The sequence below is a fragment of the Micromonospora sp. NPDC005161 genome (assembly GCF_053599855.1).
The window spans coordinates 1-115,343 of the sequence record NZ_JBSFYQ010000001.1 but is presented as its reverse complement, the minus strand read 5'-3'; the positions used below and the strand labels follow the sequence as shown (position 1 = coordinate 115,343).

The following is a 115,343-nucleotide window of genomic DNA, read 5'->3' as shown; positions in this document are numbered from 1 at the left end:
CCGGGTGAAGCAGAGCAAAGGGCGCCACACAATGCCCCGGTCGGCCCGGCCCGGCCCGGTCGGCCCGGCCCGGCCCGGTCGGCCCCGCCGGTCCGCGCCGCCCTGCCGGCCCGCCGCCCTGCCGGCCCGCCGCCCGCCGCCCTGCCGGCCCGCCGCCCCGCCGCCCTGCCGGTCCGCCGGTCCGCCGGCCCGCCGGCCACGATCCACTCCATATCGCCGATGTCGGGGTGTCGGGGCGGGGTTGATGCCGCGATATCAAGGATGTCGAGTGGATCAAGCGAGTGGAGCAGCCGGGACGGGGGCGGGGCGTCTCTGGGGCAGTCCGCCAGGCGGCCCGCTGATCCACTCGGGATCACGGAAATCGCGGTGTCCGGGCCGCCCGGACACCCGGACTTCCTGGAAGCCGAGTGGATCACGAGGCCGTGAGCGTCAGGCGGTGCCCCAGGTGTACGTCTGCTTGCGCAACTTGAGGTAGACGAACGCCTCGGTGGACAGCACCCCGGGCACCGCGCGCAGTCGCTGCAGGATCTCCAGCAGGTGGTCGTCGTTGCGGCAGACCACCTCGGTGAGCAGGTCGAACGACCCGGCGGTGATGACCACGTAGTCGACCTCCTCCAACTCGGCCAGCCGGTCGGCCACCGCCTCCAGGTCGCCGTCGGTACGCAGGCCGATCATCGCCTGGCGGGGGAAGCCGAGCTGGAGCGGATCGGTCACCGCGACGATCTGCATCACGCCGGAGTCGAGCAGCCGCTGCACCCGCTGGCGAACCGCCGCCTCGGAGAGCCCGACCGCCTTGCCGATGGTGGCGTACGGTCGCCGGCCGTCCTCCTGGAGCTGTTCGATGATCCGCTTGGCCACGTCATCCAGCAGAGCGTGATTGGCACCTTCACGGACAGCGACGCGTCGACCGCCGTTGCCGTTCTCGTGCTGCCGGTTCGTCATCGTGCGCTCCCCATGTACCGAATCGTGATGTCGCGCGTGTGTCCTCGCGCAGTCTGGCGTATTTCGTCGTGCATCGCTAACCCCGCAACGGAATCCCTTGTAAGGAAGGTCACCTCATGTCAGGATCAGTCGTCCATGGCACCTGACCCTCCCGCCGGCGCGCCACCCCCGTCCCGCCCGCCGACGATGACCCTTTAGGAGTCGTCATGCGTACTCCCCTCCGGCCCCTCACCCGGCGTGGACTGCTCACCGGCACTCTCGGTTCGGCCGCGCTCCTCGCCACGGGCGGCAGCCTCGCCGGCTGCGGCACCAAGGGCGCGCAGCAGACCGAGGCCGGCTGCGTCAGCGAAGACCTTTCCGGCACCGAGAAGAAGCTTGCCTTCTCCAACTGGCCGCAGTACATGGACGTGGACGAGAAGGACGAGTCCAAGCGACCCAGCCTCGACGGGTTCATCACCAAGACCGGCATCCAGGTCACGTACACCGAGGACATCAACGACAACAATGAGTTCTTCGGCAAGGTGCAGAACCAGCTCGCGGCCTGCCAGAGCACGGATCGGGACCTCATCGTGCTGACCGACTGGATGGCCGCCCGGATGATCCGGCTCGGCTGGATCCAGAAGCTCGACCCGGCGAAGATTCCCAACGTCCAGGCCAACCTGCTCCCGTCGCTGCTCAACCGCTCCTTCGACACCGAGAACCGGATCTCCATCCCGTGGCAGTCGGGCCTCGCCGGTCTGGCGTACAACGGCGACGTCACCAAGGAGCTGCGCACCGTCGACGAGCTGCTCACCCGACCCGACCTCAAGGGCAAGGTGACCGCGCTCAGCGAGATGCGCGACACGATGGGCCTGCTGCTCGGATCCAACGGGCACGACCCGGCCAACTTCACCACCGCCCAGTTCGACGACGCGCTCAACAAGCTCAAGAAGGCCGTCGACTCCGGACAGATCCGCAAGTTCACCGGCAACGACTACGCACCCGACCTGGCCAAGGGTGACATCGCCGCGTGCATCGGCTGGTCCGGGGACGTCATCCAGCTCTCCAGCGAGAACGCCAAGGTGCAGTTCGTCGCGCCTGACTCCGGCGTGATGCTGTTCAGCGACAACATGATGGTCCCCAACAAGGCCACTCACAAGGGCAACGCCGAGGCGCTGATCAACTACTACTACGAGCCGGCCGTCGCCGCGACGCTCGCCGCGTACGTCAACTACATCTGCCCCGTCAAGGGCGCCCAGGCCGAGATGGAGAAGATCGACCCCGAGCTGGCCGCCAACCCGCTGATCTTCCCCGACGAGGCGCTGCTGTCGAAGTCCAAGGTGTTCATGGCCCTGGACGAGAAGCAGGAGAAGGAGTACGAGGGCAAGTACCAGCAGGTCATCGGGGCGTGACGGAGATGGCGCGCGAGACACCCGCCGGCGACCTGCGCCTGGCCAACCTCACCAAGCGGTTCGGGATTTTCACCGCGGTCGACGACCTCAGCCTGACCATCCCGCAGGGCTCGTTCTTCGCCCTACTCGGCGCGTCCGGCTGCGGCAAGACGACCACGCTGCGGATGATCGCCGGTCTGGAGGAGCCGACCAGCGGTCAGGTGCTGCTCGGCGACCGTGACATCGCCCGGCTGCGGCCGTACAAGCGACCGGTCAACACCGTGTTCCAGAGCTACGCGCTCTTCCCGCACCTGAACATCTTCGAGAACGTGGCCTTCGGGCTGCGTCGGCGCGGCATCCGCTCGGTCGACGACGAGGTCCTGCGGATGCTGTCGCTGGTGCAGCTCGACGACTATGGCAACCGCCGCCCGGCCCAGCTCTCCGGCGGCCAGCAGCAGCGGGTCGCGCTGGCCCGCGCGCTCATCAACCAGCCGCAGGTGCTGCTGCTCGACGAGCCGCTGGGCGCTCTCGACCTCAAGCTGCGCCGGCAGATGCAGATCGAGCTGAAGCGGATCCAGACCGAGGTGGGCATCACGTTCGTACACGTCACGCACGACCAGGAGGAGGCCATGACCATGGCCGACACCGTCGCGGTGATGAACGCCGGCCGGATCGAGCAGCTCGGCGCCCCGGCCGATATCTACGAGTTCCCGGCCACCGCGTTCGTGGCGAACTTCCTCGGCCAGTCCAACCTGCTCGCCGGCGAGGCCGCCGGCACCGCGGGCGGCGAGGTGGCGGTGACGGCGCACGGCGCGCGCTTCTCGGTGCCCGCCGGCCGGTCCCGGGCCGACCGTGGTCCGATCCACCTGGGGGTACGCCCGGAGAAGCTGCATCTGGTCGGCTCCGCCGACCAGGTGCCCGCGGGCCACCAGCACGTCACCGGGGTGGTCAGCGACGCCTCCTACGTGGGGGTCAGCACGCAGTACCTGCTGCGCACCGGCTGGGGCACCGAGCTGTCGGTGTTCACGGCCAACAGCGGGGCGGCGGCTCAGGTGCCGGTCGGCAGCGAGGCCGTGGCGTACTGGGATCCACGGCACGCGTTCCTGCTGCCCCGGGACGCCGCCGACAGCGACCGGACCTCCCCGGTGGTCGACGAGCCGGTGGGTGCGCCGTCGTGAGCGTCCTGGCCCAGGTGCCCACGGGATCGGGGCAGCCGCCGCCCACGCCGCCGGCCGCCCGGTCGGGGAGGCACCGCCTGCTGCCGTACCTGTTGCTGCTCCCCGGGGCGGCCTGGCTGCTGGTGTTCTTCGGCGTGCCGCTGGTGCAGCTCGCCGCGGCCAGCCTCTACGACCCCAGCGGCTCGCTCTCCACCGGGTACGCGTTGACCTGGGCGTTCGGCAACTACCCGGACGTGTTGCAGGCGTACTGGCCGCAGTTCCTGCGCTCGTTCGGCTACGCCGGCGTGGCCCTGGTGCTGGCGCTGGTGCTGGGTTACCCGCTTGCGTACGCCATCGCGCAGAAGGCCGGCCGGTGGAAGAACCTGCTGCTGGTCTGCGTGGTCGCGCCGATGTTCACCAGCTTCCTGGTCCGCACGCTGGCCTGGAAGACCATCCTGTCGGACAACGGCGCACTGGTCGGCCTGCTGCGCGACGTGCACCTGCTCGCCCCGGACGGTCGGTTGCTGGCCACCCCGTTCGCGGTGGTGCTCGGCCTGACGTACAACTTCCTGCCGTTCCTGGTGCTGCCGCTGTACGCGAGCCTGGAGCGGCTCGACCACCGACTGCTGGAGGCGGCCAGTGACCTGTACGCCAGCGGATTGCAGGCGTTCCGCCGGGTGACCCTGCCGCTGTCCATGCCGGGTCTGGTCGCCGGCACGCTGCTGTTCTTCATTCCGGCCAGCGGTGACTACATCAACGCCGAGCTGCTCGGCACCCCGAACGAGTACATGATCGGCAACGTCATCGACTCGGCGTTCCTGGTCCGGCTGGACTACCCGCAGGGCGCCGCGCTGTCGTTCCTGCTGATGGCGGCGATCCTCGCGGTGGTCTTCGGCTACCTGCGCAGGGCCGGCACGGAGGAGGTGCTGTGAGGCTGTCGCGTTGGCTGGCAGACCGCTGGGTGATGATCGTGGCGCTGCTGGTGCTCGGCTACCTGGCGTTGCCGATCCTGGTGGTGGCCGGGCTGTCGTTCAACCGCCCGTCGAGCCGGCTGTCGTACGACTTCAACGAGTTCACCCTGGACAACTGGCGCCAGCCGTGCGCCACGTCGGACATGTGCGACGCGGTGGTCCGCAGCGTGCAGATCGGCTTCATCGCCACCGTGGTCGCCACCGTGCTCGGCACCCTGATGGCGTTCGCGCTGGTCCGGCACCGCTTCCGTGGTCGTTCCGGCATCAACGTGCTGATCTTCCTGCCGATGGCCACCCCGGAGCTGGTGATGGGCACCTCGCTGCTGGCCCTCTTCGTCTCCGCCGGGGTGCCGCAGGGCTTCTGGACCATCGTCATCGCGCACGTGATGTTCTGCGTCTCGTTCGTGGTGGTCACCGTCAAGGCGCGTCTCGCGGGGATGGACCGGCGGCTGGAGGAGGCCGCCATGGACCTGTACGCCAGCGAGTGGCAGACCTTCCAGCGGATCACCCTGCCGCTGGTGCTGCCCGGCATCGTGGCCGCCGCGCTGCTGGCCTTCTCGCTCAGCTTCGACGACTTCATCATCACGAACTTCAACGCCGGCACCACCGTCACGTTCCCGATGTACGTCTGGGGCGCTGCCCAGCGGGGCATCCCGCCGCAGGTCAACGTCATCGGCACCGCGATGTTCGCGATCGCGCTGCTGCTGGTCGGGCTCAGCTCGCTGCGCGGTCGGCGATCCCGCCGTGCCAACCTGCTGGCCAGCACGGGGCAGGGCCGTCCGGCGCACCGGCCGTCATGACCGTCCCGCACACCGGCCGGGCGCTCGCCGACGCGGCCCCGGTGCCGTACTGGCTCGACCGTCCAGACCGCCCCGACCCGCTGCCGCCGCTCGCCGGCCCGCAGCACGCCGACCTGCTGGTGATCGGCGGCGGATACAGCGGGCTCTGGGCCGCCGTGCTGGCCAAGCAGGCCGAGCCGGACCGCGACGTGCTGCTCGTCGACGCGGGCACCTGCGGCTGGGCCGCGTCCGGGCGCAACGGCGGGTTCTGCGCCGCCTCGCTCACCCACGGCCTGGCCAACGGCGTCGACCGGTTTCCCGACGAGGTCGGCGAGTTGGACCGTCTCGGCCGGGAGAACCTGGACGCCATCGCCGCCACCATCGCCGAATTCGGCATCGACTGCGACTTCGAACGCACGGGCGAGCTGGCCGTCGCCGTCGAGCCGTACCAGCTGGCCGGGCTCGCCGCTGACGCGGAGCTGGCCCGCCGGTACGGCCATCAGGTGCGGCTGCTGGACCGCGACGAGGTTCGCGCCGAGGTGAACTCGCCGACGTACCTCGGCGGGATGGTCGACGCCGACCGGGTGGCCATGCTGGACCCGGCGAAGCTGGCGTGGGGGCTGCGCCGTGCCTGCCTCGACCTCGGCGTGCGGGTGCACGAGCACACGCGGGTGACCGGGCTGCGCGCCGACGGCGCGGCGCTGTACGCCCGGACGGCCGGCGGGCCGGACGCCGCGCCCGGGTCGGTACGGGCCCGGCGGGTGGTGCTGGCCACCAACGCCTTCCCGCCGCTGTTGCGCCGGCTGCGGGCGTACCTGGTGCCGGTGTACGACCACGTGCTGATGACCGAGCCGCTCACCCCGGCGCAGCGGGACGCGATCGGCTGGCGCAACCGGCAGGGACTGGCCGACACCGGCAACCAGTTCCACTACTACCGGATCACCTCCGACGGGCGGATCCTCTTCGGCGGGTACGACGCCGTCTACCACTACGGCAACCGGGTCGCGCCGGAGCTGGAGCAGCGTCCCGCCACCTTCACCACCCTCGCCCAGCACTTCTTCACCACCTTCCCGCAGCTCGCCGACGTGCGCTTCAGCCACCGCTGGGGCGGCGTCATCGACACCTGCACCCGGTTCTGCCCGTTCTTCGGCACCGCGTACGACGGTCGGCTGGCGTACGCGGCCGGCTACACCGGTCTCGGCGTGGGCGCCACCCGCTTCGGTGCCCGCGTGCTGCTCGACCTGCTGGCCGGCGGGAACACCCCGCTGACCGGGCTCGACCTGGTCCGCAGCAAGCCGCTGCCGTTCCCGCCGGAACCCGTCCGCTCCATCGGCATCAATCTCACCCGCTGGTCACTGGCCCGCGCCGACGCGCGCGAGGGCCGGCGCGACCTCTGGCTCCGTACTCTCGATCGTCTCGGTTTGGGGTTTGATTCCTGATGCGTGTCCTGCTCGTCGGCGCCGGTGGCGTCGGCTCCGCCGCCGTAGCCATCGCCGCCCGACGGTCCTTCTTCGAGACCATGGTGGTCGCCGACCACGACCCGGGCCGCGCCGAGCGTGCCGTCGCCGGGCACGGTGACCGGTTCGTCGCCGCCCAGGTGGACGCGTCCTCGGCCGACGGGGTCGCCGCGCTCTGCCGGGAGCACCGGATCACCCACGTGCTCAACGCCGTCGACCCGCGCTTCGTCATGCCGATCTTCGACGGTGCGTTCGCGGCTGGCGCGGACTACCTGGACATGGCGATGTCGCTGTCGCGGCCGCATCCGTCCCGCCCGTACGCCGAGACCGGGGTGCTGCTCGGCGACGCGCAGTTCGCGCTGGCCGACGACTGGTCCGCGGCCGGCCGGCTGGCGCTGTGCGGCATCGGTGTCGAACCCGGCCTGTCCGACGTCTTCGCCCGGTACGCCGCCGACGAGCTGTTCAGCGAGATCGACGAGATCGGCGTCCGGGACGGGGCGAACCTCACCGTGGACGGCTACGACTTCGCGCCGTCGTTCTCCATCTGGACCACCATCGAGGAGTGCCTCAACCCGCCGGTGGTCTGGGAGCGGGACCGGGGCTGGTACACCACCGAACCGTTCTCCGAGCCGGAGGTCTTTCACTTCCCGGAGGGAATCGGGCCGGTCGAGTGCGTCAACGTCGAGCACGAGGAGGTGCTGCTCATCCCGCGCTGGGTCAAGGCCCGCCGGGTCACCTTCAAGTACGGCCTCGGCGACGAGTTCATCGAGGTGCTCAGGACGCTGCACAAGCTCGGCCTCGACTCGACCGCGCCGGTCGGCGTGCGCGGCGTCCAGGTGTCGCCGCGGGACGTGGTGGCCGCCTGCCTGCCCGACCCGGCCACCCTCGGCGAGCGGATGCGCGGCAAGACGTGCGCCGGCACCTGGGTGCGGGGCCTCGGTCCAGACGGGCGGCCCCGGGAGGTCTACCTCTACCACGTGGTCGACAACGAGTGGTCCATGCTGGAGTACGGCCACCAGGCGGTGGTCTGGCAGACCGCGGTCAACCCGGTGGTGGCGTTGGAACTGCTCGCCACCGGCGCCTGGTCCGGCGTCGGGGTGCTCGGCCCGGAGGCGCTGCCCCCGGTGCCGTTCCTCGACCTGCTGAACGCCTACGGCTCGCCGTGGGGGATGGAGGAGCGATGAGCCGTTACGGGGCCATGTACGGGCCGGACATCACCTTCCTCGGCGTGGACCGGTGCACGCTCGACGACCCGGCGTCGTACGGCGACGCCGACGTCGTGATCGTCGGGGCGCCCTTCGACGGCGGCACCTCGCACCGGCCCGGCACCCGGTTCGGACCGTCGGCGATCCGGCAGGCGTGCTACCTCGCCCACGACGGCTCCCGCCCGTCCCTCGCGCTGCGCGTCGACGCGTTGCGCGACCTGCGCGTGTACGACGCCGGCGACGTGGAGATGTTCTCCGGCGACATCGAGCGCTCGCTGGCCGCCCTGGAGGCCGCGGTCCACGCCGTGTCGTCCGCCGGCGCCATCCCGGTCGTGCTCGGCGGGGACCACTCCATCGCGCTGCCCGACGCCACCGGTGTGGCCCGGCAGCACGGGCACGGCCGGGTGTCGCTCGTGCACTTCGACGCGCACGCCGACACCGGTGAGATCGAGTTCGGCTCGCTGCACGGGCACGGCCAGCCGATGCGCCGGCTCATCGAGTCCGGCGCGGTACGCGGTGACCGGTTCCTCCAGATCGGGCTGCGCGGCTACTGGCCCGGGCCGGACGTCCTGTCCTGGATGGCGGAGCAGCGGATGCGGTCGTACGAGATGACCGAGCTGGTCGCGCGCGGGCTCGACGCGTGCCTCACCGAGGCGTTCGCGATCGCGGTCGACGAGTGCGAGGGGGTGTTCCTCTCCGTCGACGTGGACGTCGTGGACCCCGGCATGGCGCCGGGCACCGGCACCCCGGAGCCGGGCGGCCTGACCTCCCGGCAACTGCTCGACGCGGTTCGCCGGGTCTGCTACGAGCTGCCCGTCGTCGGGGTGGACGTGGTCGAGGTCGCCCCGCCGTACGACCACGCCGACATCACCGCGTACCTGGGCAATCGCGTGGTCCTGGAGGCACTGTCGGCGATCGCCCGCCGCCGCCGCGACGCGGCCGGAGGTCCACCCTGGAACCCGCGACAGCCCCTCCTGGACGCCCGCTGATAAGGGGCGATTCGCGAAGTTCATACCCGAGTGAGGCCGCACGATCGGCCCTGCCCGGTCCGGCCGAGCGGATGCCGGCATGACCCGAACTACGGCGGCTGCGTCCCGATCGCCAGCGACGTCGACTGCCTACCGGGCGGCGGCAACGGCCCCGCCTACGTCACAGGCCCCGTCAAGGTCATCGGCGACGACATCTACGACCTGGACCGCGACAACGACGGCTACGGCTGCGACTGATCCTGCGGCGGGCCCAACGGTCACACAGCGTCCCACGCGGGGGAGGACTGGGTTTCGAGCGTTATACCTCTGAGTCATATCTATACCTCAGAGGTATAACGCTCTCCAGTGCGGGCGGCTCCGCCACCCACGCCCCACCGCGCCGGAGCCGACGTCACGCGGCGAGGCGGGAGCGGATCAGGAAGCGGACGCCGTCCGGGGCCTCCAGGGAGAAGCCGCTGCCGCGCCCCGGGACCACGTCCACGGTCAGCCTCGTGTGCTTCCACAGTTCCCACTGTGCGGTCGACATCCAGAAGTCGACCGGCTCCGGCACCCCGTCCACAGCTAGCGAGGCGAGCAGGACGTCGGACGAGCCGGTGCGGAACTCGCCCGCCGGGTAGCACATCGGGGCGCTGCCGTCGCAGCAGCCGCCGGACTGGTGGAACATCAGCGGCCCGTGCCGCCCCCGCAGCGACCGGATCAACTCGGCCGCGGCGGGGGTGACGGAGACGACGGACATCAGAAGAAGCCGAGCTTCTGCGTCGAGTAGCTGACCAGCAGGTTCTTGGTCTGCTGGTAGTGCTCCAGCATCATCTTGTGGTTCTCCCGGCCGATGCCGGACTGCTTGTACCCGCCGAACGCGGCGTGCGCCGGGTACGCGTGGTAGCAGTTGGTCCACACCCGGCCCGCCTGGATGGCCCGCCCGGCCCGGTACGCGGTGTTCATGTCCCGGGTCCAGACGCCCGCGCCCAGCCCGTACAGGGTGTCGTTGGCGGTCTTGACGGCGTCGTCGAGGTCGGCGAAGGAGGTCACCGAGACCACCGGTCCGAAGATCTCCTCCTGGAAGACCCGCATCGAGTTGTCGCCCTCGAAGATCGTCGGCTGGACGTAGTACCCGCCGGACAGCTCGCCGCCCAGGTCCGCGCGGGACCCGCCGGTGAGCACCTTGGCGCCTTCCTGCCGGCCGATGTCCAGGTAGGACAGGATCTTCTCCAGCTGGTCGTTGGACGCCTGCGCCCCGATCATCGTGTCGGTGTCCAGCGGGTGCCCCTGCACGATCTGCTCGGTGCGGGAGACCGCCGCGGCGAGGAAGTCGCTGTAGTGGCCCTGCTGGATCAGCGCCCGCGACGGGCAGGTGCAGACCTCGCCCTGGTTGAGGGCGAACATGGTGAAGCCTTCGAGCGCCTTGTCCAGGAAGGCATCAGAAGCAGCGCTGACGTCGTCGAAGAAGATGTTCGGGCTCTTGCCGCCCAGCTCCAGGGTGACGGGTTTGATGTTCTCGCTGGCGTACTGCATGATCAGCCGCCCGGTGGTGGTCTCACCGGTGAACGCCACCTTGGCAACCCGCGCCGAGGACGCCAGCGGCTTGCCGGCCTCCACGCCGAAGCCGTTGACGATGTTGAGCACGCCGGGTGGCAGCAGGTCCGCCACCAGCGACAGCCAGTAGTGGATCGATGCCGGGGTCTGCTCGGCCGGCTTGAGCACCACGGCGTTGCCGGCGGCCAGCGCGGGCGCCAGCTTCCAGGTGGCCATCAGGATCGGGAAGTTCCACGGGATGATCTGCCCGACCACGCCGAGCGGCTCGTGGAAGTGGTACGCGACGGTGTCGTCGTCGAGTTCGCCGAGCGAGCCCTCCTGCGCCCGGATCGCCCCGGCGAAGTAGCGGAAGTGGTCGATGGCGAGCGGGATGTCGGCGGCCAGCGTCTCGCGGACCGGCTTGCCGTTCTCCCAGCTCTCGGCGATGGCCAGCGACTCCAGGTTCTCCTGCATCCGGTCGGCGATGCGATTGAGGATCAGGGCCCGCTCGGCCACCGAGGTGCGCCCCCAGGCGTCGGCGGCGCCGTGTGCGGCGTCCAGGGCCTTCTCGATGTCCGGTGCGGTGCCCCGGGCCACCTCGGTGAAGGTCTGCCCGGTGACCGGGGTCGGGTTCTCGAAGTAGCCGCCACCGTGCGGCTTGACGTACTCGCCGCCGATGAAGTGGTCGTAACGGGACTGCCAGTGGGTGGGCGCGTCGTAGCGCGTCATGGTTACCTCCGCCGTCGTTGTGCGGGTGTGCCGACGGCGACGTTAGTTTCCGGAACGTTGCAGCCACGTTGCGCGCGGTAGGTCGTACTCCCCGGCGAGCTGGTCGATGCGGGCGAGCGCGAGCGGCCGGCGTGGCGCGCCCGCCGGCAACGCCCGCGCCAGGGCCTGCCAGGCGGTCAGGTCGTCGTCCCCGGCGGACGTCGCGGTCCAGGTCGCGAGCAGCGCCGGGTCCGCGGTGGCCAGCACGGCCGCGCGGAGCTGGCCGTCGATGAGCCGACGTAGTCGCGTCACTCCCGGTGCGTCCGAGCCGGGCAGCAGCGACCCGGAGTACGCGTCGAGCGCGCCCGCCGGATCGCCCTGGTCCAATCGGTCCGCGACGGTGGTGAAGTCGGCGCGGACGGTGCCGCGCAGCCGGTACGGGCGGGAGTCGAGCAGTTCGGGGCCGAGCACCCGGCGCAGCCGGGACAGCTCCGCGCGCAGGGTGACCGGGTGCAGTCGGTCGTCCCCGTACAGGTCGAGGCCGAGCTGTTCGCCGGTGCGCCCCTCGGGATGGTGCAGCAGCAGCACCAGCAGCTCGCTGTGCCGGCGGCCGAGCCGGATCCGCCGCCCGTCGACCCGCAGCTCCGCCTCGTCCCGGCCGAGCGCGGTCACGGTGGCGACGCCGGGCTCCACCGGTCGGTCGGTGGCGAGCTGCGCCTCGGCGGCCCGGGCGGTGGCCCGGACCAGCGCCAGGCTGTGCGGGTTGGCCAGGTGGTCGCCGCCGGTGATGTCGACGGCGCCGAGCAGCCGACCGGTGACCGGGTCGTGGATCGGCGCCGCGGCGCAGGTCCAGCGCTGCACCGGCCGGCTGAAGTGCTCGGTGGCGAAGATCTGCACGCTGTGGTCGACGGCCAGCGCGGTGCCGGGGGCGTTGGTGCCGGCGTGTCTCTCGTCCCACAGGGCGCCGGGCACGAAGTTCATCCGTTCGGCGTGCCGGCGCACTCCCGGGTGGCCCTCCACCCAGAGCAGCCGCCCGTACGCGTCGCAGACCGCCATCAGGTGCGCGCCGTCCTGTGCGATGCCGCCCAGCAGGTCCCGGAACAGCGGCAGCACCCGGGCCAGCGGGTGAGCGGCCCGGTAGCTCGCCAGCGCGTCGTCGACCAGGTCGACCGGCGGGGTGGCCTCCGGGTCGAGCTGCGCTGAGCGTTCCCACGAGCGGCGTACCACCTCCCGCACCCGGTGCGGGGCGGCGCCGGCGGCGAGGAACGCCTCGTGGGCGGCGCCGACCTGCGCGATCCGCTCCGCCGGATCGACGCCGAATTCCAGGGCGAGCCACGGGTCAGCCATCGGGCGACCTCCTCGGCTTCCATCGTGACGCAGCTCACCCCTGATCGCCAACCGTCCGATCCGCCGGGGACGGATGACGCAGAGTGCTTACAGAACCCTTAACCCCGGCCTGCGACGGTATGCCGGACGAGTGGAACCACGGGGAGCGGAAACGTGCGGGTGCTGGTGGCGGACGACGAGCGGTTGCTGGCGGACACGGTGGCCGAGGGGCTCCGACGCCTCTCGATGGCCGTCGACGTCTGCTACGACGGCGACGGTGCGCTGGAGCGGATCGGAGTTAACCGGTACGACGTGGCCGTCCTGGACCGGGACATGCCCGGGCACACCGGAGACGAGGTGTGCCGCACCATCGCCGACTCCCAGGTGGGCACCCGGGTGCTGCTGCTCACCGCGGCGGCCGGCATCCGGGACCGGGTGGCCGGTCTGGACCTCGGCGCGGACGACTACCTGACCAAGCCGTTCGCCTTCGCCGAGCTGGTCGCCCGGGTGCAGGCCCTCGGCCGGCGGTCCACCCCGGCGCTTCCGCCGGTGCTGGCGCAGGACGGTGTGGTGCTGGACGTGGCCCGGCACGTGGCCACCCGGGACGGCCGCCCGCTGGCGCTGAGCCCGAAGGAGTTCGCCGTGCTGCACGTGCTGCTGCGCGCCGCCGGGCAGGTGGTCAGCGCCGAGGAGCTGCTGGAGCAGGCCTGGGACGAGTTCGCCGACCCGTTCACCAACGCCGTACGGGTCACCGTGATGACCCTGCGCAAGAAGCTCGGCGACCCGGCCGTCATCCACACCGTGCCCAAGGCCGGCTACCGGCTCGGCGGCCCGGCGTGAGCTGGACGCCCCGCCGCCGGGTGCTGCTCGTGGGCCTGCTGGCGTTGCTGGCCGGGCCGCTCCTGCCGAGGGTCGGCAAGTGGCTGAGCGGGCTGATCTGGACCCGTGGGCAGCAGATCTGCGATCTGCCGCTGCCCGGCCTGATGGAGGTCTGCGCGTCGGCACACCAGGGCGGGTTCGTGCTGCCGGTGGTGGCCATGCTGGTCGTGGTTCTGGCCACCCTGGTGGCGCTCTGGTTCGGCGCGGTGTGGTGCCTGCGTCCCGTCCGCGACCTGGCCGAGCCGATCGGGCACCTCGGCCCGCAGAACCTCGGCCACCGGATCCGGCCCCGAGGCCGCGACGAGCTGGCCCGGCTGTCCCGGGCGATCGACGAGATGATGGAGCGCGTCTCCGCCGGGTACGAGGGGCAGCGGCGGTTCGCCGCGAACGCCTCGCACGAACTGCGTACCCCGCTGGCGGTGCAGCGCACGCTGATCGAGGTCGGGATGGCGCGGTCGCTCACCGCTGAGCAGCTGGAGCTGTTGACCGGCCAGCTGCTGGAGACGAACGAGCGCAACGAGCGGCTGATCGAGGGCCTGCTCGCGCTCAGCGAGAGCGACCAGGGCCTTCGCTCGCGTACCCCACAGCGGCTCGACGAGATCATCGCCGCGGTGCTCGCCGGATACCGGGACCGTGCCCGGGAGGCCGCCGTGACGATCGACGCCCACCTCACGCCCCGGGTTGTGGTCGGCGAGCGGGTGCTGCTCGAACGCCTGGTCACCAACCTGGTGGAGAACGCGATCAAGTACAACCGGCGCGGCGGCTCGCTGACCGTCACGGTCGGCGGCTCGCCCGCGCTGTCCGTGGTCAACACCGGTCAGCCGGTGCCGGCCGAGGCGGTCGCCGGCCTCTTCGAGCCGTTCCGCCGCCTCGCCCGGGATCGCACCTCGCACGGCGGCGGCGCCGGCCTCGGCCTGGCCATCGCCCGCTCGATCACCCAGGCGCACGACGGCATCATCGCTGCCCGACCCGGCGAGCAGGGCGGCCTGCGGGTGGACGTCCAGCTACCCGCTCCGCCCTAGCACTCCCACCCGCCCTCCCGGGGTCCGCGTGTCGCGGCATCCCTGCCTTCGGCGTGCCCGAAAACAACCGTCTGCCAGCCGTGGACCCGGTCCCGGCCCCAGCGCGACAGAAGGAGAACCATGTCCCGCACCGCTGCTCCGGCCGGCCTGTGCCGTGCCGACGTCGAGGAGGCCGCCCACTGGCTCTCCGGTCGGGTGGTCCGTACCCCCGTGCTGCGGTCCCCGGTGATCGACGGGCTGGCCGGGGCCCGGATCCTGCTCAAGGCGGAGAACCTCCAGGACGGCGGCTCGTACAAGATGCGCGGGGCGCTGCGGTCGGTCGGCCGCCTCGCCACGGCCGGGCACGACGGGGTGATCGCGCAGAGCACCGGCAACCACGCGGTGGCCGTGGCGTTGGCGGCCCGGCAGCACGGGCTCGCGGCCACCGTGGTGCTACCGGTCGACGCGGCGTCGACCAAGGTCGAGCGGGCCCGGGCGGCGGGGGCGCGGGTGGTGTTCGCCGGCACCAGCGTCGACGAGCGGGTGGCGACGGCCCGGCGGCTCAGCGAGGAGACCGGTCACCCCGTCATCGACGCGTACGACCACCCGGACGTGATCGCGGGGCAGGGCAGCGCCAGCCTCGAGCTGATCGAGGAGGCCGAGCGCGCCGGCAGCCCGCTGGACGCGTTGGTGGTCCCGGTCGGCGGCGGCGGCGGGGTGGCGGGCGCCTGCCTGGCCGCCGCCGGCACCGCCATCGAGGTGTACGGCGTGGAGCCGGTGGGCTGCGACTCGTTGGCCCGCAGCCTCGCGGCCGGCGAGCGGGTTCCGGTCGCCCCGGCGCCCACGATCGCCGACGGGCTGCGGCCGTCCTGCGTGGGTGAACTGCCGTTCGCCATCCTGCGGACCGCCCTGCGCGGGGTCGTCCGGGTCGACGACGACGAGATCGCGGCGGCGTTCCGGCTGCTCCTGATGGAGCTGAAGGTGCTGGTCGAGCCGTCCGGAGCGGCCGGTCTGGCCGGTGCGCTCCGGCTAGCCGCCGAGGCCGGTGTGCCGTGGCAACGAACGGTCGGCGTGGTGCTGACCGGCGGAAATGTGGAGGCGGCGCTGGTGGCCCGGTTGACGGTCCAGCGGCTCGCCGAGTTGACGACTGTGGAAGGAGCGGCGGCATGAGCGCGCCAACTCGGATCGGAATCCTGTTCGGCGGCCCGTCGGCGGAGCACGAGGTCTCCTGCGCCTCCGCGCTCGGCGTGGCCCGGGCGCTGGCCGGCGGCGGGTACCGCACGGTCGCCATCGGCGTCACCCGCACCGGTGCGTTCCGGCTGATGCCGGACGCGCTGCTGGCCGAGCTGCGCGACCGGCCCGCCGCCGAGCGGGCGATCGACGACCGGCTGACGGTGACCGGGCCGGCGGTCGAGCTGCGCTCCGGCCCGCGCGCGGGCACCGTGCAGGTGTCCGCGGTGAACGCCCCCGGCGCGGTGCACGCGGAGCTGGACGTGGTCTTCCCCGTGCTGCACGGCCCGTTCGGTGAGGACGGGGTGGTGCAGGGGCTGCTGGAGTCGCTGGACGTGCCGTACGTCGGGTGCGGCATCCTGGCCTCCGCGGTGGGCATGAACAAGGTGGCGATGAAACGGGCGCTGCGCGCCGACGGCATCCCGACCACCCCGCACGTCGCGTTCGACGCGCACACCTACCGCGCGACCGACGACCCGGAGAAGTTGGTGCTCGGCCTGCGCCGGCCGCTGTTCGTCAAGCCCGCCAGCATGGGCTCCTCGATCGGGATATCCCGGGTGGACGAGGGCGACGACCTGGCCGCCGCGGTCGAGGAGGCGCTCCGGCATGACCAGCTCGTCATCGTCGAGCAGGGGGTCACCGGCCGGGAGTTGGAGTGCGCGGTGCTCGGCGGCTGGCGCCCGGAGGCGTCGGCCGTCGGGGAGGTGCGCGTCGCCGGCGGCTGGTTCGACTACCAACAGAAGTACTTCGGCGACGCCGACCCCATGATCGTCCCGGCGGTGCTGCCCGAGGAGGTGACCGAGCGGGTTCGCGAGCTGTCGCTGCGCGCGTTCGCCGCGATCGGCGGCTGGGGGCTGGCCCGGGTCGACTTCCTGTACGACGAGACGACCGGTGAGCTGTACGTCAACGAGCTGAACACGATGCCCGGCTTCACCGCGCACTCCATGTACCCGAAGGTGTGGGCGGCGGCCGGCGTCGGCTACCGGGAGGTGGTGGATCGGCTGGTCGAGCTGGCCCGTACCCGGCACGCGAGCCGACCCGTGACCGCCACCAGGAGCGGCCGATGATCCTGCTCTCCGATCCCCGGGTGGCGGCGGTGCCCAGCGCCGACGACGGCGACCCGTTGGTGGACCTGCGCGAGCTGCCGGAGCTGCGACTGGACCGGCGTGCGGCCGACCCGTCCGGCGCGTACGCCCGGCTGCGCGCCGGCGTCGCGGACCGGCTCCTGGCCGCGCAGCGTGCGCTGCCCGTCGGGGTGCGGCTGCTGGTCATCGAGGGGTACCGGCCGTACCAGGCCCAGTTGGTCATCTTCACCGGCTACCGGGATGAGCTGCACCGGCGGCACCCGGACTGGTCCCCGGAGCGGCTGCACCGGGAGACCACCAAGTTCGTCTCGCCGGTCGAGGTGGCCCCGCACAGCACCGGCGGGGCCGTGGATCTGACCCTGTGCACCGACGACGGCGTGGAGTTGGATCTCGGCACGGCCGTCGACGCCACGCCGGAGGACAGCGCGGACGCCTGCTTCACCGACGCCCCCACCATCGACGGGGCCGCCCGGCGGCACCGGCAGATCATGGTGGACGCGCTCGGTGGCGCCGGGCTGGTGAACTACCCGACCGAGTGGTGGCACTGGTCGTACGGGGACCGCTACTGGGCCGTGACCACCCGGGCGCCTCGCACCCGGTACGAACCGGTGGATCTGGCCGCCGCGGCGATCGGTGCCCGTGTCGGCTGAACGGTAGGGCGCTCCCGTCCGTACCAGGCGGTAAGAAACCACCGAGGACGGGAGTGACGGCGATGAGGGTGCAGCGCAAGCACGTGCTGGCGGCGACCGTGGCGGTGCTCGCCGCGGCGGGCGTGGCGGTGGGGACCGGTTTCGGGTTCGCCGGGACCGCACCGGCACGGCAGTCCGTCTGCACGGGCTTGGTCACCTTCTCGGCCGAGGGCGGGGCGCCGGCGGCGACCAGCGACCGGTTCCCGGTGGGTACGCGGCTGCGGGTGACCAACCTGGACAACAACCGGGCGGCCACGGTGACGGTGACCGGCCCGTCGGGCAGTTGTGTGCTGCTCAACGCCGCCGCGATGGAGCTGGTCCGTGAGCCGGGGAAGAACGTGATCCGCCGCAACGTGGTGGAACTGCTGGACGGCGAGGCCGCCCCGCCGGCAGCCGGCACGGTCCGGCCCGGGTCCGCGTCTCCCGGCGCGCCGGGCCCGGCGCCCCGCTCGGCCTGCTCGGGCTCGGTCACCTTCTTCGCCGGGGGCGGGACGCCGGCGGCGACCAGCGGGCAGTTCCCGGTGGGTACGCGGCTGCGGGTGACCAACCTGGACAACAACAAGGTCACCACGGTGACGGTGACCGGCCCGTCGGGCAGTTGTGTGCTGCTCAACACCGCGGCGATGGACCAGATCCGTGAGCCGGGCAAGAACGTGGTCCGCCGCAACACCGTCGAGGTCCTGCGCTGACGATCGGCCGTCAGAAGCTGACACTGCCGTTAGGAAGGGCCCCTTCTTATGCACCAGGCGTTAAGAAGGGGCCCTTCCTTCGGGTCAGGCGAAGGTGGCGTCGAGGATGTCGGCGCCCCGAGTCAGGTGGGCGTCGGAGATCACCAGCGGGGGCAGGAAGCGCAGCACGTTGCCGTACGTGCCGCAGGTCAGGGTGAGCAGGCCGGCGGCGTGGCAGGCGGCCGAGATCGCCGCCGTGGCCGACGGGTCGGGAATGAGCGTGCCCGGCTGCACCAGTTCCACGGCGAGCATCGCGCCCCGACCGCGTACCTCGGCGATCCGGGGGTCCCGCTCGGCGATGGCCCGTAGCCGGGGCGCCAGCACCGCCTCGATCCGACGGGCCGCGCCGACCAGATCCAGCTCGTGCATGGTCTCGATGGTCGCCAGCGCGGCCGCGCAGGCGAGCGGGTTGCCGCCGTACGTGCCGCCGAGCCCGCCAACGTGCACCGCGTCCATCAGCTCGGCCCGGCCGGTCACCGCCGCCAGCGGCAGGCCGCCGGCGATGCCCTTGGCCAGGGTGACCAGATCGGGCTCGACACCCTCGTGCTGGCAGGCGAACCAGTCGCCGGTACGGCAGAAGCCGCTCTGGATCTCGTCGGCGACGAAGACCACCCCGGCCGCCCTCGCCCAGCCGCTCAGCGCCGGCAGGAAACCCGGCGCGGGCACCACGAAGCCGCCCTCGCCCTGGATCGGCTCGATCAGCAGCGCGGCGACGTTCTCCGCACCGACCTGCTTCTCGATCATCTCGATCGCCCGCGCCGCCGCGTCCGCGCCGGACAGCCCGCCATCGCGCAGCGGGTACGACATCGGCACCCGGTAGATCTCACCGGCGAACGGCCCGAACCGGTGCTTGTACGGCATGTTCTTCGCGGTCAACGCCATCGTCAGGTTGGTCCGGCCGTGGTACGCGTGGTCGAAGACCACGACCGCCGGCCGCCCGGTGGCGTGCCGGGCGATCTTCACGGCGTTCTCCACCGCCTCGGCGCCGGAGTTGAACAGGGCCGAGCGCTTCTCGAACCCGCCCGGCGTCAGCGCGTTGAGCTGCTCGCACACCGCCACGTACGACTCGTACGGCGCGACCATGAAGCAGGTGTGGGTGAACCGCTCGACCTGCGCCCGTACCGCCTCGACGACCTTCGGCGCGGAGTTGCCGACGCTGGTCACCGCGATGCCGGCGGCGAAGTCGATCCACTCCCGGCCGTCGACGTCGGTGAGCGTTCCGCCCGACGCACGGTCGACATAGGACGGGATCACGCTGCCGACACCTCGGGCGACCGCCGCCCCGCGCCGCTTGTGCAGATCCTCCGACGATGCCATCTGGATCAGCTCCCGATGTTGTGCATGACGTGCTTGATCCGGGTGTAGTCCTCCAGGCTGTAGACCGAGAGGTCCTTGCCGTGCCCGGAGTGCTTGAAGCCGCCGTGCGGCATCTCGGAGACGAACGGAATGTGCGTGTTCACCCAGACGCAGCCGAAGTCCAACCGCCGGGTCATCCGCATCGCCCGGCCGTGGTCCCTCGTCCAGACCGACGCCGAGAGCCCGTAGTCGACGCCGTTGGCCCAGCGCACCGCCTCATCCTCGTCGGAGAACCGCTGCACGGTGATCACCGGCCCGAACACCTCGTCCTGGATGATCTCGTCGGCCTGGCGCAGCCCGGAGACCACGGTCGGCGCGTAGAAGTAGCCGCGCTCGCCCTGCCGGGAACCGCCGGTCTGGATCGCCGCGTGGTCCGGCAGCCGGTCGACGAAACCGCTGACCCGGGCGAGCTGGTTGGCGTTGTTCAGCGGGCCGTAGAGCACGTCGGCGTCGTCCGGTGCGCCGGTCCTGGTGGTGCGGGCCTGCTCAGCGAGCGCCGCCACGAAGTCGTCGTGGATGCCCGGCCCGGCCAGCACCCGGGTGGCCGCCGTGCAGTCCTGCCCGGCGTTAAAGTAGCCGCCCAGCGCGATGGCCTCGGCAGCCGCCGCCACGTCCGCGTCGTCGAAGATCACCACCGGCGCCTTGCCGCCCAGTTCCAGGTGGGTCCGCTTCAGGTCGGGGGCCGCCGCGGCGGCGACCTCCATGCCCGCGCGGGTCGAACCGGTGATCGACACCAGCTTTGGGGTCGGGTGCGAGACGAGGGTACGGCCGGTGTCCCGGTCGCCGCAGACCACGTTGAACACCCCCGGTGGAAAGAACTCCGCGGCGATCTCGGCGAGCAGCAGCGTCGACACCGGCGTGGTGTCCGACGGCTTGAGCACCACCGTGTTGCCGGCGGCGAGCGCCGGGGCGATCTTCCAGACCGCCATCATCAGCGGGTAGTTCCACGGGGTGACCTGGGCGCAGACGCCGATCGGCTCACGCCGCACGTACGAGGTGTGCCCGGCCAGGTACTCCCCGGCGGACCGCCCCTCCAGCAGACGGGCGGCGCCGGCGAAGAAGCGGAACTGGTCCACCGCCGGCGGTAGCTCCTCCTCGGCGGTGAGCTGGCGCGGCTTGCCGGTGTTGCGGACCTCGGCGTCGACCAGTTCCGCCGCCCTGGCCTCCACGGCGTCGGCGAGCTTGAGCATCGCCCGCTGCCGCTCGGCCGGGGTGACGTCCCGCCAGCTCTCGAAGGCGGTCGCGGCGGCGGTCATCGCCGCGTCCACGTCCGCCGCGCCGGAGACCGGGGCCTGGGCGAACACCTCACCCGTGCAGGGGTCGATCAGGTCGGCGTAGCCACCGTCGGCTCGTTCGACGTAGGAGCCGTTGACGAAGTTGCGCAGCTGCTGCTGGTCACTCATCTAGTTGTGCGGCGTGGAAACCCGGCCGTGCAGGGCCGGGAGGAAACGCCGCTCCCTCCTCTCGGAAATGGCGTCACATGGACTGCTGGTAAGATGTGAAGCATGGGTGAGGTTGTGAAGCGGGCATATAAATTCCGCTTCTATCCGACGCCCGAACAGGCTGCGGCGCTCAACCGCACCTTCGGATGCGTGCGCAAGGTGTACAACCTCGCCCTCGACGCGCGCACCCGTGCGTGGGCCGTCGACCGGCAGCGCAGCACCTACGTGCAGTCGTCGGCTTGGCTCACCGAATGGAAACGCACCGAAGAACTGGCCTACCTCAACGAGGTCAGCTCGGTGCCGTTGCAGCAAGCCCTGCGGCACCTGCAAGCCGGCTTCGCCGCGTTCTGGAACAAGCGCGCCAGGTACCCGCGGTTCAAGTCCAAGCGCAAGTCCCGGGCATCGGCGGAGTAAACCCGCTCGGCCTTCCGCTGGCGCTACGGCCAACTCACCCTCGCCAAGATGGACACGCCGCTGACCATCGTGTGGTCCCGGCCCCTGCCCGACGGTGCCGAGCCGTCTACGGTCACGGTGTCCCGTGACCCGGCCGGCCGTTGGTTCGTGTCCATGCTGGTCGAAGACCCGACGGTCGCCGCTCTGCCGCCTATCGACACGACGGTCGGGGTGGACGCCGGCATCACCAACCTGCTGACCCTCTCCACCGGGGAGAAGATCACCAACCCCCGGCATGAGCGCGCCGACCGGCGCAGGCTGGGCAAAGCGCAACGCGACCTGTCCCGCAAAGCCAAGGACTCCGCCAACCGGGCCAAAGCCCGCCTCGCGGTGGTCCGGATCCATGCCCGCATCGCCGACCGGCGGCGCGACAACCTGCACAAGCTGTCGACTCGACTCGTCCGCGAGAACCAAACGGTCGTGATCGAAGACCTCAGCGTGCGCAACATGCTGCGCAACCACAGTCTCGCCCGGGCTATCGCGGGCGCAGCCTGGTCGGACCTGCGCGGCATGTTGGAGTACAAGGCCGCCTGGTACGGGCGGACCGTGATCGCCATCGACCGCTGGCACCCGAGCACGAAGACCTGCTCGGCGTGCGGGCGAATCAACACCGCGATGACCCTCGGCGTCCGCGCCTGGACGTGCCCCGGCTGCCATGCGGCGCACGACCGGGACGTCAACGCCGCCAGAAACATCCTCGCCGCCGGGCTGGCGGAGAGCTAAAACGCCTGTGGAGCTGACGTAAGGCCTCACGGGAGTTCTCCCTTCGGGCAGTCGGCGGTGAAACAGGAACCCTCGCTGGTGACGGCGAGGAACTCCGGCCCTTACGGGCCAGGAGGATGTCAAGGCTGGATCTCTCCGAGGTCGGTCGGTCTGAGGTCTGCGGCGGTTATCGCAATCTGTCTGCCATCTTGGCCACCGAATTCGCGGTAGACAAGGGCTGCAGCGACTGTTTCCGTCGGCCGCTCTCTCGTCTACGCTGCTCGGCGTGGAGCCCGTACCCTTCTTCGTCGCCTCCCGCCCCGCCCACGGCGAGGGCGAGCTGACCGTCCACCACCCATACGACGGTCGCCCGGTGGGGCGTACCACCCTCGCCACGGCCGACCAGGTCGAGGCCGCCGTCGCCGCCGCGGCCGGGGTGGCCGCGCAGGCCGCGGCTCTGCCCGCGCACGCCCGCGCGGCGGCCCTGGACCACGTCTCCCGGCGGCTCGCCGAACGCGCCGACCCGGTCGCCGCCCTGATCACCGCCGAGAACGGCAAACCGCTGAAATGGGCCCGCGCCGAGGTCGGACGGGCCGTCTCCACCTTCCGGTGGGCCGCCGAGGAGGCCCGCAGGTTCTCCGGGGAGCTGCAAAGACTCGACACCGACCCGGCCGCCAGCGGGCGGATCGCGCTGGTGCGGAGGGTGCCGAGAGGGCCGGTGCTGGGCATCGCGCCGTTCAACTTCCCGCTCAACCTGGTCGCGCACAAGGTGGCACCGGCTATCGCGGTCGGCGCGCCGATCATCGTCAAACCGGCCCCGGCGACGCCGCTGTCCGCGCTGCTGCTCGGCGAACTGCTGGCCGAGACCGAGTTGCCGGCCGGCATGTTCTCGGTCCTGCCACTGCCGAACTCCCGCGCCGCCGAGCTGGTCACCGACCCCCGACTGCCGGTCGTGTCGTTCACCGGGTCCGGGCCGGTCGGCGCGGCCATCCGTCGGCAGGCGCCGGACAAGCACGTGACGCTGGAGCTGGGCGGCAACGCCGCCGCGGTGATCTGCGCGGACTGGACGGCCGACGAGGACCTGGCCTTCGCCGCGCAGCGGATCGCCACCTTCGCCAACTACCAGGCCGGACAGTCGTGCATCGCCGTCCAACGGGTGTACGTGCACCACAACCTGTTCGCCGACTTCCTGCCGCGCCTGGTGGCGGCGGTGCGCGCGCTGCGCACCGGCGACCCGGCCTCCGAGCTGACGGACGTGGGCCCGATGGTGTCCGAGGACGCGGCCCGCCGGGTCGAGACGTGGGTGGCCGAGGCGATGGCGGCCGGCGCCACCGTCGAGGTGGGCGGCGAGCGCGACGGCGCGACGTACCCCCCGACCGTCCTCACCGGCGTGCCGGCGGGCGCCAAGGTCGTCGCCGAGGAGGTGTTCGGCCCGGTGCTCGTGGTCGCCCCGGTCGCCGACGACCAGGCCGCGTTCACCGCGGTCAACGATTCGGCGTACGGGTTGCAGGCGGGCGTGTTCACCCGGCGCCTGGACGTGGCCTTCTCCGCCGCGCGGTCGCTGGAGGTGGGCGGGGTGATCGTCGGAGACGTGCCGTCGTACCGGGCGGACCAGATGCCGTACGGCGGGGTCAAGGGCAGCGGCGTCGGCCGGGAGGGGCTGCGCAGCGCGATGGACGACTACACCGAGCCGCGGGTCATGGTGCTGACCGGACTCGCGCTCTAGCCGACCGGCCAGGTGCCGTCGTCACGGACCCGGGCGGGGGCGCGGCCGAGCAGCAGGGTGGTCAGCGCGGCGTCGATGGTGTCGCCGAGGAACCACTCGCCGGCCTGGTCCAGTGCGAAGACCGGGCCGTGCTCGTCCACGCGAGGATGCTGTCCTGCTGCTCGGTGCCGATCGGAAAGAGCCGTACGCCGAGCACCGCCCCGAAGTCGGCGAGTGTGTCGGCGGTGTGCGCGATGGTGTGCGGGCGGATGTCGAAGCGGGAGATCCACACCTGCTCGCCCGGGCCACGCCGGGCGCCGACAGGCTGGGGAACGCGGTCAGCGCCTCAAAGCGGCGGGGAAGACCTCGTGTCGGTGCGCCCGCCCCGGCACGGCGGTGACGTCCCGCACGGCAGCGGCGGCCATGATCTGATCCCCGATGTGCGGTCGCCAACCGGCCGCCACCAACGCGTTGGCGACGTCGGGCGGAAAGCGGCCCGGGTCGGGGTCGGGCTCCGCCGGTGCTTGCCAGGTCTCGGTGTAGGCCCGCGCCGACTCCGGCAGGACGTTGTCGCGGACCAGAAAGTTGATGCACGAGTCGCAGGGCCGGTCGGCCACTCCAACAGCGGGATCGCCCTGCTCACGGATCCGGAAGACCTCCAACCGGGCATCCTCGAAGAGGAGCGCCGCGTCGCCCCGACCCATCGGCGCGACGCCCTCGGCCGCCCGCACGTGGTCGTACTCGTGCAGTACGTCGGACACCACGATCAGCTCGGCATGACTCTCGCCGCCGCGGACCAACTCACCAGGCGGCAGTTCGTCCAGGTAGGTACGGATGAGCGGGTGATGGTTCAGCGGGACGTCGCCCTTCGTCCCCTGCGCCGTCCAGACCCGACCGCCGATGGCCAGGTGCGCGGCGGAGTTCGGGGTGGGGACCCGGTTGATCTCCCGGACCAGCGGGCTCGACGGGTCGACCGTGCGGGGCGGAGCAGCTCCGAGCTGCCGGTGACCCGGGCGCGGACCCTGGGCTGGCGGCGAGTTAGGCAGAACCCATTGCGGCTTCCGTCGCGGATCGACGAGGGTCGCCGTATGGCTGATTCCCTCACCGACCCCGGCCCCGAAGCGAATACCTCCGGCAGTGAGCCGGGCAGAACCTTCGAATGGTTGGCCAGGTTCGTCCACCCGGACGACGACCCCCGCTCCGGCAGCGACATCGTCGACGAGCGGACCGTCCTCATCGAGTTTCTGCGCAACCAGCGTCTGACCTTCCAATTGAAGTGCGACGGTCTGGACGCCGACCAGTTGGCCCGGCGGCCGGTTCCGCCGTCGACGATGTCGCTGCTCGGTCTGATCCGGCACCTGGCCGAGGTGGAGCGCGGTTGGTTCCGGCGGACGATGGCGGGTCAGGACGCGCCCAAGCTCTACTGCTCGGACGACGATCCCGATGGCGACTTCGACGGTGCGGTGGCCGAGTCGGAGGTGGTGGCGGAGGCGTGGCGTGCCTGGCGGGCGGAGGTGGACTTCGCCGAGCGGTTCGTCGAGGCGTCCGATCTCGGGGTGCAGGCGCGGCAGCGCAAGGGCAACACCATCGTGCTGCGTGAGCTGTTGGTGCACATGATCGAGGAGTACGCGCGGCACAACGGCCACGCCGACCTGTTTCGCGAGCGGATCGATGGCCGGGTCGGTCAGTGAGCGTCAGCGGAGTCCGGCTCGGCGTGGGTGTCGGGGCGGCGGCACGGCCGGTGCGCGCGGCACGCCGCCCGGGAGCGGCGGAATAACATCCAGGGATGGCAGCAGAACCGGGGACGGAGAAGAAGAGTCAGTCCAATGCCTGGGCCTGGCCGGTGGGCATCCTGCTCGGTCTGGCCATCGGCATTCCCTTGTTCGGTTCGACGGGCGGCGTCGCCTTCGGTGTCGCCATCGGCATCGCCTTCGCGATCGCCTTCGGTGCGACCAGGAAACCGGCCGAGAGCCGCAGCGGCGGTGACTCGGACGGCGACGCCGGCACTACCGGTAGCGGCCCGACTCGGGGCGGGCCGGAGGGCAGCGCCACTGGGGACGATGCCGGCGGCTCGCGCCAAGGATGAACGACTCCGGATCAGGGATATCGCGGCATCGAGGGCAGTGGGACAGCCCGATGTCGCCGAAACCGAGTGGATCATGGCAGGAGGCGGGGCCGCGCAGTGTGGCGGAGGCCGTGGCCGTACAGGAGGAGTTGCGGCCGCTGGTCGACCTGGTCGGGCCGGGGCCGGCCGCGCCGGCCACGGTGGCTGGCCTGGACGTCGCGTACGCGAAGAGCGGTGACCTGCTCGCGGCGGCGGTGACCGTGCTGGACGCCCGGACGCTGGCCGTGGTGGACTCCGCGGTCAGCGTGGGCCGGCCCGCGTTCGGCTACGTCCCGGGGCTGTTCGCCTTCCGTGAGATGCCCGCGTTGCTCGCCGCGCTGGACCGGCTGACCACCCTCCCGACCCTGCTGGTCTGCGACGGTCACGGGCTGGCCCATCCGCGCCGGTTCGGGCTCGCCTGTCATCTCGGGGTGGTCACCGGGCTGCCCGCGATCGGGGTCGGGAAGACGCCACTGGTCGGCGAGTGGGTTCCGCCGCCCGCCGAGCGGGGTGCCTGGTCGCCACTGCGTGACGGGGGCGACGTCGTCGGTCGGGTGGTGCGGACCCAGGCCGGGGTGAAGCCCGTCTTCGTCAGCGTCGGGCACCGGATGAGCCTGGCCAACGCCACCGCGCAGGTGCTCGCGCTGGCCCCGCGCTACCGGTTGCCGGAGACCACCCGTACCGCCGACCGGCTCTGCCGGGACGCCCTCGCGGCGGCGGTCTGACCGGTCGGAGACCGACGGCATGAGGCACCCGCCGCAGGTCGGCGGGTTGGGGTCGGAAACCGTAACGCCGCACACATGCGGGCCGCTCTATGACCGGTGGTGGGGGTGGCCCGGTAGTAGCCTGACCCGCGGACCCCACCCGGGGAGGAACGGTGAGGTGATCATGACGGTTCGTCGGCGCGCGGCGCGTCTCGCGACGGTCTGCGGTCTGGTGGGCGGCTTGGTGATGCTCGGTGCGTCCCCCGCGCTGGCCGACGACGACTCGGTCCGCGTGGGTGCGCCCAGCAGCTTCGCCGCCGGCGGCTCCCCCGAGGGGGTGAACGTCGCGGTGCGCAAGCGCTCGGACGGGTGCGTCCTGCTGCGTACCGCCCTGGGCCTGCGTCTCTCGGGCCTCCAGCCGGATCAGGTGTCGGTGCAGGTCAACGCGGGCGGGCGCTGGTTCCCGGTGGCTGTCTCCGGCGGCGGCGGCAGCGTGGCGACCGCGCAGACCTCGCCGGCGAAGCCGACCCTCTGCAAGGGCAAGGGCATCACCGTGCGGTACCGGGTGGCGTTCGCCGCCGGTGCGCCGGCCGGCCGGCTCGCGGTGACCGGCGTGGCGCTCAGCGCGGCGGGCCAGGAGTTGGGTCGGGGTTCCGACTCGTCGAAGCTGACCAGCCGGGCATCGGCGTCGCCGACCCCGTCGAAGAAGCCGTCGCCCACCCCGAGCGCGACCATCGAGGCCGCCCCGACCGACGACGCGGTGAACCAGGCCGTGCTGGGTGGCGTGTCCGGCGCACCCGACACCACGGCGACCGCGGCCGAATCATCCGGCGGCTCGCCGGTGATGTTCTTCGGTATCGCGATGGTGGCGGTCGGCCTGCTGCTCATCGTGCTGCTGTTCCGTCGCTCGCGTCAGGACCGGAAGCCGGCCGACGAGCTGTCCGGACCGCTGCCGGGCAACCCCGGTGGCACCACCTACCGCTCCGGGAGTGGGTCGCCGGCCGCGCCCGGCCAGCCCGGCCAGGTGTACGGCCAGCAGCCGCCGCCCGGCGGCTACGGCGCGGTGCCGGCTCCCCGGCCCGCAACCGGCGGGGTCTACGGCGCCCCACCGGCCGGGCCCCCGTCGCCGCCCGGCGCGACGCAGGCCATGCCGGACGCTCCGGATGGCCGGCCCGGCCCCGACGAGCCACCCGCCGCCGCTGGCGGCGACCACACCGTCTTCATGCCTCGGCTGCCCGGCTGAGCGGGGCCGGACCCGGACCCTCCGATACGCTCAGGTCCGGTGGAACCTGCGGCCAAGGAGCGGAACCCGTGTCTGATCTGTCCCAGATCGTGAAGGCGTACGACGTCCGAGGGACGGTGCCGGACCAGTGGGACGAGCGGGTCGCCGAAGCCCTCGGAGCCGCGTTCACCCAACTGCTCAACAGCACCGACGAGCCGGGCGACGCGGTCGTCATCGGGTACGACATGCGAGCCACCTCGCCGGGGCTGACCGCGGCCTTCGCGGCCGGCGTCCGCGCCGAGGGGCGCTCGGTGATCGAGATCGGGCTGGCCTCCACCGACCTGCTCTACTTCGCGTCCGGCTCACTCGATCTGCCGGGTGCGATGTTCACCGCCAGTCACAATCCCGCGCAGTACAACGGCATCAAGATGTGCCGCTCGGGTGCCCGCCCGATCGGCCAGGACAGCGGTCTGACGGAGATCCGTGAGCGGGCCCAGGCCCTGCTGGACTCGGGCGAGGCCCGCCCGGCCGGCGACCCGGTCCGGCCGGCCGAGCGGCGCGACCTGCTGCCCGACTACGCCGCCTACCTGCGCAAGCTGGTCGACCTCTCCGGTATCCGGCCACTGAAGGTGGTGGTCGACGCCGGCAACGGGATGGGCGGCTTCACCGTCCCCACCGTGCTCGGCGACGCCGCCCTGTCGGCCCTGCCGTTGGAGATCGTGCCGCTCTACTTCGAGCTGGACGGCACCTTCCCCAACCACGAGGCCAACCCGCTGGACCCGGCGAACCTGGTCGACCTCCAACGCGCCGTGGTCAAGCACGGAGCCGAGATCGGGCTCGCCTTCGACGGCGACGCCGACCGCTGCTTCGTGGTGGACGAGCGTGGTGAGCCGGTTTCACCGTCGGCGATCACGGCCATGGTCGCCGCTCGGGAGCTGGCCAAGCACCCGGGTTCCACCGTGATCCACGGGCTGATCACCTCCAGCGCGGTGCCGGAGATCATTCGTGAGCACGGTGGGGAGCCGGTGGTCGCCCGGGTCGGGCACTCCTTCATCAAGGCGGAGATGGCCCGCACCAACGCCGTCTTCGGCGGCGAGCACTCGGCGCACTACTACTTCCGGGACTTCTGGTTCGCCGACACCGGAATGCTCGCCGCGATGCACACGTTGGCCGCGCTCGGCGAGCAGTCGCTGCCGCTGTCCGTGCTGGCCGGCGAGTACGAGCGCTACATCGCCTCCGGTGAGATCAACTCGACGGTCGTCGACCAGGCGGCGGCGGTGGCCGAGGTGCGCGCGGCGTACCCCGAGGCGGTGGCCGACGAGATGGACGGGCTCACGCTGCGTTTCCCGGACGGCGCCTGGTTCAACCTGCGAGCCTCCAACACGGAGCCGCTGCTGCGGCTCAACGTCGAGGCGCCCACCCGCGAGCGGATGGTCTCGCTCCGGGACGAGGTGCTGGGCCGGGTTCGCCGATAAGATCGCCTGCGCCGGTCGGCACCGCCGCCGGTAAAGCCGCACACGTGGAAGGAGCCGTGCCATGGCCCTGGACCCGCAGTTGCTCGAGATTCTCGCCTGTCCGGACACGCACCACGCCCCGCTCACCTACGACGCCGAGGCGCAGACGCTGACCTGCACGGAGTGCGGCCGGATCTTCGAGGTCCGCGACGACGTGCCGGTGCTGCTGCTCGACGAGGCGCGCGGCGGCCCCGGGCAGCCGTCATGATCGACGGTACGGCCGGGGTCAGCGGGCGTCGCGACGCCGACGAGGCCCTGCTCGACAGCCCGGAGGCGTTGGCCGAGCACGACCCGGGCGGCATGCTCCGGCACACCGCCTCGGCCGGTGCGCAGGTCCGCGAGACGGCCGCGCTGGCCGCCGAGGCGAACCTGGCGGTGCTCGCCGACGACGGGCGGCCGCGGGCCGTGGTCATCGCCGGCATCGGCACCGCCGGGCGTACCGGAGACGTGCTGGCCACGGTCGCCGGGCCGCGCTGTCCGGTGCCGGTCATCGCGCACCGCAGCGCTGGTGTTCCCGGTTGGGTCGGTGCGGCCGACGTGGTCATCGCGGTGAGCGCGTCCGGTCGTAGCCCGGAGGCGCTCGGCGCCGCCGAGGCGGCGCACCGGCGTGGCGCACGGCTGGTCGCGGTGGGCGCCCCCGACTCGCAGTTGCAGTCGGTCGCCGAGCGGGCCCGCGCGCCGTTCATCCCGGTGCCCCGGCGTGCTCCGGCCCGGGCCAGCCTCTGGGCGCTCACCGTGCCGGTTCTGCTCGCCGCCCGTTCCCTGGGGCTGGTGAAGGTCAACGAGGCGGACCTGGCGGAGACCGCGGCCCGGCTCGACGCGGACGCCGACCGCTGCCGCTCCACCGCGGAGTCCTTCGTCAACCCGGCGAAGTCGCTGGCCCTGGGCCTGGCCGGCTCGGTCCCGATTGTCTGGGGCTCGTCGCCGCTGGCCACCGTGGCGGCCCGCCGGTTCGGTGACACCCTGTCGGCGAACGCCCGCTACCCGGTGGTCACCGGGGCGCTCGGCGAGGCCGGCCGGGGCCGGGTCGGGTTGCTGGACGGCGTCTTCGGTGGCCTGGCCGAGGGGGAGCGGGACATCTTCGCCGATCCGGCGGAGGACGAGGGCGAGGGCACCCGGCTGCGGCTGGTGCTGCTGCGCGACGGCGGGCTCAACGCCGAGGACGACACGGACGAGCCGCTGGCGGTCGAGGAGCGCCGCGCGGACGCGGTGCGGACCCTCGCCGAACGCCGCGGTGTGCGCTGCGACGTGGTGACCGCTGAGGGTGGGTCCGCGCTGGAGCGGCTGGCCTCGCTGATCGCCGTACCGGATTTCGCCTCGATCTACCTTGCCCTGGCCCACGGGCTGGACCCGATGGCGGTACCGGCCATCACCGAGATGAAGGAGCTGTCGAACCAGTGAACGGACGTAGGGGACGGCTCGCCATGCGCGCAGCGGGCAGCGCAGTGCGGCAGAGTGGAGCGACGGCGTGAGCGCCAACGGCGGGACGAAGGCGATCGTCGCCGCCCTGCTGGCCAACGTCGGCATCGCCGTCACCAAGTTCATCGCGTTCCTGCTCTCCGGCTCGTCGTCGATGTTGGCCGAGGCGGTCCACTCGGTCGCCGACTCCGGCAACCAGGGCCTGCTGCTGCTCGGTGGCAAGCGCGCCAGGCGGGAGGCGACCCCGCAGCACCCGTTCGGGTACGGCCGGGAGCGCTACATCTACGCGTTCATCGTGTCCATCGTGCTGTTCAGCATCGGTGGCTTGTTCGCCCTGTACGAGGCGTACCACAAGTGGGACGACCCGCACGGCATCACCGAGTGGCAGTGGTTGCCGGTGGCCGTGCTGGTGGCCGCGATCATCATGGAGTCGTTCTCCTTCCGGACCGCCATCAAGGAGTCCAACCACATTCGGGGCAACCAGTCCTGGGTGCGCTTCATCCGCCGGGCCAAGGCGCCTGAGCTGCCGGTGGTGCTGCTGGAGGACTTCGGCGCGCTGGTCGGTCTGGTGTTCGCGCTGTTCGGCGTCGGCATGACGCTGATCACCGGCAACGGCCGGTGGGACGCCGCCGGCACCGCGATGATCGGCATCCTCCTGGTCACCATCGCCATCGTGCTGGCCATCGAGACCAAGAGCCTGCTGCTCGGTGAGGGCGCCGAGTCCACCGACGTGGCTGCCATCGAGCGCGCGGTCACCGACGGCCCCGAGGTGGAGCGGATCATCCACATGAAGACGCTCTACCTGGGCCCGGAGGAGCTGATGGTGGCCGCGAAGATCGGGGTGCCGGCCTGCGAGAGCGCCCAGGATCTGGCCCGGGGCATCAACGCGGTGGAGGCGCGGATCCGCGCCGCGGTGCCGATCGCCCGGGTGATCTACCTGGAGCCGGACATCTTCAGCGCCGCCGCTGCCGAAGCCGGCACCGGTGCCGCCGCCGACACCGCCGTACCGCAGCCCCAGGATGCGTCCGGCGAGGCGGCCGGGCGGCCCGGGGGCTGACGGGTGGAGCTGCTGTACGGCCCGATCCGGGACTACGCCTGGGGGTCCCGCTCCGCGATCGCCCTGCTGCAGGGGCGGCCGGTGCCCAGTGCCGGCCCGGAGGCGGAGCTGTGGCTGGGCGCCCACCCGGGCGCCCCGGCCAGCGTGGAGCGGGCCGGCCTCCGGGTCAGTCTCTGCGACCTGGTCCGCGACGAGCCGGGGCAGTGGCTCGGCCAGCGGGTGTCCGAGCGCTTCGGCACCCGGCTGCCGTTCCTGCTCAAGGTGCTCGCCGCCGACGCTCCGCTGAGCCTGCAGGCCCACCCGGACGCCGAACAGGCCCGCGTGGGCTACGCGGCGGACGCGGGGCGCCCGCCGGGGGAGCGCAACTACTCCGACCCGCACCACAAGCCGGAGTTGCTGGTGGCGCTCACCCCGTTCGAGGCGCTGTGCGGTTTCCGGGATCCGACGGTGTCGGCCGAGGCGCTCGCCGCGTTCGGCGTACCGGCGTTGGCTCCGGTGGTTGCGGCGTTGCGGACGGGGCCGGTGGGGCTGCGCGCGGCGGTGCAGACGCTGCTCGCCTGGCCGGTCGCGGAGCGCGACGAGTTGCTGGGCTCGGTGCTGGCGGCGTCGGCCGACGGCCCGGACGCGGAGCTGGCCCACCGGCTGGCGGCGGCCTACCCGGGGGACCCGGGTGTGCTGGTCGCGCTGCTGCTGCACCATTTGCGCCTGACGCCGGGGGAGGCGATCTGGATGCCCGCGGGCAATCTGCACGCCTACCTGAGCGGCTGCGGGGTGGAGATCATGGCGGCCAGCGACAACGTGCTGCGCGGCGGGCTGACCCCGAAGCGGGTCGACGTGGACGAGCTGCTGCGGGTGCTGCGCTTCGAGGTGCTCGAGGATCCGGTACGGGCCGCTCAGCCGGTCGGGCCGGGGGTGGAGTGCTGGCCGGTGCCGGTGGACGACTTCGCGCTGCACCGGGTGCGGGTCGGGACCGGCGTGCCCTCGGTGACGTTGCCGCTCCCCGGTCCCCGGGTGGTGCTCTGCGGCGCCGGCTCGGTCACCGTGGACGACGGGGCGGGGGCGTTGACGCTCGCGTCCGGCCAGGCCGCGATCGGTACCGCGGCCGGCGAGCCGCTGCGGGTCAGCGGTGATGGTGAGGCGTATGTGGCAACCGCCGGACTGGGCTGACACACGCGGCGCCACGCCGCAAGTCCGACTTTCCGGGAATAGCTTGACGCTTCCTTGGCCGAGTGTGACTCTATGAGTACGCAGCGTTATCGCGACGACGGTCCGACAACGTGCGGGGAACCAAACCGGGGGGATGCACGGGGCGGCGGGAGTGGACGGTGTTTCCGTCCACCACCGACCGCCCCGTGCGCTGTCCGTCGACCGTCCCCCGGGCGCCCGTCGCTGGCGCGCGTAAGGTGGAGGGTCGGCGCAGACATCGTTCGACAGGAGCTTTCATGACCAGCACCCTCCCGGCGTCCGCCAGCGGTACGCCGTCCGAGGCCCGGCCGAGCACGCTCGCCGAGGGCGACTTCAAGGTGGCGGATCTGTCGCTCGCCGAGTTCGGGCGCAAGGAGATCCAGCTCGCCGAGCACGAGATGCCCGGCCTGATGTCGATCCGCCGGGAGTTCGCCGAGGCACAGCCGCTCGCCGGCGCGCGGATCACCGGCTCGCTGCACATGACCATCCAGACCGCCGTCCTGATCGAGACGCTGGTCGCGCTCGGCGCACAGGTGCGCTGGGCGTCCTGCAACATCTTCTCCACGCAGGACCACGCCGCCGCCGCGATCGTCGTCGGCCAGAACGGCACCCCCGACGCCCCCGCCGGAGTCCCGGTCTACGCCTGGAAGGGCGAGACGCTGCCGGAGTACTGGTGGTGCACCGAGCAGGTGCTCGCCTGGCCGGACGGGCAGGGCCCGAACATGATCCTCGACGACGGCGGCGACGCCACCCTGCTGGTGCACAAGGGCGCCGAGTTCGAGAAGGCCGGAGTGGTCCCGCCGGTCGAGTCCGCGGACTCGGAGGAGTACGCGGTCATCCTCGAGCTGCTGCACCGCTCGATCGCCGAGGACAACCAGCACTGGACCCGGATCGCCTCGGGCATCAAGGGCGTCACCGAGGAGACCACGACCGGTGTGCACCGGCTCTACGAGATGCACCGCGCCGGAACGCTGCTCTTCCCGGCGATCAACGTCAACGACTCGGTGACCAAGAGCAAGTTCGACAACAAGTACGGCTGTCGGCACTCGCTGATCGACGGCATCAACCGGGCCACCGACGTGCTGATCGGCGGCAAGATGGCCGTCGTGATGGGTTACGGCGATGTCGGCAAGGGCTGCGCCGAGTCGCTGCGCGGCCAGGGCGCCCGGGTCGTGGTGACCGAGGTCGACCCGATCTGCGCGCTCCAGGCGGCGATGGACGGCTACCAGGTGGCCACCCTGGACGACGTGGTCGAGCAGGCGGACATCTTCATCACCGCCACCGGCTGCTTCAACGTCATCACCAACGAGCACATGGCCCGGATGAAGCACCAGGCCATCGTCGGCAACATCGGCCACTTCGACAACGAGATCGACATGGCCGGCCTGGCCAAGCGCTCCGACGTCGAGCGGGTCAACATCAAGCCGCAGGTCGACCTGTGGCGCTTCGCCGACGGGCACGCCATCATCGTGCTCTCCGAGGGCCGCCTGCTGAACCTGGGCAACGCCACCGGGCACCCGAGCTTCGTGATGTCGAACTCGTTCGCCAACCAGACGATCGCCCAGATCGAGCTCTTCACCAAGACCGAGGAGTACCCGATCGGCGTCTACGTGCTGCCCAAGCACCTGGACGAGAAGGTCGCCCGGCTGCACCTGGGCGCGCTCGGCGCCAAGTTGAGCACGCTGACCAAGGAGCAGGCCTCCTATCTCGGCATCTCCACCGAGGGGCCGTTCAAGCCGGACCACTACCGCTACTGATCGACGCTCCCGTACCGGGTCGGCTGTTCGCAGCCGGCCCGGTTCGTCGTCTCCGTGCCGGCTCGGGTCGGCCCGGCGGGTGTGTCAGCGCGAGCGGGGGCCGCGGCGGGCGGGGCGGAACCAGGTCCAGACGCACCATGCGAGCCAGCCGAGTGACACGACGGTGGCCAGTGGCCGCAGGCGCAGCGCGCTGAGCAGCAGCACCACGGCCAGCACCGTCAACCACGGCAGTAATCCCTTCACGGCGGGGATCCTTCCACAGCGGGACCGCGGGTGGCTGAACGTCGACCGGCGGGCGGCCGGGTGAGCAGGTCAAGAACGACTTGACGAGGCTTCTGAACTGGAGGAAGGTATGGCTGCCCTAAGTTAGCTGAGGCGTGCCTAATGATCTCGGAGCCCCGATGTTCGCCACCTACCTGATCGGCCTGCGGGAAGGCCTGGAAGCGACCCTGGTGGTCAGCATCCTGGTCGCCTTCCTGGTGAAGTCGCAGCGCCGGGACCGGTTGCCGCAGGTCTGGGCGGGCGTCGCCCTGGCCGTGGCGCTGTCGGTGCTCTTCGGCTGGCTGATCGAGTACACCTCGAGCTCGCTGCTGGCCCGCTCCGAGGACCGCGAGCTGTTCGAGGCGATCACCTCCGTCGCCGCCGTGGTCTTCGTCACCTGGATGATCTTCTGGATGCGGCGGGCCGCCCGCACCATCGCCGGCGAGCTGCGCGGCAAGCTCACCGAGGCGTTGGCCGTCGGGTCCCTGGCGGTCGCCGGGATGGCCTTCCTCGCGGTGATCCGGGAGGGGCTGGAGACGGCGCTGATCTTCTACTCCGCAGCCCAGGGCGCGGCCGGCGACAGCGGACCGCTGCTCGCGCTGATCGGTGGCATCGCCACGGCCGTGGCGCTCGGCGTGCTGCTCTACGCCAGCGCCCTGCGCATCAACCTCAGCAAGTTCTTCACCTGGACCGGGGCGCTGCTGATCCTGGTCGCCGCCGGCATCCTGAAGTACGGCGTGCACGACTTCCAGGAGGCCGGGGTCCTGCCCGGCCTGAACGACCTGGCCTTCGACATCACCACCGCGCTCGACCCCAGCACCTGGTACGCCGCGCTGCTCGCCGGAATGTTCAACGTGACCCCCGCGCCCACCGTGCTGGAGACGATCGCCTGGATCGGGTACGCCGTACCGGTCCTCCTGCTCTTCCTGCGCCCGGCCCGTCGTACGCCGGCACCGGTCGCGGCGCCGGCCGACCCCGAGGCCGAGAACGCGCCGACGACCGGCGCGAGCGACACCGCGACGACCACCACCACCGTCACCGAGCGCGGGGCCGACACCGGCACCGAGGCCGAGGCGGCGTCCACGCCGCAGCGTGCCTGACCCACGAGGAGAGACAGCTCAGATGCGTACCGCCCGATTCTTCGCGCTGGCCGCTGCCGGCGTGCTGGCGACGACCGGTGTCGCCGCCTGCTCCGACTCCGAGAAGGGTGACGCGGCCGGGTCCGGCGGCCCGATCGTGGTCAAGGCCACCGACACCGCCTGCGAGGTCGGCACCACCGACCTCGGCGCCGGAACCGCCACTTTCAAGATCACCAACTCCGGTGCGAAGGTGACCGAGTTCTACGTGTACGCCTCCGGCGACCGGGTGATGGGCGAGGTCGAGAACATCGCCCCCGGGCTGAGCCGCGAGCTGCACGTGGAGCTGCCGGCCGGCACGTACGAGACGGCCTGCAAGCCCGGGATGAGCGGCAAGGGCATCCGCGGTGCGCTTAAGGTCAGCGGGTCCGCCGAGCCGCTGACCGCCGACGCCGCGCTGGCCGGCGCGACCGACAACTACCAGCGCTACGTCAAGAGCCAGACCGCCGCGCTGCTGGAGAAGACCGAGGAGTTCGTCGCCGCGGTCAAGGCCGGCGACGTGGCGAAGTCCAAGGCGCTCTTCCCGGTGGCCCGCACCTACTGGGAGCGGATCGAGCCGGTGGCCGAGATCTTCGGCGACCTCGACCCCAAGATCGACGGCCGCGAGGAGGTCATCGAGGAGGGGATGGAGTTCACCGGCTTCCACCGGATCGAGAAGGACCTCTGGCAGTCCGGCGACATCAGCAAGGACGGCCCGATCGCCGACCGGCTGCTGGTCGACGTCAAGGAGATCGTGGCCAAGGCCAACGCCGAGAAGCTCTCCCCGCTCCAGCTCGCCAACGGGGCCAAGGAACTGCTCGACGAGGTCGCCAGCGGCAAGATCACCGGCGAGGAGGACCGCTACTCGCACACCGACCTGTGGGACTTCGCGGCCAACCTGGAGGGCTCCAAGGCTGCCGTGTCCGCCCTCCGCCCGGCGCTGGAGCAGCGCTCGCCGGAACTGGTCAAGCAGCTGGACACCGAGTTCACCAACGTCGAGGCGCTGCTCGGCAAGCACCGCGACGGCGACGGGTGGAAGCTGCACACCGCGTTGAGCAAGGCCGAGCTCAAGGAGCTCTCCGACGGCATCAACGCCCTCGCCGAGCCGATCAGCAAAGTCGCCGCAGTCGTCGCCCGGTGACCGGGCGTCAGGGAGGGTCGAGTCGATGAGCGGGAGCAGGTTGACCCGGCGGCGAGCGATCACGCTCGCCGGTGCGGGGGTGGCCGGAGTCGCCGGGGTGGCGGCCGGCGCGGGCGCGCTGATCAGCGGCTCCCGTGACCCGGCCGCGGCCAGCGACCACCCGGCGGGAGCCGTGCCGTTCCACGGCGAGCACCAGGCCGGCATCGTCACCCCGGCCCAGGACCGGCTGCACTTCGTCGCCTTCGACGTGATCACCAAGGATCGCGCCCGGCTGGTCGAGCTGCTCCAGGAGTGGACGGCCGCCGCCGCGCGGATGACCGCCGGGCGTGACGCCGGGGTGCTCGGTGCGGTGGGTGGGATGCCGGAGGCCCCGCCGGACGACACCGGCGAAGCGCTCGGCCTGCCCCCCTCGCAGCTCACCCTGACCATCGGCTTCGGGCCGACCCTGTTCCGCGACGCCGACGGCCGGGACCGGTTCGGCATCGCCGACCGACGCCCGGCCGCGCTGGCCGAGCTGCCGAAGTTCCCCGGCGACGCGTTGCAGCCGCAGCTCTCCGGGGGCGACCTCTGCGTCCAGGCGTGCGCGAACGATCCGCAGGTGGCGGTGCACGCGATCCGCAACCTGGCCCGGCTCGGCATGGGGGTGGTGAGCGTCCGCTGGTCGCAGCTCGGCTTCGGCCGTACCTCGTCGACCTCGCGGGACCAGGCCACCGCGCGCAACCTGTTCGGCTTCAAGGACGGCACGGCCAACCTCAAGGCCGAGGAGACCGACCTGCTGCGCGACCAGCTGTGGGTGCAGCCGGGCGACGGGCCGGACTGGATGACCGGCGGCTCGTACCTGGTCACCCGCAAGATCCGGATGCTGGTCGAGACGTGGGACCGGACCTCGCTGGCCGAGCAGGAGGAGATCGTCGGCCGGACGAAGGGCAGCGGCGCCCCGCTCGGCCGCACCGACGAGTTCGACGAGCCGGATTTCGCGGCCCGCGGCGCCGACGGGCAGCCGGTGATCGCCGAGCACGCCCACGTCACGCTGGCCCACCCCAGCCGGAACAACGGCGCTCATCTGCTGCGCCGCGGCTACAACTTCGTCGACGGCTCGGACGGCCTCGGCCGGCTCGACGCGGGTCTGTTCTTCATCGCCTACCAGCGGGATCCGCGCCGGCAGTTCGTGCCGATCCAGACCCAGTTGGCGCGGCACGACGTGATGAACGAGTACCTCCGGCACGTCTCCAGCGGCCTGTTCGCCTGCCCGCCCGGGGTGCGCGACGGCGGCGACCACTGGGGTCGGGCACTCTTCGGCTGACGGTCGTCCGGATCGTGACAGGGCGACCGGCCGAAGCGGCGGTGGCGCCGGGCGGCACCGAAGGGGGATCATGGGTAACCCGGCGGGGATCCGTCCGTGCCGGGCCCCGCACCACGTGGCGCCGCCGCGGGTCGCGGTGACACGCTTGCCGGCGGCGCTATCCGTTACCGGCTGACGCCGGTCCCACCGAACTGAACGGGGATGCAATATTAATCCCATGAGAGCCCGGGTACTGGTGGTCGACGACGACCCCGCGCTCGCCGAGATGCTCGGCATCGTGCTGCGTAGCGAGGGCTTCCTGCCCTCGTTCGTGGCCGACGGCGAGCGGGCGTTGGCGGCGTTCCGCGACAGTCGTCCCGATATCGTCCTGCTTGACCTGATGCTGCCCGGGATGAGCGGCATCGACGTGGCACGGTCCATCCGAGCGGAGTCCGGCGTGCCGATTGTCATGCTGACCGCCAAGAGCGACACCGTCGACGTGGTGCTCGGCCTGGAGTCCGGCGCCGACGACTACGTGGTCAAGCCGTTCAAGCCCAAGGAGCTGGTCGCCCGGATGCGGGCCCGGCTGCGCCGGGGCGAGGACGTGGCACCGGAGATGCTGACCATCGGGCCGCCTGGCAACCAGATCACCATCGACGTGCCGGCGCACACGGTGAGCCGCAACGGCGAGGAGGTGAAGCTGACTCCGCTGGAGTTCGACCTGCTGGTCGCGCTCGCCCGCAAGCCGCGTCAGGTCTTCACCCGCGAGGTGCTGCTGGAGCAGGTCTGGGGCTACCGGCACGCAGCCGACACCCGGCTGGTCAACGTGCACGTGCAGCGGCTGCGCGCCAAGATCGAGCCGGACCCGGAGCGGCCGGAAATCATCCTCACCGTGCGGGGCGTGGGCTATAAGGCGGGGACCGGATAACCTGGTCACACTGTGTCAACCTCCCCGCCCCCGCCCCCTCAGACGACGGCTGCCCGCCGGCCGTCCGCCGCCTGGGAGCTCTGGCGTGCGCTGAGCGGGCGGGCCGCCCGGATGGTGGCGCGGGTGCACCAGACCTGGCGCCGCTCGCTCCAGGTGCGGGTGGTGACCATCACGCTGGTCGCCTCCAGCCTGCTGGTCGGGGGTTTCGCGTACCTGATCGCTGACAAGATCACCACCATCCTGCTCGACAGCGCCCGCACCGACGTCCAGCAGCGCGTGAACAGCGGCGCCGGCTACGCGGCCAAGCAGGTCTCCCTGTACGGCCAGCCGCAGGAGGCGCAGCTCCAGGAGACGATCGAGGACACGGTCAACTACCTGGCCGGCGGCGACCCCGAGCAGATCAGTGGTGTGGTGGTGGCGATCACCGCCGACGGCTATCCGAACGTCATCCAGACCCGCACCGCGCCCGCGGCGAACGTCCAGCCGTTGATCAGCCAGGAGCTGCGGGCCGCGGTCGCCAGCGGCAAGGTGGCCAGTCAGATCCGCACCGGCCGGCTGACCGGAGAGCCCACCAAATATCTGGTCTACGGCTCGCCGGTGCCCACCCGGTTCGGCCAGGTCGAGCTCTACTACCTCGTGCCGTTGACCCGGCAGGACGGCACCGCCGCCGACGCCCGAGCCACCGTGGTGGCCACCGGGGTCGCCCTGGTGATCCTGCTCGGGCTGCTCGCGGCCCTGGTCACCCGGCTGGTGGTCAATCCGGTCCGGGTCGCCGCGCGGACGGCCCAGCGGCTCTCCGCCGGCCTGCTCGACCAGCGGATGGTGGTCAACGGCGAGGACGACCTCGCTCTGCTCGCCGCGTCGTTCAACCAGATGGCGACCAACCTGCAACGGCAGATCCTCCGCTTGGAGGAGATGTCCCGGTTGCAGCGCCGGTTCACGTCCGACGTCTCGCACGAGCTGCGTACCCCGTTGACCACGGTCCGGATGGCCGCCGACCTGATCTTCGCCGAGCGCGACGAGTTCGACCCGGCGGTGGCCCGCAGCGCTGAGCTGCTCCAGGCCGAGCTGGACCGGTTCGAGGAGCTGCTCACCGACCTGCTGGAGATCAGCCGGTTCGACGCGGGCTTCGCCATGCTGGACGCCGAGCCGACCGACCTGGTGCCGGTGGTGCACCGGGTGGTCGACCGGCTCGCCGGCCTGGCCGAGCGCGTGGGCGTCCCGATCGAGTTGGACCTGCCGGGCACGCCGGTGATCGCCGAGGTCGACCCGCGCCGGGTCGAGCGGGTGCTGCGCAACCTGGTCGGCAACGCCGTCGAGCACGGTGAGGCACGTCCGGTGCTGATCACTCTCGGCATTGACGAGACCGCCGTGGCGATCACCGTTCGGGATCGTGGCGTGGGGCTCAAGGTGGGCGAGGAGAAGTTGGTGTTCAACCGGTTCTGGCGGGCGGACCCGTCCCGGGCGCGGCAGACCGGTGGCACCGGTCTGGGCCTGTCCATCAGCCTCGAGGACGCCCGGCTGCACGGCGGTTGGCTGGAGGCGTGGGGTGCGCCCGGGCAGGGCGCGCAGTTCCGGCTCACCCTGCCGGCCCGCGCGGGTGACCGGCTGACCACCTCGCCGCTGCGGCTGGTGCCCGCCGACGCCGCGCTGCCGTTCGGCGGTCCCCGGGACGGCGGCCCCCTGGCCATCGGGCCCGGCGCCGGCGGCACGCTGGCGATCGACCCGGCGCCGGCCGAGGACGGACACCGTGCGGAGGTGCGATCGTGAGGCGCCAGGTCATGGTCGGGGCACTCGGCGCGGCGCTGCTGCTGGGCGGGGGGTGCGGCATCCCGGCGTCGTCCGACGTGCGGGTGGACGGCAAGGGCGGGACCGCGACGGAGGCCGGCAGGGACAACGGCCGTCGCAGCGAGCCGCCGACGCGTACGGCCAGCGGCAGCGACATCGACGCGTTCGTGCGCAACTTCCTGGACGCCGCCGCTGGCGAGCCGGACCGGGCCTACGAGCGGGTCAAGCTGTTCGTCGCTCCGGAGCACCAGACCCAACTGAAGGAGAAGAAGGGCAGCGAGGTCGCGCTGAACGTGGTCCGGCTGCGTGAGGCGGTCTTCACCGGCAACAGCGACTCGACCACCACCGTGAAGATCAAGGTGCAACAGCTCGGCCTGCTGCGGGCCAACGGCACCCTGGCCCCGCCGGTGGCGACCGAGACGGGGTACGAGTTCCGGGTGCGCAGCGCGGCGTTCGGTGGTGACGACGAGCGCGCCGGCCTGTACGTCCTCGACCCGCCGAACGTGCTGCTGCTCAGCGACAACGCCCTCCAGCGGTACTACCAGGACGAGTCGATCTACTTCTGGAGTTCCGACGGCAGCCGTCTGGTGCCCGATCAGCGCTATCTGCCGGCGGCGGTACCGGACGAACGCCGGGTCAACGAGGTGGTGAAGTGGCTGGTCGGTGGCCCGTCCGACTGGCTGCGCCCCGGCGTCGTCGGGCTGCCCGACCGCACCGAGCTGGTCAACAACGCCACCGGCGCGAACAACCGGTGGGAGGTCAACCTGGACATGTCCGGTGACGACCAGACCCAGATCGACCGGTTGATCACCCAGCTGGCCTGGTCGCTGGGCGACCTGCGGGGCGAGTTGGCGCTGAGGATCCGCAACAACTCGCTGCCCGTGCAGGATCTGGACGCGCGCCGAAACTCCGACCAGCTCTACCCGATCACAGACGGCCCGCAGCGGTTCGGCGTCTACGAGGGCGCCATCCGCCCGCTCGACTTCGCTGGCGAGACCAGCGGCGCCGTGCCGTTGTCGGCTGAGGTCAACCGCAACATCGTTTCCGCGGGCCTCGCGCGGGCCGAGGGCCGGATCCTCGCCGCGATGGTGGTGAACAGCGGCAAGGGCCGGCATCGACTCGCGGTGGGCACCGGCCCCGGGCTCAAACGGAGCGGGAACGACTACGCCTCGATCAGCCGTCCGGTCTGGCTGCGCACGGTCGACTCCCGCCCGGGCCGGGGCCTGGTGGTGGCCGACGGCCGGCTCTACCGCTTCGACGAGGACGCCGGGATGTACCAGGTGCCACTCAACTTGCCCACCGCCGAGGTCACCGCGGTGGCCGCATCGCTGGACGGCCAGCGGGTCGCGTTGATCGCCGGCGGCCGGCTCTACGTCGCCGCGGTCAACCTGGACGGCGGCGGGGTCTCCATCGGCCCGCCCCGGGCGCTCGTCACCTCGCTGACCAGCCTCAGCGCCGTGGACTGGAGCGGGGAGGGCCGCCTGGTGGTGGCCGGGTCGGCCGGTCAGCCGGCGATCTACGGGCTCAGCGTGGACGGGGCCCTGGAGACGCCGCTGAAGACCGACGTGGGTGCCAAGGTCAACCACCTGACGGCGTACCCGACCAACCGCGAGGTGCCGTCACCCAGCGGGGGATACATGTACGAGGCGAACGGGGTGGCCTACCGCAGCAGCCCGTTCGAGCGGATCGAGGCCGCACGGGTACGGGACATCGCTCCACCGCCGGCCGGGCTCCGCCCGAGCAACCCGTCGGCCCCGTTCTTCCTCTACTGACGTCGTGCGCGGGGCTCTGGGCCGACCTTGGCGACCTGGTCCTGCCCACCGACTGCGCGGGCTGTCGGGAGCGTCGGCCCGGTCTGCGGCACGGAATCTGCCCGACCTGCGTGACGGCGCTGGGCGCGCTGCGTCCCCGTCCCGTCCGTCCCACACCCGCCCCACCGGGCCTGCCGCCCTGCGTCGCCCTCGGCCCGTACGCCGGTCCGCTGCGCGAGGCTCTGCTGGCGTACAAGGATCACGGCCGGCACGGGCTGGCCCGCCCGCTCGGCGCGCTGCTCGCCGAGGTCGTCGCGGCGGCGGTCGGCGGGGCCCGTCCGCTGGCGTTGGTGGCGGTGCCGGACACCGCGGCGGCGGCCCGGGCCCGCTACGGCGACCACCTGGACCGGCTGGCCCGGCACTGCGCGGCGCGGCTGAGCCGGGCCGGCTGGCCGGTCCGGGTGCACCGGCCGCTGCGGGCGCTGCCCCGGCCCGACTCGGTGACGCTGGACAGCGCCGGCCGGGCGGCGGCCGCCGAGGCGGCCTTCCGGGCCCGTTCGGGTGCTCGGCGCGGGGGCGGCACCTCGGGCGTGGCGCCCGTCGTCGTGTTGCTGGACGACATCGTCACCACCGGGGTCACCCTGGCCGCGGCGGCCCGCGTGCTGGCCGCGACCGGGCAGGCGCCGGGCGTCGCCGCGGTGCTCGCGGCAACCGAGAAGAGACGTCCTTCGTAACCGTTCGTGTTTCCGTTTCACCCGTTGGTGTATGAGCTGCGAAAAATCACCGGCGGTCTCGGCAACATGGGGTGACTGCCGCACGAACACGAGTTAGCGTTTCGCTGTCGGGGGTAGGAGGTCATTCCCACCCGCCCTCGGCGGTGAGAGGAGGCGTAGCCGCACTGACCGGTCGACGCCAGCGGGGCTCCCCAGGGCGCGCGGCCGGGTAAACCGGATCGAAGACCGTCCGAACAAGGGAGGTCACGTGGACATCGTGGTCAAGGGCCGAAACGTCGAAGTGCCGGACCATTACCGGGTGCACGTAGCCGAGAAACTCGCAAAGATCGAACGCTACGACCACAAACTCATTCGTGTCGATGTCGAGCTGTTTCACGAGCGCAATCCGCGCCAGGCCGACCACTGCCAGCGGGTGGAGATCACCTGCGTTTCCCGGGGCCCGGTGATCCGGGCCGAGGCGTGCACGAACGACTTCTACAGCGCGCTCGACGCGGCCATCGCGAAGCTCGACACCCGGCTGCGCCGCGCGGCCGACCGCCGCCGCGTACATCGGGGTCGGCACGCGCCGATCTCCGTCGCCGCCGCCACCGCCGGCCTGCCGGTCGAGGACCTGGTGGCCGCCCCGTTGAGCGGGCCGGGTGACGGTGCCCGGTCCGGCACGGCCCTCGTGGAGCGGGTCGAGGACGAGCACGACGGGCAGCCGTGGCACATCGCCCGGGAGAAGGTGCACCCGGCGGAGCCGATGACCATTGACGACGCGCTCTTCGAGATGGAACTGGTCGGCCACGACTTCTACCTGTTCCAGGACAAGGTGTCCGGCCGCCCCAGCGTCGTCTACCGCCGGCACGCCTACGACTACGGCATCATCTCCCTCGCCATCGACCGGCCCTGACCCAGGTTGATCATGGAGTTGTGGTGGGCGCGGCGACCGCGAAACGGTGCGGACCGCCCACCACGACTCCATGATCTGTCAGCGGAGGTCGGCGGGTAGCAGGGCGAAGGTCAGGTCGTCGAGGCGGGTGCCGGCCAGGCCGGGGAGCCGGGCACGCTGCAAGGCCTCGCGGTGGAAGCCGACCCGCTCCAGCACCCGGTGGGACGCGGTGTTCTCCGGCACGGTGCCGGCGGTCAGCCGAGCGATACCGGCCGGCCCGAACGCCCAGCCGGCGAGCAGCCGGACGGCCCGGGTCGCGTAACCCCGGCCCCGCCAGTCGGGCAGCAACGCATAGCCCAGCGACGCCTCCCCGCTGGCCACATCCGTGTACGACAACCCGCAACTGCCCGCCGGCTCGCCGGTGGCCAGGTCGGTGATCAGCAGTCGGGCGATGTCGCCGGTCAGCCACCCGCTCTCCGCGAGCCGACAGCGCCGCTCGATCGCGGCCCGTTCCGGCGGCACCGGTGGCGCCTGGTTCGCCACCACCTCGGGCCGGCTGTGCAGCCGGTACATCAGCTCGGCGTCGTCCGGGGCGAGTCGGCGCAGCGCCACCACCTGGTCGGTGAGCACCCCGCCGGGCAGGTCGGGCAGCAGCCGGGCGGTCGGCCCGGGCGGGTCGCCGGCGAGGCGTACCCAGGCCAGCAGGTCGCGCCGGCCGTCGCCCCGGCTCGGGCCGGCCGACCGGCGTACCCCCTCGTACCGGAAGCCGGCGGCCAGCGCGACCCGTTGGCTGGGCCCGTTCTCCGGATCGGTGAGCAACTCCAGCCGGACCGTCCCGGTGGCGAACGCGTGCTCGCCCAGCGCTCGGGTGGCGGCTGCGGCCACCCCTCGCCCGCGCGCCTCCGGCCGCACCCAGTAGCCGATCTCGGCCTGACCCCGGTCGGGCACCGGGTAGCTCAGCCCGATCCCGCCGAGCAGCCGGTCGGTGGCCGGGTCCGCGACCGCGTACGCCGCGCCGCCCCCGGTCCAGGCCGCCGGGGCACCCGAGCCGATCCACCAGCGGGCGTCGGTTTCGGTGTACGGCGCCGGCAGGCTCGGCACGAACCGCTGGCTCACCGGGTCCGCGCAGCCGGCGACCACGTCGGCGGCGTCATCCGCGCGGAACGGCCGCAGCCGTACCCCGTGCGCCTCGACGACCTGCTGCGGCGTCACGTCAGGTCCTCAGGGAGCAGTGCGGCCACCCAGGCGTCGATCCGCTCGCCCCGGTGCTGCACCCCGCCCCGAGCGGTCCCCTCGAAGGCGAAGCCCGCCTTCTCGGCCACCCGGCGGGAGGCGGTGTTGCCCACGTTCGCTCTCCACTCGATCCGGGCCAAGCCCAGCGTGGTGAAGCCCCACGCGCTCAGCGCGGCCAGCGCGACCGGCATGTAACCCCGGCCGCGGGCCGCCGGGGCGGTCATGAAGCCCACATCGGCCAGCAGCGGATCCGCGGGGGAGAGCCGCAGGTCGATCGAGCCGGCGTACCGGTCGTCCGGGTCGGCGAGCACGTAGCAGGCGGCGTCTCCCCGGGCCCAGGCCTCCTGGCTGAAGCCGCGGTACCACTGCGCGTCGGCGTGCTCGTACGGGTCCGGCACGGTGGTCCAGCGGACGGTCTCCGGGTCGCGGCAGGTCTCCACGACGGCGCCCAGGTCCTGCTCCTCCATCGGGCGCAGCCGCAGCTCGCCAGGCCCGGCGGTGGCGAACAGGGTGAGCTGCGGGCGGCCGAACACGGCGGCCCGTCGGGCGGCCAGCGTGCCGGGTCCGGCCGGCCCGGTCGAACCCGGCGCCGGCACCTCGCCGGGCAACAGCGACCCGATCCAGCCGTCCGCGCCGCCCTCCAGCGCCGGGTCGGCCAACCGCAGCCGGCCGTCGATCCGGAACCCGGCGCGGAGCGCGACCAGCCGGGAGGCATGATTGCCCACCTCGGCCTGCCAGATCAGCCGGCGCAACCCCCGCGTGCCGAAGGACCAGCGGGCCACCGCCCGGGCGGCCCGCACGGTCACGCCTCGACCGCGCGCCCACGGCGCCGTCCAGTAGCCGATCTCACCGGTGCCGCCGGCGTCGATGGAGACCAGCCCGCACGAGCCGAGGAGGTCGCCGGTGGCCGGGTCGCACACCGCGAACGGCGCGCCCGTGCCCTCCGCCCAGGCCCGTCCGCTCAGGTCGGTGACGAATCCGTGCGCGTGTTCCGGTCGGTACGGGCGGGGTACGGTGGTCCAGCGCTGGATGTCCGGGTCCTGGCAGGCACGGTGCACCGCGTCGGCGTCGCTGCTTCGCCAGGGCCGCAGCAGCAGGCCGTCCTCGTTGATCTCCACAGGCTCCACCAGTGCATCGTGCCGGAACGTTCGCCAACGGCGTAACCGGATAACGTCCGGTCCGCACCCGGTACGCGAGTTATGTCGGGTTCGGCGGGGTGGACCACCGCCACCAGTGACCATCGCGCCGATGGAGCGCCTACGATGGTTCGAGACTGTCTAGGGGAGCGTTGATCCGTGTCGATTCTGGAAAAGGTCCTTAACGCGGGCGAGGGCCGCATGGTGCGCCGGCTCAAGGCCATCGCCGCCGCCGTCAGCTCGATCGAGGACGACTACGTCAACCTCACCGACGAGGAGCTGCGCGGCATGACCGAGCAGTTCCGCGAGCGGCTCGCCGACGGCGAGACCCTCGACGACCTGCTGCCGGAGGCGTTCGCGGTGGCCCGCGAGGCGGCCGCCCGGGTGCTCGGCCAGCGGCCGTACGACGTCCAGGTGATGGGCGGCGCGGCACTGCACTTCGGCAACATCGCCGAGATGAAGACCGGTGAGGGTAAGACGCTGACCTCGGTCATGGCGGTCTACCTCAACGCGCTCTCCGGCGACGGCGTGCACGTGGTCACCGTCAACGACTACCTCGCCCAGCGCGACGCGGCCTGGATGGGTCGGGTGCACGAGTTTCTCGGGCTGACCGTCGGCGTGGTGCTGCCCAACCGGCCGGCCAGCGAGCACAAGGCCGCGTACGAGTGCGACATCACCTACGGCACCAACAACGAGTTCGGCTTCGACTACCTGCGCGACAACATGGCCTGGTCGAGGGACGAACTGGTCCAGCGGGGTCACAACTTCGCAGTGGTCGACGAGGTCGACTCGATCCTGATCGACGAGGCGCGTACCCCGCTGATCATCTCCGGTCCGGCCGAGCACTCGGCCCGCTGGTACGGCGAGTTCGCCGGCGTGGTGGCCCGGCTCCAGCCCGGCACCGACGGCGAGGGCGACTACGAGGTCGACCACTCCAAGCGCACCATCGCGGTCACCGAGCGCGGCGTCGCCAAGGTCGAGGACCGGCTCGGCATCGACAACCTGTACGAGTCGGTGAACACTCCGCTGGTCGGCTACCTGAACAACGCCATCAAGGCGAAGGAGCTGTACAAGCGCGACAAGGACTACATCGTCAGCGACGGTGAGGTCCTGATCGTCGACGAGTTCACCGGTCGCATCCTGCACGGCCGTCGCTACAACGAGGGCATGCACCAGGCGATCGAGGCCAAGGAGGGGGTGGAGATCAAGCAGGAGAACCAGACCCTGGCCACCATCACCCTCCAGAACTACTTCCGCCTCTACAGCAAGCTGTCCGGGATGACCGGTACGGCGCAGACCGAGGCGAGCGAGTTCAACAAGGTCTACAAGGTCGGCGTCGTGAGCATCCCGACCCACCGCCCGATGGTCCGCGAGGACCGGCCCGACGTCATCTACAAGACGGAAAAGGCCAAGTTCAACGCGGTCATCGAGGACATCGCCGAGCGGCACCAGATGGGTCAGCCGGTGCTGGTCGGCACCGTCTCGGTGGAAAACTCCGAGATCCTCTCCCAGCTGCTGCGCCGGCGGGGCATCCCGCACAACGTGCTGAACGCCAAGTTCCACGCGCGGGAGGCCGAGATCGTCGCCCAGGCCGGGCGTAAGGGCGCGGTCACCGTGGCCACCAACATGGCCGGCCGTGGCACCGACATCCTGCTCGGCGGCAACGCCGAGTTCCTCGCCGCGAACGATCTGCGCCAGCGCGGCCTCGACCCGCTGGAGAACGAGGAGGAGTACGCCAAGGCGATGGAGGAGGTCCTGCCCACGTGGAAGCAGGCCTGCGACGCCGAGGCGGACGAGGTTTCCGCCGCTGGTGGCCTGTACGTGCTGGGCACCGAGCGGCACGAGTCGCGGCGGATCGACAACCAGCTGCGCGGTCGCGCCGGCCGGCAGGGTGACCCGGGCGAGTCCCGCTTCTACCTGTCGCTGCAGGACGAGCTGATGCGGCGCTTCCGGGCCGGTGCGGTCGAGGCGGTGATGGAGCGCTTCAACATCCCGGAGGACGTGCCCATCGAGTCGAAGATGGTCACCCGGCAGATCAAGAGCGCCCAGGCCCAGATCGAGGGTCAGAACGCCGAGATCCGTAAGAACGTGCTCAAGTACGACGAGGTGCTCAACAAGCAGCGCCAGGTCGTCTACGCCGAGCGGCTCCGCGTGCTCAACGGCGAGGACCTCTCTGAGCAGGTCCGCAACATGATCGACGACACCGTCGAGGCGTACGTGCGGGGTGCCACCTCCGAGGGCTACGGCGAGGACTGGGACCTTGAGCAGCTCTGGTCCAGCCTCAAGCAGCTCTACCCGGTCGGCGTGACGATCGAGGAGTTGGAGGAGGAAGCCGGCGGCTCCCGGGCCGGCATGGACGCCGACTTCCTGGTCGCCCGCCTCAAGGAGGACGCGAACGCCGCGTACGACCGCCGTGAGGAGCAGGTCGGCACCGAGGGGGTGCGCCAGCTCGAGCGGATGGTGCTGCTCCAGGTGATCGACCGCAAGTGGCGCGAGCACCTCTACGAGATGGACTACCTCCAGGAGGGCATCAACCTCCGGGCGTACGCCCAGCGCGACCCCGTGGTGGAGTACCAGCGCGAGGGCTTCGACATGTTCGCCACCATGATGGACGGCATCAAGGAGGAGACGGTCGGCTTCCTCTACAACGTCGACGTCCAGGTGACCGAGCCGGAGCCGGCCGCGGAGTCGGAGGAGGTCACGCTGCTCGACAAGCCGGTCGAGATCCGGGCGAAGGGCCTCAACCGCGCGCCGCAGCGGCAGGGCCTGCAATACTCCGCCCCCACCGTCGACGGTGAGTCCAGCCCCGGTGCGGTGGCTGTCGAGCAGGCCGAGCAGCAGGCCCCGGCGCTCGGTGTGGGTCGACCGGCCCCGGGTGCCCCGGCGGCGCCGGGGCGGACGGCTCCGTCGGCTCCGCAGCGGCCGGCTTCCGGGCTGCGTGGCCCGGCGGTCCCGTCGGCCGCCGCCCGACGGCCCGCGCCGAACCAGGCGGAGGCCAGCAACGGCCCGTCCCGCAACGCGCCGTGCCCGTGTGGCTCGGGCCGCAAGTACAAGCGCTGCCACGGCGCCCCCAACGGCGGCTGACCGACAGCACCTCGACGGGCCCCGGCCAACTGGCCGGGGCCTGTTCGTGTCCCCGGACCCGCGTGTGCCCGTCCGGATGACTCACAGGTATAGCCCTCTCTCGGCACACGACTGCCGGACGGTGGCCACGGAAAAGTCGGGTGCCAGCGGTCTGCCGACGACCCGATTTCCGGTAAACCGGGGCGATCATCTGGTCTGTAGCCCGTGGCCGGCGGCCCGCAGGCAGGAGCCGGCCTGCGCGCGTGCGGTCCCGAGGCGTCGCGGTGTCGGAGGTGCGGGTCAGAGGACCTGGAGGGCGGTGCAGAGCCACCGGCCCCGGAGGTGTTCCAGGCGCAGCGCCATCGCCCAGCTGTGGCCGCCCGCGCCGGTGAACACCGCGGCAGCCTCTACCGCGGCCTCCCGGGGCTCACAGGCTCGCAGCCGGCGCAGCCGGACCACCGGCCGCTCGGCACGGCGGCGGGAAATCCCGGCTCGCCCCGGCTGCCCGACCCTCTCGGCGGCACCGACCCGCCCCTCAAGACCGACCCGCCCCTCAAGACCGACCCGCCCCTCAAGACCGACCCGCCCCTCAAGACCGACCCGCCCCTCAAGACCGACCCGCCCCTCAAGACCGGCCCGCCCCTCAGGACCGGCCCGCCCGGAGACGCTGGCCCGCCGGGACCCATCGGTCCGCCTGGAGGCATCGGTCCGCTCGGAGGCATCGGTCCGCTCGGAGGCATCGTCCGAGCCGGAGGCGGTGGCCCGGGCTCGCCTTGTGGCGCGGGCCAGCTCGGTGAGCAGGTCACCGGCCCGGGCCGGGTCGAGCAGGGGTCGCAACTGCGCCGGCGAGCGGTAGCCGTTGACCACCTCCAGGCAGGTGTCGACGAAGCGGTGCGCGACCCGGATCGACTCCGGGGTGGTCGCCGGCGGCGAGGGCGGAACCGGGTGGATGTCGGGCCGCGCCGGCACCCGGCGGAGGGCGGCGCGGCGGTCCGGCGGCCGGACCGGGTCCGGCCTCGTCGAGGCGAACAGGTCGAGGGCGAGCTGGCCGTGGGTCGGCGGCCAGTACGCCCCGTCGGCCTCGTCGGCGTACGGAGGGTCGATGGGCGGGACGGGGCGCAGCCGCACGGGTGGCCGGGACGGACCGGATCGCGATTCACTCATCGCTGCCCCTGCTGATCTTGCGTTTGCCTTCGTTTGCCTTCGACTCACTCGATTCTGGGCCATGGAACGGCCTCGGTCAATGGCACAGCGGATAGCGGTGGCTACTCGGTGTCGCGGTCGACGAGCGGGTTGCTGCGGACCCAGTCGGCGGTCTCGGCGTACTTGTGCGCGATGTACTCCTCCAGCCGCGCGCGCTCGACCCGCCACTGGCCACGACCACCGATCTTGATCGCCGGCAGCTCCCCGCTGCGCACCATGTGGTAGACCTGCGAGTCCGACACGTTCAGCTCGGCGGCGACGTCGGAGAGCAGCAGGAACCTCGGCTCCACAGGAACTCCCGGGGTTGTTGTCGTTTGCCTCAGTTTGCCATCGACAGCCCGGACCACCCAGCACCAATACGGCCTGGCGACGAACCAGGCGCGGCGGGACACACCGGCGGGGAACTTCCACCGGCTGGATGCGAGGTGTATGACGGTCACGGCGTGCGGCATGATCTGCGCCCGTGCCGGCGGCCGCCGGTGGAGGACTGAGCGGGGAGACGACCGGTGACCGACGAGCTTGTCCGGGTGTACGTGCCGGCGACCGTACCGATGCTGGCCCACCTGCGTGAGCAGGGGCTGACCGCCGACCAGGCGCACGCGGTGACCCCGGCGCTGCGCGAGTGGTACGCCGAGGGCGATGAGGAGGAGTTGGAGTACGTCGCGTTCACCCGGGCCGCCCAGGACGCGCTGCACCTGCTCCGCGCCGATCCGGCCGCGCCCCGCCGCCGGGTCGTCATCTCGGCCGACCTGCCGCGCGCCGCGCTCGGGCGCGGTGATGGTGAGCTGGGTTCCAGCACGGTGACGTTGGTCGACGCGGTGCCGGTGGGCGCCGTCGCGGCGATCCACGTGGACGGCACGGACGCGGTCGAGGAGGTCGCCGCCGCGGCCGACGTGGTGGCCGAGGCCGCCGCCGGTGACCCGGACGCCCAGTTCACCGTCGACGGCGCCGAGGACCACGAGCTGGAGTGGTACGACGTGAGCGAGCTGGACCAGCTGCTCCGGTCCGCCGGCTGAGCCGGACGCCGGTCGGGGTCAGCGGGCCCGGTCCACCTCGGCCGGGTCCGCGTCGTCCGCGTCGGCGTCCAGTGCGGGGGAGTCGTCGGGCGCAACGGGTTCGTCGTCGGGCCGAGCCGGGCCGAGCGTGCGGCCGAACGCGATGAGCGCGGTCAGCGCGCCCACGAAGAGCACCCAGATGCCATTGTCCACCCGCGAGGTGCCCATCGAGGTCTGCGCCACCGCGTCCGCCTCGCTCAGCGCGCCGGCCAGGTCGAGCAGCGACCGTCCACCGATCCGGATGATCACCTCGGCGAGCAGCAGGAGCAGCCCCGGCCCTGCTCCGGCGAGCAGGTACGCGGGCCAGCGCAGCGCCGGCGCGCCGGAATCTCGCCGCACGGCCTGTCGCCGTGCCCAGCGCAGGTAGCCGAAGGCGAGCAGCCCGGCCAGCAGGCCGGCGACGAGCGACTCGGTGCGCGACACCCACTTCGCCGCGTTGACCAGCGACTCCTGGCTGTCGCCCGCGCCGAAGAGGTCGAAGAGCGGATCCCGGGCGCGGCTGAACACGACCACGAAGACCAGAGCGCCCAGCGCGGCGGCCGTCGCCGCGCCGACCGCCGGTGCCGTCCGCGCGCCGGCCACCGCGCCACCGATGATCGCCGCGGCCGCGGTGGTGCCCGCGATGACGTTGGTGGTCGAGGTGTCGAAGTAGGTGAGGTTGATCGCGAGCGCGGCGGCCAGGCTGACCACCATCCCCGCCCCGATCGCGCCGACGAAGCGCAGGGTGGCCCCGTCGCCGTACCGGCGGGACAGCAGGTTGCCAAAGGCCAGGGCGACGGCCGCCCCGGCCACCAGCGCGGCGGAGATCACGCCGGGCAGGGCGAACGCGGAGAGGCTGATCGCGGTGACCCCGGCCGCCGACGAGGCGATGGCCTCCCGGGTCGACCAGAGCATGGCGGCCAGCCAGCCGATCGCCAGCAGCGCGAGCACGGCCGCGCCGGGCGCGGCCACGGGCCGACCGCTGGGGATGGCCGGGTCGACCGCCGGCTCGTCCGACTCCGCGGCCGGGACGCGGCCGGGCTGCTTGGTCATCGTCTCCCCTTCGAGGCGGCAGGTCACCGACCATTCAGGGTACGCGGGCCCGATGGACCTTCCGCCGTCACGGGACGGCCGCGACCGGTGCCGACCGGCGCGGCTCACGCCGGACGGGTGCCCGCTGTCCGGGCCGGCTCACCCGCCCGCGTCTCATCGGTAAGGAGAGGAGGGGTGGGGCGGTCCTTGGCGGGACGGCGGTGGTGGAGGTGAGGCGGGCACCCCAGCATGGAAGAATCGTGGGAGGTCCCGCCGCAGCTCGGCCCTCCCGTGCGGCGTCCGGTGTTCGGCCGTCCGGTCGGTGCCCGCGGGTCCGGTTTCGCCACCGCTGTCGAGATCGCCAGGAGCCTTGATGGATGCCGTGTTCTCCGTACCCGAGCCGCGCAACGAGCCGGTTCGCAACTACGAGCCGGGCAGCCCCGACCGGGACCGGCTCCAGCGGCGGCTGACCGAGCTCGCCGCCGAGCGGATCGACCTGCCGATGACCATCGGCGGCGAGCAGCGGATGGCCGCCGGCGACCCGATCAACGTCGTGCAGCCGCACAAGCACGCGCACGTGCTCGGTGTGACGGCGCACGCCACCCAGGACGACGCCCGCGCTGCGATCAAGGCGGCCAAGGACGCCGCCCCGATGTGGCGGGCGCTGCCGTTCGAGGAGCGCGCCGCGATCTTCCTGCGCGCCGCCGAGCTGCTCGCCGGCCCGTGGCGGGACACGCTCAACGCCGCCACCATGCTCGGGCAGTCGAAGACCGCGATCCAGGCGGAGATCGACGCGGCCTGCGAGTTCATCGACTTCCTCCGGTTCAACGTGCACTTCGCCCGGCGCCTGCTCGAGGAGCAGCCCAGCTCCTCGCCCGGCGTCTGGAACCGCTTGGACCACCGCCCGCTGGAGGGCTTCGTCTACGCGGTCACCCCGTTCAACTTCACCGCCATCGCCGGCAACCTGCCCTCGGCACCGGCGCTGCTCGGCAACACGGTGATCTGGAAGCCGGGCCCGACCCAGCAGTTCGCCGCGCACTTCACCATGCGGCTGTTCGAGGCCGCCGGCCTGCCGCCCGGCGTGATCAACATGGTCACCGGCCGGGGCGAGGAGGTCTCGGACGTCGTGCTCGCCGACCCGGACCTGGCCGGCATCCACTTCACCGGTTCGACCAAGGTCTTCCAGCAGCTGTGGCGGACCGTCGGCGACAACATCTCCCGCTACCGGGGCTACCCCCGTCTGGTCGGCGAGACCGGCGGCAAGGACTTCGTGGTCGCGCACACCAGCGCCGACGTGGACGCCCTGCACACCGCGCTGATCCGCGGCGCCTACGAGTACCAGGGCCAGAAGTGCTCGGCGGCCTCGCGGGCGTACGTGCCGCGGTCGCTCTGGGAGGGTGGCCTGCGGGACCGGCTGGCAGCCACCGCCGACTCGCTCACCTACGGCGACGTGGCCGACTTCAGCAACTTCGGTGGCGCGGTGATCGACGACAAGGCGTTCTCGCGGCACACCGCCGCGCTGGAGCTGATCGCCGGTGACGACACCTGCCGGGTGCTGGCCGGCGGCACCGCCGACGACTCGGTCGGGTACTTCGTCCGGCCGACGCTCTTCGAGTGCAGCGACGCCGCCCACGAGACCTTCACCACCGAGTACTTCGGGCCGATCCTGGGCGTGCACGTCTTCGACGATGCCCGTTTCGACGACGTGGTCGCGCAGGCCGAGTCGATCGCCCCGTACGCGCTGACCGGGTCGGTTTTCGCCACCGACCGTCGGGTGGTCGACGCGGTCGGTGAGCGGATGCGGTACGCGGCCGGCAACTTCTACATCAACGACAAGCCCACCGGCGCGGTCGTCGGGCAGCAGCCCTTTGGTGGCGCCCGGGCCAGCGGCACCAACGACAAGGCGGGGTCCTGGCTCAACCTGGTGCGCTGGGTGTCGCCGCGGACGATCAAGGAGACCTTCGTGCCGCCGACCGACCACACGTACCCCCACATGGGCTGAGAGGCGGTCGACCGCCGGCGGCGCGCGTGGCGCTGCCGCCGGCGGTAGCCTGGCCGGGGTGACGCACCCCACCCCCGCGCCCGACCCTCGCTTCGGCGAGCAGGGCGGCCTGCTCACCTACAGCGACTACCTTCGGTTGGCCGACCTGCTCGCCGCGCAGGTGCCGAAGTCCGACCCGGCCTCCCACGACGAACTGCTCTTCATCACCATCCACCAGGTGTACGAGCTGTGGTTCAAGCTGCTGCTCGCCGAGCTGTCCGACGCCCGGGACCGCATGCTGGCCGGCGAGACCTACCTGCCCCGGGTGCGGCTGGAACGCTGCCACGTGGTGGAGCGGGTGCTGGTCGGCCAGGTCGACGTGATCGACACGATGACGCCGCAGGACTTCCTGGCCTTCCGCACCAAGCTCGCCCCGGCCAGCGGGTTCCAGTCGGTGCAGTTCCGGGAGATCGAGTTCCTCTCCGGGCTCAAGGACCCGGATTTCCTGCACCGGTTCCGCCGGTTGCCGCCGGCCGAACGGGACCGACTGGAACGGCGACTGGTCGAGCCGAGCCTCTGGGACGGCTTCCTGGCCGTGCTCGCCCGGGCCGGGTTCCCGGTCGGCGACGCCGAGGCGCGCTTCGCGGCGTACGCCAGGATCGCCGCGGACCGGGAGCGGTTCGGGCCGCTCTGGGACCTCGCGGAGGCGCTGGTCGCCCACGATCAGGCATTTTCCCTGTGGCGAGCCCGGCACGTGCTGATGGCCGAGCGGCAGATCGGCACCAAGCCGGGCACCGGCGGGTCGGCGGGCGGCGCCTACCTGCGGTCCCGGGTGGAGACGCGCTTCTATCCGGAGTTGTGGGAGCTGCGCAGCCGGCTCTGACCGGGTCGGCGCGACCGGTCCGCGCAATCCATCGATAGTCCTCAATGGACTGTCTGCGACCGACAGTGCACATAGGAAGTCCTATCGGGTGGCAAACCGGCAAATCCTGGACGCCGGGAGCGCAAAGTGGCAGCGTAGTGGGCATGGCGGATTCCGGAGTCAACCCCACGGCGGCGGCCCTGCTCGGGCTGCTCCACGAGGGTCCCATGACAGGTGGCCAGTTGATGGCCGCCGCTGAGCGTCGGCTGGCGCCGTACTGGTCGATGACCCGCAGCCAGGTCTACCGCGAGTTGCCGGTGCTGGCCGAGCGGGGTTTTGTGCGGCTCGGCAAGCCCGGGCCGCGGATGAGTCAGCCGTACTCGCTCACCGCCAGCGGGAAACGGACATTTTCCCGCTGGTTGACGGAGAACCCGGGGCGGGACACCATCCGCAACCCGATAGCGCTCCGGATGGCCTTCGGCGAGTTGCACTCCGCCAGCCAGCTCAAGGGCCTGTACGCCTCCGCCAACGAATACCACACGGAGGCCCTCGCCCAGGTGCGGGAACAGGTGAAGAACGCCAAACGGGACGGGGAGACGTACGACGCCAGCGCGCTGGAGTTCGCCGTCGCCTACCACCGCGCGGCCCTGTCGTGGCTGAAGTCCGCCCCCGTCGGGTGACGATCGGCGGGTTCACGCATACGGAACGAGCTGAGCTGCCCACGGCACAGTACGCTTGTTTGTCGTGACCGCTGCCGATTACGCCGAACAGCTCAAGGAACTCGACGCCACCCTGCGAAACATCGAGGCCGTCCTCAACCTTGACCGTCTGCACGAGGACAAGGCCCGGCTGGAGGAGGAGGCTTCCGCCCCGGACCTCTGGGACGACCAGGCCAAGGCTCAGCAGGTGACCTCGCAGCTGTCGTATGTCAACGGCGAGATCAGCAAGCTGGGCAGCCTGCGCGCCCAGCTTGACGACGCCCAGGTGCTGCTGGAGCTGGCCGAGGCCGAGTCCGACCCGGGCGTGCTGACCGAGGTCGAATCGGAGATCACCGGGCTGACCAAGGCCATCCAGGAGATGGAGGTCCGCACCCTGCTCTCCGGCGAGTACGACTCCCGGGAGGCGTTGATCGCCATCCGGGCCGGGGCGGGCGGCGTGGACGCGGCGGACTTCGCCGAGATGCTGCTGCGGATGTACCTGCGCTGGGCGGAGCGGCACGGCTACCCGACCGAGGTCTACGAGACCTCGTACGCCGAGGAGGCGGGCCTGAAGTCGGCCACCTTCGCGGTCAAGGTGCCCTACGCGTACGGCACGCTCAGCGTCGAGTCGGGGACCCACCGGCTGGTCCGGATCAGCCCGTTCGACAACCAGGGCCGCCGGCAGACCAGCTTCGCGGGCGTGGAGGTCCTGCCGGTCACCGAGCAGACCGACCACATCGACATCCCGGAGAACGAGATGCGGGTCGACGTCTACCGCTCCTCCGGCCCGGGCGGGCAGAGCGTCAACACCACCGACTCGGCGGTCCGGCTCACGCACATTCCGACCGGCATCGTGGTGACCTGCCAGAACGAGAAGTCTCAGCTGCAGAACAAGGCCTCCGCGCTGCGGGTGCTCCAGGCTCGGCTGCTCGAGCGCAAGCGCCAGGAGGAGCAGGCCAAGCTTGAGGGTCTCAAGGAGAACGCCGCCGGCTCGTGGGGCGACCAGATGCGCTCCTACGTTCTGCACCCGTATCAGATGGTGAAGGATCTCCGAACCGAGCAGGAGACCGGCAATCCGAGCGCGGTCTTCGACGGCGACTTGGACGGTTTCATCGAAGCGGGTATCCGTTGGCGCAAGCAGCGTCAGATCGCCGGCGACGGTGCGTGATCACACGCAGGCGGAGCGCGTCGTCGATCTCCCGGTAAGACCCTAATTCGAGGACGCGCACCGTCTGTGCGGGGCGTGGGGCTTGGCTCTGTCGTCACACCGCGTAGACTCACCACCCGTGATTCAGCTTGAGCAAGTGACGAAGACGTACCCGAAGGCGTCCCGGCCTTCGCTCGACAACGTGTCCGTCTCGATCGAGAAGGGCGAGTTCGTCTTCTTCATCGGTCCATCCGGCTCCGGCAAGTCCACGATCATCAAGATGCTGCTGCACGAGGTCGCCCCCAACAAGGGGCGCGTGGTCGTCAACGGCAAGGACGTCACCTCGATGCGCTCCTGGAAGCGACCCCACTTCCGGCGTTCGATCGGCTGCGTCTTCCAGGACTTCCGGCTGCTGCCGAACCGCACCGCGTATGAGAACGTGGCGTTCGCCCTTGAGGTGATCGGCAAGACCAAGGCGGTTGCCCGTCGGGTCGTGCCGGAGGTGCTGGAGCTGGTCGGGCTCGGTGGCAAGGAGCACCGCTACCCGCACGAGCTCTCCGGTGGTGAGCAGCAGCGGGTCGCCGTGGCCCGGGCGTTCGTGAACCGTCCGCTGATCCTCCTGGCGGACGAGCCCACGGGAAACCTGGACCCGGACACCTCGATCGAGATCATGCGTCTGCTGGACCGGATCAACCGCACCGGCACGACCGTCGTGATGGTCACCCACGACTCCAACATCGTGAACCAGATGCGCCGCCGCGTCGTAGAGATTGAGAGCGGTCGCATCGTCCGTGACCAGGCTCGCGGCGTTTACGGGTGAGCCGGCGCTCCACCCCTGCGCAGCCTGACGACGAACACTTCATGCCGGAGACCCGGAGGAACCCCCGATGCGCGTGAAATACGTCCTGTCCGAGGTACTGGTCGGACTGTGGCGCAACGTGACCATGACCGTCGCGATGATCATCACGATGGCGGTCTCGTTGACCATGCTCGGCGCCAGCGGTCTCATGTACCGCCAGGTCGACGACATGAAGGACCTCTACTACAAGAACATCCAAGTCTCGATCTTCCTTCAGACTGACGTGACCGACGAGCAGCGCGAGCAGATGAACGCGAAGCTCGAGGCCGACCCGCTGGTCAGCGACGTCATCTACGTCGACAAGGCCGAGGCGTACAAGCGGTTCCAGGAGATGTTCCAGGACGCGCCGGATCTGATCAGCGCCGTCAAGGAGGACAGCCTTCCGCCGTCCTTCCGGATCAAGCTGAACAACCCGGAGCAGTACAAGAACATCTACGACCAGTACAAGGACACCGAGGGCGTCGACGAGATCGTCGACCAGAGCCGACTGCTGGACAAGATCTTCAACATCCTCACCGCGATCCAGAACATCGCATTGGCCGCCGCCATCGTGATGGCTGTCGCCGCACTGCTGCTGGTCGCCAACACCATTCAGGTGGCCGCGTACAGCAAGCGGCGTGAGGTGGCGGTCATGAAGCTCGTCGGCGCATCCAACTGGTTCATCCAGGCGCCGTTCGTGCTGGAGGCCGTCGTGGCCGGCCTGATCGGCTCGTTGCTCGGCCTGGCGGCACTGATAGCGGCGAAGTATCTGCTCTTCGACGGGTCGCTCAAGGCCCTGGAGGGCCTGCTCTCGCCGATCAGCTGGGGGGACATCCTGTTCATCTTCCCGCTGATGGCCGGCGTCGGTGGCCTGATCAGCGCCGTCACCGCCTGGACCACCCTCCGCTTCTACCTGCGGGTGTAGCGACCGTAGGGGTCGTCCCGTCGTCTCCCGGGGGCCCTCCCGCGCCGGAAATAAACGGCGCGGGAGGGTCCTTGTGATTCAGGTAGCATGATCGGTTGTCCGGCCGGGGTGACCCCGGCGGGTGATGATCAGGAGAGGGGGTGGCGCCGATGCCACGGGAAAAGGGGCGCAAGGTGGTCGCCTCCAACAAGAAGGCGCGCCACGACTACTCGATCCTCGACACGTACGAGGCGGGCATGGCGTTGACCGGCACCGAGGTCAAGTCGCTGCGGGCCGGGCGGGCGTCGCTCGTGGACGCGTTCGCCCAGGAGCGCAACGGCGAGTTGTTCCTGCACGCGATGCACATTCCGGAGTACACCCAGGGCACCTGGACCAACCACGAGCCCCGGCGTACCCGCAAGCTGTTGCTCAACCGTGGGGAGATCGACCGGCTGATCGGCAAGACCCGCGAGGGGGGCCTGACCATGGTCCCGTTGCAGGTCTACTTCTCCGACGGTTGGGCCAAGGTGGAGATCGCCCTGGCCAAGGGCAAGAAGGCGTACGACAAGCGGCAGGACCTCGCCAAGCGGGACGCGGACCGGGAGATCGCCCGGGTCAGCGGTCGACGCGGCAAGGGAATGGACGACTAGTTTGTCCCGTTTGTCCGGGTCGGCACGCCGACCCGGGGCTCGGGATGAAACCCGTTGCGGCAGGCGTTAGTCTTGTCAGTGCCGCCAACATCGGCGGCCTGTCGAGGGGGTGACTGGTTTCGACTTCGTACGCAGCGACAGGGGAAGCGAGCCGAGGAAGCCGACGTCGTCTCGAGAATCGGTCGTCGGAAACTTATAAGCGCCAAGAACAATCGCGCTGACTTCGCTCTCGCCGCCTGAGGCGAGTAGCTAAGTCTGTCGGCCTGGGAACGCCTTCGTCCCAGTAGCCGGCATCAGCTAGGAGGCTGGCCAATCGGACCCGGTCGCGGGGTCCGTGCGGCGAGATTAATCAGCGACTGGGCCCGTCACACCAACTTGCTCGCGTGAGCGGTGGGGCCGAGTAGAGGCACAGCGAGCTGCGCTCGGAGAAGCCCTGACAAACCGGCGAAGGACCCGGGTTCGATTCCCGGCACCTCCACCACCTCGAAAGCGATGCGCCCCGGCCCACCGGCCGGGGCGCATCGTCGTATCCGGGGTCCCCGGGTTTTCGCACCCGGCGGACGCCAGCACGCGGCCGGCAGCCCGGCTCGCCTAGGCTGCCGGCTGTGCGGATCGAGGAACTGCGCCTGTCGGTCGGTGCGTCACCCGGCCAGCGCACCGTCTCGGTGCTGGCCGGCGTGTTCGTCGCCGCCGTCGGTGCCGCGTTCGTGTTGCTGCCCCTGGTCGCTGACGGGTTGCTGCGCCAGCTGACCGGCCCCGGCGACGGGTTCGCCTCCTATGAGGAGGCCCGCGACGTGCCACCGGGGATGTTGCCGCCCGCGCTGCGGGACTCCGGCGGCGGTGGCGGCTGGGACCAGTCCGGGTCCGGCCGGCTCGTCGGGCTGTGCGGGCTGCCGTTCGCCCTGCTCGGCGTCTACCTGGTGCTGCGGGTGCTGCGGACGGCCGCCTGGCTGGACGGCAGTCGGGTGCGGGTGCGCGGCGCGTTCGGCAGCCGCATCGTCGACCTCGCGACCGCCCGGATCGACGCCGGGATGGTGCCGTACGGCGGGGCGGGGGACGACGACCCGCGGGCGCGGGGGCACCGCGCGCCGGTCATCGTCGCCACCGACCACGAGAGCGGACGGCGGCTCACCATCCCGCTGCACGGCATGGGGCTGCCCACCCTGCCCCCGTCCGAGCTGCGGGCGCTGGCCGACGCGATCACCACCGGGCGTCCCTCCGACGGCCGTGACGGCGACGCGCACGCTGTCGCCGGCGCGCTGCGTCGCCTCGCGGAGCACCCCTTCGCCGGTTGAGCCGCATACGGGTGGGGCGCGCGGGACCACTGGGGCGGGTGGGGCAGAAGAGGCGGCCAGGGGCCCTGGACAGGGGCGGACGGGCGGGTTCACCATCGCGGTATGCGGTAGCAGCGCAAGCGCGGGAGGTGCCCATGGTCACCGGTCCGGTTCAGCAGCCGACAGTCGTCGCCCGGCCGCCCGCCGCGCATTCGCATCCGGCCAGCCTCCCCACCGAGCGGCTGCCCGGTGACCCGCGCCCAGCGGGGCTCACCGGTGACGTGCACGTGCTCGCCCGTGCTGTCGCCGCGGCGCCGACCGAGCCGCACTGGCGCGAACGCGTGCTGCTGCGGCTGCACCCGGTCAGGCAGGGCTTCACCGAGCACGTCCAGGTCACCGAGGGTCCCGGCGGGCTCTACCGGGAACTGCTCACCCACGCGCCCCGGCTCTGCCACGGTGTCCGGCTGCTGACCCGGGAGCACACGGCGATCGGCGCCGCGCTCCTGGCCGTGCAGCGGGTCGCCGAGCAGTCCGACGCCAGCCCGGACGAGCTGCGCCACCGGGCCGCGTACCTGCTGCGGACGCTGGCGCGACATCGGCGGCGCGGCGCGGACCTGCTGTGGCAGGCGTACCAGACGGACCTGGGTGGCGAGACCTGAGCGTGGGCGCGCCGACGGCGGGAACCAGGGCGTCGACGGGACCGTCGAAACCCGCATGCGTCGATCGCTTCTGCTCCTCGGTGTGCCCCTGCTGCTGCTCGCGGTCGGCTGCGCCCCGACGGGCGGCGGCCCGGCCGACGGACCCACCGCCCCGGCGCACCGGTCGGAAACCTTCGACCAGCGGGCCACCGAGGTCGCGGAGGCGTGGCGCCCCGGCCCCGAATGGCGCACCGGGTACGTCCCGTTGCAGGGGCCGACGGTGCTGACCGGCGACCCCCGCTTCACCCCCGACACCGAGGCCGCCTTCCGGGCCGGCTGGTACCGGGAGCAGGTGCCCATTCCGCCCACCCGGGTCGGCGGGGAGATCCGCTTCCCGGACGGCCGGCTGACCCTGCCGTTGGTGAGCGCGGCGGAGGCGTACCGGCAGCTCCACCAGGGTGACCCGCTGCCCTGCCCCGGGCGACCGAAGCGGCCCGGACTGCCGACCCCCGGCCCCACCATCGAACCCGGCCCGGACGGCTGGGTCAGCAGCGGCCCCGAGACCGCCTGCCTTCCGCTGACCGTCACCGGCGTCACGCTCGGCACCGTGCCGGTCCGCACCAGCCGGGGCGAGGCGCAGGTCCCGGCCTGGCTGTTCACCGTCGAGGAGTTGGCCGTTCCGGTGGCGCGGCTCGCCGTCGCGCCGACGGCGATCGTTCCAGTCCCCGACCCCACCGCCCCGGCGCGGCCGCTGCCGGACGGACTGCTGTCCGCTCAGGACCTGACGGCCGTCGACGGCGCGCGGCTGACCGTCCGGCTCGGTGTCGGCGCCTGCGACACCGGGATCACTCCGCTCGTGCGGGAACGGCCGGACGTGGTGGTGGTCGGCGGGGGCTTCACCGCCCGGTCGACCGGCCCCTGTCCCGACCTGCTCAAACTGGAGCCGGTCACCGTCACCCTGGCCGCGCCGCTGGGCGCACGGCCGGTGCTGGACGTCTCCACCGGCACCCCGCTGTCGATCGCCCCGCGCTGACCGGCTGAGGCAGGCCGGGAGTGCCGGTCAGAGGATGGTGGGCACGTCGGTGCTGATCGGCACCGGCAGCACGGTGGGGCGGTCGGCGCGCAGTCCGGCGGCGAGCGCCGAGCCGAGCTGGTCGGGTGTTTCGACCACCTCGGTGGCACAGCCGTAGCCGGCCGCGATCGCCGTGATGTCCAGGCCCGGCAGGTCCAGTCCGGGCACCCCGGGCGTCTTTTTCAGTTCGGCGAACGCCTTGAGGATCGCGTACTGCTGGTTGACCGGCACGACCACCACCACCGGCAGGGACAGCCGGGCGGCGGTCCACAGCGCCTGCACGGAGTAGTGGAACGAGCCGTCGCCGACCACCGCCACCACCGGTCGGCCGCGCCCGGTGTCCCGCTCGGCCAGCGCCACCCCGACCGCGGCCGGCAGGCCGTAGCCGAGACCGCCGCTGGCCATCGTGAAGTACGACGCCGGGCGGGCGATCCGCAGCCGGCGGCGCAGTGCGGACAGGTTGGACGGTGACTCCTGGATCAGCACTCCGTCCGCCGGCCAGTGCGCGGCCAACGCGGCGAACAGCGCGTCCGCGCTCAGCGGCGCGGTGACCTCCGGCGGCGCCGGGGCGGCCCGGGGCGCCGGTGGCGACCGGTCGGCCGGCGGCACCAGCTCGAGCAGCGCGGCCAGGGTCAGCCCGGGATCGCCGAGCAGGCTGTCCCCGACCGGGGCCCGGGCGGCCTCGTCCGGGTCGTCCGTCACGTGCAGCAGGCGGGTGCCTTCGGGCAGGTGATCGCCCGGCACGTACGGGTAGTAGCGGAATACCGGAGCGCCGACCACCAGGACGGTGTCGTGTCCACGCAGCGCCTCGGCAAGCGGCCCGATGGCGAACGGCAGCACCCCGCGAAACTGCGGGTGGTCCTCCGGGAACACGGCCCGTTCCGGGGCGGGGGCCGACCAGACCGGCGCGGCCAGCCGTTCGGCCAGCGCGATCGCGGTCGACCAACTCCCGGACCGGTCCACCCCGGGCCCGAACACCAGGACGGGGTCGCGGCTGCCGGCCAGGGCCCGGGCGAACTCGCCCAGCCGCTGCGGGTCCGGTGCGAACCGGGTGGCCACCGTGCGTGGTGCGGGTGGGGAGTCGGCCGGCTGGTCCCAGTCGTCCATCGGCAGGGACAGGAACACCGGCCCGGCCGGCGGCTGCACTGCGGTCGCGTACGCGCGCAGCAGCGCCGCGGGGATGTCCTGCGCCCGGACCGGCTCGTAGCCCCATTTCACGTACGGCTGGGGGAGCTCGGCGGCCCGACGGCTGGTGAGCCGGGGTTCGAGCAGCAGCATCTCGCGGGTCTGCTGGCCGGCGGTGACGATCAGCGGGGTCTTGTTGTGCCAGGCGGTGACCATGTTGCCCATGCCGTTGCCGGTGCCCGGGGAGGTGTGCAGGTTGACGTGGGCGGGTGCGCCGGTGACCTGGGCGTAGCCGTCGGCCATCGCGACCGCCGTCGCCTCGTGCAGGGCGTGGACGTAGTGGAAGTCGGCCGGGAAGTCCCGCAGGAACGGCTCCTCGGTGGAGCCGGGGTTGCCGAAGATGGTGGTCATGCCGAGGGTGCGGAGCACGTCGTACGTCGCGTCCCGGACCGTTGCCATCGCCACCTGCCTCCGTGTCGCGCGCAGGGACGACCGCGCCGCCCTCTCGATCAGCCGAATCTATCGGGATGTGACGGACCTTTCGGGCGTTTCCCGGGCGTCGTGACCGGGGGCGCACCCTGGCGTATCCGGTCGTGCCGGGGCGGGAACGCGATCCGTCGATCACCGCGACGCCCGCCGTCGGTGCCGATCGGCGCTCCGTCTCAACTGTCCGATCACCCGCCGGTCAGACCTTAGCCAGCACCCGGGACGCAGGCTATGGTGCCAGGCATGGCGTTGACAGCACGGATGATCCCGGTGCACCGTGCGGATCCGGTGGGTGGCGGATCCCCGGCGCGGGTTCACGGTTGACGGGTGTGTGGGATGCAGGGAGAGGGCCAGGCGATCGGCGGACGGGCGATGGAGTCGATGACCGGGCGGCTGCTGGTCGCGACTCCGGCCCTCAAGGACCCGAACTTCGACCGTACGGTGGTGCTGCTGGTCGCCCACGAGCCGGGCGGCGCGCTCGGCGTGGTGCTGAACCGGGCCACCGAGGTGCCGGTCGCCGAGGTGCTCGGCGACTGGAACGACCTGGCCCGCCACCCGGCGGTGCTCTTCGAGGGTGGCCCGGTGCAGCCCGACTCGGCCATCTGCCTGGCGCGGATGCGCCACCCGCTGCGCCGGGTCAAGGGCTTCCACCAGGTCTCCGGGGCGGTCGGCACGATCGACCTCTCGGTCGACCCGGAGCGGCTGCGGGAGAGCATCGGCGGCATCCGGGTCTTCGCCGGCTACTCCGGCTGGGGGAGCGGCCAGTTGGAGCAGGAGATCGCCGACGGCTCCTGGTTCCTGCTGGACGCGCTGCCCGGTGACGCCTTCGTCGACCGGCCGGACGACCTGTGGCCGATGGTGCTGCGCCGGCAGGGCGGGATGATGGCCGCCGTCGCCCATTTCCCGCCGGACGTGGCGCTCAACTGACCCGGTTCGGCGGGAGCCCGGGGGTGGCGTCGGCGGGGACCCCGCGAGATGACCATGCCGACCGGGATGTGTATAGTTTCCCAGTGCCCGGGCGACCGGGACACAGCAAGGGGCCGTGGCGCAGCTGGTAGCGCACCACACTGGCAGTGTGGGGGTCAGGGGTTCGAGTCCCCTCGGCTCCACCTTGCGAAACGCCCTGACCGGGAGTATCCGGTCAGGGCGTTTTCGGCTGTAGGTCAGGGGTCCGCGATCCCCGGCCGCCCCGACGTCGAACCTTTGTCGCCCCGCGCCCGTACCACTGCGCGGGAGGTCACACCATGACCGTGCGCCGAGTGCTCGCCGCCGTGCTGGTCGCCGTCGCGGCCGTGCCGTTCAGCGCCGCGCCCGCCGCCGCGCACGGCGCCCCGACCAGCCCGGTCAGCCGGGCGGCGGCCTGCGGGCCCGAGGGCCGGTACGCGGCCACCAGCGCCTGCCGGGCGGCGGTCGAGGCGGGTGCGGCGGTACGCGAGTGGGACAACGTCCGGGTCGCCGCGATCAACGGCCGGGACCGGGAGAAGATCCCGGACGGTGAGCTGTGCAGCGGAGGGCTCTCCGCGTACCGGGGGCTGGACCTGCCCCGGACCGACTGGCCGAGCACCGAGGTGACCGCCGGCGCCCGGTTCACCTTCCGGTACCGGACCACCATCGAGCACCGGGGCAGCTTCCGGCTCTACGTCACCCGGCCCGGCTATGACCCGCGGGCACCGCTGACCTGGGCGGATCTGGAGTGGCGCCCGTTTCTGACGGTGACCGACCCGCCGGTGCGGGCCGGGGCGTACCAACTGCCGGGCCGGCTGCCGGCGGGCCGGAACGGCCGACACCTGATCTACACGATCTGGCAGAACTCCAACACCCCGGACACCTACTACTCCTGCTCCGACGTGGTGTTCCGCGCGGCGCGCGGCGGCACGGCGACGGGTACCCCGAAACCGGCCGCCGCGACGAAGGGCGCGCCGGCGGTGCCGCGTACCGCCGCGAGCCGGCCGGCCGCCACCGAGCCGGCGGTGGCGGCGGCGGCCGACCCTGGCGTGCCCGTGGCGTCGGTGACCGACCTCAGCAGCCGGTGGCCCATGCTGGCCGGTGCCGGCGCCGTGCTGGTCATCGCGCTGCTGGTCGGCGCGGCTCGGCTGCGTCGCGCCGGCGCCGCGCCGGTCGGCCGGCAGTGCGGGGTGCGCAACCACCGGGCGGGGCGGCGCCGGATCTGGTGACCCGGCCCCCGCCGCCGCCCGGCGGCGCTCAGCCCAGGTGCCGGTCGATCTCGGCCAGCTCCTCGGCGCCGAAGTCGAGATTGTCCAGCGCGGCGGCGTTCGTCTCCAGCTGCTCCACGCTGCTCGCCCCGATGATCAGACTGGTCATCCGCGGGTCGCGCAGCGCCCAGGCCAGCGCGAGCTGGGCCAGTGACTGACCGCGCCGCTCGGCGACCGCCCCCAACCCCCGGATGGTGGCCATCTTCTCCTCGCTGAGGTCGCTCTCGTTGAGGAAGACGCTGGTGCGCACCCGGGAGTCGGTCGGGATGCCAGCCAGGTAGCGGTCGGTCAGCAGACCCTGGGCCAGCGGGCTGTACGCGATGCAGCCGGCGCCGACCTGCTCCAGCGTGTCGAGCAGGCCGTCGGCCTCCGTCCACCGGTTGAGCATCGAGTACGACGGCTGGTTGATCAGCAGCGGCGTGCCCAGCTCACCCAGGATCGCGGCGGCGCGAGCGGTCTGCTCGGAGTTGTAGTTCGAGATGCCCACGTAGAGGGCCTTGCCGGAGCGGACGATGGCGTCCAACGCGCCCATCGTCTCCTCCAGCGGGGTGTCCGGGTCGAACCGGTGCGAGTAGAAGACGTCAACGTAGTCCAGTCCCATCCGGGTCAGCGACTGGTCCAGCGAGGAGATCAGGTTTTTGCGCGAGCCCCATTCGCCGTACGGGCCGGGCCACATCAGGTAGCCGGCCTTGCTGGAGATCACCAGCTCGTCCCGGTACGGCTTCAGGTCGGTGGCGAGCATCCGGCCGAAGTTCTCCTCGGCGGCGCCGGGCGGCGGGCCGTAGTTGTTGGCCAGGTCGAAGTGGGTGACACCCAGGTCGAAGGCGCGCCGGACGATGTCGCGCTGGCGCTCGTACGGGCGGTCCGGGCCGAAGTTGTGCCACAGGCCGAGGGAGACGGCGGGCAGCCGCAGGCCACTGCGTCCGCTGCGCCGGTAGGTCATCGTGTCGTAGCGGTCATCCGCGGCGAGGTAGGTCACGATCATGAGCCTAGCTCCGGCTCGGGGTACGCGGGATCGGGCGCGTGGACCCGGACAAAGGGGTAGCTTCGAGGCCATGCGTCTCATTGCGCTCGACACTCCCAAACCGCTGTCGAAGATCGGGTTGGGCACCTGGCAGTTCGGCTCCCGGGAGTGGGGGTACGGCCCGGAATTCGAGCGCCAGGCGGCGCAGATCGTGCGGCGGGCCCTCGAGTTGGGCGTGACCGTCTTCGACACCGCGGAGGTCTACGGCTTCGGGCGCAGCGAGCGGATCCTCGGCGCGGCGCTCGGCGACGACCGGCCCAAGGTGGTGGTCGCGTCCAAGCTCTTCCCGGTCTGGCCGGTGGCCGCGGTGGTGCAGCAACGGGCGGTCGCCTCGGCGGCCCGGCTCGGCGTCACCTCCCTCGATCTCTACCAGGTGCACCAGCCCCACCCGCTGGTCGCCGACCACACCACCATGCGCGGCATGCGCGCGTTGCAGGACGTCGGGCTGGTCCGCGAGGTCGGGGTGAGCAACTACGGGCTGCGCCGCTGGCAGGTCGCCGAGGCGGCGCTCGGCCGGCGGGTGCTCAGCAACCAGGTCCGCTACAGCATGGTGGACCGCGCGCCCGAGCAGGACCTGCTGCCGTACGCCCGGGAGGCCGGCCGGGTGGTTATCGCGTACAGCCCGCTGGCCCAGGGCTTCCTCTCCGGCCGGTACGACGCGAAGAACCCGCCGACCGGCGCGGTGCGGCGGGCCAACCCGTACTTCCTGCCGGAGAACCTGGAGCGGGGCAGCGCCCTGATCGACACGTTGCGCCAGGTCGCCGACGCGCACGACGCCACCCCCAGCCAGATCGCGCTGGCCTACGTGCTGCGCCACCCGAACGTGCTGGCCATCCCCGGCGCGTCCGGAGTGGAGCAGATGGAACGCAACGCCGCCGCCGCCGACATCGACCTCGCCGACGACGAGTACGCCGCGCTGGCCGAGGCCGCCAAACGGTTCCGTCCGATCACCGGCCTCGCCGCGATGCCCCGAATGCTGCGCGCCCGGTTCACCAGTCCGACGGGAAAGTGAGCACAGTGGACGACATCACCGCACTGATCCTGGACGACCACGCCGCCTTCCGGCGCGGCTTCGCCCGCCTCGACGACGCCCGCGACGAGCAGGAGCTGTTGGCGATCTGGGACCCACTCGCCCTGCACCTGGACATCCACGCCGAGGCCGAGGAGGCGATCCTCTACCCGCACCTGGTCAAGCACGGCGACGACGGCGAGGACGAGACCGCCGACGCGATCGGCGACCACAACAAGATCAGGGACGCCATCGCCGAGTCCAAGCTGCACCCCGTCGGCTCGGAACGCTGGTGGGCGGCGGTCGGCACGGCCCGCCGGGAGAACAGCGAGCACCTGGCCGAGGAGGAGGACGAGGCCCTACCCGACTTCCGCCGGCATGCCAGCAGTGAGTTGCGCGCCGAGCTGGGCCACCGCTGGCTCACCTTCTACGGCGAGCACAAGAACGGGCGTGACCTGGCGTTCCGCGACAAGGACCCGCAGTCATACGTGGCCGACCACCGCTGAACGCCGCTCGATCTCCCCGGCACGGGGGAGTCGCGGAGGCCGGTGACGGCAGCAGAATGGCGGGGTGACCCCCCGAGCGGCGCTGGCCCCGCTGGTCGCCGGCAGCACCTGGCGGCGCGGCGTGTTCCTGCTGCTCGGCGGGGTGCTGGCGCTCCCGTACGGGCTGCTCGCGGTGACCTTCGCCCAGCTGCTCACCGGCTCGGAGGTCCCCCGTCCGCTGGTGTTCGCCCTGCTGGTGATCGCGCTGGTGATCGCCGTGGTGCCGCTGCTGCTCGACGGCAGCCGGGCGCTGGAGATCGCCGCCGTACGGGCGCTGCTCGGCGTCGACCTGCCCGACCCCGCGCCGGGGCACCGCGGCGACCGGGACACCCGGCTGCGCAGCGCCCTGTGGATCGCCACCCACCTCACCATCGGCGCGCTGGTGATGGTCGCGCTGATCACGGCCGTGCCGATGGCGCTGGCCTTCATCGCCCAGCAGTTCGGCATCGGCGCCGACCTGGTCAGCCGGGAACGGTTCGGGCCACTGGACGGGCGGGACACCGGCTGGCTGACGCTGACCGGGGTGGTCCTGCTGGCCGGTCTCGGCTACGCCGTGGCCGGGCTCGGCGCGCTCGCCGGGTCGATGGCACCGGTGCTGCTCGGCCCGACCCCGGCGGAGCGGATCGCCGCACTGGAGGCGCGGGCCACCCGGCTCGCCGAACGCAACCGGCTGGCCCGGGAACTGCACGACTCGGTCGGCCACGCGCTGACGGTGGCCACTCTCCAGGCCGGGGCCGCCCGCGAGGTGCTCGACACCGACCCGGAGTTCGTCCGGCGGGCGCTCACCGCCATCGAGGAGGCCGGGCGGACCGCGATGGACGAGCTGGACCACGTCCTCGGGCTGCTTCGGGAGACCGGTGGCGACCGGCCCGGGGTGGCGCCGCAGCGTACCCTCGCCGACCTGGATCGGCTGGTCACCGACGCCCGCGCGACCGGGCTGGCGGTACACGCGCACCGCACCGGCGACCCGTCGCGGGTGCCGCCGGCGGTCTCCCGGGAGGGCTACCGGATCGTCCAGGAAGGGTTGACCAACGCGGCACGGTACGGCCACGGGCCGGTGACGCTGCGGCTGGACCTGCACCCCGACGCGCTGGAGCTGGAACTGGTCAACGCGATGGGTCACGTGGGCCGGGCCGACCCGGGCCGGGGCGGCCGCGGCCTGGACGGGATGCGGGAACGCGTGCTGCTGCTCGGCGGCCGGCTCAGCGTGGGCCCGGACGGCGGCCGGTGGCTGATCCGGGCCCGCCTGCCGTACGAGGAGACGCGATGACCACCGGTGTGCTGATCGTCGACGACGACGAGCTGATCCGGGTCGGGCTGCGGGCCATCATCGACGCCCAACCCGACCTGCGGGTGCTCGCCGAGGCCGCCGACGGCGCCGAGGTGCCGCCGCTGGTCGCCCGGCACCGGCCGGACGTGGTGCTGATGGACGTGCGGATGCCCGGCATCGACGGCATCCAGGCCACCCGACACCTGCTGGCCACCTCCGCCGACCCGCCGCGGGTGCTGGTGGTCACCACCTTCGCCAACGACGAGTACGTCTACGAGGCGCTGCGCGCCGGCGCCGCCGGCTTCCTGCTCAAACGGGCCCGGCCGGCCGAGGTGGTCGAGGCGGTCCGGGTGGTCGCGGCGGGGGAGTCGCTGCTCTTCCCGGCCGCGATCCGCCGGCTGGCCGGCGCGTACGGCCCGACGGGGGGCGACCGGCTGACCGCCGCCCGGCTCACCGAGCGGGAGGCCGAGGTGCTGCGGCTCATGACCACCGGCCGGTCCAACCCGGAGATCGCCGCGCATCTGGTGGTCGGCGTGGAGACGGTCAAGACGCACGTCGGCAACGTGCTGGCCAAGCTGTGCGTACGCGATCGCACCCAGGCGGTGATTGCCGCCTACGAGTCCGGCTTCGTCACCCCGTCCGGCTGACCGGTCCCTCTCCCGGGGGAGCGGGTTCACCGCCGCGCGGGAGGGGCCCGGCCGGCCACCGGCCGAGGCTGGGAGCATGACGACGATCACTGCCTCCCGACCCCGTCCCGACTCCCGATGGCCCGACCGGCTGGCCCCGCTGGCCGCTGGCTGGCTCGGCCTGTGGGGCGTGCTCGCCCTGCTCGGCACGCTCACCGGCGCCGGCTACCCGTTCGGCGCGAACGACCCGCACGGCGGCGACGTCAACCTGCTGCGCCTGGTGCCGGTGCAGCTGGCCACCCCGCTCTTCGCGGGGGTGCTGCTGACCGCCGCAGTGGCGGCGCTGGCGATGAGCCGTCCGGCCGTACGCCCGCCCGGCGCGCTGCGGGCGCTGCTCGCCGGATACGGCTGGACGGTGGCGTTCGTGCTCGCCGTGGTCGTTCCGGACGCCCGGGTGCTGGTCATCCTCGGCTACGCGCCGATGCTGATCATCGGGGCGCCGTTCGGCTGGCCGCCCGTCGACTACGCCGAAATCTTCAACTGGGCGCTGTTCGCCCGGTTCGCCGCGCTCGTCGGCGGGCTGCTGCTGGCCGGGGCGGTGCTCGCCTGGCAGCGCCGCACCGCCGGGGCCTGCGTCGGCTGCGGCCGCTACGACACCGACCGGGGCTGGACGACCCCGGCCGCCGCCGCGCGCTGGGGTCGGTGGGCCGCCGGCATCGCCGCGGCCATCCCGCTGGCGTACGCGGTGACCCGGTTCGCCTGGGCGGCCGGCATCCCGCTGGGCATCTCTGAGGAGTTCCTGACCGAGATGCGGGAGACCGGACTGGTGTGGGCCGGGTTCGGGCTGGGCGCGTTCGCCACCGTCGGCGCGATCCTCACCCTCGGGCTGGTGCAGCGGTGGGGCGAGCGGTTCCCCCGCTGGATGCTCGGGCTGGCCGGCAGCCGGGTGCCGGTGAAGCTGGCCGTGGTGCCGGCCACCCTGGTCGCCGTCGCGGTGACCGCGGCCACCCTGGGGCTGCTCAGCAACCCCGAGTTCTGGCAGCTCACCCACGGGTTCAGCCTGGCCGGGGCGCCGATGCTGCTCTGGCCGTTCTGGGGGGTGACGCTCGGTGCCGCCACCTACGCGTACCACCTGCGCCGCCGCGGAGCCTGCCGGCGCTGCGGTCGGGGCTGATGGTGGGAGCGGGGGTGCCCCCCGATGCCGGGGCGCCCCCGCGAATGTGAGCTAGCGTGGGTCGGGTGACTGCGCCCTCCCCGGTAATCCCGGTTCCACCGGCCGACCTGCCCGGCACGCTCGGCGCGCTTCGGGCGGCCGGTCACCAGTACCGCACCGTCAAGCAGGAACTCCGCGGCAACCTTCTGGCCCGGATGCGTGCCGGCGAGGCCCGCTTCCCCGGCATCGTCGGCTACGACGACAGCGTGCTGCCCGAGGTCGAGCGGGCGCTGCTCGCCGGGCACGACATGGTGCTGCTCGGCGAGCGGGGCCAGGGCAAGACCCGGCTGATCCGCTCCCTCGGTGCGCTGCTCGACGAGTGGACCCCGGTCATCCCCGGCTCGGTGCTCAACGAACACCCGATGCACCCGCTCACCCCGGCGTCCCGCGCCCAGATGGCCGAGGCCGGCGACGACCAGCCGGTCGGCTGGCTGCACCGCTCGATGCGCTACGGCGAGAAGCTGGCCACCCCGGACACCAGCGTCGGTGACCTGATCGGTGACGTCGACCCGATCCGGATCGCACAGGGCCGCACCCTCGGCGACCCGGAGACCATCCACTTCGGGCTGGTGCCCCGTACCAACCGGGGCATCTTCGCCGTCAACGAGCTGCCCGACCTGGCCGAGCGGATCCAGGTGGCGCTGCTCAACGTCCTCGAGGAGCGGGACATCCAGGTCCGCGGCTACCAGCTGCGGCTGCCGCTGGACCTACTCCTGGTGGCCAGCGCCAACCCGGAGGACTACACCAACCGGGGCCGGATCATCACCCCGCTCAAGGACCGGTTCGGCGCGGAGATCCGTACCCACTACCCGCTCGACCTGGAGTTGGAGCTGGAGCTGATCCGGCAGGAGGCCGACCTGGTCGCCGAGGTGCCGGAGCACGTCCTGGAGGTCCTGGCCCGGTTCGCCCGCGCGGTGCGCGAGTCACCGTCGGTGGACCCGCGCTCCGGCGTCTCCGCCCGGTTCGCCATCGCCGCCGCCGAGACCGTGGCCGGTGCGGCGCTGCGCCGTGCCGGTCTGCTCGCCGCGACCGGCACCCCGGAAGGACGCCCCGAGGCCGCGGTGGCCCGGGTCGGCGACGCGGTGTCGACGACCAGCACCCTGCGCGGCAAGGTCGAGTTCGAGAGCGGCGAGGAGGGGCGGGAGATCGAGATCCTGGCCCACCTGCTGCGGACCGCGACCGCCGAGACGTTCCGCGCCCACCTGGCCGGGCTGGACCTGTCCGGCTTCACCGGCCTGGTCGAGGACGGCGCGGCGATCGAGACCGGCGAGCTGGTCGGCGCCGCCGAGCTGCTGCGCCAGGTGGGCACCGTGCCCGGGCTGGCGAAGGTGCTGGACCGGCTCGGCCTGGGCGACGCGCCCACCCCGGAGGAGGCCGCCGCCGGTGTCGAGTTCGTGCTGGAGGGGCTGCACCTGACCCGCCGGCTCGGCAAGGACGTCACCGACTCCGGGCGCACCGTCTACGGCGGCCGGGGCTGACCGTGGCCGGCAACCGGTTCCGGTACGGGCAGTGGCGCGGCGGCCCCGACCCGCTCGCGCCCCCGTACGACGTGCGCGAGGCGGTGGACGCGGTCGGCGCCGAGGTGCTGGCCGGCGGCAGCCTGCGGGAGGCACTGCGCGACCTGCTGCGCCGTGGTCCGCAGGGGCGTGGCGGGCTGGACGACCTGGCCGCCCGGGCCCGCCGGCTGCGCCGGGAGGCGCTGCGCCGGGGTGACCTGGACGGCGCGGTGACCCGGGCGCGGGCCCTGCTCGACCAGGCCCTCGCCGCCGAGCGGGACGAGCTGCGCGGCCGCGACGACGATGGCGCGCGGTTCGCCGAGTCGGTGCTGGACAACCTGCCCCGCTCCACGGCACGGGCGGTGGAGGAGCTGGCCGGCTACCAGTGGGCCAGCGCGGACGCCCGGCAGTCGTACCAGCAGATCCTCGACCAGCTTCGCGGCGACGTGCTCGGCCAGCGCTTCGCCGGCCTGCGCGACGCGGTGCGCGCCTCCGCCGACCCGGCCGTCCAGGCGCGACTCGCCGAGATGATGAGCGACCTGAACGACCTGCTGGCCCGGCACGGCCGCGCGGAGGACACCACCGACGCGTTCGCCGAGTTCATGCGCCGGCACGGCGACTTCTTCCCGGAGCGGCCGGAGACCGTCGACGAGTTGATCGACGTGCTGGCCCGGCGCTCGGCGGCGGGCGAGCGGCTGATGAATTCGCTCTCCGACCGGCAGCGCGCCGAGCTGGCCGGGCTGATGCGGCAGTCGCTCGGCGACCAGCTTGCCGGGGAGCTGTCCGCGCTCGACGCCAACCTGCGGGCGCTGCGGCCGGACCTGCGGTGGGGGCGCGGCGAGCGGGTCCGGGGCGAGCAGCCGCTGGGCTACGCCGACGCGGCCGGCGCGTTGGGCGAGATCGGCGAGCTGGACGACCTGCTGGACCAGCTCGACCAGGAACACCCCGGCGCCACCCTGGACGACGTGGACGTCGACGCGGTGGCCCGGACGCTGGGCCGGAGCGCCGCCGACGATGTCCGCCGGCTGCGTGAGCTGGAGCGGGAACTACGCCGGCAGGGTTGGGTGAGCCGGGACGCGGACGGGCTCACGCTGAGCCCGAAGGCGCTGCGCCGGCTCGGCGGGACCGCTCTGCGGCGGGTCTTCTCCGACCTGACCGCCGGCCCGCGTGGCCAGCACGATCTGCGTTCGGCGGGTGCCGCCGGCGAGGTCAGCGGCGGATCCCGACCCTGGCAGTACGGCGACGAGCAGCCGTTGGACGTGGTCCGTACGCTGACCCGGGCGGTGAGTCGGGCCGGGCCGAGTGTGCCGGTGCAGCTCGCGGTGGACGACTTCGAGGTTGTGGAGACCGAGAAGCGGGCTTCCGCGGCGGTGGTGCTCTGCGTCGACCTGTCGTACTCGATGATCTCCCAGGGGCGCTGGGGCCCGATGAAGCAGACGGCGCTGGCGCTGGCGCACCTGATGGAGACGCGCTTTCCGCAGGACGCCCTGCAGATCGTCGGCTTCGGCCGGGAGGCGATGACGCTCAGTCAGCAGGAGTTGGCCGCCGTGGAGCCGGACATGGAGCAGGGCACCAACCTCCAGCACGCGCTGCGGCTGGCCGGTCGGCACCTGCGTCGGCATCCGGACGCCGAGCCGGTGGTGCTGGTGGTCACCGATGGCGAGCCGACCGCCCACCTGGATCCGGATGTCGGGGAGGCGCTGTTCCACTGGCCGCCGCTGCCGGAGACGATCGAGGCGACCGTCCGCGAGGTGGACCGGCTCAGCCGCTACGGCGCCACCCTCAACCTGTTCATGCTCGGCGACGACCCGGGCCTGCGCCGCTTCGTCGACGCGGTGGCCCGGCGCAGCCGAGGCCGGATGTTCACCCCGGACACCGACGACCTGGGCGAGTACGTGGTCAGCGACTACCTCCGCTCCCGCCAATCCCGCCGCTAACCCCCGCCCGGCGGGGTTGACTGGGGGTGTGGAGAGCGGGGGGCTGCGGCGGGCGTACGACGCGGTGTTCGCGGAGATCGACGGGGCCGGGTTCGGGCCGCCGCCGGAGGGGCAGCTCAGCGCCGAGCAGATCGTGGCGCACCTGGTGGCCAACGACGAGCTGATGATCCAGGCCACCGAGGCGTTGCTGGCCGGGTCGGCGTTCGCCTACTACGACCTGGACGACATGCACCGTCCGCAGCTCGACGCGCTGGTCGCCGAGCAGGGTGGCCTGCGTGGCCTGGCCGCGCTGCTGCACGGCACCAGTGACCGCCTGTGCGAGCTGGTCGACCAGCTCGGCCTGGCCGCGGAAACCCCGGTCGAGACCCACCTGCGGGAGGGCTTCGACCTCATCGTCGAGGACACGCTGCCCTGGTCGCGCACCCTCGACCTGCACACCCGCGTCCACCTCCCCAAACACCAGGCCCAACTCCACATGCTCCGCACCTGACCCCCGTGGGCGGGTGGTCGGGCGTCAGCTCCTGACGGGCTCGGCGCGGGGGTGGAAGGTGCGGCGGTAGGCGGAGGGGGCCACGCCGATGCGCTGGTGGAGTTGCTGGCGCAGGGCGGCGGTGGTGCCGAAGCCGCAGCGGTGGGCGATCTGGTCGACGGTGAGGTCGGTCGTCTCCAGCAGCAGTCGAGCGTGGTCGGTGCGCTGTTGGAGCAGCCACTGCGCGGGGCTCAGGCCGGTCTCCGAGCGGAAGCGCCGGGTGAAGGTGCGCACGCTCATCCGGGCCTGTTCGGCCAGGTCGCGCAGCGCGATCGGTTCGTGCAGGCGCTGCCGGGCCCACTCCCGGGCGCCGGCGGTGCTGGTGTCGGTGGCCTTCGGCACCGGCCGCTCGATGTACTGCGCCTGGCCGCCGTCGCGCCAGGGCGGCATCACGCAGCGGCGGGCCGCCCGGTTGGCCACCTCGCTGCCGTGGTCGAGGCGGATGACGTGCAGGCAGAGGTCGATGCCGGCGGCTACTCCGGCCGAGGTGAGCACCCGGTCGTCGGCGATGAACAGCACGCCCGGGTCGAGGTCCACCCGGTCGTGCAGGCGGCGGAACTGCTCCGCGTACGCCCAGTGGGTGGTGGCCCGACGCCCGTCGAGTAGCCCGGCGGCGGCCAGCACGAACGCCCCGGTGCAGATCGACATCACCCGAACGCCCCGCTCGTACGCCGAGCGCAGCGCCTCGGCCACCTCCGGCTCGACGGTGCCCGAGGTCAGCGCGCTGCCGTCGTGGATGCCCGCGACGATCACGGTGTCGGCGGTGTCGAGCAGTTCCAGCCCGTGGTCCGGGACCACCTGGAAGCCGGCGGTGCTGCGGACGGGCTGGCCGCCCGGAGTGCATATCCGCACGTCGTAGAAGGACGTCCCGTCGGCGGCCCGGGCAGTGCTGAACACCTGGGACGGGGTGCCGAGGTCCAGGCCGACGACCTGGTCGAGGGCGAGTACGGCGATCCGGTGCGGTCCTACGGTCATGGCCCGATTATTGCGCATGATGGCTTTCCGGCCACTCGTCGGTGCCGGCGGCGCCGCCCAGACTGGTCCGCGTGAGAAAGAACCGCCGCCTGCATCCCGCCTGGCTGGTCGCCGCCGTCGCCTTCGTGGCGCTGGTCGGCGCGGCCGGCTTCCGCGCCACTCCCTCGGTGCTGCTGCACCCGCTGCACGACGAGTTCGGCTGGCCGCTGGCCACCATCTCCGCGGCCGTCTCGGTCAACCTGCTGCTCTACGGGCTCACCGCGCCGTTCGCCGCCGCGCTGATGGACCGGTTCGGCATCCGCCGGGTGGTCTCGGTGGCGCTGCTGCTGGTCGCCGCGGGCAGCGGGCTGACGGTCTTCATGACCGCCTCCTGGCAGCTGCTGCTCTGCTGGGGCGTGCTGGTCGGGCTGGGCACCGGCTCGATGGCGCTGGCCTTCGTGGCCACCGTCACCGGGCGCTGGTTCGTCCGCCGACGGGGCCTGGTCACCGGGGTGTTGACCGCGGGCGGGGCGGCCGGGCAGCTGGTCTTCCTGCCGCTGATCGCGGTTCTGGTGCGCGACCACGGCTGGCGTACGGCGGCACTCGTCGTGGCCGGAGCCGCGCTGGCGGTCGTACCCCTGGTGGTGTGGCTGCTGCGCGAGCACCCGGCGGATCTCGACCTGCCCGCCTACGGCGCGACCGAGGTCGTCGCGGCGCCACCCGCGACCGGCGGCGCGGCGACCCGGGCGCTGGGCGCGCTCGCCACCGCGGCCCGGACCCGGCCGTTCTGGCTGCTGGCCGGCGGGTTCGCGATCTGCGGCGCGACCACCAACGGCCTCGTCGGTACGCACTTCGTGCCGGCCGCGCACGACCACGGCATGCCCGAGACCACCGCCGCCGGGCTGCTCGCCCTGGTCGGGCTCTTCGACATCGTCGGCACGATCGCCTCCGGCTGGCTGACCGACCGGGTGGACAGCCGACTGCTGCTCGGCGCCTACTACGCGCTGCGCGGGGCGTCCCTGCTGCTGCTGCCGACCCTGTTCGCCGGCACCGCCAAGCCCAGCATGCTGGTGTTCATCATCTTCTACGGCCTGGACTGGGTGGCCACCGTGCCGCCGACCGTGGCGCTGTGCCGGGAGTACTTCGGCACCGCCGGGGCGGTCGTGTTCGGCTGGGTGTTCGCCGCCCACCAGCTCGGCGCGGCGGTCGCGGCGACCGGCGCGGGGCTGGTCCGGGACCAGCTCGGCGACTACGCCATGGCCTGGTACGTGGCCGGCGGACTGTCGATCGGCGCGGCCGGGCTGTCGCTGCTGCTGCGCCGGCGGCCGGGTAAGCCGGTGGCCGAAGCCGTGCTGGTCGCCGCGACCGCGCCCCGGGCCTGGAGCTTCCGGGGCTGAGGCGCCACCCACCTCGGCGGGCCGATGCCAGCCCGACGTCAGTCGACGACCCGGACGTCCTTCCAGAACGCCACCCGGTCACGCACCATCTCGGCGTCGGGCTTCGGCTCCGGGTAGTACCAGACCGCGTCCTCGCTGGTGCTGCCCTCGTGCTCGAGGGTGTAGTAGGAGGCGGTGCCCTTCCACGGGCAGACGGTGTGCGTCGCGGACTCGCGGATCAGGTCGTCGCGCAGGGCGGAGCGGGGGAAGTAGTGGTTGCCCTCCACCAGCACGGTGTCGTCGCTCTCGGCGACGACCAGGTCGTTCCACACAGCTTTCGGCATACGACCCAGACTAGGCCGTGGCACCGACGGCGGCAGCGGTCGCGGCGGCTCAGCGGGTCGGCTGTGGATCGGTGACGTCGGCCACGGTGGCCGCGAGCGCGGCGATCGCGGTGTCGGCGTCGACCGCGACGGCGAGGCCGCGCTCGCCGGCGCCGAGGGTGATCTCCCGGCCGCGCAGCCGCTCGTCCGCGATCACCGGCCAGGCGGTGCTCGCGCCGAACGGGGTGATGGTGCCGCGCTCGTAGCCGGTGGCGGCGAGCGCGCCCGCCGCGTCCGGCATGGAGAGCCGGTGCACCCCGAGCAGGGTGCGCAACTTGGGCCAGGAGATGACCCGGTCGCCGGGCGTGAGCACGAACAGGTGGTCGTCCGCGCCGCGGCGGACCACGATCGTCTTGACCACGTCCGGGACGGCCACGCCCTGGACGGCGGCGGCCTCCGCCAGGCTGCTGACCGCGCCGTGCGAGATCAGACGGTAGGGCAGGCCGGCGGAGTCCAGGGCGGTGATCGCGGGCGACGGCATGCCCGCCACGGTAACCGTCGGGCCTGGCACCGGACGGGAAATGGCCACCGTCGACATCCCACGGTTTCCGGGGTACGGGCGTAAGGTGATCACATGCGCGCTGAGCGTGTGGATCACTCCTTTGACCATGATCAAGCGGTGGACACGCTGCGGCGGTCGTACGCCGCGGTGCCCACGGGCGAGCCTGTCCGGCTCGCCAAACGCACCTCCAACCTGTTCCGCCCCCGGTCCGCTCCCCGGACCCCGGGCCTCGACGTGAGCGGCCTCGGCCGGGTGCTGTCGGTCGACCCGACCGGGCGCACCGCCGACGTGCAGGGCATGTGCACGTACGAGGACCTGGTCGACGCGACGCTGCCGCACGGGCTGATGCCCCTGGTGGTGCCGCAGCTACGCACCATCACCCTGGGTGGGGCGGTCACCGGCCTCGGGATCGAGTCGACCTCCTTCCGCAACGGCCTGCCACACGAGTCGGTACGGGAGCTGGACGTGCTCACCGGCTCCGGCGAGATCATCACCGCTCGGCCGGAGGGCGAACACGCGGACCTGTTCACCGCGTTCCCCAACTCCCTGGGCAGCCTCGGCTACGCCACCCGGCTCCGCATCGAGCTGCAACCGATCGGCCGGTACGTGGCGTTGCGCAACATCCGGTTCACCCGGCTGGAGGCGCTCACCGACGCGATCGCCGAGGTGACCGCGACCCGGTCCTGGGCCGGCGAACCGGTCGACGCGATGGACGGGGTGATGTTCAGCCCCGGCGAGGCGTACCTGGTGCTGGCCACGTTCACCGACGCGGCCGAGCCGCCCAGCGACTACACCGGCCAGGCGATCTACTACCGGTCGCTGCGCCAACGCACCCGTGACGTGCTCACCGCGTACGACTATCTGTGGCGCTGGGACACCGACTGGTTCTGGTGCTCGGCGGCGTTCGGCGCCCAGCACCCGGTGATGCGGCGGCTCTGGCCGGCGCGCTACCGGCGCAGCGACGTCTACCACCGACTGGTCCGGCTCGAGCACCGGCACCAGGTGGCCGCCCGGATCGACCGGCTGCGCGGCCAGCCGGCCCGGGAGCGGGTGGTGCAGGACGTGGAGATCCCGCTCGAACGTACCGCCGACTTCCTGCGCTGGTTCGCCGGCGCGGTGGGGATGAACCCGGTGTGGCTCTGTCCGTTGCGGTTGCGCGAGCCGGCGGGTCCCGGTTCGGCGCGGTCGTGGCCGCTGTATCCCCTCCGGCCGGGGCAGGACTACGTCAACATTGGGTTCTGGGGGAGCGTGCCGATCGCGTCCGGCGCCGCCGACGGCGACGTCAACCGCACGATCGAACGCAGGGTGTCGGAGTCGGGCGGGCACAAGTCGCTCTACTCCGACGCGTACTACGACCGGGACGCCTTCGATCGCCTCTACGGCGGCGACACGTGGCGCGCGGTGAAGGACCGCTACGACCCGGACCACCGGCTGACGGGACTGTACGAAAAGGCGGTAGCACGAGCATGAGCCTGACCGACCGAGATCAGGGGGCGGCGAGCGTCCCCGCCACCCCGCCGGCGGGGGGCCGGCATACGGGTCCGACCGTGGCGGATGTCGTCCGCGCGGTCACCGCGGGGCCGCTGCCGGTGCGGATCACCGGGTACGACGGCAGCGCCGTCGGCCCGACCGATGCCGGCATCACCCTGTCGATCCGTACCGAGCGGGGGTTGTCGTACCTGCTCACGGCCCCCGGCGACCTGGGCATGGCCCGGGCCTACGTCAGTGGTGACCTGGCGTTGCAGGGGGTGCATCCGGGCGACCCGTACGAGGCGCTGCGGGTGCTCAAGGACGAGCTGCGGCTGCGCCCACCGTCGCTGGCCGATGGGCTGACGCTGGTCCGGGGGCTGGGCTGGGAGCGGCTGCTGCCGCCGCCGGCCCCGCCGCAGGAGGCGCAACCGCGCTGGAAGCGGGTGATGAACGGGCTGCGGCACTCGCGGGTGCGCGACAGCACGGCGATCTCGCACCACTACGACGTCTCCAACGCCTTCTACGAGAAGGTGCTCGGCCCGTCGATGACGTACACCTGCGCGGTGTTCCGGTCTCCGGAGGACACGCTGGAGCAGGCCCAGGCGGCGAAGTACGACCTGGTCGCCGGCAAGCTGGCGCTCAAGAAGGGGATGCGGCTTTTGGATGTGGGCTGCGGCTGGGGCGGCATGGTGCGGCACGCCGCGCGCGAGTACGGCGTCAAGGCGCTCGGGGTGACCCTGTCGAAGGCGCAGGCCCAGTGGGCGCAGGCCGCGATCGAGCGGGAGGGGTTGACCGAGCTGGCCGAGGTGCGGCACCTGGACTACCGGGACGCGCCCGCGGAGCAGTTCGACGCCATCTCCTCGATCGGGTTGACCGAGCACATCGGGGTGCGCAACTACCCGGCCTATTTCGGGGCTCTGCGCGACCGGCTGCGGCAGGGCGGCCGGCTGCTCAACCACTGCATCACGCGGGCGGACAATCGCGCGCCGCACCGCTCCGGCGCGTTCATCGACCGGTACGTCTTCCCCGACGGGGAGCTGGCCGGCCCGGGTCGGCTGATCAGCGAGGTGCACGACGCCGGACTGGAGGTGCACCACGACGAGAACCTGCGCCAGCACTACGCGCTGACGCTGGCCGCCTGGTGCCGCAACCTGGTCGAGCACTGGGACTTCTGCGTCTCGGAGGTGGGTGCGGGCACCGCCCGGGTGTGGGGGCTGTACATGGCCGGGTCGCGGATGGCGTTCGAGCGCAACGGCATCCAGCTGCACCAGGTGCTGGCCACCCACAACGGCCCGGAGGGCCGGAGCAGCTATCCGCTGCGGCCCGACTGGCTGCCCTGACCGTCGCCGCCTGAAGCCGCGCCGAAAAGTCGGCGCGGCTTCTCGCGAAGCGATTGACAAACAAGTTTTGTACGTACAAACTGATTTTGCCATGAGAGACGTCCTGTACCTGGAACAGATCGAGCAGGCCGAGGTCCTGCTCAAGCCGCAGCGCGTCGAGGTGCTGCGGCAACTGGCCGAACCGCGCACCTGCACCGAGGTCGCGACCCGACTCGACCAGACGCCGCAGCGCGTCTACTACCACGTCAAGCAGCTCGTCGCGGCCGGCCTGGTCGAGCTGGTCAACGAGCGCAAGGTCCGCGGCATCACCGAGGGCATCTACCAGGCCGCCGCCCGCTCCTACTGGCTCTCGCCCCGGCTGGTCGGCCGGATCGGGCTGCGCCGGGCCCGTGACGAGCTGAGCCTGGGCTACCTGCTGGACCTGATGGAAGAGGTCCAAGCCGACGTCGCCGCCCTGGACCGGGCGGCGCCCGAGCTGCCCTCGATCGGGGTCTCCGGCGAGATCCGGGTGCCGGCCGAGCAACGCCAGCAGTTCCTGCACGACCTGCAAACCGCACTTCAGGACCTGTTCACCCGCTACGGCGGCAGCGAAGGGGATGCCTTCAAGCTCGCCGTGGCCTGCTATCCGAAAGGGAACGACCATGAGTGAACCATTGAAGGTGCAGGCCCGCCTCTCCGCGCCCGTCGGACGCGTCCGCCAGGCCCTGACCGACCCGGCCGAGCTGCGCCTCTGGCTGGCCGAGCACGCCGAGGTCGAGCTGCCCCAGCGGTACGAGTTCTGGGGCCGGTACACCCCCGAGGGCGACGCCCCGCACCAGCGGCTGCTGCACGCCGACGACCACACGCTGCGTTTCACCTGGCTGCTGGACGGGGTGGAGACCACCACCGAGTTCCAGCTGACCGCCGAGGGCGCGGACAGCACCGTGCTGACGCTGACGCAGAGCCACTTCGACTTCGCTGAGGCGATGAGCGGCTCCAGCATCCGCGGTGTGTTCCAGACCTACTGGGCGCTGGCCGTCGCCAACCTGGCCGCCCACCTGGAGGGCCGGCCGCTGCTGCCGCGCACCGACTTCACGTCCGCCGACCTGCGCGGCGAGCTGGTCATCGCTGCCCCCGCCGACAAGGTGTGGCAGTCGCTGACCGACTCCGAGCAGGCCAGCGCCTGGTTCGGCTACCCGATCGGCATCGAGCCCTGGGTCGGCGGCCGGTACGCCATGGGCGGCTTCGACGCCGGGTACGCGGCCAAGGTGGTCGACCTGGAGCCGGGCCGGAAGATGTCCGTCGACTGGGGACCCACCGGCGTCACGACCTGGGAGCTGGCCGAGTCCGGTGGCCGGACCACGCTGACCTTCGTGCAGAGCGGCTTCGACGAGGGCAACCCCCCGTACGCGGCCTGGAGCGGGTCGGTGTCCGGCCTGGCGGAGCTGCGCCGCTTCCACGAGGTGCCGGACTGGCAGCCGATCTGGCTCGCCGCCGACGTGCCCGGCCTGGAGCCCCAGCCCACCGCAGCGGCCAGCTGACGCGGTAACCGCTCCCGCGAGCGCCGGCCCACCGCACCACGGGCCGGCGCTCGCCGCGCTTCCGGTGGCCGCACGGGTGATTTACCGGGCCGGATTGGGTACTGACGTGCGATGTTCTTCATCTTTGGTCTCCGTACCAAGGCCGACCGTTTGGGTGTCGCACAGCAGGTCTGCCGCAACTGCGGCAACCACGCCGCGCAGGTGATCACCCGCCGGTCGACCAGGTTCACCCTCTTCTTCATCCCCCTCATCCCGATCCGCACCCGGTACGCACAGCAGTGCACGTTCTGCGGGGCGCAGTACGAGATCTCCAGGTCCGACGCCGAGCGCCTACCGGTGGGCTGAACCGCCGATGGCCCGTTTCCTGTGTTGGCTGATCGGCCGTCAACCTCCGCCTGCCGGCGCTCCGGTCCACACCGTCCCGCGCGCGCCCTGCACGCCCGGGCGGCGGAAACGCCGCCGTGCCCGCCGCCCGCTGGCCGGCACCGCGCTGCCCCGCTCGCCCTGGAACCGCTCCGCCGGCCGCTGACCACCTCCGTCGCACACCCACCTCCACCGCCCATACCGGTGGCTGGCGGCTGATCGGCCGCCTGGATCGCGGCAACGACCTGTCTCAGTTGCTGGTAGTCGCCGCCGGCCGACCCGGGGCCCGGTCGGCCGGGAGGTCTCGAACCTCGCGGCGCACCACCGCAACGAAGCGCCTGACCGCTGGAATCAGCGGTCAGGCGCTTCGTCGTTGCCTTCCCTCGAACCACCCGTGCGGCCGAAGAGCGGACCATTCGGAGCAATCCCGATGAATCTCGCTGACAGTCGGATCAGGGAAGACAGCCTGAATTAGGGAAGACAGCTCCTGTATCGGGCAAACATGGAACAATTTCACCATAGGGCGCCAACCGCCCTCGCGTGCCTGCGCCCTTGACGGGTGGTCAAGTGCCCCTGCCGATACCGGGCCCAGGCCTCGTCTAGGAGGGAACAGCAGTGATGGTGGGACGTACTCGACTCTGGGCTTTGGCGGTAACGGCCAGCGCGGCGGTGGCCGCGACCACCGTGGGAACCGCGGCCATGGGCGACGGGCGAGCCGATTCGGGCGACAAGCGCGAATCGCACGACTCGTGGGACTGGAGTGGCTCGCGGGATGAGAAGGGGCGGGACAAGAAGGAGACCGTGCGGGCGAGACTCAGCGGCTACGAGGAGGACCCGCTCACGATCTCGACGCCCGGGAACGGGCGGTTCGAGGCGAAGATCGACGAGCGGAACAAAGAGATCACGTACCGGCTGAGCTACGACGACCTGAAGGACGTCCAGCAGGCGCACATCCACTTCGGTGGGCGGCACCAGAGCGGCGGCATCGCGGTCTTCCTGTGCTCGAACATCAAGGACGGGAAGGGTGGCCCGTCGAAGGGCGTCCAGGCCTGCCCCGAGGCTCCGGCCACGATCAAGGGGACGATCAAGCCGGATGACGTGGTCGGCCCGGCCGACCAGGGCATCGAACCCGGTGAGTTCGACGAAGTCGTCGACGCGATCGAGGCCGGTGTCACGTACGTCAACGTGCACACCAAGAAGTATCCGAACGGCGAGATCCGGGGCCAAATCAAGACCGACGAGGACCGGGAGAAGAAGGACGAGGACCGAAACTGGGACGCCAGCGACAGCCGGGCCTGGGACGAGAGCGGCTCTGACAAGGGCGACGAGTGGGGCTCTGACAAGGGTGACGAGTGGGGCTCCGACAAGAGCGACGAGTGGGGCTCCGACAAGGACGACGACTGGAACTCGGACAAGGGTGAGGACCGGGAGTCGGACAAGGGCCACGACAAGGGCGACGACAAGGCCGACGACAAGGCCGACGACAAGGCCGACGACAAGGCCGACGACAAGAGCGACGAGAAGAGCGACGAGAAGTGATCCATCGGCACTCGACCGACTGAACGCCCGACCCGCATGACGGGGGTCGGGCGTTCGGCCGTGCCGGGTCCCACTGCGGTGCCGCCGTGCCCGCCGGGACCGGGAAGGCCGGGCTGCCGGGGCCGCAGTGTCGGGGACGCGACCGCCAGGGGTGCCCGGAACTCGCCGCTCGGCCCTGGCGAGGGCACGCGGGCGCTGGCTAGGCTCTCCAGGTTTGCCGGGGACCGGACCGTCCGTCGAGGTGCCCGCATGAGAGGGAGCCGGAGCGATCGTGCCGCCGCAGGACGTGAAGCAGGCCGACTCAGCGCGCGCCGCCCCGCCCCCCAGCGGCCCCGTGTCGGCCGGGGCACCGCCGGTCGGCCCTCTGTCGGACGAACCCAAACCGACGACCGTCGTACCAACCCCGGCCGGTCGCGCCGGCCTGCTCGCCGCGGCCGGTGTCGTGGTGCTGGAGGCGCTCTGGCTGGTTGCCGCGCTACCCGGCGCCGCGCTGGTCAGCGACCTGGGCGCGCTGCTGGTCGCCGGTTGGGCCACCGGCGCCTGCGCCGGGGCGGCTCGCCGGCACCCGGCTCCACTGCGCCGGTTCTGGACGCTGCTCGCGGCCACCATGGCGCTCGCCGCGCTCGGCCGGGCGATCTGGACGGCGCAACGGGTCGGCGGCGGGGACCTGCCGCACACCCCGCTGGTCGGGGCGGTCTTCACCGCCGGCATCCTCACCGGCACCGCCGCGCTGCTCTGCTCACCCTCCGCGCCCCGGACCGCCGTCGGGCGAGCCCGGGCGCTGCTGGACGGGGTGATCGTCGCGCTGGCCCTGGTGCCGATCGCCTGGGTGCTGGTGTTCCGTGACGTCGCCGCCGCCGAGCTGGCCGACCCGGCCCGCACGCTGGGACTGCTCTACCCGATGTTCGACCTGATGCAGCTCACCATCCTGGTCGCGGTCGCCGGCCCGGCCCGAACGCTGTGGCGGCCGATGAGCGTGCTCGCGGCCAGCCTCACCATGCGGGTGGTCGCCGATGCCGGGTACGTCTCGCTCGTCGCGCGCGGCGACTACGCCGCCGGTCATCTGATCGACCTGTGCTGGCCGCTGAGTTACCTGCTGATCGGCCTGGCCGCCGGGTACCCGCCGCCGCCGGACTGCGACGGCACCGACGAGACGGCCGAGTCGCCGCCGCCGTGGTGGCGGGTGGCGTTGCCGTACCTGCCGGTGGGTGGGGCGATCATCGCGGTGGCCCTGGCCCGCCGGCCCACCGGGCAGGCCCCGCAGCTGCTCTTCGTGACGATGATGGCGCTGGTCGCGGCCCTCGCGGTACGCCAGGGGCTGGCCGCCAACGAGAACCTGCGGCTGGTGGCCCGGCTGCGCCGGCTCGCGTACGGCGACCAGCTCACCGGTCTGCCCAACCGGCTGTTGTTCAACCGGCGGCTGCGCACGGCCCTGCGCGACGGCCGCCCGGTGGCCGTGCTGCTGCTCGACCTGGACGGGTTCAAGCAGGTCAACGACCGGTTCGGGCACGCCACCGGAGACACCCTGCTCACCGGGCTGGCGGCCCGGATGCGGACCGCGGTCAACGGTGACGGCACCATCGCCCGGCTCGGCGGCGACGAGTTCGCGGTGCTGGTCCACGGCGACCCACCGGTGCCGCCGGAGCAACTCGCCGAACGGCTGCTGGACGCCCTGCGACCCTCTGACGGAGACGAGGACGTCGGCGTGCATCCGTCGGCGAGCATCGGCATCGCCGAGTACGGCCCGCAGCACGCCTCCCACACCGACCTGCTGCGCGACGCCGACATCGCCATGTACGCGGCCAAGGCGGCCGGGAAGTCCGCGTACCGGACGTGCACCCCGGCGCTGCGCGAGTCGGCCGTGTCCCGGGCCGAGCTGATCGCCGACCTGCGCCGGGCCGTCGACGAGGAGCAGTTGCACCTGGAGTTCCAACCCATCGTCGACCTGGCCACCGGCGCGGTGCGCAGCGCCGAGGCCCTGGTGCGCTGGCGGCACCCCCGGCTCGGGACGCTGCCGCCGGCCCGTTTCCTGCCGCTGGCGGAGGAGACCGGGCTGATCCTGCCGATCGACCGCTGGGTCATCCACGAGGCGTGCCGGGCCGCGGCGACCTGGCGGGACCAGGCGCCGGAGGCGACCATCGCGGTGAACATCTCCGCGGCGCACCTGCGCCGGCCGGACCTGATCGCCACGGTCACCGAGGCCACCGCCGACGCCGGTCTGGCGCCGCGCGCCCTGACCCTGGAGCTGACCGAGTCGGCGCTGATCGAGGGGACCGAGGCGGTGCTGGAGCGGCTGCGCCAGCTCCGGGAACTGGGCATCGGCATCGCCATCGACGACTTCGGCACCGGCTACTCGTCGCTGAGCTACCTGCACCGCATCCCGGCCACCGAGCTGAAGATCGACCGTTCGTTCGTGGCCCGGCTGGGGGCGGACGAGCGGGCGTACGCCACGGTGGAGATGGTCACCCGGCTGGCCGGCGCGTTCGACCTGGCGGTGGTCGCCGAGGGGGTGGAGACCGAGCGCCAGCACGCGGCGGTCACCGCGATCGGTTGCCCACGCGGTCAGGGCTATCTGTACGGGCGGCCGGACGGCCCGGGCACGGTGGGTCAGAATCGGCCTTGACCCTGACGTAGCGGCAGGCGGGAGCCTGGTTCCCGGAAGGGAGGGGAACCATGGCGTACACGGTGGGTCAGGTCGCGAGGGTCGCCGGCGTGACGGTACGAGCGCTGCACCACTACGACGAGATCGGGCTGCTCTCGCCGAGCGGGCGAACCGCGGCCGGCTACCGCCGCTACGACGACGCGGACCTGGAACGGTTGCAGCTCGTCCTGTACTACCGGGAGCTGGGTTTCCCGCTTGAGGAGATCGCCGCCATCATCGACGACCCGGCGGCCGACCCGGCCGCGCACCTGCGCCGCCAGCACGAGCTGCTGACGGTACGGATCAAGCGGTTGCAGGAGATGGTCACGGCGATCGAGTTCGCGATGGAGGCGAGCAAGTTGAACATCCAACTCACGCCGGAGGAGCGGTTCGAGGTCTTCGGCGACTTCAACCCCGAGGAGCACGAGGCCGAGGCCGAGCAGCGCTGGGGCGACACCGACGCGTACCGGGAGTCGAACCGGCGAGCGTCGCGCTACACCAAGGACGACTGGCTGCGGATCAAGGCGGAGAACGAGGACTGGGGCCGGCGGATCGTCGCGGTGCTGGCCTCGGGCGCCCCGGCGGACGGCCCCGAGGCGATGGACCTGGCCGAGGAGCACCGGCAGATCATCGGCCGCTGGTTCTACGAGTGCTCGTACGAGGTGCACACCGGGTTGGCCGACATGTACCTGGCCGACGAGCGGTTCACCCGGCACTACGAGGACATCGCCCCGGGGCTGGCGGCGTACCTGAACGAGGCGATCCACGCCAACGCGATCAGCCGCGCCTGATCGGCCGGGAGGCGACCGGGAACAGGGGTCGGTGCGGTCCGGCTAGTCTGGCCGGACCGCACCGCGGTCAGCGTCGATCGGCCACCGGCCGGCGGGCGCGCCGCTCGGGGGAGATGACCGTGAACAAGCCGAAGCTGGTCGCCGCGGGCGCCGTTCTGGTCGTGGCGATCGCCGCCGGGGTGTGGGCCCTGGTCGCCGGGGGCGACGAGCCCGACGCGGGTCGCCCGGCGGCCGGTGCGTCACCCGCCCCGGCCGCGACCGACCCGGTCAGCGTGCTGGTCGCCGCGGCGACGAAGATCGACCAGCAGACCTACAAGCTGACCCTGGGCGCCGGCGGGGAGGCGGGCGGGGACGGCACGGTGGTGCTCTGGGACCCGAAGGCGCGGCGCGGCCTGGAGACCACCTCGCTCAAGGTGCCGACCGGCGAGGTGAAGATCGAGCGCCTGACCACCGGGCCGGACGTCTACGTGCGGGTTTCCGCCCCGGACCGCCGGGTCCCCGTCTGGGACGGCCGCACCTGGTGGCACGTCGGCGCCCCCGGCGCGCCCGCCGCCAAGCAGGGCCTGGACAACACCCGACTGGCCGGCACGTTGACCGCGCCGGCCCAGGTCCGGCAGACCGGCGTCCGGGAATACGCCGGCACGTTGGACCTGCGCGAGAGCGGCGCGGTGCTGGGCAGCGGGGTCGGGGCCGTGCTCGGCGACCGGGCCGCGGCAGTGCCGTTCACCGCCACCGTCGACGAGCAGGGGCGGCTGGTCCGCTACCGGATCGAGTTGGCCAGCGAGCAGTCGCAGACCGCGCAGCTGGACCTGACGTACTCGGACTTCGGTCTCCCGGTGACGGCGGAGCCGCCGGCGGCCGACCTGGTCGGCGAGGACCCGCCGGCGAACATCCCCGGCGCCTGAGCCCGGCTCACTCCTCATAGGCCCCGTCCGTCGGGGTGACCAGGTAGTCGTAGACGGTGCGGGCCATCCGGCGGACCGTCTCGTCGCCGGTGTCCATCGGCCCGGCGGTGAGGAACGCGACGGCGGTCTCCGAGCCGGGGATCAGGTAGTAGCCGACGTCGTGCGAGGCGTCCGGCAGGTCACCGGTCTTGTGCGCCACCGGCACTCCGGGCGGCAGCGCCGCGGGGATCTCGGTGTTGAGGGTCTGTTCCCGCATGAAGCCGATCATCAGGTCGCGGGAGGCGGGGGTGAGGATCTCGCCGTCCCAGACCGCGCCGAGCAACGACACCACGTCGTCGGGGCTGGTGTAGTTCTCCTCGCCGCGCTGGGCCGCCGCGCTGTCGAGCATCCGGCGGGCCAGGATGGTGGACCGCTGGTTCATCGAGTCGATCAGCGCGTTGACCGGGGCGAACCCGCCCAGGTAGGTGATCAGCACGTTCGCGGCGATGTTGTCGCTGTACTTGATCAGGTACTGGGCGAGCCGGTGCAGGGTGACCACCTGCGGGAACGTCTCGAACTGCAGCTGACCGGTGCCGCCGACCACGTCGGCTGGGGTGACCAGTACGCCGTCGTCGAGGGAGACCTGTCCACAGTCGACGCGGCGGAGCAGTTCGACCAGGATCCACAGTTGGATCACGCTGGCCGCCTTGGGGCGGAGCGAGCCGTTGACCGCGATCTGCTGATCGCCGTACTGGCCGGACAGGTCCCGGACGGTGACCCCGGCAGGGTTGAGGCTCGCGTCGGCGACCACCCGGGCGAGTTGCCCGCTGAGCGGGAACAGCCGGGCTCCCGCGACCGGATCGGTGGGCGGCTGTGGGCTGGTGACCACCATGCCGGTCAGCTCGGTCGGCGGGTGGTGGTGCCGGGTCACCGCAAGCGTGCCCTGACTCCGCCCGATCAGCGGCACCCGGTACCGGTAGCTCCTGCCCTCGACGGTGACCTCGCCGGTGGCGACCCCGGCGGCGACGCGCATGTCCGGGTCGGCGACCCGGCCGGTGTCGCCGTCGCAGGCCCGGTACCGCACGGTGTGCCCGAGCGAGTCCACCGCGAACACCCCGCCGGGGAACGACAGCCAGGACACCTCGCTGGTCGGCGTCCGCTCCGGCGTCGGCTCCGCCCCGGGCTCGTCCCCCGGGTCGGCTCCGTCCGCTTGCCCGACCCCGTCCGCTTGCTCGGCCCCGTACCCCGGCTCGCCCTGGTGTTCCGGCCCCGCGCCGGGACCGTCCGCGGTGGCCGGCCCGGTCGTCGCGACCATGATCAGCGCGACCGCCGCGATCAGCCACTTCCGGGGTACGCGGGTGGGGGTGACCAGCTGAGAAGATGAGTGCTTCTTGTCGCTTTTTCTCACGTTTGCACGATATGGAGCGTGGGCGGCGGGTGGGGTCGTCGGGATCGGCGTCACCCGTCCGGGCGGTTGTCAGGTCGGTGGCGCCGTGGGGAAGCGCTCCGTGGGCAGGCTGGGCGCGAGCCGGCGCATGGAGAAGAACGTGGGCGCCAGCGCGTCGTACAGTTCGGCGAAGAGCGGCAGCAGCGCCGCGTACGTGGCGGCGGCAGCCGGGTCCGGGCGGACGGTCTCCTCAATCCGCGCCAGGTCGGTGGCCACGTCGATGCTGGGGATCAGCCCCAGCGCCTGCATGCCGAGCAGGGCCGCGCCGAAGCCCGACCCCTCGGGCCCGGCCGGGAAGCTCACCGGCAGGCCGAGCACGTCGGCGAGCATCTGCCGCCACAGGCCGCTGCGCGCGAAGCCACCGCCGGCCCGGATCTCGCGGACCTCGTTGCCGGCCGCGCGCACGGAGCTGAGCACCAGCGCGAGCTGCTGGCAGACCCCCTCGAGCGCGGCCCGTATCAGGTGCTCCCGGCGGTGCGCGTGGGTCAGCCCCACGTACGCGCCGCGCGGCAGCGCGCTCCAGTGCGGCGCCCGCTCGCTGTGCAGGTAGGGCAGCATGATGAGCCCGCCCGAGCCGACCGGCGCCCGGGCGGCCAGCGCCACGAGCTCCTTCTCGGAGCGCTCGCCCAGGTCCGGGGCGAGCGCCTCACCGGCCCAGCGGAGCACGATGCCGCCGTTGTTGATCGCGCCGCCGACGACCCAGCGGTCCTCGGTCAGCGCGTAGCAGAACACCCCGCCGAGCGGGTCCACGCCGGGCCGTTCGACCGTCGCCCGCATGGCGCCGCTGGTGCCGATCGTGCAGGCCACCATGCCGGGGCGCACCGCGCCGAGGCCCAGGTTCGCCAGCGGCCCGTCGCCGGCGCCGACCACCACCGGGGTGCGCTGCGGCAGGCCGGTCGCCGCCGCGGCCTGCGGGGTGAGCCCGGGCAGCACGGTGGTGGTGGAGACCAGTTGGGGCAGCTGGTCCTCGGTGATGCCGGCGATGGCCAGCGCCTCGCTGTCCCACTCCAGCCTGTGGATGTCCATCAGGCCGGTGGCTGAGGCGACGGAGTGGTCGGTGACCAGCGCGTCGCAGAGCCGCAGGAGCACCCAGTCCTTGATGCCGACCCAGTGGGCGACCCGTTCGAAGAGTTTCGGCTCCTGCTCGGCGAACCAGAGCAGCTTGGGCAGCGGCGACATCGGGTGCATCGGTGTCCCGGTCCGCCGGTGCAGGGCCAGGCCGGACGGCACCGCCCGCAGGCGCTCGGCCTGCCGGGTGGCTCGCGCGTCGGCCCAGGTCAACGACGGGGTGAGCGGGTTGCCGGCCGGGTCGAGCCCGATCAGGCTGTGCATCGCGGAGCCGAACGACAGCCCGACCACCGGTTCGTCCAGCTCAGCCACCACCACGCGGATCGACTCCAGCACCGCGTCGAGGATGAGGTGCGGGTCCTGCTCGGCGTACCCGGGCTGCGGACCGTCGAGCGGGTAGCCGACCGACTGGCTGGCGAGCTGTCGCCCGCCGGTGTCGTACGCGACGGTTTTGGTGCTGGTGGTGCCGACGTCGACGCCGATCACCACCCCGGGCCGGATGCTCTGCGGCACGATCGTCACCCCCTCCGCACGGCGGTGTCGCGGCGTCGCCACCCGGCTGCGGCTGACGTTACCGAGACAGCGGCCGGCGGCACGCCGGACCGCATGAACGTCGGCAGCACTATCGCCCTATCGTGCTGTTTGTTCCGCCGATCGGCTACTTCGCCCCTTTCTGGCGTGTCCGGGTGGCGCGCCGTCGCTGTTAACACGTGTGACACCCCGGTTGGTGGCCTGCGCGGCGAAGGAGTCGGCGTGGCAAAGACTGATTCGACGGGTTCCACATGGCGGTACCGGTGGGCGCACCGGCAGAACGTTCGGCGGGTCAGCACGTTCCGCGGCGCGGAGGCGGCGTGGCGGCGACGCGACGACGAGTTGCGCCGGCTGCGCGCCCTGGCCGCTGACTTCCAGGGCTCCGCGGCGGCCGGCGCGGGCCTGCCGCTGGAGCTGGCCGGCGACGAGGTGGTGCTCTGGGCGCTGCCGGCCGCGCAACTGGTCGAGGTGCGGCACACCACGGTGCTGCCCGCGCCGGATCTCACGGTCGCCCCGCCGTCCGGGCCGCTGCGCCCGCGCCGCCCGGACGGCGTCCGGGTCACCGACGCCGGCATGGCGGTGATCACCAGCCGTCGGCTGGTGCTGCTCGGCGGTCGCGGCCGGCGCGACTGGGCGTACGGCAGGATGACCGGCCTGGCCCACGACCCGGCGGCGCCGGTCACCCTGATCCAGGTGCTGGACCGGCGGCGTACCTCCGGGCTGATGCTGCCCACCGACGCGGCGGCGGACTTCCGGTTCAAGCTCACGCTGGCGTTCGCCGACGCGATCGAGCAGCGCCCCACGGTGCTCGCCCAGCTCGACGAGCTGATCGCCGAGCACGCCCAGCTCAAGCCGTTCCGGCCGGCCGCGGCCACGCCCGCGCAGGCCAGGCTCTCCGCGCTGGTGCCCGGTGGGCGGCGGACCGTCGCGGTGGCCGCGGCCGTCGCGCTCCTGGTGCCGGCGGCGCTGATCGAGTCGGACCCGTCGGACCCGACCGGTGGCGCCGAGGTCGCGGTCGCTGCCACCCCCGCGCCCACCCCCAGCGTGGTCCCCGCGCTGGTCCGCCCGGCGGCCACACCGCCGGCGCCCCGCACATCGCCGAAGCCGTTCAAGGCACCGCGCCCGTCGCCCACCGCGACGCGCGACCCGCGCTGCGGGGCGCCGGTGAACCCCCTGGGGTACGACTTCTGCAACGGCACCCGCATCCGCCGGCCGGCCGCCGAGGTGTGTGACTGGTTCGACTGTGTGCCGCAGTTCTGGGCCGGCCGGGGCTACCTGGTGCAGTGCCGTGACGGCTCGGTCAGCCTGACCGGCGGCCGGTCGAACGCGTGTGCCGAGCACCGAGGCGTGCGGCGAACTGTGACGAAGTGACCGTTTAATACCGACTTCGGTACTACCGTCGTCTTCGGTCGGCCAGAATCATCGGGTGGAGATCCGGTCCGACGACGGCGCCCGGGTGCGGATCCGCCCGGTCGGCTACCAGCCCGGCATCGACCCGCCCGACGACCCCGACCGGGCCGCGCCCGGTTGGCGCGACTGGCTGCTCGTCGAGGTGGACGCCCGCACCGCCGACGGTCAGACCTGGTCGCACCACTACCCGAGCCTGATGGTCGAGGAGGCCCGCGCGCTGAGCGGCTGGCTGCGCGGGCAGGCGAAGGCGGCCGCCGGGTCGAGCCCGGCACCGGCGATGGTCCGTTTCACCGAACCCAACCTGGCCCTGCGGAGCCGGGTGATCCGCCGCCGCCGGTTGGAGCTGATCGTGGAGTTCTCCGCCGAGTCACTGCCGCCGTGGATGCGCCGACCGTCCACCGCGGTCTACCCGTTGATCCTCACCGTCTCCGCGGACGTGCTGGCCGTCGCCGCCGAGCAGTGGACCGAGCACTGCGAGGCGTACCCGCCGCCCGCGCCGTCCCGATTCCCGGCCCGAAATCCGATGCCCGGCCCGCTGGGCTAGAGTGATCTTCGTCAGCCACGAGAGGAGGTGAGCCCGGTGATCGCCAACCGTCATTCCTGGGCGCTCTTCTCGGCCGTCCCCCTCAGCTGACCTTTCGCGTCGGGGAGCGCCCTCCTGTTCGGAGGACCAATGACCTTCTCCCCGTTCCGCATCGACGTATCCGATGCGGTCCTCGACGACCTGCGGGCCCGGCTGGCCCGTACCCGCTTCATCGACCGCAGCGGCCACCAACCGTGGCAGGGCGGCGCCGACCCCGACTACCTGCGGGACCTGGTGTCCTACTGGCGCGACGGGTTCGACTGGCGGGCCCGCGAAGCGGAGCTCAACGCGTACCCGCACCACCTGGCCGTCGTCGGCGGCCGGAAGCTGCACTTCCTGCACGTCCGCGCGGAACGTCCGGCCGGCGCGCCCGCGACGCTGCCGCTGATCCTCAGCCACGGCTGGCCCAGCAGCTTCGTCGAGATGCTGCCGCTGGTCGACCGGCTCACCGACCCCGCCGGGCATGGTGGCGCCTTCGACGTGGTGGTGCCGTCGCTGCCCGGCTTCGGCTTCTCCGACGTACCGGACGAGCCGGTGACCCGGGCGGTTCTGGCTCGGACGCTGCACGAGCTGATGACCGACGTGCTCGGCTACGAGCGTTACGGCGCCTTCGGCGGCGACATCGGCGGGGTGGCCACCGGCTGGCTCGGGGCCCTGTACCCCGAGCAGGTGGCCGGCATCCACATGATCCACCCGCCGTTCCCGGCCAGCTTCGACGCCCGACCGCTGTCGGCGGCCGAGCAGGCCTACCTGGACGCCGAGGCCGCGTACGACGAAACCGACGGCGGCTACAGCGCCATCATGGGCACCCGGCCGGACACCCTCGCGGCGGCGCTGGTCGACTCCCCGGCCGGGCTGGCCGCCTGGCTCGTCGACAAGTACCGGGACTGGAGCGACAACCACGGTGACCTGGCGAACAGCTTCGACCGGGACACCCTGCTCACCATCATCACGCTCTACTGGGCGACCGGGACGATCGGCTCGTCGTTCCGGCAGTACGTCGACTTCGACCACAACACCCCACGACCCGACATCACCGTGCCCGCCGCGTTCACGGTGAGCACCGAACCCTCGCAGGCCAACATGCCCCGCTCCATCGCCGAGCGGGCCTGCACCGACATCCGGCACTGGAGCGAACCCGGCCGGGGCGGGCACTTCATGCCGCTGGAGGAGCCGGACCTGCTCGCCGGTGAGCTGAGGCAGTTCTTCACCGCACTGCGTCCGTAGTGACAGGTGGCGGAGCCGGGTCGATCGTCGGCCCGGCTCCGCTCTTGGTCTGTCACGCCCGCAAGCGTCGCCCCGTCAGGTCTGTATGAGAACAATCGTGCGGCTCGCCGCCGCCCTGCTCGGCCTGGCCAGCGCGGTCGTCGGGGTGTGGGCTCTGCTCGCGCCGGCCTCGTTCAGCGCCTGGGCCGACTTCCCGCCACACCGACACTTCGTGCACGACATCGGCGCCTTCCAACTCGGCATCGGCGTGACCCTGCTGCTCGCCACCATCTGGGCCGACGCGCTCACCGTGGCGCTGGCCGGCTACGCGGTCGGCGGAACGGCCCACACGGTGGTGCACGTCGCCGACCGCAACCTCGGCGGCACCACCGGACAGACCGCCGCGATCGCCGGCGCCGTGGCGGTGGCCGCGGTGGCGTTCGCGTACCGGTGGCGGGAGCGGGGCTGGGTGCTCGGCACGGTCTCGCAGTCCAGCGCGCCGGAGCTGACCCCGTTCGGCGGGCAGAAGACGGTCCTGCTGACGACGTACCGCCGCGACGGCCGCCCGGTCGCGACGCCGGTGAGCATCGCCGTGGCCGGCGACCGGGCGTACGTGCGCAGCTTCGAACGGGCCTGGAAGACCCGGCGCATCGGCAACAACCCGACGGTCACCGTGGCCGCCTCGACCGCCCGCGGCGTGCCGACCGGCCCGGCGGTCCAGGCCACCGCCCGCCGGCTGACCGGCCCGGAGTACGACGCCGCCGCCCGCACGCTGCGCCGCAAGTACCCGCTGCTGCACGGGGTGCTCGTGCCACTGATGCACCGCCTCGGACGGCGCAGGACCGGCCGGACCGTCCACTTCGCGATCGTCCCCGCTGACGCCACGGCACGGCTTGAGGTGCTCTAGCTCGTCAATTTTCTCCTTTCGGGAACAAAGGGAAGCATCGATCCCGTCCGCGTTGCCTGTCCCGTACATGAGCGGTTGTACCGCGTGTGACCGTGACTTCACTGGCATGTTCCCCTTGGCGGATCGCCTGGTCCGAGCGCGAGAACGAGCGGCGACGGCGCGAGTACCGCAGCGAGACCGACACCTGGCAGCGACGCAACGACCACCTGACCCGGCTGCGGATCGAAGCCGCCGGGTTCCTCGGGTGCACCCAGCCGCGCACCGGCCTGCCGGTGGACCTCGACGACAACGAACTCGTCTTCCGCGTACTCCCCATCGCGGAGCTGGTCGAAGCCGAGGCCCGGCACGTCGCCGGCCTGCCGACGCCGGGCCCCGCCACCTTCGCCGACACACCCGCCGGCCCCCTGCCGAACGGCCTGCGGGTCGTCGACGCCGGCATGGCCGTCGTGACCAGCCACCGGGTGGCGTTCGCCGGAGGCGAGCGCCGGCGCGAATGGCGGTACGCGGACCTGGCCGGCCCCGCCCACCACCCCGACGTACCCCTCACCCTGCTGCACGACCACAGTCGACTCGGTGGCTTACGTGTCCCCGCCAGCGCTGCGGTGAACTTTCGCTTCTACCTCACCCTCGCGGTCGCTGCTTTTGCCGGAGACCGCGCCACCGTCACCGCGCAGGTCGACGCCCTGCTGGACGCCCACCAGAGCACGCGGCCGACACCGCCGCCGTTCGTCGAGCCGAAGGAAGCGCCGTGGACGGCGGTACGCCCCGATCGCCGGGTGGTCGCCGTCGCCGCGGTCGCGACGGTGGTGGTCGCGACACTGGGCCCCGGAGCTTTCGGGCCGGAAACGGCCGGCCCTGTGCAGCGGGCAGAAGCGGGGGCCTTCGTCACCACCGACGCTCCGACGGCTGTCGACGCACTCGTGCCGGTTCTTCCTGTCGGTCCGGTGGCGCCGGAGCGGGGGAGGGCCGGGTCGGTCGGCCGTACGCTGCCGGCCCGAACCACAGGCGGTGGGCCGTACGCCCCACTGAACACGACTTCCGTGCGGCCGGCGGTTCCGGTTGCGCCGGCACCGGCCACCGCTGTGGGCCCGCCGACCGCTGTGGGTCCGCCGACCGCTCCGGTCCCGTCCGCCAGTACGGCGCCGACGCCCGGGCCGGCCCCGACCACGAACCCGCCCCCGGTAAACCGCCCGATCATGCCCACGGCATCGCCCACACCGACCGCTTCGGCGCCGACCAGTCCATCGCCGTCGCCGGACGCCGCCCTGATCACGCTCTGCCTGGATCCCTTGCAGCTGCCGCTGCTGGACCGGCTGCTCTGCCCAACGACGGAACCCTGACGAGTTGGTCTGCCGGCCTTTGTGGGTGGTTCAGCCGGTGGCGCCTTCATGCGTGGCTCAGCCGGTGGCGCCTTCGTGTGTGTGGCTCAGCCGGTGGCGCTGAAGTCGGGGACCGTGATGGTGCCGTCCTCGGCGAGGGGGAAGCCGGGGTTCCAGGCGATCTCCCACACGTGACCGTCGGGGTCGGTGAAGTAGCCGGCGTAGCCGCCGTAGAAGGTCTCCCGGGCCGGTTTGGTCACCCCGGCGCCAGCGGCCACCGCCGCGGCGATCACCTCGTCGACCTCGATCCGCGAGCGGACGTTCTGCGCCAGGGTCATGCCACCGAAGCCGTCGGTGCCCCGATCGTCGATGCCTGCGTCGGCGGCCAGCTTGTCCCGGCCCCACAGCACCACCGCCAGGCCGCCGGCCTGGAAGAAGACCGTCTCCTCGACCTCCTGGCCGCGCCAGCCGAGTTGTTCGTAGAACGCTCGTGCGCGCGCCAGGTCGGTGACGCCGAGGGTGACCAGGCTGATTCGTTGTTCCATGTCGGTAGGTCCAATCAAGCGGGGGCGTGGCAGACGGCTTCGACGTTGTTGCCGTCCGGGTCGCGGACGAACGCGGCGAAGTAGGTCGGGTGGTACTCCGGCCAGACCCGGGGTGCGTGCAGCACCTCCGCGCCGGCCTTGACGGCGGCGTCGTGGAACGCCTGGACGGCGGCTCGGTCGTCGGCGGTGAAGGCCAGGTGCAGTTCGCGGGCCTCGCCGGGGGTTTCGGTCGGGCCCAGCCAGAAGTCGGGACGGTCCCGGCCGTAGCCGGCGGCGTTCGGGAACTCCAGCAGGCGGCGGCCGCCGAGCGGGGCGAGCACGGCGTCGTAGAAGGCGGCGCTGGTCGGCACGTCGCGGACCTGGATGGACAGGGGGTCGATCATCGCGGGCTCCTCCACGCGTCACCGGGCAGGGCTGACGCCACGCTAGCGACGGGGTACGACGCGCCCGCGTTCGTAGCGGCTCGCCACGGGAGAGCACCCCGCCGTTCCGCCCGGATTGCGACCGAGCCGCGCTTCAACCGGCGCGTGCGCTGGATCGGCGGACACTCACTTCCCCGGAGGCTGGTACTCGGCCTTCCGCTGGGTCGCCTCGTCGACTTCGCTCGGGGTCAGCACCGGCGTGATCTTCGTGTCCACGCCGCCCGCCGCCCGGATCGCGATAGCCAGTCCGGCCGCCGCGCTGTTGTCCGGGAGGTCGCACAACACGTAGGTGTCGTGATCACCGAACCCGAAGTACAGCGACTCCATCTGCCCGCCGGCCGCCTCAATCGACTCGCGGACGACCTCGGCGCGCTTCGTGCCGCCCTCGTCGGCCAACCCCTTGACCCCGTCGATGGTGTAGGTCGACCTCAACAGAAACTTCGCCATGTGTCTCCTCCCAGAGGTGTCGGCACCGGCCCGGTCGCCACCACGGTCGCGCGTACCCGGTCGCCGGGCGGCTAGTCATTGCCCCGGGGCTGGTCGCCGAAGCGGGGACGGATTCCTCCCCCACCCGATGTAACGCCGCGCCGGCGACCGTCGCCAAACGTCCGGAAGCATCGGTGATCTTGGGTCTACCCGGTTTGCCGCGGGGTGGCCACAACAGACCACCGTCCCTACGGACAGGAGTTGTATGAGCATCCTCCACCGACGGTCCGGCGCGGCACTCGCGCTGGCCGTCCTCGCCACCACCCTCGGGTCGGTGGCCGTCGCGAGCCCCGCGTCGGCCGCCGTGGACCGTGCCGACCTCACGGTCGGGCTCACCGTCGACCGGGCGCGGATCCCCGTGCAGGGTGAGACCGTGATGACGGACATGACGGTCGCGAACGCGGGGGTCGCGACCGCCGACGGGGTCACCGTGACCGTCGACCTGCCCGCCAACGCGTACGTCGACGGCGAGGGCCCGGCGGCGGACGGCTGGCAGTGCGCGCTGAGCGCCGCCCTGGTCTGCGCCCACGCCGCGCTGCCCGCTGGGCAGAAGGCCGCCCCGATGACCTTCGGGGTGCGGTTCCGGCCCGGCGCCGACGGCGAGAGGGGCGACATCACCGCCACCGTCTCGTCGACCAGCCGGGAGTCCAGCACCCGCAACAACACCACCCGGCAGACCGTCACCTACGATGCCGGCGTCGTCTACCCCGACCTCTACGTCTCCAGCGTGGTGCAGATCCCCGGGTACGAGGTGCTGGCCGGGGACTGGGTCAAGCACCCGATGCACTTTGCCAACAACGGCACCCAGACCGCCGAGGACGTTCGGGTCCGGGTCATCGCCGCCGCCGGCCTCTTCGGGGGCGTCGGCAACCAGTCCGACCCGTCCTGGCAGTGCACCACCGTCGTCACTGACCAGGAGTGGGAGTGCGTCAACGGCCCGCTCGCCCCGGGCGCGCAGACCCCGGTGCTCTCGTTCAGCGGCCGGGTGCCGGAGGGCGGCCAGCCCGGCGGGTTGTTGCCGGTGACCGTCACCCTCTCCACCAGCACACCCGGCGAGAACCCGCGCGGCAACACGTACCAGGGCGGCTTCGTCTACGGCACCGCCGCGTACCTGACCGGCCGGGTCTGGCTCGACGCGGACGCGGACGGCCAGCGCGACCCGGAGGAGACCGGGCTGTCCGCCGGTGAACTGGCCCTGTCGGTGCTGCCGTCCGACGGCCCCGCGCAAAACGTCACCGTCAACGCGGACGGCACCTACCGGGTGGCGCTGCGCGACGGGCAGCACGAGCTGCACGCCGAACTCTTCTCCACCACGTACCGGTTCACCACGCCGGACACCAGTGACGACGCCACCGACTCCGACGTCTTCGTCACCTTCGACGTGCCGGACCAGCAGTCGGCGCAGTCCGACGCGGTGCAGCTCGCGCAGGGCGCCGAGACGGCCCTCGACATTGGTCTGGTCAGCGTCGGCTGACGAGGTCGCCCACGGGGGCCCTGACCGGCGCGCCGCCGCTGGTCAGGGCCCCCGTCTCCCGCGGGATCTCCTATGAGGCCGCCGGTGCCCGCTCGATCGGCGGCGCCGTGACCGGCCGGAACGTTGGCCGTGCCAGGGCGCTCGGCCACCAGGTGCGGGGGCCGATGTGCAGCGCCAGCGCCGGGACGAGCAGGCTTCGGACGAGGAACGTGTCGAGCAGCACCCCGACGCCGATGATGACCGCCGACTGCACGGACGGCACCAGCGGCAGCACGCTGAGCGCGCCGAACGTGGCGGCCAGCACCACGCCCGCGCTGGTGATCACCCCGCCGGTCACGGTCAGCGCATGCAGCACGCCCTGCCGGTGCCCGAGCCGCGCCGTCTCCTCCCGAGCCCGGGTGGCGAGGAAGATGGTGTAGTCCACGCCGAGGGCGACGAGGAACAGGAACGTCTGCAGCGGGATCCCGACGAAGAGCTTCGGGTAGCCCATCGCGTCGAGGATCAGCCCGGCAGCGCCCATCGCCGCGGCGTAGGACAGGACCACGCTCGCGAGCAACAGCAGCGGCGCGACCAGCGCCCGCAGCAGCAGCACCAGGATGACGAAGACGACAGCCAGCACGAGTGGCACCACGACCCGGTTGTCCCGGCCGACCGTCCGCTCCTCGTCGAGCAGGTACGCGGTGTCCCCGCCGACCAGCGCCTGCGCGCTCGGCACGGCGTGCACCGCGGCGCGGAGCCGGTTGACGGTGTCCAGCGCCGCGTCGCTGTCCGGCGTGTGGGCCAGGACCGCCGCGATGCGCACCCAGCGGCCGTCCGGCGAGGGCTCCGGCTCGCCCACCTCGGCAACCCCCGGCACGGTACGGGCGGCGGCCACCACCTGGTCGGCCGGGCCGGCGGCGGCCAGGATCTCGGCGGGTGCGACGGCTCCCCTCGGGTAGTGCGCCTCGATCATCCGTTGGCCGGTGACCGAGCCGACCTCCTTGGTGAAGGACTCGTCATGCGGCATGCCGATGCTGAGGTTGCCAATGCCGAAGCTGAGAACCACCAGCGCCGCCGCCGTGCCCAGCCACACCGCGCGGGGCCGCCGGCCGACGAAACCGGCGATCCGGCGCCACACCCCGTGCTCGGCCGCCACGTCGAGCCCGACCGCGTCCGGTGCGTATCGCGGCACGAACGGCCAGAACAGCCACCGCCCGAAGATGACCAGCACGGCCGGCAGCATGGTGGTCATGGCGAGGAACGCCGCGACGATCCCGACCGCGCCGACCGGTCCGAGCCCCCGGGTGGACGGCAGTTGCGCGGCGAGCAGGCACAGTAGGCCGATCGCGACGGTCGCCGCCGAGGCGGCGATCGCGCCGATCGACCGTCGCAGCGCGACGGCCATCGCCGCGTGCCGGTCGGCGTGCCGGCGCAGTTCCTCCCGGTAGCGGGCGATGAGCAGCAGGGCGTAGTCCACGCCGACACCGAAGACCAGCACGGTCAGGATGCTCTGGCTCTGGAAGTCCACGGCCAGCCCGGCGTGCCGGGCCAGCAGGTACACCACGGCACTGGCGAGCTGGTTGGCCACCGCGACCGTGATGAGCGGGATCAACCACAGGACCGGGCTGCGGTACGTGACGAGGAGCAGCAACGCGACGGCGGCCGCGGTCGCCAGCAGCAGCGTGCTGTCCATGCCGGCGAACGCGTCGAAGACGTCGTCCTCGCCGCCGGCCGGACCGGTGAGCGCCGTCCGCAGGCTGGCCGGTGCGTCCGTACTCAGCTGCTCCTTGACGCCGGCCACCGCGTCGGCCCGCTGGTCGGCGTCCCCGGCGATCGGGAAGGAGAGCAGCAGCGCCCGCCCGTCCTCGCTGGCCACCGGCGGGGGCACCTGGCCGCCGTCGGCGTACCGGGCGAACGCCGTGCGGTCGCCGTCGACCTTCGCGCGGTCGGCGTCGGTGAGCCCGCCCTCGCGGACGTAGACGGCGACGGCCAGTGGCTTCTGTGAGTCCGGGAACGCCTCCTCGGCCCGCTGTACCGCTCGGCTGGCTTCGGCGGTGGCGGGCAGCGCGCCGAGGGAGTCGTTGTCCTGCACCTCGGTCAGCTTGATCGCCAGCGGCCCGGCCGCCGCGACGAGGACGAGCCAGAAGACGAGCATCACGTACTTGCTGCGCCGGCCGGACGGCATTGCGGCCAGTCGGTGCCGCGCGGTTTCCTTTTGCCTGGTCATGCCTTCGATCCTTCGGCCGTCGCAGGTGGAAGGCAGGGGTGGCAGGTCCCGAAGGCAGGTGGTGGTAGCACCACCGATTCCGGTGGCGCATCGGGCGGAGAATGACGCCGTGGACCGCTCCGTACGCTCGACCGTCTGGCAGCAGATCCGGCCCGGCGCGCTCGCCGCCGTGCAGGGCCTGGCTGTGGCCCTGCTCAGCCTGACCACCAACGTGCTGCTGCTCGCGCTGTCGGTGGTCTCCCTCGCGCTCATCCCCGCCCTCGGCATCGGGTTCGCCCTCTTCCCCGCAGTGACCGTGCTCGTACGGCTGTCGCTGACGCTGCAACGGCGCCTGAGCCGATCCGCCGGCGTGCCGATCGCCTCGCCGTACGCGCCGGTGCCCGCCGGCGCGCGGCTCGGCACCTGGCAGCGGTTCCGGTGGGTGGTCTCGGACCCGGCGACCTGGCGGGACCTCGCCTGGCTGATCCCCGGCGCGGTCACCGGCGGCGCCTGCCTGCTCGCCTTCGCGCTGGCCACGTACGGGCTGGAGGGCGCCCTCTTCGTGCCGCTGGTGCTCTACCTGAGCATCGACTGGTACGGCTACGGTGTGTTCTGGCCGATGGACAACCTCGCGAAGGCGTGGCTGGCCGCGCCGCAGGGCTGGCTGATCCTCACCGGCGGGCTGGCCGTCGCACCGGGGCTGCTGTGGCTGCACTTCCGCTTCGCCGGTTTCTTCCTCGCCCCCACCCGGGCGCAGGAGCTGGCCCTGCGGGTCCGGCACCTCGCCGCCACCCGCACCGACACCATCGACACGCAGGCCGCCGAGCTGCGCCGCATCGAACGCGACCTGCACGACGGTGCGCAGGCCCGGCTGGTCGCACTGCGGATGAGCATCGGCCTGGCCGAGCAGCTCATGGCCAACGACCCGGCACGGGCGGCGCGACTGCTCAGCGAGGCGCAGGAGACCAGCGGCCACGCCCTCGCCGAACTCCGCCACCTCGTCCGCGGCATCTACCCACCCGTACTCGCCGAACGCGGCCTCAACGGGGCGGTGCAGGCACTCGCCCTCACCGTCGCGCCGCCCATGGACGTGGACGTCGACCTGGACCTGCCCGGCAGCCCGCCCGCGGCGGTCGAGTCCGCGGCGTACTTCGCGGTGGCCGAGCTGCTCACCAACGTGGCCAAGCACAGTGGCGCCCGGCGCGCCTGGGTCTCTCTGGTGCACCGGGACGGTGTGCTGCGCACGGAGGTCGGCGACGACGGGCGCGGCGGCGCCACGCCGGACGCAGGGACCGGCCTGGCGGGCGTACGACGCCGTCTGGCAGCCTTCGATGGCACGATGACCGTGACCAGTCCGCCCGGCGGACCCACCGTCGTGACCATGGAGCTGCCGTGCGAGTTGTCATCGCGGAGGACCTTGCCCTCCTCCGGGACGGGCTGACGCACATCCTCCACGCGAACGGACACCAGGTCGTCGAGGCCGTCGCCGACGGGCCGTCCGTGCTGCCGGCGCTCACCCGGCACCGCCCCGACATCGCCGTCGTCGACGTGCGCCTCCCACCCACCTTCACCGACGAAGGCCTGCAAGCCGCCCTCGCGGCCCGGATGGAGATGCCCGGGCTACCGATCCTCGTGCTGTCCCAACACGTCGAGCAGCTGTACGCCCGGGAACTCCTCGCCGACCGCAGCGGGGGAGTCGGCTACCTGCTCAAGGACCGGGTGTCCAACGTCGGCCAGTTCATCGACGCGCTACGCCGAGTGGCCGGCGGCGGGATGGTGATGGACCCGGAGGTGGTCACCCAACTGCTGGCCCGTAACTCCGGCATGCAGCCACTGCGGGACCTCACCGCCCGGGAGCGGGAGGTGCTGGGTCTGATGGCCGAGGGGCGGTCGAACGCGGCGATCGCGGGACGGCTCTTCGTCACCGAGAAGGCCGTCAGCAAGCACATCAACAACATCTTCAGCAAGCTCGGGATGCCACCGTCGGACGACGACAACCGGCGGGTGCTGGCGGTGCTTGCGTACCTGAACAGCTGAAACTCCCGCAGCCCCCGGAGCCGAAGCATCCGAAAAGGAGTGCCACGCGAAGGTAGTCTGCACAGCGGGTAGCGAAGACTGCCGGCAGAGTGACGGGCGGGTGCCCTGGGCGCTCCAGGCCCAGACGTCGGTGGTGCCGAACACGCGGGGGAGAACCATGTTCGAGCGGCTGGGCAGATTCGTTGTGGGCAGAGCGTGGTGGGTGATTGCCGGGTGGGTTCTCGCGGCAGCCGCCATCATCCTCACCACACCGTCGCTGAGCGACATCACCTCCGCCGATCAGGAAAGCTTCCTGCCCCGCTCGTACGAGTCCGTGCAGGCCACCGAGCTCGGGCAGAAGGCGTTTCCGCAGCAGGCCACCGCGATGGCGATCATCGTGGTCAAGCGCGCCGACGGGCAGAAGCTCACGCCGGCGGACGAGGCGAGGGTGGGCCAGCTCGCCCAGTCGCTCAAGGCCAAGAACATCCCGCACACGTCCGGCTACCTGACCGGGCCGCCAGCTGTGGCGCCGGACAAGTCGGTGCAGGTGGTCAACGTCGGGCTCGACGCCCCCACCCCAGACGACCCGGCGCTGCTCGACGCCGTACGCGATCTGCGCGCGGACATCGGCCCGGAACTGGCGAACAGTGGGCTGACCGCGGGCGTGGCCGGCGACGTGGCGAGCTTCGTCGACAACGAGGACACCTTCAACAATGCCTTCGCCGTGGTCGGCGTCGCGACGATCATCCTGATCATCGGACTAATCTTGATCATCTTCCGCAGCCCCATCGCCGCGCTGCTGCCCGTGGTGGTCGTCGGCGTCGTCCTGAGCATCACGACGGGTCTCGTCGCCGCCGCGGGCAAGGCATTCGATCTCAGTGTCAGTCAGGATCTGCAGACGATCCTGCTGATCGTGCTGTTCGGCATCGGCACCGACTACATCCTGTTTCTGCTCTTCCGCTACCGGGAGCGGCTGCGCGCCGGTGACGACAAGCGCACCGCGATGATCGTCTCCGTCCAACGGGTCGGCGAGGTCATCACGTCGGCTGCTGGAGCGGTCATCGTCGCGTTCCTCGTGCTGCTCCTCGCCTCCCTGGGCTTCTTCGGCTCGCTCGGCCCGGCGCTCGCGATCGCGGTCGGCGTCATGCTGGTCACCTCGCTCACTCTCATCCCGGCGGTCGTCTCGCTGCTCGGCCGGTACGTCTTCTGGCCGTCGAAGGCGTGGCAGCGTGCGCCCAAGGCCACCATCTCGCACCGGCTCGGCGCCGTCGTCGGGCGCCGGCCGGCACTCGTCGCGGCGGCATCCGGCATCCTTCTGGTCGCGCTCGCCGCAGGCGTGCTGGCCTACAAGGCCGACTACGACTTCAGCGCCGGCTTCCCGCAGGACACCGAGTCGGCGAAGGCCGCGCAGGACCTGCAGCGCGGGTTCGCCGCCGGCGCGCTCGCCCCTACCGAGGTCTACCTGACCACCAGCAACGGGTCGCAGTTGACCGAGCAACAGGTCAACGACTTCGCGGCGGCCGTGGCGAAAGCCCCGGGTGTCGGCCAGGCACAGCCCCCGGAGCGCAGTACCGACCCGAGCGTGGCCCGGGTCAACCTGCTGCTCGACGAGAACCCGGTCTCCAACGAGGCGATCACCCTCGTCCGCGAGGACCTGCGCAGTGCCGTGCACGCGGCGGCCCCGCCCGGCACCCGGGCGCTGGTCGGCGGGACCACCGCGATCTTCGCGGACATCAACTCGGCGAACAACCGCGACCTGTCGGTGATCCTGCCGGTCGCGGCCGGCCTGATCGCGCTCATCCTCGCGCTGCTGCTGCGCAGCCTGGTCGCGCCGATCTACCTCGTGATCGCGGTGCTGCTCAACTTCGCCGCCACGCTGGGCGCCACGGTCTACCTCTTTCAAGGGCTGCAGGGCGAGCCCGGTGTCACCTTCCAGCTGCCGATCATCCTCTACCTCTTCGTGGTGGCGATCGGGACGGACTACAACATCCTGATGATCGCCCGACTACGCGAGGAGGCGCGGGAGGGCAACGAGCCGCACGAGGCTGCCGCCATCGGAGTGGAACACGCTGGCCCGACCGTCGCGGCGGCCGGGCTGATCCTGGCCGGGACGTTCGCGGTGCTGCTGCTCGCGCCGATCTCGTTCCTGCAGCAGATGGGCTTCGCGGTGGCGATCGGCATCGTGCTGTCGGCGTTCGTCATGTCGATGTTCTTCGTTCCGGCGCTGACCGCGCTGATCGGGCACAAGGCGTGGTGGCCGGGGCACGGCGACGAGCGGCGGGCCAGCGGGCCGCACACGCCGCCGGAGCCGGCGAGCGTGGCGAAGGCGTAGCGCGAGTCGTCAACGCGGAGGGTCTCGACGCGGTGCGCGCCGAGTGGCGGGCGGCGGCATGCGGACCCCTGCGAGGCGGTGTGGCCGGTGTGTTCACCGCCGTCAGGTGTACCGGGGACCGGGAGGGGTATCCGCGCCCAACTGCTGCCTCGCGGCGTGCTGGCTCGGAATCCGGGGGGCCGGACGCCCCAGCCTGCGTCCGCCCCGGACCCGACGGGTTGGCATCACCACGATGCCACCGGCCCGTTGACCGTGCCCAGTGCCGATGGAGGAATCGTGACCGGGCTGCGTACCGACCTGTACGAGCTGCGGATGGCGGCCAGCTACCTGCGCCGGGACATGGTGGAGCGTGCGACGTTCAGCCTGTTCGTCCGCCGCCTACCGCCGCAGCGTGGCTTTCTGGTGGCCGCCGGGCTGGCCGAGGCGCTGGCATTCCTGGAAGGCTTCGCGTTCGACGAGGGTGAACTCGGCTACCTGCGCGACACCGTCGGGCTCGACGAAGCGACGCTGGCAGCGCTCGCGGGGCTGCGGTTCACCGGTGATGTCTGGGCCGTGCCGGAGGGCCGCGTGGTGTTCGCCGACGAACCCCTGCTGGAGATCACCGCGCCGATCGCCGAGGCGCAGCTGGTGGAGACCGGCGTGCTGAACCTCATCACCTTCCACACCACGATCGCCAGCAAGGCCGCCCGATGCCGCGTCGCGGCCGGCGACGCGCAGCTGGTCGACTACGCGTTCCGCCGCACCCACGGCATCGAGGCCGGCGCGGCCGTGGCCCGGGCGTCCGCGATCGCCGGCTTCGCCGCGACCAGCGACGTCGAGGCCGCTCGACGGTACGGACTGCCGCCGTCCGGGACCATGGCCCACTCGTACGTCGAGGCGTTCCCCGACGAGCGCGCCGCGTTCCGCGCGTTCGCGACCGACTTCCCGACGAACCCGGTGTTCCTCGTCGACACCTACGACACGCCCGCCGGAGTGCGAGCCGCCGTCGAGGTCATCGCGGAGCTGGGGCTGACCGGCCCGGTGGGCGTGCGGCTCGACTCCGGAGATCTCGCCGCGCTCGCCGTGCAGACCCGCGCGATCCTCGACGACGCCGGGCTGACCCAGGCCCAGATCCTGGCCAGCGGCAGCCTCGACGAGGATGTCATCGCGGCGCTCGTCGCCGCGGGCGCACCCATCGACGCGTACGGCGTCGGCACCCGCATGGGCGTCTCGTTCGACGCGCCGTCCCTGGACAGCGCCTACAAACTGGTGGCCGTCGGCGACCGGCCGGTGCTCAAGCTGTCACCCGGCAAGGCCACCCTGCCCGGCCCCAAGCAGGTCTTCCGCGATCCCACCGGTGCCAGCGGCGACGTGGTGGGGCTGCGCGACGAACCGCCACCGGGCGACCGCGAGCCGCTGCTCGTGCCGGTCATGCGCGGCGGCCGTCGCCTGGCCGTCGCCGACCCGGCCGGTGAGGTACGCGCCGCGCGCGGCCGGTTCGACGCGGACCTCGCCTGGCTACCGGACCCGGCACGTCGGCTGGCGAACCCGGAGCCGCTCACCGCCGCCGTCAGCCCGGCCCTCGCCGCGCTGCACGAGCGGGTGTCCGCGCAGGTGGGGCGGGGCGGGACCTACTGACCGCCGACCGGGCGTACGCGTCGGGGCGTCATCGTGGCGGCCTGTGGCAACCCCGGGCTGGCGCGTCGGCGCCAGCCCGGAGCAGCGTTCGCGTTACTTCAAGGCCAGCACGGCCAGGTAGCCGAGGTGGTCCGAGGCCCACCGGCCGTCGGGGGTCTGCCGCTCGGTGCCGAAGATGAGGCTCGAGACGGGAACGACCGCCCCCCGGAACAGGACCATGTCGATGCGGTGTTCGACCGCGTCGGCGGGTTGGTTCAGGTCGTCGCCCAGACCCGCGGTGTAGCCGGGTTCACCCGGATGCAGGATCTGCCACGTGTCCCGCATCCCGCCGGCCACCAGCGCCGCGTAGGCGAGCCGGTTCTCGGCGACGGGCAGGTCGGGGCCCGTGTTGAGGTCCCCGGCGAGGATGACGTCACCCGGTGCCGTGGCGAGGGGGCCGGCCAGCAGCTCGCGCGCCTGCAGCACCCGAACGCCGGCGTGGAAGGCCTCCAGGTGGGTGTTCACGAACCGGAACGGGCGTCGCCCGTGCACCACGTCCACCGCGGTCCAACCGCGGGTGCTGGTCACGGTCCCGTTCGTTGCCGCAAGCGTGAAGGTGAGGTTGTTGGCGAAGGTCCCGGACGAGGAGCCGGTCACCTTCACCCGGCCGCCGTGGCGCACCAGGATCACGTCGCGCATCGTGAGCCGGACGTCGAGGAAGTGCGGCGCGCCCGCCGGCGCCTCCAGATCGGCCTCAGCCTGTACGACCGCGACGTCGTACGCGTGACCGGAGCGGCTCAGCTCGCCCATGAGCAGCGCCAGGTAGTCGTACCGGATGTCGGTGGCAGGTGCGGGGTCAGCGAACGTGCCGGTGCGCCACAGGGCGACCTCCTGCAGTCCGACCAGGTCCGGCTTGTTCTTGGTGATCTCCCGGGCGAGCAGCTTCGCCCGGGCGGGAAAGTCGACCAGGTCGACGTGGCCCAACAGCGCGGAGTTCGCGGCCAGGAACGCCCCTGGCGTCGGCGCGCCGATGGATGGCGTCAGATCGCCGCCCAGATAAAGGTTCCGGGTCATCACGGTGACCTTGGATTTTCCTTCGGCGTGGACAGGTGTGCTGAAAACGCCGAAGCTGACCAGGGCGATGGCGGCTGCGAGGGTGACCCTCGCCGTTCGCCAGGAGGTGGTGGGTGTCGGGAGCATCCTCTTCGATCCTCTCTCCCGGCGACTACGCCGGCGTCGGACGTGAGTTCGATCCGGTGGTGCGGATGGGGACGCGTGAGGCGGCGTCGCGACCTGTCGGCGGGGCGCGGCCCGAGGCGGTGCGTGCACCGTATCGCCGCGAGGCGGTCGGAGACAGCCGTGGATATCGGCGGTTCGGCCCCACCCGTCTACCGGTACGGGTACTCGACGGTATCCACGGAACCAGCCGAACCGGTCGACGGCTACGACGTGTCCTGCGCCGTCGCGCGCGGTTGTACCGGGTGGACGCGGAACCGTTACCTTTCAGTGAGCAAACGTGACTCCTGATTGGCAGTCGTCCGTTGCCGGGCGACGTTGACCGGATGAGCCGGTCTAGACGCTTCACGGCCCGCAGCCCCGCCTGCGCATGCAGGTCTTACGGGTCTTACGTAGGCTCCACGTCCTGTTTTTGCGTCGCCCAGCAACTCCAGGTCGACGTGCCGCACGAGCGCGGCAAGATTACGTGCGGCGTTGACGTCCCGGTCCAGGGACAGCCTGCACGCGGTGCAGTGGAACCTGCGCTCGGCCAGCGACAGCTTGGGTTTCACCGTCTTGCAGGCGGAGCATGTCTTGGAGCTGGGGTACCACCGGTCGGCGACGTACAGCGTGCCGCCGTACCAGCCGGTCTTGTAGCCGAGGTGCCGGCGCAGCGTCGCCGGGGCGGCGTCGGTCAGGGACCGAGCCAGTTTGCGGTTACGAACCATCCCGGCCACGTGGAGGTCCTCCACGACGACCGTGGTGAACTGCTGCGCCAGGCGGGTGGTGAGCTGGTGCCACGAGTCGGCGCGGACGGCCGCGACCGTGGCGTGCAGTCGAGCCACCGCCTCCTGTGCCCGCTGCCACCGGTTCGACGCGGTCCGCTTGCGCCTGGCCTCCGGGTCGTAGGGGCCGATCCGCCGGGCCGCACGGCGCTGCGCCTTGCCGAGTTTCTTCAACGCGGCCTTGAACGGCGCCGGGTTCGGCACCATCTCGCCGGTGGACAACACGGCCAAGTGCTTGATCCCGGCGTCCACCCCGACCACCCGGCCGGCCTTCGGCGCGTGCGCCGGCCGTCCGACCGTGCGCCGGACGGCGACCTGGAACGAGCAGGACCACCGTCCGGCGGTCTCCGTGACCGTGGCGGACAGGATCGTCGCCGTGCCGGCCTTCACCCGGCGGGCCAGCTTACGGGTGGACTCGTGGGTGCGGATGCGTCCCAGCCGGGGCAGCACCACGTGCCGGTAGCCAGGGTCGACCCGGATCGCGCCGGTGGTGAACCGGGCCGACCTGCGACCGTGCTTCCTCTTGGTCCGGGGCCAGCCCATCCGGCGGCCCTTGCGAGCACCGGCACGCGAGGCGTGCCAGTTGCCCAGCGCCGCGGACAGGTTCGCCAGCCCGGTGTTGAACGCCTCCTTGGAGCACTCCGCCCACCACGGCGCCGCCCACTGCTTGATCTCGTTCCAGGTGCGCCGCAGGTCCGGCAGGGACCAGCCCTGCCACGGCGTCAGGTCGGCCTCGGCCACCCCGTAGCTGGCCTCGGCAGCCCGTTGCGCCTTCACCGCGCTGACCCGGCGCAGCATGTGGTTGTAGGCGAACCGGGCCGCACCGGTGTTGCGGCGCAAGCCGAGAACCTGGGCGTCACTCGGGTCCAGGGCGAACCGGTACGCCTGCACGGTCCAGCCGGCCGGCGGCTCGTACCGCTTCACGACTCGTCCTTGGCGGTGGCCGCGGCCACGGCGCGGCTGGCCCGCTTCGCCGCGGCCCGGCGGCCGTACAGCCGGGCGCACAGGCTGGTCAGGATCTCCGTCACGTCCCGCACCAGGTCGTCGTCCACCTCGGCCGGGTCGGCGACCAACAGCCGGCGGCCCTGGGCGGCCAGCGCCGCCTCAACGTACTCGGCGCCGAACCGGGCGAACCGGTCCCGGTGCTCGACCACGATCGTCGTCACGGACGGGTCGCGCAGCAGCCCGAGGAACTTCTTACCTCGGCCGTTCAAGGCGGAGCCCACCTCGGTCACCACGCTGGAGACGACCATGTTCTGCCCGGTGACCCAGGCGGCCACCCGGGCGACCTGCCGGTCAAGGTCGGCTCGCTGATCGACCGACGACACCCGGGCGTAGACAACCACCTGGCCCTGGGTGTCGTCACTGACAACGTCCACCATGATCGTTCCCGACGGAAGACGCCGAGCGGGCACCGGCATGGTTCCCTCGCGGAACCATCGGTACGCGGTCTGTGGGTGCACCCCGTTGCGGCGCGCCCACTCAGCAAGCTTCATGAGACCGATACTAACACTCACATATTCGCATGCCTGATCACAGAAAGGCGACCCGGTGGCGACGGACGGGACGGCGGTGGGCTGGCGGGCCCGGTGGGTCAACCGAGAGAACGAGCGGCGGCGCACGGCGTATGAGACCGCCTAGCTCGGTGGCAGTGGATCACTTGGCCGTTGCGCCGCCGCGTAGCGATCCGAACAACGACGGCGGCTGAGGCTGAGCGAGGACTGAGACCCACCACCCACGACCGCGATGGGCGACAGCTGCACTGGTCCCCGACTCACGCTCGTCCATTCGGTGAGATCCCCGTCCCGCGAGGGTGGTCAGATCTGGAGGTTTCCGCCCATGACTGGGCGGACCCACGCGGACTGCGAGCAACAGGAAGGGACTGACCAACACTCCACCGGACTGACGTCAAGGCTCCGTGGCCGATCCGCGTGAAATTCGAGGTTGACTTGACGGTGTTCCCGGGGCGTACTGGATACACGTCTCCGCACTGCCGACTGGCGCGGTCGGCCAGAAAGAGGCGGGCGGGCACTCCTGGAGTCGGGTTGCCTGCTCTTGTTCGCGCCGACGGTGCTGTGACCGTCGAGAGAAGGGGGCCCGCATGAAGGATCGTTCGTCGGCGAGTTGAGCCGCCGCACCACCATGGCGCTTGTCGAGCGTTGCCGGTGGCGAGAGTCCTGACCTCTTGTGGCTCGGCTTGGCCGTCCGCCCCCTGTCCGCCTGTTGACCGCAGCCTGCTGTGCCGGTTGTGGCGACGCCTGCTGCCCTGGTGCCTGCCCCTGCGCATGGCAGGAGGGGTTCCGTCCGGACGGGCGTCAGCCGGCAGGGTCGCGTCTGCCCAATCCCCTGATCCGAGCGGGCTGGACTGCACCCCCATCGCCCGCCTTGAACATCATTCAACTGGAGCACGAACATGACATCAACTCACATCAATCAAACGAAGCCGACTGCCAGGTCGGTCCGCCCCTGTACGACGACGGTAGTCAAGATTGCGCACGTGCCTCCTCACCATCGGAGGTGGGCCGTTGGCGACAACTGAACAGCGATCCCACGACGTCCCCGCCGATCAGCGGTCGGGGCGGGAGCGGCTGGAAAACCGCATCCAGGTGCTGATCATGTTGTTGATCGGCGGCGCGGCCGGCGCGGCCTCTTTCCGGCACGTGCATGACGTCGCGGCGGCACACGGCCAGCCGGGCTGGCTCGCCTGGGCCGACGCGGTCGTGCTGGAGTTGACTTCGATCGCCGCCGGTCTGGAGCTGCGCCGCCACCGGCGCCTGGGTACCAGCGTCGCCTTCCCGGCGACCGTCCTGACAGTGGCGGTGTTCCTGTCCCTCGCCGCCCAGGTGGTGGAGGCGGAAGCGTCGGCGATCGGCTGGATCGCCGCCGCGCTGCCTGCGCTCGGCTTCCTGACGATGGTGAAGATCGCCCTCGGCCGCGCCGACCCCGCCCCACCCGAGCGCACCGCCCGGCCCACGCGGGACGCCCCAGGACCGCCGCTGATCGTCGAGGCCGGGGTCCCGGACACCCGCGAGCCGGTCCCCGCACCGCCACTGCCGGTCTCCACGAACACTGGCCCGGTCCGGGACTGCATCGCCGTGGTCCCGGACCCGGGGGTCCCGGACCCGGGGGTCCCGGACCCGGGGGTCCCGGACCCGGCGGTCCCGGACCCGGCGGTCCCGGACCCGGCGGTCCCGGACCCGGCGGTCCCGGACCCGGCGGTCCCGGACCCGGCGGTCCCGGACCCGGTGTCCGGCAGCGGCAGGGTCACCACACTGCGCCCGCCGGCCACGTACGGC

The 115,343-nt window shown here is 72.1% G+C and carries 103 protein-coding genes, 1 tRNA gene, 1 other RNA gene and 4 pseudogenes; 80 read left to right on the top strand and 29 right to left on the bottom strand.

The window, feature by feature from the left end:
• Positions 1-429 precede the first annotated feature (429 nt).
• Complete coding sequence (locus tag ACWD5O_RS00545) at positions 430-942, bottom strand: Lrp/AsnC family transcriptional regulator (protein WP_089017637.1); 513 nt, start codon at positions 940-942, stop codon at positions 430-432.
• 206 nt (positions 943-1,148) lie between these two features.
• Between ACWD5O_RS00545 and ACWD5O_RS00540 the strand changes: the two genes are divergently transcribed.
• Genes ACWD5O_RS00540 through ACWD5O_RS00505 form a run of 8 tightly spaced genes read left to right on the top strand, consistent with a single transcriptional unit; the run spans position 1,149 to position 9,107 of the window.
• Positions 1,149-2,333 carry an extracellular solute-binding protein gene (locus ACWD5O_RS00540; protein ID WP_450084230.1) on the top strand — a complete coding sequence of 395 codons (1,185 nt, stop codon included), beginning with the start codon at positions 1,149-1,151 and terminating at the stop codon, positions 2,331-2,333.
• 5 nt (positions 2,334-2,338) lie between these two features.
• Positions 2,339-3,490, top strand: a complete 1,152-nt coding sequence (locus tag ACWD5O_RS00535; RefSeq protein WP_450084351.1) for an ABC transporter ATP-binding protein — start codon at positions 2,339-2,341, stop codon at positions 3,488-3,490.
• A complete protein-coding gene (locus tag ACWD5O_RS00530) occupies positions 3,487-4,401 on the top strand; it encodes an ABC transporter permease (RefSeq protein WP_354962762.1) in 915 nt (304 codons plus the stop codon). The genes ACWD5O_RS00535 and ACWD5O_RS00530 overlap by 4 nt, the downstream gene beginning before the upstream one ends.
• Positions 4,398-5,240, top strand: coding sequence for an ABC transporter permease (locus ACWD5O_RS00525; RefSeq protein WP_450004322.1), 843 nt, complete (start codon positions 4,398-4,400; stop codon positions 5,238-5,240). Before ACWD5O_RS00530 ends, ACWD5O_RS00525 begins: the two co-directional genes overlap by 4 nt.
• Positions 5,237-6,658 (top strand): NAD(P)/FAD-dependent oxidoreductase, encoded by a 1,422-nt coding sequence (locus ACWD5O_RS00520; RefSeq protein ID WP_450084229.1) that lies wholly within the window; start codon positions 5,237-5,239, stop codon positions 6,656-6,658. Before ACWD5O_RS00525 ends, ACWD5O_RS00520 begins: the two co-directional genes overlap by 4 nt.
• Positions 6,658-7,860: a saccharopine dehydrogenase family protein gene (locus ACWD5O_RS00515; RefSeq protein ID WP_387323367.1), complete on the top strand. Its 1,203-nt coding sequence runs from the start codon at positions 6,658-6,660 to the stop codon at positions 7,858-7,860. The genes ACWD5O_RS00520 and ACWD5O_RS00515 overlap by 1 nt, the downstream gene beginning before the upstream one ends.
• The gene (speB, locus tag ACWD5O_RS00510; RefSeq protein WP_387323370.1) at positions 7,857-8,870 is read left to right on the top strand and encodes an agmatinase; all 1,014 of its coding nucleotides are present in this window, start codon (positions 7,857-7,859) and stop codon (positions 8,868-8,870) included. Before ACWD5O_RS00515 ends, speB begins: the two co-directional genes overlap by 4 nt.
• A 30-nt stretch (positions 8,871-8,900) precedes the next feature.
• Positions 8,901-9,107, top strand: coding sequence for a hypothetical protein (locus tag ACWD5O_RS00505; RefSeq protein ID WP_387323373.1), 207 nt, complete (start codon positions 8,901-8,903; stop codon positions 9,105-9,107).
• Positions 9,108-9,261: 154 nt separating this feature from the next.
• On the opposite strand, the gene ACWD5O_RS00500 is transcribed toward ACWD5O_RS00505, so the two are convergent.
• From ACWD5O_RS00500 to ACWD5O_RS00490, 3 genes are read right to left on the bottom strand one after another with little or no spacing between them, the layout of a single operon-like run.
• A complete protein-coding gene (locus ACWD5O_RS00500; RefSeq protein ID WP_387323376.1) occupies positions 9,262-9,606 on the bottom strand; it encodes a DUF779 domain-containing protein in 345 nt (114 codons plus the stop codon).
• Positions 9,606-11,111 (bottom strand): aldehyde dehydrogenase, encoded by a 1,506-nt coding sequence (adh, locus tag ACWD5O_RS00495; RefSeq protein ID WP_387323379.1) that lies wholly within the window; start codon positions 11,109-11,111, stop codon positions 9,606-9,608. The genes ACWD5O_RS00500 and adh overlap by 1 nt, the downstream gene beginning before the upstream one ends.
• A 42-nt stretch (positions 11,112-11,153) precedes the next feature.
• Positions 11,154-12,437, bottom strand: coding sequence for a GAF domain-containing protein (locus ACWD5O_RS00490; RefSeq protein ID WP_450084228.1), 1,284 nt, complete (start codon positions 12,435-12,437; stop codon positions 11,154-11,156).
• 153 nt (positions 12,438-12,590) lie between these two features.
• On the opposite strand from ACWD5O_RS00490, the gene ACWD5O_RS00485 reads away from it, so the two are divergent.
• The 6 genes from ACWD5O_RS00485 (at position 12,591) to ACWD5O_RS00460 (ending at position 17,989) form a co-directional block, all read left to right on the top strand.
• Positions 12,591-13,256, top strand: a complete 666-nt coding sequence (locus ACWD5O_RS00485; protein ID WP_354962769.1) for a response regulator transcription factor — start codon at positions 12,591-12,593, stop codon at positions 13,254-13,256.
• Positions 13,253-14,317 carry a sensor histidine kinase gene (locus tag ACWD5O_RS00480; protein ID WP_387323385.1) on the top strand — a complete coding sequence of 355 codons (1,065 nt, stop codon included), beginning with the start codon at positions 13,253-13,255 and terminating at the stop codon, positions 14,315-14,317. Before ACWD5O_RS00485 ends, ACWD5O_RS00480 begins: the two co-directional genes overlap by 4 nt.
• Before the next feature lie 120 nt (positions 14,318-14,437).
• Positions 14,438-15,466, top strand: coding sequence for a threonine ammonia-lyase (locus ACWD5O_RS00475; protein ID WP_450084227.1), 1,029 nt, complete (start codon positions 14,438-14,440; stop codon positions 15,464-15,466).
• A complete protein-coding gene (locus ACWD5O_RS00470) occupies positions 15,463-16,593 on the top strand; it encodes a D-alanine--D-alanine ligase family protein (protein WP_387323391.1) in 1,131 nt (376 codons plus the stop codon). The genes ACWD5O_RS00475 and ACWD5O_RS00470 overlap by 4 nt, the downstream gene beginning before the upstream one ends.
• Positions 16,590-17,261, top strand: a complete 672-nt coding sequence (locus ACWD5O_RS00465) for a M15 family metallopeptidase (protein WP_450084226.1) — start codon at positions 16,590-16,592, stop codon at positions 17,259-17,261. Before ACWD5O_RS00470 ends, ACWD5O_RS00465 begins: the two co-directional genes overlap by 4 nt.
• Before the next feature lie 62 nt (positions 17,262-17,323).
• Positions 17,324-17,989, top strand: coding sequence for a hypothetical protein (locus ACWD5O_RS00460; RefSeq protein ID WP_450084225.1), 666 nt, complete (start codon positions 17,324-17,326; stop codon positions 17,987-17,989).
• Between the two features lie 84 nt (positions 17,990-18,073).
• Here the strand turns inward: ACWD5O_RS00460 and gabT are convergent, their stop codons facing one another.
• Together gabT and ACWD5O_RS00450 are read right to left on the bottom strand one after the other, a co-directional pair.
• Positions 18,074-19,345: a 4-aminobutyrate--2-oxoglutarate transaminase gene (gabT, locus tag ACWD5O_RS00455; protein ID WP_450084224.1), complete on the bottom strand. Its 1,272-nt coding sequence runs from the start codon at positions 19,343-19,345 to the stop codon at positions 18,074-18,076.
• Between the two features lie 5 nt (positions 19,346-19,350).
• Entirely contained in the window at positions 19,351-20,787 is a 1,437-nt protein-coding gene (locus tag ACWD5O_RS00450; RefSeq protein ID WP_450084223.1) for a gamma-aminobutyraldehyde dehydrogenase, read from the bottom strand.
• Positions 20,788-20,889: 102 nt separating this feature from the next.
• Between ACWD5O_RS00450 and ACWD5O_RS00445 the strand changes: the two genes are divergently transcribed.
• The 3 genes and pseudogenes from ACWD5O_RS00445 to ACWD5O_RS00435 all read left to right on the top strand — a co-directional run bounded on the left by ACWD5O_RS00445 (position 20,890) and on the right by ACWD5O_RS00435 (position 23,707).
• A complete protein-coding gene (locus ACWD5O_RS00445) occupies positions 20,890-21,240 on the top strand; it encodes a helix-turn-helix domain-containing protein (RefSeq protein ID WP_450084222.1) in 351 nt (116 codons plus the stop codon).
• Positions 21,241-21,276: 36 nt separating this feature from the next.
• Positions 21,277-22,002: pseudogene (locus ACWD5O_RS00440) on the top strand (RNA-guided endonuclease InsQ/TnpB family protein); the annotation flags it as partial.
• 265 nt (positions 22,003-22,267) lie between these two features.
• Entirely contained in the window at positions 22,268-23,707 is a 1,440-nt protein-coding gene (locus ACWD5O_RS00435) for an aldehyde dehydrogenase family protein (RefSeq protein ID WP_450084221.1), read from the top strand.
• On the opposite strand, the pseudogene ACWD5O_RS00430 reads toward ACWD5O_RS00435, so the two are convergent.
• Together ACWD5O_RS00430 and ACWD5O_RS00425 are read right to left on the bottom strand one after the other, a co-directional pair.
• Positions 23,704-23,978 (bottom strand): annotated as a pseudogene (locus ACWD5O_RS00430) (SUKH-3 domain-containing protein). The gene ACWD5O_RS00435 and the pseudogene ACWD5O_RS00430 sit on opposite strands and share 4 nt — an antisense overlap.
• Positions 23,979-24,024: 46 nt before the next feature.
• A complete protein-coding gene (locus ACWD5O_RS00425; protein WP_450084220.1) occupies positions 24,025-24,867 on the bottom strand; it encodes a YwqJ-related putative deaminase in 843 nt (280 codons plus the stop codon).
• On the opposite strand from ACWD5O_RS00425, the gene ACWD5O_RS00420 reads away from it, so the two are divergent.
• From ACWD5O_RS00420 to ahcY, 10 genes are all read left to right on the top strand, one after another.
• Complete coding sequence (locus tag ACWD5O_RS00420) at positions 24,775-25,377, top strand: DinB family protein (protein ID WP_450084219.1); 603 nt, start codon at positions 24,775-24,777, stop codon at positions 25,375-25,377. The genes ACWD5O_RS00425 and ACWD5O_RS00420 overlap by 93 nt on opposite strands.
• Before the next feature lie 95 nt (positions 25,378-25,472).
• Entirely contained in the window at positions 25,473-25,772 is a 300-nt protein-coding gene (locus ACWD5O_RS00415) for a hypothetical protein (RefSeq protein ID WP_450084218.1), read from the top strand.
• Between the two features lie 50 nt (positions 25,773-25,822).
• Positions 25,823-26,515, top strand: a complete 693-nt coding sequence (locus tag ACWD5O_RS00410; protein WP_450084217.1) for an endonuclease V — start codon at positions 25,823-25,825, stop codon at positions 26,513-26,515.
• Positions 26,516-26,678: 163 nt separating this feature from the next.
• On the top strand, positions 26,679-27,737 hold the full coding sequence (locus tag ACWD5O_RS00405) for a hypothetical protein (protein WP_354962783.1): 1,059 nt from the start codon (positions 26,679-26,681) through the stop codon (positions 27,735-27,737).
• A gap of 68 nt (positions 27,738-27,805) precedes the next feature.
• Positions 27,806-29,191: a phosphomannomutase/phosphoglucomutase gene (locus ACWD5O_RS00400; RefSeq protein ID WP_450084216.1), complete on the top strand. Its 1,386-nt coding sequence runs from the start codon at positions 27,806-27,808 to the stop codon at positions 29,189-29,191.
• Positions 29,192-29,252: 61 nt separating this feature from the next.
• On the top strand, positions 29,253-29,438 hold the full coding sequence (locus tag ACWD5O_RS00395) for a Trm112 family protein (protein WP_030490836.1): 186 nt from the start codon (positions 29,253-29,255) through the stop codon (positions 29,436-29,438).
• Positions 29,435-30,631 (top strand): SIS domain-containing protein, encoded by a 1,197-nt coding sequence (locus ACWD5O_RS00390; protein WP_450084215.1) that lies wholly within the window; start codon positions 29,435-29,437, stop codon positions 30,629-30,631. Before ACWD5O_RS00395 ends, ACWD5O_RS00390 begins: the two co-directional genes overlap by 4 nt.
• Before the next feature lie 67 nt (positions 30,632-30,698).
• Entirely contained in the window at positions 30,699-31,706 is a 1,008-nt protein-coding gene (locus tag ACWD5O_RS00385) for a cation diffusion facilitator family transporter (RefSeq protein ID WP_449935927.1), read from the top strand.
• A gap of 3 nt (positions 31,707-31,709) precedes the next feature.
• Entirely contained in the window at positions 31,710-32,873 is a 1,164-nt protein-coding gene (manA, locus tag ACWD5O_RS00380; RefSeq protein ID WP_450084214.1) for a mannose-6-phosphate isomerase, class I, read from the top strand.
• A 275-nt stretch (positions 32,874-33,148) separates the two neighbouring features.
• Positions 33,149-34,648 carry an adenosylhomocysteinase gene (ahcY, locus tag ACWD5O_RS00375; protein ID WP_387323436.1) on the top strand — a complete coding sequence of 500 codons (1,500 nt, stop codon included), beginning with the start codon at positions 33,149-33,151 and terminating at the stop codon, positions 34,646-34,648.
• Between the two features lie 84 nt (positions 34,649-34,732).
• On the opposite strand, the gene ACWD5O_RS00370 is transcribed toward ahcY, so the two are convergent.
• Entirely contained in the window at positions 34,733-34,891 is a 159-nt protein-coding gene (locus ACWD5O_RS00370) for a hypothetical protein (protein ID WP_354962789.1), read from the bottom strand.
• A 158-nt stretch (positions 34,892-35,049) separates the two neighbouring features.
• Between ACWD5O_RS00370 and efeU the strand changes: the two genes are divergently transcribed.
• From efeU to hpf, 8 genes are all read left to right on the top strand, one after another.
• Positions 35,050-36,009 carry an iron uptake transporter permease EfeU gene (efeU, locus tag ACWD5O_RS00365; protein WP_387323439.1) on the top strand — a complete coding sequence of 320 codons (960 nt, stop codon included), beginning with the start codon at positions 35,050-35,052 and terminating at the stop codon, positions 36,007-36,009.
• 22 nt (positions 36,010-36,031) lie between these two features.
• On the top strand, positions 36,032-37,165 hold the full coding sequence (gene efeO, locus ACWD5O_RS00360) for an iron uptake system protein EfeO (RefSeq protein WP_449935919.1): 1,134 nt from the start codon (positions 36,032-36,034) through the stop codon (positions 37,163-37,165).
• 25 nt (positions 37,166-37,190) lie between these two features.
• A complete protein-coding gene (gene efeB / locus ACWD5O_RS00355) occupies positions 37,191-38,468 on the top strand; it encodes an iron uptake transporter deferrochelatase/peroxidase subunit (protein WP_450084213.1) in 1,278 nt (425 codons plus the stop codon).
• A gap of 217 nt (positions 38,469-38,685) precedes the next feature.
• Entirely contained in the window at positions 38,686-39,375 is a 690-nt protein-coding gene (gene mtrA, locus ACWD5O_RS00350; protein ID WP_109818783.1) for an MtrAB system response regulator MtrA, read from the top strand.
• 111 nt (positions 39,376-39,486) lie between these two features.
• Positions 39,487-41,145, top strand: a complete 1,659-nt coding sequence (gene mtrB / locus ACWD5O_RS00345) for an MtrAB system histidine kinase MtrB (protein ID WP_450084350.1) — start codon at positions 39,487-39,489, stop codon at positions 41,143-41,145.
• Positions 41,146-41,156: 11 nt separating this feature from the next.
• Complete coding sequence (locus ACWD5O_RS00340) at positions 41,157-42,935, top strand: LpqB family beta-propeller domain-containing protein (RefSeq protein ID WP_450084349.1); 1,779 nt, start codon at positions 41,157-41,159, stop codon at positions 42,933-42,935.
• Positions 42,932-43,648, top strand: a complete 717-nt coding sequence (locus ACWD5O_RS00335) for a ComF family protein (protein WP_450084348.1) — start codon at positions 42,932-42,934, stop codon at positions 43,646-43,648. Before ACWD5O_RS00340 ends, ACWD5O_RS00335 begins: the two co-directional genes overlap by 4 nt.
• A gap of 247 nt (positions 43,649-43,895) precedes the next feature.
• Positions 43,896-44,540: a ribosome hibernation-promoting factor, HPF/YfiA family gene (gene hpf, locus ACWD5O_RS00330; protein WP_387323449.1), complete on the top strand. Its 645-nt coding sequence runs from the start codon at positions 43,896-43,898 to the stop codon at positions 44,538-44,540.
• 78 nt (positions 44,541-44,618) lie between these two features.
• Here hpf and ACWD5O_RS00325 read toward each other — a convergent pair whose 3' ends face one another.
• Both ACWD5O_RS00325 and ACWD5O_RS00320 read right to left on the bottom strand, forming a co-directional pair.
• Positions 44,619-45,731, bottom strand: a complete 1,113-nt coding sequence (locus ACWD5O_RS00325) for a GNAT family N-acetyltransferase (RefSeq protein WP_450084212.1) — start codon at positions 45,729-45,731, stop codon at positions 44,619-44,621.
• On the bottom strand, positions 45,728-46,879 hold the full coding sequence (locus tag ACWD5O_RS00320) for a GNAT family N-acetyltransferase (protein ID WP_450084211.1): 1,152 nt from the start codon (positions 46,877-46,879) through the stop codon (positions 45,728-45,730). The genes ACWD5O_RS00325 and ACWD5O_RS00320 overlap by 4 nt, the downstream gene beginning before the upstream one ends.
• Before the next feature lie 168 nt (positions 46,880-47,047).
• Between ACWD5O_RS00320 and secA the strand changes: the two genes are divergently transcribed.
• Entirely contained in the window at positions 47,048-49,972 is a 2,925-nt protein-coding gene (gene secA / locus ACWD5O_RS00315; protein WP_450084210.1) for a preprotein translocase subunit SecA, read from the top strand.
• Positions 49,973-50,251: 279 nt separating this feature from the next.
• Here the strand turns inward: secA and ACWD5O_RS00310 are convergent.
• The 3 genes and pseudogenes from ACWD5O_RS00310 to ACWD5O_RS00300 form a co-directional block, all read right to left on the bottom strand.
• Positions 50,252-50,449, bottom strand: a pseudogene (locus tag ACWD5O_RS00310) (Rv3235 family protein); the annotation flags it as partial.
• Positions 50,450-50,710: 261 nt separating this feature from the next.
• Positions 50,711-51,115, bottom strand: a pseudogene (locus tag ACWD5O_RS00305) (Rv3235 family protein); the annotation flags it as partial.
• Between the two features lie 101 nt (positions 51,116-51,216).
• Entirely contained in the window at positions 51,217-51,444 is a 228-nt protein-coding gene (locus tag ACWD5O_RS00300) for a helix-turn-helix transcriptional regulator (protein ID WP_450084209.1), read from the bottom strand.
• 216 nt (positions 51,445-51,660) lie between these two features.
• On the opposite strand from ACWD5O_RS00300, the gene ACWD5O_RS00295 reads away from it, so the two are divergent.
• Positions 51,661-52,170: a DUF6912 family protein gene (locus tag ACWD5O_RS00295; protein ID WP_450084208.1), complete on the top strand. Its 510-nt coding sequence runs from the start codon at positions 51,661-51,663 to the stop codon at positions 52,168-52,170.
• 18 nt (positions 52,171-52,188) lie between these two features.
• On the opposite strand, the gene ACWD5O_RS00290 is transcribed toward ACWD5O_RS00295, so the two are convergent.
• Positions 52,189-53,241, bottom strand: a complete 1,053-nt coding sequence (locus ACWD5O_RS00290) for a hypothetical protein (RefSeq protein ID WP_450084207.1) — start codon at positions 53,239-53,241, stop codon at positions 52,189-52,191.
• Between the two features lie 352 nt (positions 53,242-53,593).
• Between ACWD5O_RS00290 and pruA the strand changes: the two genes are divergently transcribed.
• The 11 genes from pruA (at position 53,594) to ACWD5O_RS00235 (ending at position 63,245) form a co-directional block, all read left to right on the top strand.
• Positions 53,594-55,222, top strand: a complete 1,629-nt coding sequence (pruA, locus tag ACWD5O_RS00285) for an L-glutamate gamma-semialdehyde dehydrogenase (protein ID WP_450084206.1) — start codon at positions 53,594-53,596, stop codon at positions 55,220-55,222.
• A 58-nt stretch (positions 55,223-55,280) separates the two neighbouring features.
• A complete protein-coding gene (locus ACWD5O_RS00280; RefSeq protein ID WP_387323475.1) occupies positions 55,281-56,084 on the top strand; it encodes a tryptophan 2,3-dioxygenase in 804 nt (267 codons plus the stop codon).
• Between the two features lie 143 nt (positions 56,085-56,227).
• Positions 56,228-56,743 carry a PadR family transcriptional regulator gene (locus tag ACWD5O_RS00275; protein WP_354962805.1) on the top strand — a complete coding sequence of 172 codons (516 nt, stop codon included), beginning with the start codon at positions 56,228-56,230 and terminating at the stop codon, positions 56,741-56,743.
• A gap of 64 nt (positions 56,744-56,807) precedes the next feature.
• The gene (gene prfB, locus ACWD5O_RS00270) at positions 56,808-57,929 is read left to right on the top strand and encodes a peptide chain release factor 2 (protein WP_450004347.1); all 1,122 of its coding nucleotides are present in this window, start codon (positions 56,808-56,810) and stop codon (positions 57,927-57,929) included.
• 118 nt (positions 57,930-58,047) lie between these two features.
• Positions 58,048-58,728: a cell division ATP-binding protein FtsE gene (gene ftsE, locus ACWD5O_RS00265; protein ID WP_030331491.1), complete on the top strand. Its 681-nt coding sequence runs from the start codon at positions 58,048-58,050 to the stop codon at positions 58,726-58,728.
• A 67-nt stretch (positions 58,729-58,795) separates the two neighbouring features.
• Positions 58,796-59,671 carry a permease-like cell division protein FtsX gene (gene ftsX, locus ACWD5O_RS00260; RefSeq protein ID WP_354962807.1) on the top strand — a complete coding sequence of 292 codons (876 nt, stop codon included), beginning with the start codon at positions 58,796-58,798 and terminating at the stop codon, positions 59,669-59,671.
• Positions 59,672-59,820: 149 nt separating this feature from the next.
• On the top strand, positions 59,821-60,300 hold the full coding sequence (gene smpB, locus ACWD5O_RS00255) for an SsrA-binding protein SmpB (RefSeq protein ID WP_354962808.1): 480 nt from the start codon (positions 59,821-59,823) through the stop codon (positions 60,298-60,300).
• A 105-nt stretch (positions 60,301-60,405) separates the two neighbouring features.
• Positions 60,406-60,781: a transfer-messenger RNA gene (ssrA, locus tag ACWD5O_RS00250) on the top strand.
• 124 nt (positions 60,782-60,905) lie between these two features.
• The gene (locus ACWD5O_RS00245) at positions 60,906-61,595 is read left to right on the top strand and encodes a hypothetical protein (protein WP_354962809.1); all 690 of its coding nucleotides are present in this window, start codon (positions 60,906-60,908) and stop codon (positions 61,593-61,595) included.
• 134 nt (positions 61,596-61,729) lie between these two features.
• Positions 61,730-62,233, top strand: a complete 504-nt coding sequence (locus ACWD5O_RS00240; protein ID WP_354962810.1) for a hypothetical protein — start codon at positions 61,730-61,732, stop codon at positions 62,231-62,233.
• Positions 62,234-62,288: 55 nt separating this feature from the next.
• The gene (locus ACWD5O_RS00235) at positions 62,289-63,245 is read left to right on the top strand and encodes a hypothetical protein (protein ID WP_450084205.1); all 957 of its coding nucleotides are present in this window, start codon (positions 62,289-62,291) and stop codon (positions 63,243-63,245) included.
• A 27-nt stretch (positions 63,246-63,272) separates the two neighbouring features.
• Here the strand turns inward: ACWD5O_RS00235 and mdlC are convergent, their stop codons facing one another.
• Positions 63,273-64,868 carry a benzoylformate decarboxylase gene (gene mdlC, locus ACWD5O_RS00230; protein WP_450084204.1) on the bottom strand — a complete coding sequence of 532 codons (1,596 nt, stop codon included), beginning with the start codon at positions 64,866-64,868 and terminating at the stop codon, positions 63,273-63,275.
• Positions 64,869-65,231: 363 nt separating this feature from the next.
• Between mdlC and ACWD5O_RS00225 the strand changes: the two genes are divergently transcribed.
• From ACWD5O_RS00225 to ACWD5O_RS00215, 3 genes are all read left to right on the top strand, one after another.
• A complete protein-coding gene (locus ACWD5O_RS00225) occupies positions 65,232-65,822 on the top strand; it encodes a YqgE/AlgH family protein (protein WP_354962813.1) in 591 nt (196 codons plus the stop codon).
• 109 nt (positions 65,823-65,931) lie between these two features.
• Positions 65,932-66,004 (top strand) — tRNA-Ala (locus tag ACWD5O_RS00220).
• 135 nt (positions 66,005-66,139) lie between these two features.
• Positions 66,140-67,069: a lytic polysaccharide monooxygenase auxiliary activity family 9 protein gene (locus ACWD5O_RS00215; RefSeq protein WP_450084203.1), complete on the top strand. Its 930-nt coding sequence runs from the start codon at positions 66,140-66,142 to the stop codon at positions 67,067-67,069.
• Positions 67,070-67,097: 28 nt separating this feature from the next.
• Here the strand turns inward: ACWD5O_RS00215 and mgrA are convergent, their stop codons facing one another.
• Complete coding sequence (mgrA, locus tag ACWD5O_RS00210) at positions 67,098-68,093, bottom strand: L-glyceraldehyde 3-phosphate reductase (protein WP_450084202.1); 996 nt, start codon at positions 68,091-68,093, stop codon at positions 67,098-67,100.
• A gap of 70 nt (positions 68,094-68,163) precedes the next feature.
• Between mgrA and ACWD5O_RS00205 the strand changes: the two genes are divergently transcribed.
• The 8 genes from ACWD5O_RS00205 to ACWD5O_RS00170 all read left to right on the top strand — a co-directional run bounded on the left by ACWD5O_RS00205 (position 68,164) and on the right by ACWD5O_RS00170 (position 76,718).
• Positions 68,164-69,144, top strand: coding sequence for an aldo/keto reductase (locus ACWD5O_RS00205; protein ID WP_450084201.1), 981 nt, complete (start codon positions 68,164-68,166; stop codon positions 69,142-69,144).
• Positions 69,141-69,647 carry a hemerythrin domain-containing protein gene (locus ACWD5O_RS00200; RefSeq protein ID WP_450084200.1) on the top strand — a complete coding sequence of 169 codons (507 nt, stop codon included), beginning with the start codon at positions 69,141-69,143 and terminating at the stop codon, positions 69,645-69,647. The genes ACWD5O_RS00205 and ACWD5O_RS00200 overlap by 4 nt, the downstream gene beginning before the upstream one ends.
• A 64-nt stretch (positions 69,648-69,711) precedes the next feature.
• Positions 69,712-70,956 (top strand): histidine kinase, encoded by a 1,245-nt coding sequence (locus ACWD5O_RS00195; protein WP_450084199.1) that lies wholly within the window; start codon positions 69,712-69,714, stop codon positions 70,954-70,956.
• Entirely contained in the window at positions 70,953-71,603 is a 651-nt protein-coding gene (locus ACWD5O_RS00190; RefSeq protein ID WP_450084198.1) for a response regulator transcription factor, read from the top strand. The genes ACWD5O_RS00195 and ACWD5O_RS00190 overlap by 4 nt, the downstream gene beginning before the upstream one ends.
• A 76-nt stretch (positions 71,604-71,679) precedes the next feature.
• Complete coding sequence (locus ACWD5O_RS00185) at positions 71,680-72,756, top strand: hypothetical protein (RefSeq protein WP_450084197.1); 1,077 nt, start codon at positions 71,680-71,682, stop codon at positions 72,754-72,756.
• A gap of 56 nt (positions 72,757-72,812) precedes the next feature.
• Positions 72,813-74,273 (top strand): sigma 54-interacting transcriptional regulator, encoded by a 1,461-nt coding sequence (locus ACWD5O_RS00180; protein ID WP_354962820.1) that lies wholly within the window; start codon positions 72,813-72,815, stop codon positions 74,271-74,273.
• A gap of 2 nt (positions 74,274-74,275) precedes the next feature.
• Positions 74,276-76,228, top strand: coding sequence for a vWA domain-containing protein (locus ACWD5O_RS00175; RefSeq protein WP_450084196.1), 1,953 nt, complete (start codon positions 74,276-74,278; stop codon positions 76,226-76,228).
• Between the two features lie 28 nt (positions 76,229-76,256).
• Complete coding sequence (locus ACWD5O_RS00170; protein WP_354962822.1) at positions 76,257-76,718, top strand: hypothetical protein; 462 nt, start codon at positions 76,257-76,259, stop codon at positions 76,716-76,718.
• A 24-nt stretch (positions 76,719-76,742) separates the two neighbouring features.
• Here ACWD5O_RS00170 and ACWD5O_RS00165 read toward each other — a convergent pair whose 3' ends face one another.
• Positions 76,743-77,750, bottom strand: coding sequence for a GlxA family transcriptional regulator (locus ACWD5O_RS00165; protein ID WP_450084195.1), 1,008 nt, complete (start codon positions 77,748-77,750; stop codon positions 76,743-76,745).
• Between the two features lie 53 nt (positions 77,751-77,803).
• On the opposite strand from ACWD5O_RS00165, the gene ACWD5O_RS00160 reads away from it, so the two are divergent.
• Positions 77,804-79,108 (top strand): MFS transporter, encoded by a 1,305-nt coding sequence (locus ACWD5O_RS00160; RefSeq protein WP_450084194.1) that lies wholly within the window; start codon positions 77,804-77,806, stop codon positions 79,106-79,108.
• A 38-nt stretch (positions 79,109-79,146) separates the two neighbouring features.
• Here the strand turns inward: ACWD5O_RS00160 and ACWD5O_RS00155 are convergent, their stop codons facing one another.
• Positions 79,147-79,431, bottom strand: a complete 285-nt coding sequence (locus ACWD5O_RS00155) for a DUF427 domain-containing protein (protein ID WP_354962825.1) — start codon at positions 79,429-79,431, stop codon at positions 79,147-79,149.
• Between the two features lie 49 nt (positions 79,432-79,480).
• On the bottom strand, positions 79,481-79,951 hold the full coding sequence (locus ACWD5O_RS00150) for an aminoacyl-tRNA deacylase (RefSeq protein WP_450084193.1): 471 nt from the start codon (positions 79,949-79,951) through the stop codon (positions 79,481-79,483).
• Between the two features lie 93 nt (positions 79,952-80,044).
• On the opposite strand from ACWD5O_RS00150, the gene ACWD5O_RS00145 reads away from it, so the two are divergent.
• From ACWD5O_RS00145 to ACWD5O_RS00105, 9 genes are all read left to right on the top strand, one after another.
• Positions 80,045-81,442, top strand: coding sequence for an FAD-binding oxidoreductase (locus ACWD5O_RS00145; RefSeq protein ID WP_354962827.1), 1,398 nt, complete (start codon positions 80,045-80,047; stop codon positions 81,440-81,442).
• On the top strand, positions 81,439-82,782 hold the full coding sequence (locus tag ACWD5O_RS00140; RefSeq protein ID WP_354962828.1) for a class I SAM-dependent methyltransferase: 1,344 nt from the start codon (positions 81,439-81,441) through the stop codon (positions 82,780-82,782). Before ACWD5O_RS00145 ends, ACWD5O_RS00140 begins: the two co-directional genes overlap by 4 nt.
• 91 nt (positions 82,783-82,873) lie before the next feature.
• Entirely contained in the window at positions 82,874-83,431 is a 558-nt protein-coding gene (locus ACWD5O_RS00135; RefSeq protein WP_450084192.1) for a helix-turn-helix domain-containing protein, read from the top strand.
• The gene (locus tag ACWD5O_RS00130) at positions 83,424-84,302 is read left to right on the top strand and encodes an SRPBCC domain-containing protein (protein WP_450084191.1); all 879 of its coding nucleotides are present in this window, start codon (positions 83,424-83,426) and stop codon (positions 84,300-84,302) included. The genes ACWD5O_RS00135 and ACWD5O_RS00130 overlap by 8 nt, the downstream gene beginning before the upstream one ends.
• A gap of 111 nt (positions 84,303-84,413) precedes the next feature.
• Positions 84,414-84,647, top strand: a complete 234-nt coding sequence (locus ACWD5O_RS00125) for a zinc-ribbon domain-containing protein (protein WP_354962831.1) — start codon at positions 84,414-84,416, stop codon at positions 84,645-84,647.
• 663 nt (positions 84,648-85,310) lie between these two features.
• The gene (locus tag ACWD5O_RS00120) at positions 85,311-86,204 is read left to right on the top strand and encodes a CHRD domain-containing protein (protein ID WP_450084190.1); all 894 of its coding nucleotides are present in this window, start codon (positions 85,311-85,313) and stop codon (positions 86,202-86,204) included.
• A gap of 271 nt (positions 86,205-86,475) precedes the next feature.
• Entirely contained in the window at positions 86,476-88,827 is a 2,352-nt protein-coding gene (locus tag ACWD5O_RS00115) for a putative bifunctional diguanylate cyclase/phosphodiesterase (RefSeq protein ID WP_450084189.1), read from the top strand.
• A gap of 50 nt (positions 88,828-88,877) precedes the next feature.
• Complete coding sequence (locus tag ACWD5O_RS00110; protein ID WP_450084188.1) at positions 88,878-89,636, top strand: MerR family transcriptional regulator; 759 nt, start codon at positions 88,878-88,880, stop codon at positions 89,634-89,636.
• Between the two features lie 119 nt (positions 89,637-89,755).
• Complete coding sequence (locus tag ACWD5O_RS00105; protein ID WP_387323511.1) at positions 89,756-90,541, top strand: hypothetical protein; 786 nt, start codon at positions 89,756-89,758, stop codon at positions 90,539-90,541.
• Positions 90,542-90,548: 7 nt separating this feature from the next.
• Here ACWD5O_RS00105 and ACWD5O_RS00100 read toward each other — a convergent pair whose 3' ends face one another.
• On the bottom strand, positions 90,549-91,928 hold the full coding sequence (locus ACWD5O_RS00100; RefSeq protein WP_450084187.1) for a serine hydrolase: 1,380 nt from the start codon (positions 91,926-91,928) through the stop codon (positions 90,549-90,551).
• Positions 91,929-91,997: 69 nt separating this feature from the next.
• Complete coding sequence (locus ACWD5O_RS00095; RefSeq protein WP_354962837.1) at positions 91,998-93,548, bottom strand: gluconokinase; 1,551 nt, start codon at positions 93,546-93,548, stop codon at positions 91,998-92,000.
• 240 nt (positions 93,549-93,788) lie between these two features.
• Between ACWD5O_RS00095 and ACWD5O_RS00090 the strand changes: the two genes are divergently transcribed.
• From ACWD5O_RS00090 to ACWD5O_RS00070, 5 genes are all read left to right on the top strand, one after another.
• Complete coding sequence (locus ACWD5O_RS00090) at positions 93,789-94,937, top strand: hypothetical protein (protein WP_450084186.1); 1,149 nt, start codon at positions 93,789-93,791, stop codon at positions 94,935-94,937.
• A 55-nt stretch (positions 94,938-94,992) separates the two neighbouring features.
• On the top strand, positions 94,993-95,520 hold the full coding sequence (locus ACWD5O_RS00085; protein ID WP_450084185.1) for a WapI family immunity protein: 528 nt from the start codon (positions 94,993-94,995) through the stop codon (positions 95,518-95,520).
• A gap of 129 nt (positions 95,521-95,649) precedes the next feature.
• Positions 95,650-96,786 carry an epoxide hydrolase family protein gene (locus tag ACWD5O_RS00080; protein ID WP_450084184.1) on the top strand — a complete coding sequence of 379 codons (1,137 nt, stop codon included), beginning with the start codon at positions 95,650-95,652 and terminating at the stop codon, positions 96,784-96,786.
• Between the two features lie 85 nt (positions 96,787-96,871).
• Entirely contained in the window at positions 96,872-97,672 is an 801-nt protein-coding gene (locus tag ACWD5O_RS00075; protein ID WP_450084183.1) for a PPOX class F420-dependent oxidoreductase, read from the top strand.
• 92 nt (positions 97,673-97,764) lie between these two features.
• A complete protein-coding gene (locus tag ACWD5O_RS00070; RefSeq protein ID WP_450084182.1) occupies positions 97,765-99,012 on the top strand; it encodes a hypothetical protein in 1,248 nt (415 codons plus the stop codon).
• Between the two features lie 86 nt (positions 99,013-99,098).
• Here the strand turns inward: ACWD5O_RS00070 and ACWD5O_RS00065 are convergent, their stop codons facing one another.
• The 3 genes from ACWD5O_RS00065 to ACWD5O_RS00055 all read right to left on the bottom strand — a co-directional run bounded on the left by ACWD5O_RS00065 (position 99,099) and on the right by ACWD5O_RS00055 (position 100,405).
• Positions 99,099-99,536 (bottom strand): VOC family protein, encoded by a 438-nt coding sequence (locus ACWD5O_RS00065; RefSeq protein ID WP_450084181.1) that lies wholly within the window; start codon positions 99,534-99,536, stop codon positions 99,099-99,101.
• A gap of 14 nt (positions 99,537-99,550) precedes the next feature.
• Positions 99,551-99,919 carry a VOC family protein gene (locus ACWD5O_RS00060; protein WP_450084180.1) on the bottom strand — a complete coding sequence of 123 codons (369 nt, stop codon included), beginning with the start codon at positions 99,917-99,919 and terminating at the stop codon, positions 99,551-99,553.
• A gap of 165 nt (positions 99,920-100,084) precedes the next feature.
• Entirely contained in the window at positions 100,085-100,405 is a 321-nt protein-coding gene (locus ACWD5O_RS00055; RefSeq protein ID WP_450084179.1) for a GYD domain-containing protein, read from the bottom strand.
• Between the two features lie 244 nt (positions 100,406-100,649).
• On the opposite strand from ACWD5O_RS00055, the gene ACWD5O_RS00050 reads away from it, so the two are divergent.
• Positions 100,650-101,918 carry an SdrD B-like domain-containing protein gene (locus tag ACWD5O_RS00050; RefSeq protein ID WP_450084178.1) on the top strand — a complete coding sequence of 423 codons (1,269 nt, stop codon included), beginning with the start codon at positions 100,650-100,652 and terminating at the stop codon, positions 101,916-101,918.
• A gap of 70 nt (positions 101,919-101,988) precedes the next feature.
• Here ACWD5O_RS00050 and ACWD5O_RS00045 read toward each other — a convergent pair whose 3' ends face one another.
• Entirely contained in the window at positions 101,989-104,124 is a 2,136-nt protein-coding gene (locus tag ACWD5O_RS00045) for an MMPL family transporter (protein ID WP_450084177.1), read from the bottom strand.
• 109 nt (positions 104,125-104,233) lie between these two features.
• On the opposite strand from ACWD5O_RS00045, the gene ACWD5O_RS00040 reads away from it, so the two are divergent.
• The 4 genes from ACWD5O_RS00040 to ACWD5O_RS00025 all read left to right on the top strand — a co-directional run bounded on the left by ACWD5O_RS00040 (position 104,234) and on the right by ACWD5O_RS00025 (position 110,068).
• A complete protein-coding gene (locus ACWD5O_RS00040) occupies positions 104,234-105,544 on the top strand; it encodes a histidine kinase (RefSeq protein WP_450084176.1) in 1,311 nt (436 codons plus the stop codon).
• On the top strand, positions 105,496-106,140 hold the full coding sequence (locus tag ACWD5O_RS00035; RefSeq protein WP_450084175.1) for a LuxR C-terminal-related transcriptional regulator: 645 nt from the start codon (positions 105,496-105,498) through the stop codon (positions 106,138-106,140). Before ACWD5O_RS00040 ends, ACWD5O_RS00035 begins: the two co-directional genes overlap by 49 nt.
• 202 nt (positions 106,141-106,342) lie before the next feature.
• Positions 106,343-108,451, top strand: a complete 2,109-nt coding sequence (locus ACWD5O_RS00030; protein WP_450084174.1) for an MMPL family transporter — start codon at positions 106,343-106,345, stop codon at positions 108,449-108,451.
• Positions 108,452-108,727: 276 nt separating this feature from the next.
• Positions 108,728-110,068 (top strand): nicotinate phosphoribosyltransferase, encoded by a 1,341-nt coding sequence (locus ACWD5O_RS00025; protein ID WP_450084173.1) that lies wholly within the window; start codon positions 108,728-108,730, stop codon positions 110,066-110,068.
• A gap of 93 nt (positions 110,069-110,161) precedes the next feature.
• Here ACWD5O_RS00025 and ACWD5O_RS00020 read toward each other — a convergent pair whose 3' ends face one another.
• From ACWD5O_RS00020 to ACWD5O_RS00010, 3 genes are all read right to left on the bottom strand, one after another.
• Positions 110,162-111,247 carry an endonuclease/exonuclease/phosphatase family protein gene (locus ACWD5O_RS00020; RefSeq protein WP_450084172.1) on the bottom strand — a complete coding sequence of 362 codons (1,086 nt, stop codon included), beginning with the start codon at positions 111,245-111,247 and terminating at the stop codon, positions 110,162-110,164.
• 296 nt (positions 111,248-111,543) lie between these two features.
• The gene (gene tnpB, locus ACWD5O_RS00015) at positions 111,544-112,971 is read right to left on the bottom strand and encodes an IS607 family element RNA-guided endonuclease TnpB (RefSeq protein WP_450084171.1); all 1,428 of its coding nucleotides are present in this window, start codon (positions 112,969-112,971) and stop codon (positions 111,544-111,546) included.
• Complete coding sequence (locus ACWD5O_RS00010) at positions 112,968-113,543, bottom strand: IS607 family transposase (protein ID WP_450084170.1); 576 nt, start codon at positions 113,541-113,543, stop codon at positions 112,968-112,970. The genes tnpB and ACWD5O_RS00010 overlap by 4 nt, the downstream gene beginning before the upstream one ends.
• A gap of 1,029 nt (positions 113,544-114,572) precedes the next feature.
• On the opposite strand from ACWD5O_RS00010, the gene ACWD5O_RS00005 reads away from it, so the two are divergent.
• A partial coding sequence (locus ACWD5O_RS00005; RefSeq protein ID WP_450084169.1) for a DUF2637 domain-containing protein occupies positions 114,573-115,343 on the top strand: 771 nt, incomplete at its 3' end.

Coding starts and splice junctions, on each gene's coding strand:
- ACWD5O_RS00125 (WP_354962831.1), top strand. CDS start 84,414: ATGTTCTTCATCTTTGGTCTCCGTACCAAGGCCGACCGTTTGGGTGTC.
- ACWD5O_RS00140 (WP_354962828.1), top strand. CDS start 81,439: ATGAGCCTGACCGACCGAGATCAGGGGGCGGCGAGCGTCCCCGCCACC.
- ACWD5O_RS00055 (WP_450084179.1), bottom strand. CDS start 100,405: ATGGCGAAGTTTCTGTTGAGGTCGACCTACACCATCGACGGGGTCAAG.
- pruA (WP_450084206.1), top strand. CDS start 53,594: ATGGATGCCGTGTTCTCCGTACCCGAGCCGCGCAACGAGCCGGTTCGC.
- ACWD5O_RS00450 (WP_450084223.1), bottom strand. CDS start 20,787: ATGAGTGACCAGCAGCAGCTGCGCAACTTCGTCAACGGCTCCTACGTC.
- ACWD5O_RS00475 (WP_450084227.1), top strand. CDS start 14,438: ATGTCCCGCACCGCTGCTCCGGCCGGCCTGTGCCGTGCCGACGTCGAG.
- ACWD5O_RS00050 (WP_450084178.1), top strand. CDS start 100,650: ATGAGCATCCTCCACCGACGGTCCGGCGCGGCACTCGCGCTGGCCGTC.
- ACWD5O_RS00110 (WP_450084188.1), top strand. CDS start 88,878: ATGGCGTACACGGTGGGTCAGGTCGCGAGGGTCGCCGGCGTGACGGTA.
- ACWD5O_RS00190 (WP_450084198.1), top strand. CDS start 70,953: ATGACCACCGGTGTGCTGATCGTCGACGACGACGAGCTGATCCGGGTC.
- ACWD5O_RS00410 (WP_450084217.1), top strand. CDS start 25,823: ATGTCGCCGAAACCGAGTGGATCATGGCAGGAGGCGGGGCCGCGCAGT.
- mgrA (WP_450084202.1), bottom strand. CDS start 68,093: ATGATCGTGACCTACCTCGCCGCGGATGACCGCTACGACACGATGACC.
- ACWD5O_RS00010 (WP_450084170.1), bottom strand. CDS start 113,543: ATGAAGCTTGCTGAGTGGGCGCGCCGCAACGGGGTGCACCCACAGACC.
- ACWD5O_RS00130 (WP_450084191.1), top strand. CDS start 83,424: ATGAGTGAACCATTGAAGGTGCAGGCCCGCCTCTCCGCGCCCGTCGGA.
- ACWD5O_RS00150 (WP_450084193.1), bottom strand. CDS start 79,951: ATGCCGTCGCCCGCGATCACCGCCCTGGACTCCGCCGGCCTGCCCTAC.
- ACWD5O_RS00340 (WP_450084349.1), top strand. CDS start 41,157: ATGGTCGGGGCACTCGGCGCGGCGCTGCTGCTGGGCGGGGGGTGCGGC.
- ACWD5O_RS00415 (WP_450084218.1), top strand. CDS start 25,473: ATGGCAGCAGAACCGGGGACGGAGAAGAAGAGTCAGTCCAATGCCTGG.
- ACWD5O_RS00535 (WP_450084351.1), top strand. CDS start 2,339: ATGGCGCGCGAGACACCCGCCGGCGACCTGCGCCTGGCCAACCTCACC.
- ACWD5O_RS00540 (WP_450084230.1), top strand. CDS start 1,149: ATGCGTACTCCCCTCCGGCCCCTCACCCGGCGTGGACTGCTCACCGGC.
- smpB (WP_354962808.1), top strand. CDS start 59,821: ATGCCACGGGAAAAGGGGCGCAAGGTGGTCGCCTCCAACAAGAAGGCG.
- mtrA (WP_109818783.1), top strand. CDS start 38,686: ATGAGAGCCCGGGTACTGGTGGTCGACGACGACCCCGCGCTCGCCGAG.
- ACWD5O_RS00065 (WP_450084181.1), bottom strand. CDS start 99,536: ATGGAACAACGAATCAGCCTGGTCACCCTCGGCGTCACCGACCTGGCG.
- ahcY (WP_387323436.1), top strand. CDS start 33,149: ATGACCAGCACCCTCCCGGCGTCCGCCAGCGGTACGCCGTCCGAGGCC.
- ACWD5O_RS00020 (WP_450084172.1), bottom strand. CDS start 111,247: ATGCTCCCGACACCCACCACCTCCTGGCGAACGGCGAGGGTCACCCTC.
- ACWD5O_RS00445 (WP_450084222.1), top strand. CDS start 20,890: ATGGGTGAGGTTGTGAAGCGGGCATATAAATTCCGCTTCTATCCGACG.
- ACWD5O_RS00080 (WP_450084184.1), top strand. CDS start 95,650: ATGACCTTCTCCCCGTTCCGCATCGACGTATCCGATGCGGTCCTCGAC.
- ACWD5O_RS00275 (WP_354962805.1), top strand. CDS start 56,228: ATGGCGGATTCCGGAGTCAACCCCACGGCGGCGGCCCTGCTCGGGCTG.
- gabT (WP_450084224.1), bottom strand. CDS start 19,345: ATGGCATCGTCGGAGGATCTGCACAAGCGGCGCGGGGCGGCGGTCGCC.
- efeO (WP_449935919.1), top strand. CDS start 36,032: ATGCGTACCGCCCGATTCTTCGCGCTGGCCGCTGCCGGCGTGCTGGCG.
- ACWD5O_RS00460 (WP_450084225.1), top strand. CDS start 17,324: ATGAGGGTGCAGCGCAAGCACGTGCTGGCGGCGACCGTGGCGGTGCTC.
- ACWD5O_RS00135 (WP_450084192.1), top strand. CDS start 82,874: ATGAGAGACGTCCTGTACCTGGAACAGATCGAGCAGGCCGAGGTCCTG.
- ACWD5O_RS00165 (WP_450084195.1), bottom strand. CDS start 77,750: ATGCGCAATAATCGGGCCATGACCGTAGGACCGCACCGGATCGCCGTA.
- ACWD5O_RS00205 (WP_450084201.1), top strand. CDS start 68,164: ATGCGTCTCATTGCGCTCGACACTCCCAAACCGCTGTCGAAGATCGGG.
- ACWD5O_RS00185 (WP_450084197.1), top strand. CDS start 71,680: ATGACGACGATCACTGCCTCCCGACCCCGTCCCGACTCCCGATGGCCC.
- ACWD5O_RS00545 (WP_089017637.1), bottom strand. CDS start 942: ATGACGAACCGGCAGCACGAGAACGGCAACGGCGGTCGACGCGTCGCT.
- ACWD5O_RS00515 (WP_387323367.1), top strand. CDS start 6,658: ATGCGTGTCCTGCTCGTCGGCGCCGGTGGCGTCGGCTCCGCCGCCGTA.
- ACWD5O_RS00155 (WP_354962825.1), bottom strand. CDS start 79,431: ATGCCGAAAGCTGTGTGGAACGACCTGGTCGTCGCCGAGAGCGACGAC.
- ACWD5O_RS00390 (WP_450084215.1), top strand. CDS start 29,435: ATGATCGACGGTACGGCCGGGGTCAGCGGGCGTCGCGACGCCGACGAG.
- speB (WP_387323370.1), top strand. CDS start 7,857: ATGAGCCGTTACGGGGCCATGTACGGGCCGGACATCACCTTCCTCGGC.
- ACWD5O_RS00060 (WP_450084180.1), bottom strand. CDS start 99,919: ATGATCGACCCCCTGTCCATCCAGGTCCGCGACGTGCCGACCAGCGCC.
- efeB (WP_450084213.1), top strand. CDS start 37,191: ATGAGCGGGAGCAGGTTGACCCGGCGGCGAGCGATCACGCTCGCCGGT.
- ACWD5O_RS00045 (WP_450084177.1), bottom strand. CDS start 104,124: ATGACCAGGCAAAAGGAAACCGCGCGGCACCGACTGGCCGCAATGCCG.
- mdlC (WP_450084204.1), bottom strand. CDS start 64,868: ATGGCAACGGTCCGGGACGCGACGTACGACGTGCTCCGCACCCTCGGC.
- ACWD5O_RS00145 (WP_354962827.1), top strand. CDS start 80,045: ATGCGCGCTGAGCGTGTGGATCACTCCTTTGACCATGATCAAGCGGTG.
- ACWD5O_RS00215 (WP_450084203.1), top strand. CDS start 66,140: ATGACCGTGCGCCGAGTGCTCGCCGCCGTGCTGGTCGCCGTCGCGGCC.
- ACWD5O_RS00490 (WP_450084228.1), bottom strand. CDS start 12,437: ATGGCTGACCCGTGGCTCGCCCTGGAATTCGGCGTCGATCCGGCGGAG.
- ACWD5O_RS00420 (WP_450084219.1), top strand. CDS start 24,775: ATGGCTGATTCCCTCACCGACCCCGGCCCCGAAGCGAATACCTCCGGC.
- ACWD5O_RS00520 (WP_450084229.1), top strand. CDS start 5,237: ATGACCGTCCCGCACACCGGCCGGGCGCTCGCCGACGCGGCCCCGGTG.
- ACWD5O_RS00405 (WP_354962783.1), top strand. CDS start 26,679: ATGACGGTTCGTCGGCGCGCGGCGCGTCTCGCGACGGTCTGCGGTCTG.
- mtrB (WP_450084350.1), top strand. CDS start 39,487: ATGGTGGCGCGGGTGCACCAGACCTGGCGCCGCTCGCTCCAGGTGCGG.
- ACWD5O_RS00235 (WP_450084205.1), top strand. CDS start 62,289: ATGCGTCGATCGCTTCTGCTCCTCGGTGTGCCCCTGCTGCTGCTCGCG.
- ACWD5O_RS00500 (WP_387323376.1), bottom strand. CDS start 9,606: ATGTCCGTCGTCTCCGTCACCCCCGCCGCGGCCGAGTTGATCCGGTCG.
- ACWD5O_RS00240 (WP_354962810.1), top strand. CDS start 61,730: ATGGTCACCGGTCCGGTTCAGCAGCCGACAGTCGTCGCCCGGCCGCCC.
- ACWD5O_RS00470 (WP_387323391.1), top strand. CDS start 15,463: ATGAGCGCGCCAACTCGGATCGGAATCCTGTTCGGCGGCCCGTCGGCG.
- ACWD5O_RS00225 (WP_354962813.1), top strand. CDS start 65,232: ATGCAGGGAGAGGGCCAGGCGATCGGCGGACGGGCGATGGAGTCGATG.
- ACWD5O_RS00465 (WP_450084226.1), top strand. CDS start 16,590: ATGATCCTGCTCTCCGATCCCCGGGTGGCGGCGGTGCCCAGCGCCGAC.
- ACWD5O_RS00290 (WP_450084207.1), bottom strand. CDS start 53,241: ATGACCAAGCAGCCCGGCCGCGTCCCGGCCGCGGAGTCGGACGAGCCG.
- efeU (WP_387323439.1), top strand. CDS start 35,050: ATGTTCGCCACCTACCTGATCGGCCTGCGGGAAGGCCTGGAAGCGACC.
- adh (WP_387323379.1), bottom strand. CDS start 11,111: ATGACGCGCTACGACGCGCCCACCCACTGGCAGTCCCGTTACGACCAC.
- ACWD5O_RS00075 (WP_450084183.1), top strand. CDS start 96,872: ATGAGAACAATCGTGCGGCTCGCCGCCGCCCTGCTCGGCCTGGCCAGC.
- ACWD5O_RS00395 (WP_030490836.1), top strand. CDS start 29,253: ATGGCCCTGGACCCGCAGTTGCTCGAGATTCTCGCCTGTCCGGACACG.
- ftsX (WP_354962807.1), top strand. CDS start 58,796: ATGCGCGTGAAATACGTCCTGTCCGAGGTACTGGTCGGACTGTGGCGC.